General features: G+C 69.5%; 102 protein-coding genes and 1 pseudogene (2 of these 103 only partly in view). 67 read left to right on the top strand and 36 right to left on the bottom strand.

Annotation, left to right across the window (positions count from 1 at the left end):
* From NGK70_RS25610 to NGK70_RS25580, 7 genes are all read left to right on the top strand, one after another.
* Positions 1-559, top strand: the 3' portion of a protein-coding gene (locus NGK70_RS25610; protein ID WP_251971249.1) for a TRAP transporter substrate-binding protein. The gene continues 428 nt to the left of window position 1, outside the view; the window shows 559 of its 987 coding nt (coding positions 429-987); the start codon falls outside the window, past its left edge; it ends in the stop codon at positions 557-559.
* 113 nt (positions 560-672) lie between these two features.
* Positions 673-1,197, top strand: coding sequence for a TRAP transporter small permease (locus NGK70_RS25605; protein ID WP_251971248.1), 525 nt, complete (start codon positions 673-675; stop codon positions 1,195-1,197).
* Positions 1,198-1,221: 24 nt separating this feature from the next.
* Entirely contained in the window at positions 1,222-2,481 is a 1,260-nt protein-coding gene (locus NGK70_RS25600; protein WP_251971247.1) for a TRAP transporter large permease, read from the top strand.
* 22 nt (positions 2,482-2,503) lie between these two features.
* Positions 2,504-3,415 (top strand): sugar phosphate isomerase/epimerase family protein, encoded by a 912-nt coding sequence (locus NGK70_RS25595; RefSeq protein ID WP_251971246.1) that lies wholly within the window; start codon positions 2,504-2,506, stop codon positions 3,413-3,415.
* The gene (locus NGK70_RS25590) at positions 3,412-4,269 is read left to right on the top strand and encodes a transketolase (protein WP_251971245.1); all 858 of its coding nucleotides are present in this window, start codon (positions 3,412-3,414) and stop codon (positions 4,267-4,269) included. Before NGK70_RS25595 ends, NGK70_RS25590 begins: the two co-directional genes overlap by 4 nt.
* Positions 4,266-5,270 (top strand): transketolase family protein, encoded by a 1,005-nt coding sequence (locus NGK70_RS25585; protein ID WP_251971244.1) that lies wholly within the window; start codon positions 4,266-4,268, stop codon positions 5,268-5,270. The genes NGK70_RS25590 and NGK70_RS25585 overlap by 4 nt, the downstream gene beginning before the upstream one ends.
* A 58-nt stretch (positions 5,271-5,328) precedes the next feature.
* A complete protein-coding gene (locus NGK70_RS25580; RefSeq protein ID WP_251971243.1) occupies positions 5,329-6,090 on the top strand; it encodes an alanyl-tRNA editing protein in 762 nt (253 codons plus the stop codon).
* Positions 6,091-6,149: 59 nt separating this feature from the next.
* Here the strand turns inward: NGK70_RS25580 and NGK70_RS25575 are convergent, their stop codons facing one another.
* On the bottom strand, positions 6,150-6,734 hold the full coding sequence (locus tag NGK70_RS25575; RefSeq protein WP_251971242.1) for a GFA family protein: 585 nt from the start codon (positions 6,732-6,734) through the stop codon (positions 6,150-6,152).
* 280 nt (positions 6,735-7,014) lie between these two features.
* Here NGK70_RS25575 and NGK70_RS25570 point away from each other — a divergent pair, with 280 nt between their 5' ends.
* Positions 7,015-7,716, top strand: coding sequence for a fumarylacetoacetate hydrolase family protein (locus NGK70_RS25570; protein WP_251971241.1), 702 nt, complete (start codon positions 7,015-7,017; stop codon positions 7,714-7,716).
* Positions 7,717-7,785: 69 nt separating this feature from the next.
* Here NGK70_RS25570 and NGK70_RS25565 read toward each other — a convergent pair whose 3' ends face one another.
* From NGK70_RS25565 to NGK70_RS25540, 6 genes are all read right to left on the bottom strand, one after another.
* Positions 7,786-8,004 carry an HP1242/YdcH family protein gene (locus tag NGK70_RS25565; protein ID WP_251971240.1) on the bottom strand — a complete coding sequence of 73 codons (219 nt, stop codon included), beginning with the start codon at positions 8,002-8,004 and terminating at the stop codon, positions 7,786-7,788.
* 127 nt (positions 8,005-8,131) lie between these two features.
* A complete protein-coding gene (locus tag NGK70_RS25560; RefSeq protein WP_251971239.1) occupies positions 8,132-8,614 on the bottom strand; it encodes an acyl-CoA thioesterase in 483 nt (160 codons plus the stop codon).
* Positions 8,615-8,620: 6 nt separating this feature from the next.
* Complete coding sequence (locus NGK70_RS25555) at positions 8,621-9,160, bottom strand: GNAT family N-acetyltransferase (protein WP_251971238.1); 540 nt, start codon at positions 9,158-9,160, stop codon at positions 8,621-8,623.
* A 536-nt stretch (positions 9,161-9,696) separates the two neighbouring features.
* Complete coding sequence (locus NGK70_RS25550; protein WP_310742610.1) at positions 9,697-11,115, bottom strand: L-serine ammonia-lyase; 1,419 nt, start codon at positions 11,113-11,115, stop codon at positions 9,697-9,699.
* A gap of 35 nt (positions 11,116-11,150) precedes the next feature.
* On the bottom strand, positions 11,151-12,368 hold the full coding sequence (locus NGK70_RS25545; RefSeq protein ID WP_251973901.1) for a M20 aminoacylase family protein: 1,218 nt from the start codon (positions 12,366-12,368) through the stop codon (positions 11,151-11,153).
* Between the two features lie 59 nt (positions 12,369-12,427).
* Positions 12,428-13,489 carry a tripartite tricarboxylate transporter substrate binding protein gene (locus NGK70_RS25540; protein ID WP_251971237.1) on the bottom strand — a complete coding sequence of 354 codons (1,062 nt, stop codon included), beginning with the start codon at positions 13,487-13,489 and terminating at the stop codon, positions 12,428-12,430.
* Between the two features lie 155 nt (positions 13,490-13,644).
* Here NGK70_RS25540 and NGK70_RS25535 point away from each other — a divergent pair, with 155 nt between their 5' ends.
* From NGK70_RS25535 to NGK70_RS25515, 5 genes and pseudogenes are all read left to right on the top strand, one after another.
* The gene (locus tag NGK70_RS25535) at positions 13,645-14,538 is read left to right on the top strand and encodes a LysR family transcriptional regulator (protein WP_251971236.1); all 894 of its coding nucleotides are present in this window, start codon (positions 13,645-13,647) and stop codon (positions 14,536-14,538) included.
* 52 nt (positions 14,539-14,590) lie between these two features.
* Positions 14,591-15,235 (top strand): LysE family translocator, encoded by a 645-nt coding sequence (locus NGK70_RS25530; RefSeq protein WP_251971235.1) that lies wholly within the window; start codon positions 14,591-14,593, stop codon positions 15,233-15,235.
* A gap of 158 nt (positions 15,236-15,393) precedes the next feature.
* Positions 15,394-16,161: a helix-turn-helix domain-containing protein gene (locus tag NGK70_RS25525; protein ID WP_251971234.1), complete on the top strand. Its 768-nt coding sequence runs from the start codon at positions 15,394-15,396 to the stop codon at positions 16,159-16,161.
* Complete coding sequence (locus tag NGK70_RS25520) at positions 16,158-17,768, top strand: wax ester/triacylglycerol synthase family O-acyltransferase (protein WP_251971233.1); 1,611 nt, start codon at positions 16,158-16,160, stop codon at positions 17,766-17,768. Before NGK70_RS25525 ends, NGK70_RS25520 begins: the two co-directional genes overlap by 4 nt.
* 14 nt (positions 17,769-17,782) lie before the next feature.
* Positions 17,783-19,036, top strand: a pseudogene (locus NGK70_RS25515) (wax ester/triacylglycerol synthase domain-containing protein); the annotation flags it as partial.
* A 181-nt stretch (positions 19,037-19,217) separates the two neighbouring features.
* On the opposite strand, the gene NGK70_RS26550 reads toward NGK70_RS25515, so the two are convergent.
* From NGK70_RS26550 to NGK70_RS25500, 4 genes are all read right to left on the bottom strand, one after another.
* Positions 19,218-20,030, bottom strand: a complete 813-nt coding sequence (locus NGK70_RS26550; RefSeq protein ID WP_310742564.1) for a lipase family alpha/beta hydrolase — start codon at positions 20,028-20,030, stop codon at positions 19,218-19,220.
* Between the two features lie 36 nt (positions 20,031-20,066).
* Positions 20,067-21,236 carry an alpha/beta hydrolase gene (locus tag NGK70_RS25510; RefSeq protein ID WP_251971231.1) on the bottom strand — a complete coding sequence of 390 codons (1,170 nt, stop codon included), beginning with the start codon at positions 21,234-21,236 and terminating at the stop codon, positions 20,067-20,069.
* 30 nt (positions 21,237-21,266) lie between these two features.
* The gene (locus tag NGK70_RS25505; protein WP_251971230.1) at positions 21,267-22,112 is read right to left on the bottom strand and encodes a thioesterase family protein; all 846 of its coding nucleotides are present in this window, start codon (positions 22,110-22,112) and stop codon (positions 21,267-21,269) included.
* Positions 22,113-22,224: 112 nt separating this feature from the next.
* On the bottom strand, positions 22,225-22,665 hold the full coding sequence (locus tag NGK70_RS25500) for an SRPBCC domain-containing protein (RefSeq protein ID WP_251971229.1): 441 nt from the start codon (positions 22,663-22,665) through the stop codon (positions 22,225-22,227).
* Between the two features lie 145 nt (positions 22,666-22,810).
* Between NGK70_RS25500 and NGK70_RS25495 the strand changes: the two genes are divergently transcribed.
* Positions 22,811-24,004: a DNA alkylation repair protein gene (locus NGK70_RS25495; protein WP_251971228.1), complete on the top strand. Its 1,194-nt coding sequence runs from the start codon at positions 22,811-22,813 to the stop codon at positions 24,002-24,004.
* On the opposite strand, the gene NGK70_RS25490 is transcribed toward NGK70_RS25495, so the two are convergent.
* Positions 23,988-24,509 (bottom strand): DUF4347 domain-containing protein, encoded by a 522-nt coding sequence (locus tag NGK70_RS25490; protein WP_251971227.1) that lies wholly within the window; start codon positions 24,507-24,509, stop codon positions 23,988-23,990. The two genes, NGK70_RS25495 and NGK70_RS25490, sit on opposite strands and share 17 nt — an antisense overlap.
* A 249-nt stretch (positions 24,510-24,758) precedes the next feature.
* Entirely contained in the window at positions 24,759-26,159 is a 1,401-nt protein-coding gene (locus NGK70_RS25485) for a calcium-binding protein (RefSeq protein WP_251971226.1), read from the bottom strand.
* Positions 26,160-26,623: 464 nt separating this feature from the next.
* On the opposite strand from NGK70_RS25485, the gene NGK70_RS25480 reads away from it, so the two are divergent.
* From NGK70_RS25480 to NGK70_RS25455, 6 genes are all read left to right on the top strand, one after another.
* Positions 26,624-27,373, top strand: a complete 750-nt coding sequence (locus tag NGK70_RS25480) for an MBL fold metallo-hydrolase (protein ID WP_251971225.1) — start codon at positions 26,624-26,626, stop codon at positions 27,371-27,373.
* A gap of 141 nt (positions 27,374-27,514) precedes the next feature.
* Positions 27,515-27,808, top strand: coding sequence for a type II toxin-antitoxin system Phd/YefM family antitoxin (locus NGK70_RS25475; protein WP_251971224.1), 294 nt, complete (start codon positions 27,515-27,517; stop codon positions 27,806-27,808).
* Positions 27,805-28,263 (top strand): PIN domain-containing protein, encoded by a 459-nt coding sequence (locus tag NGK70_RS25470; protein ID WP_251971223.1) that lies wholly within the window; start codon positions 27,805-27,807, stop codon positions 28,261-28,263. The genes NGK70_RS25475 and NGK70_RS25470 overlap by 4 nt, the downstream gene beginning before the upstream one ends.
* 174 nt (positions 28,264-28,437) lie before the next feature.
* Positions 28,438-29,562, top strand: coding sequence for a P-loop ATPase, Sll1717 family (locus NGK70_RS25465; protein ID WP_251971222.1), 1,125 nt, complete (start codon positions 28,438-28,440; stop codon positions 29,560-29,562).
* A 12-nt stretch (positions 29,563-29,574) separates the two neighbouring features.
* Entirely contained in the window at positions 29,575-30,648 is a 1,074-nt protein-coding gene (locus tag NGK70_RS25460) for an IS630 family transposase (RefSeq protein ID WP_251971221.1), read from the top strand.
* A 70-nt stretch (positions 30,649-30,718) separates the two neighbouring features.
* The gene (locus NGK70_RS25455; RefSeq protein ID WP_251971220.1) at positions 30,719-31,690 is read left to right on the top strand and encodes a hypothetical protein; all 972 of its coding nucleotides are present in this window, start codon (positions 30,719-30,721) and stop codon (positions 31,688-31,690) included.
* A gap of 34 nt (positions 31,691-31,724) precedes the next feature.
* Here the strand turns inward: NGK70_RS25455 and NGK70_RS25450 are convergent, their stop codons facing one another.
* Positions 31,725-32,687: a sugar-binding transcriptional regulator gene (locus NGK70_RS25450; RefSeq protein ID WP_251973900.1), complete on the bottom strand. Its 963-nt coding sequence runs from the start codon at positions 32,685-32,687 to the stop codon at positions 31,725-31,727.
* Between the two features lie 143 nt (positions 32,688-32,830).
* Positions 32,831-33,286 (bottom strand): RpiB/LacA/LacB family sugar-phosphate isomerase, encoded by a 456-nt coding sequence (locus tag NGK70_RS25445; protein ID WP_251971219.1) that lies wholly within the window; start codon positions 33,284-33,286, stop codon positions 32,831-32,833.
* A 331-nt stretch (positions 33,287-33,617) separates the two neighbouring features.
* On the opposite strand from NGK70_RS25445, the gene dhaL reads away from it, so the two are divergent.
* The 17 genes from dhaL to NGK70_RS25360 all read left to right on the top strand — a co-directional run bounded on the left by dhaL (position 33,618) and on the right by NGK70_RS25360 (position 55,064).
* Entirely contained in the window at positions 33,618-35,408 is a 1,791-nt protein-coding gene (gene dhaL, locus NGK70_RS25440) for a dihydroxyacetone kinase subunit DhaL (RefSeq protein WP_428985556.1), read from the top strand.
* Positions 35,409-35,463: 55 nt separating this feature from the next.
* A complete protein-coding gene (locus NGK70_RS25435; RefSeq protein WP_251971218.1) occupies positions 35,464-36,156 on the top strand; it encodes an HAD family hydrolase in 693 nt (230 codons plus the stop codon).
* Between the two features lie 340 nt (positions 36,157-36,496).
* Positions 36,497-37,462 (top strand): sugar-binding transcriptional regulator, encoded by a 966-nt coding sequence (locus NGK70_RS25430; RefSeq protein ID WP_251971217.1) that lies wholly within the window; start codon positions 36,497-36,499, stop codon positions 37,460-37,462.
* Positions 37,463-37,502: 40 nt separating this feature from the next.
* Entirely contained in the window at positions 37,503-38,942 is a 1,440-nt protein-coding gene (locus NGK70_RS25425) for an extracellular solute-binding protein (RefSeq protein WP_251971216.1), read from the top strand.
* A 160-nt stretch (positions 38,943-39,102) separates the two neighbouring features.
* Positions 39,103-40,029: a carbohydrate ABC transporter permease gene (locus NGK70_RS25420; protein WP_251971215.1), complete on the top strand. Its 927-nt coding sequence runs from the start codon at positions 39,103-39,105 to the stop codon at positions 40,027-40,029.
* A gap of 19 nt (positions 40,030-40,048) precedes the next feature.
* Positions 40,049-40,903, top strand: coding sequence for a carbohydrate ABC transporter permease (locus NGK70_RS25415; RefSeq protein WP_251971214.1), 855 nt, complete (start codon positions 40,049-40,051; stop codon positions 40,901-40,903).
* A gap of 15 nt (positions 40,904-40,918) precedes the next feature.
* The gene (locus tag NGK70_RS25410; protein ID WP_251971213.1) at positions 40,919-42,046 is read left to right on the top strand and encodes an ABC transporter ATP-binding protein; all 1,128 of its coding nucleotides are present in this window, start codon (positions 40,919-40,921) and stop codon (positions 42,044-42,046) included.
* Between the two features lie 61 nt (positions 42,047-42,107).
* Complete coding sequence (locus NGK70_RS25405) at positions 42,108-43,259, top strand: ABC transporter ATP-binding protein (protein WP_251971212.1); 1,152 nt, start codon at positions 42,108-42,110, stop codon at positions 43,257-43,259.
* A 12-nt stretch (positions 43,260-43,271) separates the two neighbouring features.
* The gene (locus NGK70_RS25400; RefSeq protein WP_251971211.1) at positions 43,272-44,891 is read left to right on the top strand and encodes an FGGY-family carbohydrate kinase; all 1,620 of its coding nucleotides are present in this window, start codon (positions 43,272-43,274) and stop codon (positions 44,889-44,891) included.
* Entirely contained in the window at positions 44,888-45,970 is a 1,083-nt protein-coding gene (locus NGK70_RS25395; protein WP_251971210.1) for a 2-hydroxyacid dehydrogenase, read from the top strand. The genes NGK70_RS25400 and NGK70_RS25395 overlap by 4 nt, the downstream gene beginning before the upstream one ends.
* A gap of 7 nt (positions 45,971-45,977) precedes the next feature.
* Positions 45,978-47,729, top strand: a complete 1,752-nt coding sequence (locus NGK70_RS25390) for a glycerol-3-phosphate dehydrogenase/oxidase (protein ID WP_251971209.1) — start codon at positions 45,978-45,980, stop codon at positions 47,727-47,729.
* Positions 47,726-48,433 (top strand): class II aldolase/adducin family protein, encoded by a 708-nt coding sequence (locus NGK70_RS25385; RefSeq protein WP_251971208.1) that lies wholly within the window; start codon positions 47,726-47,728, stop codon positions 48,431-48,433. The genes NGK70_RS25390 and NGK70_RS25385 overlap by 4 nt, the downstream gene beginning before the upstream one ends.
* The gene (locus tag NGK70_RS25380; protein ID WP_251971207.1) at positions 48,430-49,779 is read left to right on the top strand and encodes an FGGY-family carbohydrate kinase; all 1,350 of its coding nucleotides are present in this window, start codon (positions 48,430-48,432) and stop codon (positions 49,777-49,779) included. The genes NGK70_RS25385 and NGK70_RS25380 overlap by 4 nt, the downstream gene beginning before the upstream one ends.
* On the top strand, positions 49,776-50,675 hold the full coding sequence (locus NGK70_RS25375; protein ID WP_251971206.1) for a TIGR01459 family HAD-type hydrolase: 900 nt from the start codon (positions 49,776-49,778) through the stop codon (positions 50,673-50,675). Before NGK70_RS25380 ends, NGK70_RS25375 begins: the two co-directional genes overlap by 4 nt.
* 41 nt (positions 50,676-50,716) lie before the next feature.
* Positions 50,717-51,778, top strand: coding sequence for a class II aldolase/adducin family protein (locus NGK70_RS25370; protein WP_251971205.1), 1,062 nt, complete (start codon positions 50,717-50,719; stop codon positions 51,776-51,778).
* 195 nt (positions 51,779-51,973) lie between these two features.
* The gene (locus NGK70_RS25365) at positions 51,974-53,914 is read left to right on the top strand and encodes a methyl-accepting chemotaxis protein (protein ID WP_251971204.1); all 1,941 of its coding nucleotides are present in this window, start codon (positions 51,974-51,976) and stop codon (positions 53,912-53,914) included.
* A 175-nt stretch (positions 53,915-54,089) separates the two neighbouring features.
* Positions 54,090-55,064, top strand: a complete 975-nt coding sequence (locus tag NGK70_RS25360; RefSeq protein WP_251971203.1) for a sodium:calcium antiporter — start codon at positions 54,090-54,092, stop codon at positions 55,062-55,064.
* A gap of 15 nt (positions 55,065-55,079) precedes the next feature.
* On the opposite strand, the gene NGK70_RS25355 is transcribed toward NGK70_RS25360, so the two are convergent.
* From NGK70_RS25355 to gshA, 5 genes are all read right to left on the bottom strand, one after another.
* Positions 55,080-56,348, bottom strand: coding sequence for a putative Na+/H+ antiporter (locus tag NGK70_RS25355; protein ID WP_251971202.1), 1,269 nt, complete (start codon positions 56,346-56,348; stop codon positions 55,080-55,082).
* Between the two features lie 39 nt (positions 56,349-56,387).
* Entirely contained in the window at positions 56,388-57,800 is a 1,413-nt protein-coding gene (locus tag NGK70_RS25350) for a glycosyltransferase (protein ID WP_251971201.1), read from the bottom strand.
* A gap of 375 nt (positions 57,801-58,175) precedes the next feature.
* Positions 58,176-58,679, bottom strand: a complete 504-nt coding sequence (locus tag NGK70_RS25345; RefSeq protein WP_251971200.1) for a MarR family winged helix-turn-helix transcriptional regulator — start codon at positions 58,677-58,679, stop codon at positions 58,176-58,178.
* Positions 58,680-58,700: 21 nt separating this feature from the next.
* Positions 58,701-60,185, bottom strand: a complete 1,485-nt coding sequence (locus tag NGK70_RS25340) for a chloride channel protein (RefSeq protein ID WP_251971199.1) — start codon at positions 60,183-60,185, stop codon at positions 58,701-58,703.
* A 12-nt stretch (positions 60,186-60,197) separates the two neighbouring features.
* Positions 60,198-61,733, bottom strand: coding sequence for a glutamate--cysteine ligase (gshA, locus tag NGK70_RS25335; RefSeq protein ID WP_251971198.1), 1,536 nt, complete (start codon positions 61,731-61,733; stop codon positions 60,198-60,200).
* Between the two features lie 212 nt (positions 61,734-61,945).
* Here gshA and NGK70_RS25330 point away from each other — a divergent pair, with 212 nt between their 5' ends.
* Positions 61,946-62,791: an enoyl-CoA hydratase-related protein gene (locus NGK70_RS25330; protein WP_251971197.1), complete on the top strand. Its 846-nt coding sequence runs from the start codon at positions 61,946-61,948 to the stop codon at positions 62,789-62,791.
* Between the two features lie 112 nt (positions 62,792-62,903).
* A complete protein-coding gene (locus NGK70_RS25325) occupies positions 62,904-65,756 on the top strand; it encodes a valine--tRNA ligase (protein WP_251971196.1) in 2,853 nt (950 codons plus the stop codon).
* 45 nt (positions 65,757-65,801) lie between these two features.
* On the opposite strand, the gene NGK70_RS25320 is transcribed toward NGK70_RS25325, so the two are convergent.
* The 8 genes from NGK70_RS25320 to NGK70_RS25285 form a co-directional block, all read right to left on the bottom strand.
* Positions 65,802-66,251 (bottom strand): type IV pilin protein, encoded by a 450-nt coding sequence (locus NGK70_RS25320; protein WP_251971195.1) that lies wholly within the window; start codon positions 66,249-66,251, stop codon positions 65,802-65,804.
* Positions 66,248-66,715: a hypothetical protein gene (locus NGK70_RS25315; RefSeq protein WP_251971194.1), complete on the bottom strand. Its 468-nt coding sequence runs from the start codon at positions 66,713-66,715 to the stop codon at positions 66,248-66,250. Before NGK70_RS25315 ends, NGK70_RS25320 begins: the two co-directional genes overlap by 4 nt.
* Positions 66,716-66,850: 135 nt before the next feature.
* The gene (locus NGK70_RS25310) at positions 66,851-68,077 is read right to left on the bottom strand and encodes an IS110 family RNA-guided transposase (RefSeq protein WP_251969229.1); all 1,227 of its coding nucleotides are present in this window, start codon (positions 68,075-68,077) and stop codon (positions 66,851-66,853) included.
* 268 nt (positions 68,078-68,345) lie between these two features.
* Positions 68,346-70,838, bottom strand: coding sequence for a pilus assembly protein (locus NGK70_RS25305; protein ID WP_251971193.1), 2,493 nt, complete (start codon positions 70,836-70,838; stop codon positions 68,346-68,348).
* A gap of 20 nt (positions 70,839-70,858) precedes the next feature.
* A complete protein-coding gene (locus NGK70_RS25300; RefSeq protein ID WP_251971192.1) occupies positions 70,859-71,413 on the bottom strand; it encodes a pilus assembly PilX family protein in 555 nt (184 codons plus the stop codon).
* Between the two features lie 46 nt (positions 71,414-71,459).
* A complete protein-coding gene (locus NGK70_RS25295; RefSeq protein WP_251971191.1) occupies positions 71,460-72,413 on the bottom strand; it encodes a PilW family protein in 954 nt (317 codons plus the stop codon).
* Positions 72,400-72,975, bottom strand: coding sequence for a type IV pilus modification protein PilV (pilV, locus tag NGK70_RS25290; protein ID WP_256490724.1), 576 nt, complete (start codon positions 72,973-72,975; stop codon positions 72,400-72,402). The genes NGK70_RS25295 and pilV overlap by 14 nt, the downstream gene beginning before the upstream one ends.
* A gap of 3 nt (positions 72,976-72,978) precedes the next feature.
* Positions 72,979-73,530, bottom strand: a complete 552-nt coding sequence (locus NGK70_RS25285) for a GspH/FimT family pseudopilin (protein ID WP_251971189.1) — start codon at positions 73,528-73,530, stop codon at positions 72,979-72,981.
* A gap of 640 nt (positions 73,531-74,170) precedes the next feature.
* Between NGK70_RS25285 and NGK70_RS25280 the strand changes: the two genes are divergently transcribed.
* On the top strand, positions 74,171-75,073 hold the full coding sequence (locus NGK70_RS25280; RefSeq protein ID WP_251971188.1) for a hypothetical protein: 903 nt from the start codon (positions 74,171-74,173) through the stop codon (positions 75,071-75,073).
* 7 nt (positions 75,074-75,080) lie between these two features.
* Here the strand turns inward: NGK70_RS25280 and NGK70_RS25275 are convergent, their stop codons facing one another.
* The 4 genes from NGK70_RS25275 to NGK70_RS25260 all read right to left on the bottom strand — a co-directional run bounded on the left by NGK70_RS25275 (position 75,081) and on the right by NGK70_RS25260 (position 81,120).
* The gene (locus NGK70_RS25275) at positions 75,081-76,415 is read right to left on the bottom strand and encodes a TolC family protein (RefSeq protein WP_251971187.1); all 1,335 of its coding nucleotides are present in this window, start codon (positions 76,413-76,415) and stop codon (positions 75,081-75,083) included.
* Positions 76,412-78,589 (bottom strand): peptidase domain-containing ABC transporter, encoded by a 2,178-nt coding sequence (locus NGK70_RS25270; RefSeq protein ID WP_251971186.1) that lies wholly within the window; start codon positions 78,587-78,589, stop codon positions 76,412-76,414. Before NGK70_RS25270 ends, NGK70_RS25275 begins: the two co-directional genes overlap by 4 nt.
* Before the next feature lie 6 nt (positions 78,590-78,595).
* On the bottom strand, positions 78,596-79,867 hold the full coding sequence (locus NGK70_RS25265; protein ID WP_251971185.1) for an HlyD family secretion protein: 1,272 nt from the start codon (positions 79,865-79,867) through the stop codon (positions 78,596-78,598).
* Positions 79,868-80,019: 152 nt separating this feature from the next.
* Positions 80,020-81,120 (bottom strand): NAD(P)-dependent oxidoreductase, encoded by a 1,101-nt coding sequence (locus NGK70_RS25260; protein ID WP_251971184.1) that lies wholly within the window; start codon positions 81,118-81,120, stop codon positions 80,020-80,022.
* 159 nt (positions 81,121-81,279) lie between these two features.
* Between NGK70_RS25260 and galU the strand changes: the two genes are divergently transcribed.
* From galU to NGK70_RS25245, 3 genes are all read left to right on the top strand, one after another.
* Complete coding sequence (galU, locus tag NGK70_RS25255) at positions 81,280-82,155, top strand: UTP--glucose-1-phosphate uridylyltransferase GalU (RefSeq protein ID WP_251973898.1); 876 nt, start codon at positions 81,280-81,282, stop codon at positions 82,153-82,155.
* A gap of 103 nt (positions 82,156-82,258) precedes the next feature.
* Positions 82,259-83,149, top strand: coding sequence for a GNAT family N-acetyltransferase (locus tag NGK70_RS25250; protein WP_251971183.1), 891 nt, complete (start codon positions 82,259-82,261; stop codon positions 83,147-83,149).
* 104 nt (positions 83,150-83,253) lie between these two features.
* The gene (locus NGK70_RS25245) at positions 83,254-85,503 is read left to right on the top strand and encodes a PhoX family protein (RefSeq protein ID WP_251971182.1); all 2,250 of its coding nucleotides are present in this window, start codon (positions 83,254-83,256) and stop codon (positions 85,501-85,503) included.
* A gap of 60 nt (positions 85,504-85,563) precedes the next feature.
* On the opposite strand, the gene NGK70_RS25240 is transcribed toward NGK70_RS25245, so the two are convergent.
* The 3 genes from NGK70_RS25240 to NGK70_RS25230 all read right to left on the bottom strand — a co-directional run bounded on the left by NGK70_RS25240 (position 85,564) and on the right by NGK70_RS25230 (position 89,636).
* Complete coding sequence (locus tag NGK70_RS25240) at positions 85,564-85,794, bottom strand: sulfurtransferase TusA family protein (protein ID WP_251971181.1); 231 nt, start codon at positions 85,792-85,794, stop codon at positions 85,564-85,566.
* A gap of 51 nt (positions 85,795-85,845) precedes the next feature.
* Entirely contained in the window at positions 85,846-87,948 is a 2,103-nt protein-coding gene (ppk1, locus tag NGK70_RS25235; protein ID WP_251971180.1) for a polyphosphate kinase 1, read from the bottom strand.
* 104 nt (positions 87,949-88,052) lie between these two features.
* Positions 88,053-89,636 (bottom strand): Ppx/GppA phosphatase family protein, encoded by a 1,584-nt coding sequence (locus NGK70_RS25230; RefSeq protein ID WP_251971179.1) that lies wholly within the window; start codon positions 89,634-89,636, stop codon positions 88,053-88,055.
* A gap of 109 nt (positions 89,637-89,745) precedes the next feature.
* Between NGK70_RS25230 and NGK70_RS25225 the strand changes: the two genes are divergently transcribed.
* The 13 genes from NGK70_RS25225 (at position 89,746) to rpoH (ending at position 103,326) form a co-directional block, all read left to right on the top strand.
* Positions 89,746-90,636 (top strand): dienelactone hydrolase family protein, encoded by an 891-nt coding sequence (locus NGK70_RS25225; RefSeq protein WP_251971178.1) that lies wholly within the window; start codon positions 89,746-89,748, stop codon positions 90,634-90,636.
* 3 nt (positions 90,637-90,639) lie between these two features.
* Positions 90,640-91,422 (top strand): ZIP family metal transporter, encoded by a 783-nt coding sequence (locus tag NGK70_RS25220; protein ID WP_251971177.1) that lies wholly within the window; start codon positions 90,640-90,642, stop codon positions 91,420-91,422.
* A 66-nt stretch (positions 91,423-91,488) separates the two neighbouring features.
* Positions 91,489-92,544: a YVTN family beta-propeller repeat protein gene (locus NGK70_RS25215; RefSeq protein ID WP_251971176.1), complete on the top strand. Its 1,056-nt coding sequence runs from the start codon at positions 91,489-91,491 to the stop codon at positions 92,542-92,544.
* 129 nt (positions 92,545-92,673) lie between these two features.
* Positions 92,674-93,438 carry a polysaccharide deacetylase family protein gene (locus NGK70_RS25210; protein ID WP_251973897.1) on the top strand — a complete coding sequence of 255 codons (765 nt, stop codon included), beginning with the start codon at positions 92,674-92,676 and terminating at the stop codon, positions 93,436-93,438.
* Positions 93,439-93,557: 119 nt separating this feature from the next.
* A complete protein-coding gene (locus tag NGK70_RS25205; protein ID WP_251971175.1) occupies positions 93,558-94,538 on the top strand; it encodes a sterol desaturase family protein in 981 nt (326 codons plus the stop codon).
* 27 nt (positions 94,539-94,565) lie between these two features.
* Positions 94,566-95,444 carry an EI24 domain-containing protein gene (locus NGK70_RS25200; RefSeq protein WP_251971174.1) on the top strand — a complete coding sequence of 293 codons (879 nt, stop codon included), beginning with the start codon at positions 94,566-94,568 and terminating at the stop codon, positions 95,442-95,444.
* Between the two features lie 80 nt (positions 95,445-95,524).
* Complete coding sequence (locus NGK70_RS25195) at positions 95,525-96,334, top strand: competence/damage-inducible protein A (protein WP_251971173.1); 810 nt, start codon at positions 95,525-95,527, stop codon at positions 96,332-96,334.
* A gap of 199 nt (positions 96,335-96,533) precedes the next feature.
* Positions 96,534-97,949 (top strand): type I glutamate--ammonia ligase, encoded by a 1,416-nt coding sequence (gene glnA, locus NGK70_RS25190; protein WP_251971172.1) that lies wholly within the window; start codon positions 96,534-96,536, stop codon positions 97,947-97,949.
* 151 nt (positions 97,950-98,100) lie between these two features.
* Entirely contained in the window at positions 98,101-98,613 is a 513-nt protein-coding gene (locus NGK70_RS25185; protein ID WP_251971171.1) for a hypothetical protein, read from the top strand.
* A 71-nt stretch (positions 98,614-98,684) separates the two neighbouring features.
* Positions 98,685-99,713, top strand: coding sequence for a nitrogen regulation protein NR(II) (glnL, locus tag NGK70_RS25180; RefSeq protein WP_251973896.1), 1,029 nt, complete (start codon positions 98,685-98,687; stop codon positions 99,711-99,713).
* A 59-nt stretch (positions 99,714-99,772) separates the two neighbouring features.
* Positions 99,773-101,293: a nitrogen regulation protein NR(I) gene (gene ntrC / locus NGK70_RS25175; protein ID WP_251971170.1), complete on the top strand. Its 1,521-nt coding sequence runs from the start codon at positions 99,773-99,775 to the stop codon at positions 101,291-101,293.
* Between the two features lie 195 nt (positions 101,294-101,488).
* Entirely contained in the window at positions 101,489-102,259 is a 771-nt protein-coding gene (locus NGK70_RS25170; RefSeq protein WP_251971169.1) for a Crp/Fnr family transcriptional regulator, read from the top strand.
* A 134-nt stretch (positions 102,260-102,393) separates the two neighbouring features.
* A complete protein-coding gene (gene rpoH / locus NGK70_RS25165; protein WP_251971168.1) occupies positions 102,394-103,326 on the top strand; it encodes an RNA polymerase sigma factor RpoH in 933 nt (310 codons plus the stop codon).
* A gap of 75 nt (positions 103,327-103,401) precedes the next feature.
* Here the strand turns inward: rpoH and NGK70_RS25160 are convergent, their stop codons facing one another.
* Positions 103,402-104,871: an aminotransferase-like domain-containing protein gene (locus NGK70_RS25160; RefSeq protein WP_251971167.1), complete on the bottom strand. Its 1,470-nt coding sequence runs from the start codon at positions 104,869-104,871 to the stop codon at positions 103,402-103,404.
* Positions 104,872-105,015: 144 nt separating this feature from the next.
* On the opposite strand from NGK70_RS25160, the gene NGK70_RS25155 reads away from it, so the two are divergent.
* From NGK70_RS25155 to atpA, 11 genes are all read left to right on the top strand, one after another.
* A complete protein-coding gene (locus NGK70_RS25155; protein ID WP_251971166.1) occupies positions 105,016-105,936 on the top strand; it encodes a DMT family transporter in 921 nt (306 codons plus the stop codon).
* Between the two features lie 79 nt (positions 105,937-106,015).
* Entirely contained in the window at positions 106,016-107,227 is a 1,212-nt protein-coding gene (locus NGK70_RS25150) for an aminotransferase-like domain-containing protein (RefSeq protein ID WP_251971165.1), read from the top strand.
* The gene (locus NGK70_RS25145) at positions 107,224-108,087 is read left to right on the top strand and encodes a PhzF family phenazine biosynthesis protein (protein ID WP_251971164.1); all 864 of its coding nucleotides are present in this window, start codon (positions 107,224-107,226) and stop codon (positions 108,085-108,087) included. The genes NGK70_RS25150 and NGK70_RS25145 overlap by 4 nt, the downstream gene beginning before the upstream one ends.
* 148 nt (positions 108,088-108,235) lie before the next feature.
* Positions 108,236-108,769 (top strand): GNAT family N-acetyltransferase, encoded by a 534-nt coding sequence (locus NGK70_RS25140; RefSeq protein ID WP_251971163.1) that lies wholly within the window; start codon positions 108,236-108,238, stop codon positions 108,767-108,769.
* Between the two features lie 83 nt (positions 108,770-108,852).
* Complete coding sequence (locus tag NGK70_RS25135; protein ID WP_251971162.1) at positions 108,853-109,755, top strand: SMP-30/gluconolactonase/LRE family protein; 903 nt, start codon at positions 108,853-108,855, stop codon at positions 109,753-109,755.
* 211 nt (positions 109,756-109,966) lie between these two features.
* Positions 109,967-110,422, top strand: a complete 456-nt coding sequence (locus NGK70_RS25130) for an ATP synthase subunit I (RefSeq protein WP_251971161.1) — start codon at positions 109,967-109,969, stop codon at positions 110,420-110,422.
* A 17-nt stretch (positions 110,423-110,439) separates the two neighbouring features.
* A complete protein-coding gene (atpB, locus tag NGK70_RS25125) occupies positions 110,440-111,315 on the top strand; it encodes a F0F1 ATP synthase subunit A (RefSeq protein WP_251971160.1) in 876 nt (291 codons plus the stop codon).
* Positions 111,316-111,425: 110 nt separating this feature from the next.
* The gene (atpE, locus tag NGK70_RS25120; RefSeq protein WP_251971159.1) at positions 111,426-111,692 is read left to right on the top strand and encodes a F0F1 ATP synthase subunit C; all 267 of its coding nucleotides are present in this window, start codon (positions 111,426-111,428) and stop codon (positions 111,690-111,692) included.
* A gap of 79 nt (positions 111,693-111,771) precedes the next feature.
* Entirely contained in the window at positions 111,772-112,242 is a 471-nt protein-coding gene (locus NGK70_RS25115; RefSeq protein WP_251971158.1) for a F0F1 ATP synthase subunit B, read from the top strand.
* 2 nt (positions 112,243-112,244) lie between these two features.
* Positions 112,245-112,778 (top strand): F0F1 ATP synthase subunit delta, encoded by a 534-nt coding sequence (locus NGK70_RS25110; protein WP_251971157.1) that lies wholly within the window; start codon positions 112,245-112,247, stop codon positions 112,776-112,778.
* An 85-nt stretch (positions 112,779-112,863) separates the two neighbouring features.
* A protein-coding gene (atpA, locus tag NGK70_RS25105; protein WP_251971156.1) for a F0F1 ATP synthase subunit alpha crosses the window boundary here: on the top strand, positions 112,864-113,567 show its 5' portion. 835 nt of this gene lie beyond the right edge of the window; 704 of the gene's 1,539 nt are visible here — the first part of the coding sequence; its start codon is at positions 112,864-112,866; its stop codon lies beyond the right edge, outside the window.

Here is a 113,567-nt window from a genome sequence, read left to right as displayed (position 1 = left end):
CTACTGGGACAACGGCGTGCGCCACATGTCCAACAGCAAGAAGCCCATCCTGAAGCCCGAGGACATGAAGGGCATGAAGATGCGCACCCCGCCCGATGCGGTGACGGTGGACATCATGAAGAGCCTGGGCGCCGAGGCGCAGCAGATCAAGTTTGCCGAGCTCTACGTGGCGCTGCAGCAGGGCGTGGTCGACGGGCAGGAGAACCCGCTGATGAACATCCACGCCAGCAAGCTCTACGAAGTCAACAAGTTCATCTCGCTGACCGGCCACAAGTACGAGATGACGCCCTTCCTGATGAGCAAGCGCAGCTGGGACAAGCTCTCTGCGGCCGACCACAAGGTGCTGCAGGACGCCGCCGCCGAGGCCACCGCGCTGCAGCGCAAGCTGTCGCAGGAGGCCGACGAGAAGCTGGTGGCCGACCTCAAGGCCAAGGGCGTGCGCGTGGACGTGGCTGACAAGGCGGCGTTCGAGAAGGCCACGTCCTCGGTGGACGACAAGTGGATGGCCAGCCCGATCGGCGAGTACGTCAAGAAGGTGATCGCCGCCCGCGCGAAGTGACGTTGACTGCGCAGCTGGCTTGCGCCAGCTCTGCGTCAGAGACCACGGTCTGACCGACCCTCGGCGCCGGGCACCTGCCCGGCGTCATTCCAAGTGTCCCCTGGAGCCCGGCGATGAAAGCCCTCGAACGCGGCATCGTGCTGACCTGCCAGGTGGTGATGTGGATCACCACCGCGGTCATTTTCCTCATCCTCAGCGCCAACACCATCCTGCGCTACAGCACTGGCGCCAGCCTGCAGTGGGGCGCCGAGCTGCCCGAGCTGCTCTTCCCCTGGCTCGTGATGGCCGGCGTGGTGCTGGGAGCGGCGCATGGCTCGCACATCGCCACCACCTTCCTGCGCGACGCGCTGCCCGCCCGTGCCAAGCGCTGGCTCGCGGTGGGGGTCTGGCTGGCCGTGGCCGGCCTGTACCTGACGCTGGCGAAGGCCACCTGGGCGATGCTGGACATCGTGGCCGACGAGAAGAGCCCCATCCTGGGCGTGCCCGGCTCGGCCACCTACGGCTGCGTGATGGTGGGCATGGTGATGCTGGCGCTGCTGGCCCTGGCCTCGGCCTGGGAGTCCTTCCGCGGCCACGGCGAGCTGCCGCTGCAGGCGGCCGACCTCGACAAGCCGGCGCACGACGTGCTGGTCGCCTGATGGCCTGAACCGAGGAAACACCCCATGACCGCCCTGATCCTCCTCGTCTTTGGTGTGGCCGCCGTGGCCGCCATGCCGATCGCCCACGCCCTGCTGGCTGCCGCCATGGCCGCGGCAGCCACCTCCGACCGCGTGCCGCTGGACCTGCTGGTGCAGCAGATGGTTGCGCAGGTGCAGAGTTTCCCGCTCATCGCGATCCCCTTCTTCATGCTCACCGGCACGCTCATGATGGGCGGCAAGCTGGGTGAGTCGCTGATCGGCGTGCTCTCCACGCTGATCGGCCGCTTCCACGGCGGCCCCGGCCAGGTGGGTGTGCTGTCGTCCACCATCTTCGGCGGCGTCTCCGGCTCCGCGGTGGCCGATGCCTCGGCGATCGGCTCGCTGCTGATCCCCTGGCAGAAGCGCCTGGGCTACCCGCCGGCCTTCTCGGCGGCCACGCTGGCCGCGGCCGCGACGATCGACATCCTGATCCCGCCGTCGATCCCGATGATCCTGTTCGCGTTGAGCTCCAACACCTCGGTGGCGGCGCTGTTCGTGGCCGGCATCCTGCCGGGCCTGCTGATGTGCGGCGGCTTCATGGCCGCCTGCTGGTGGGTGGGCAAACGGCGCAACCTGCCGCGTGAGCTGAGCCCCATCCACTGGCCGGCCTTCCGCAGGCAGCTGGCCTATGCCTCGCCGGCGCTGCTGCTGCCGGTGCTGATCATCGTCTTCCTGCGCTTCGGCATTGCCACGCCGACCGAGGTGGCGGTGCTGTCCACGCTGTTCGCCGGGCTGGTGTCGGCGGTGGTCTACCGCGACCTGGGTCTCAAGCGGCTGCACCATGCCGTTGTCGAGGCGGGCCTGGCCACCGGGGTGGTGCTGCTGGTGATCATGGCCTCGGCCGCGATCGGCTGGCTGCTGACCTTCGACCGCATGCCCGACGGCGTGGTCGGCTGGGCCCAGGCGAACCTGAACAGCGGCTGGAGCGTGATCCTGCTGATGAACCTGCTGATGCTGGTCTGCGGCATGTTCATCGACCTGCCCGCCGCCGTGCTGCTGCTCACCCCCGTGTTCGTGCCGCTGGCCAACGCCATCGGCATGGACCTGGTGCAGCTCGGGATCATGATGACCGTGAACCTGGCGATCGGCCTGTACACGCCGCCGGTGGGCACCACGCTGTTCATCACCAGCGCGGTGGCCAAGGTCAAGGTGGGCGAGACGGTCAAGGAGCTCGGCCCCTTCTACTTCGTCGCCTTCCTGGTGCTGGCCCTGGTGTCCTACGTGCCCGCGGCCATCTTCAAGTAACTCCCCCTTCCGCCTCACTGCCATGACCACTCCCCACATCCCGCCGCGTATTCCACCGACGGCGGGCGGGCAGCGCATCGTCTCGATTTCGGGTGCACCCTATGACGGCCATCCGGCGCCGCACATGCTGGAAAGCCTGGCGTCGATCGGCGCCACGCACGTGGAGCCGGCCTACATCGTCGGCTACACCGAGCCCTTCGACGAGTCCGCCTTCACCGAGGCCCGAGCCGTCGAATACGCCCGCGCTCTGGCCGACGCCGGCATCGGCTGCCACGCGATGTCCTCGCACATCGACCTGGGCCGCCCGGACGCGCTGGAGGTCTTTCAGGGCCGCATGCGCTTTGCCGCGCGCATCGGCGCCAAGGTGATCAACACCAACGCCGCTGCGCGGGTCAACGAAGTGCGCTTCTTCCAGCACATCGAGCCGCTGGCCAAGCTGGCTGAAGAGCTGGACCTGGTGATCGGCCTGGAGAACCCCGGCGACGGCAGCGACAACCTGCTCAACGTCGCCGCTGACGGCCCCGCGCTGTTGGCGCGCATCGGCCACGAGCGCGTGGGCCTGAACTACGACGCCGGCAACACCATCTCCCACCGCCCCGGCGTGCCCACCGCGGCGGACGCGCTGGCCGCGATGGCGCTGTGCCTGCACACCCACATCAAGGACGTGCGGCGTACGCCCGAGGGCTACTTCTTCACCGCGCTGGGCGAGGGCGAGATCGGCTGTGCCGAGATCCTGCACGGGCTGAGGACCTCTCCCAGCTCTGCGGCGGTGTCGCTGTCCATCGAGATCCCGATGCGCCTGCACCGCGGCGCCAACGCCCAACCCAGCCGCGCGGCCTTCCGCGTGCCGCTGGCGGACATCGAGGCGCGGCTGAAGGCGGCGCTGGGCTTCGTGCATCACCATCTCAACCTTCAACAGGAATCCGTCGCATGAGTGACGATCGACTTCATCGGCTGGCCGGCGCCGCCTGGCGCATCCGCCGCTTCGCCCTGCGCATGGGCGAGGTCCAGGGCCAGGGCTACATCGGCCAGGCGCTGGGCTGGGCCGATGTGCTGGCGGTGGCCTACCGCGATGCGATGAACCTGCGCCCGGCCGAGCCGCAGTGGGAGGGGCGCGACCGCTTCCTGCTCTCGCACGGCCACTACGCCATCGCCCACTACGCCGCGCTGATCGAGGCCGGCGTGATCCCCGAGGACGAACTGGAGAGCTACGGCAGCGATGACAGCCGCCTGCCCATGTCCGGCATGGCCACCTACACGCCCGGCATGGAGATCTCCGGTGGCTCGCTCGGCCAGGGGCTGGCGATCGGCGTGGGCATGGCGCTGGGTCTGAAGCACAAGCGCAACCCGGCGCTCGTCTACAACTCCATGTCCGACGGCGAGTTGGATGAAGGTTCGACCTGGGAGGCCGCGATGGGGGCGGCCCACCACCGGCTGGACAACCTGATCTGCCTGGTGGACATCAACAACCAGCAGGCCGACGGGCCCTCGTCGAAGGTGCTGGGCTTCGAGCCCCTGGCCGACAAGTGGGCTGCCTTCGGCTGGTTCGTGCAGCGCGTGGACGGCAATCACCTGCCGGCCGTGCTGGCCGCCTTCGATGCTGCGCGCGCCTGCTCCGAGGCCAAGCCCCGCGTGATCCTGTTCGACACCCTGATGGGCAAGGGCGTGCCCTTCCTGGAGGTGCGCGAGAAGAACCACTTCATCCGCGTCGACCCGCCCGAGTGGCAGCAGGCCCTGGCCGTGCTCGATGCCGCCCGCCCGAACCGTCCCGAGGAGGCCCGCGCATGAACGCCGTGACCGACAAGAAGCCGAAGCTCACCACCTCGGCCATGATCGCCTCGATCGCCTCCGAGGGGCAGCGCACCCAGGCCGCGCCGTTCGGCAAGGCCCTGGTGGAGCTGGCCGCGAACCGCCCGGAGATCGTCGGCCTGACCGCGGATCTCGCCAAGTACACCGACCTGCACCTGTTCGCCCAGGCCTATCCGGAGCGCTTCCACCAGATGGGCATGGCCGAGCAGCTGCTGATGGCAGCGGCCGGCGGCATGGCCAAGGAGGGGCTGACGCCCTTTGCCACCACCTACGCGGTGTTCGGCACCCGGCGCGCCTACGACTTCATCCACCAGGTGATCGCGGAAGAGAACCTGAACGTCAAGATCTGCTGCGCGCTGCCCGGGCTGACCACCGGCTACGGCCCGAGCCACCAGGCCACCGACGACCTGGCGATGATGCGCGCCGTGCCCGGCCTGACCATCGTGGACCCCTGCGATGCGCTGGACACGGCTCAGGCGGTGCCGCAGATCGCCGCCCACCCCGGCCCCGTCTACCTGCGTCTGCTGCGCGGCAACGTGCCGCTGGTGCTCGACGAGTATGACTACCGCTTCGAACTCGGCCGTGCCAAGTTGCTGCGCGACGGCCGCGAGGTGCTGATCGTCTCTTCCGGCATCCTGACGATGCGCGCGCTGGAAGTGGCGCAGGACCTGGCGAAGGACGGCATCGGCGTGGCGGTGCTGCACTGCCCGACCATCAAGCCGCTGGACGAAGCGGCGATCGTCGCGGCCTGCCGCCAATCCGGCCGGCTGGTGGTGGTGGCCGAGAACCACTCCGTGGTCGGCGGCCTGGGCGAGGCGGTGGCGGCCGTGCTGCTGCGCCACCGCGTGCACCCGGCGGGCTTCGAACTGGCTGGGCTGCCGGACGCCTTCCTCGACGCCGGCGCGCTGCCCACGCTGCACGACCGCTACGGTATCAGCCGCGAGGTGCTGGGCCAGCGCATCAGGGGCTGGCTGGGCTGAGCAGCAGGAGGTGGGGCGGTGCTGCACGAAAGCCGCACGAGAGCCGCACAATGGCCGCATGACCTGCACGCCACCTCCCGACCCCGCTATCACCCCCACCGCTGAGCTGTTCCGCGACGATGCCAGCCTGACCGAGTGCCCCGCGACTGTGCTCTGCGTGAGCGAGCGCGGCGTGGTGCTCGACCGCACGGTGTTCTACCCCCAGGGGGGCGGCCAGGCCGGCGATGCGGGCGAGTTGGTCCGTGCCGATGGCCTGTGCCTGGTCATCGCCGACACCCGCAAGGGCCGGCCGCCCGAGGATGCACCCGGTACCGTGCTGCATCTGCCAGCCGATCCGGCTGCCGCGTCCGCGTTGCGCCCGGGGGATGCCGTCACCGCGCGCATCGATGGCACGCGCCGCCGCGCCCACATGCGCTTCCACACGGCGACCCACCTGCTGTGCGCGCTGGTACCGCACCCGGTGGACGGCTGCTCCATCACGGCGGGCTACGCGCGGCTGGACTTCCACACCAACGAGCCGCTGGACAAGGCCGCCCTCACCGAGGGGCTGGCCCGCCTCGTCGCTGAGTCCCGTCCGGTGACGACCCGCTGGATCGACGATGCACAGCTCGACGCCAATCCCCAGCTGGTGCGCAGCATGAGCGTGCAGCCGCCGCGTGGGAGCGGTCGGGTGCGGCTGGTGGAGATCGAGGGGGTGGACCTGCAGCCCTGCGGGGGGACCCACGTGGCCAACTCGGCCGACGTCGGCGCCGTGGTGGTGACCAAGATCGAGAAGAAGAGCGCGATGACGCGCCGCGTCGTCCTCGGCTTTGCGGACTGACCGGCCCACGCACGGCGCGCGGGTCACCCGATCCGCCCGACTCAGCCGAGGTTCCTGACCTACCCGTCGGTTTCGCCACGGCCGGCGCGCCTTGCCGCCTGCCAGGCCTCGATGCGCGGCAGCAGCATCTGGCGCCGCGCCAGGCTGGCTGCGGGCCAGTGCGCCTCGCGTTCGTAGTACTCCGGCACCGCCGGCACGCCGGGCGGCAGCAGCACCCAGGGCTGCTTGGTCGCGGTGAAGATGTGGATGTCCGGCGGCAGCCGATCGGGCTCGTCCAGCGTGCCCACTCGCACGAAGCTCACCAGCGGCCCGGCCCCTGCGTAGTGGCTCCAAACGGCCACGTGGCAGGTCGGGCAGCGGGCGATCTGTTGCCCCAGGCCGCTTGCGGACGGCGTGTCCACCAGCGCCGGCGCCTGTGCCAGCGACGTCACCCGGTCGGACTCGATCATGGCATTCAGTGCGAACGCAGCACCGCTCTCGCGCTGACACCAGCGACAGTGGCAGCAGTGCACGAACAGCGGCGGCGTCTGCAGGCGGTAGCGCACAAGGTGGCAGTCGCAGCCCCCCTCCAGCGGAAACAGCGGGGGTGCTGCGGTGACTTGGTGGGCTGGGTTGACTGGATGGACTGGGGCGGTGTGGACCATGCGGGGTTCCCGGAGAGGAGGGGATTCGGCCATGGTCGCGTTGGCAGCCTACGGCGGTGAAACGGGTTTACCCGATGTCGATGGCTGATGTCCTGTGCGCAGCTGCCCGTGAACAGCGCGACGGCGCGAGCGCTTCTATGATGCGCTGGAGCGGCTGTACCGCTGAAACGCCAGCGAGACCGCCTTGCCCAGGGTTAATTCCCTGCGATCTCAGGCCTCGTGCTCCCTCCCGCGGCCCTTTGCATTCCTGGCTCTTATCTCTGATCCGATCGGATTTCGCATGACCGCCTACCTCTGGAACCCGCCCGCCGTCCAGTCGCTGCCCGTGCGTGGCAAGACCGAGCGCCTGCCCATCAACCGCATCTTCTGCGTCGGCCGCAACTACGCCGCCCATGCCATCGAGATGGGCCGTCCGGTGGACAAGGCCACCGAGCGCGCCTTCTACTTCACCAAGTCGCCGTCGGCGCTGGTGGACAGCGGCGCCACGGTGCCGTACCCGCCCGAGACGAAGAACTACCACTACGAGATGGAATTGGTGCTGGTGATCGGCAAGGCAGGTTTCCGCATCCCGGCGGCCGATGCCCATGAGCACATCTACGGCTACGCCACCGGCCTGGACATGACCCGCCGAGACCTGCAGCTGGTCGCGCGCGACAAGGGCCGCCCCTGGGACACCGCCAAGGACATCGAGCAGGGCGCCCTCTGCTCCGAGGTCGTGCCGATGCCCGGCGTGGTGCTGGAGCGCGGCGAGATCGCGCTGGAGGTCAATGGCCAGACCAGGCAGAAGTCCGACCTGGACAAGCTGTTGTGGAACATCCGCGAGATCATCGAGGACCTGTCGCTGTACTACCACTTGCAGCCTGGCGACATCATCTACACCGGCACGCCCGAGGGCGTCGGCGCGGTGGTCCCTGGCGACGTGATCACCGGCCACGTCGAGGGCGTGGGCGAGATCAGCCTGACCATCGGCCCGGCCGAGTAAGCGCCGCGCGCCAAAGCAAAGGCCCCGGCACCTTCGCGGTCCGGGGCCTTGGTTCGATCGGCCGCAGCGTCAGGCCGCGCTGGCCTTGCGCAGGATCGTGTAGAGCTGGTCCTTGAGGTGCAGCTTTTCCTTCTTCAGGGTTTCGATCTCTTCGTGCGTGCCGTGCACGACGTGCGATTCCATGTTCTTGATCTGCTGGTCCAGTTCGTTGTGTTTGTCGAACAGGTGCAGGAAGTGGTGGTCGCTGGTCTTGAGCTGGGTGATCAGTTCGCGGAACTCGGGGAACATCAGGGGACTCCTCTTGGTGTGCAAAGGTGATGGGTCGAGCGGATGGAGACACTCTAATGCAAGCGCGGGGCTCCGATCGCGCGTGGCCCCGAGGCGGTGCAGCCTTCTGAACCGGACCTGCCCCAGGTCAAGTTACAGCGGCTGGCGCAGGCAGTCCGACCGGCGTCGGTCGATCGGCTGAAGCGATGTAGGCCGCGACGAACTCCGCCGGCATGCGCCGCGCCCGGCCGCTGGCCAGCTCGATGCACACCAGCTCCCAGCGCCCACGCAGCACGGTGGCGCCGTCACGGTGGCGGATGAGCTGGAAGCGCCGCTCCATCTTCACCTTGCCGTCGCCCGGGAACAGCCAGGTGCCCAGTGTCAGCGCGTCGCCCACCTGCGTGGGCAGCAGGTAGTCGTACTCGCCGCGGTGGATCGCCATCGCGCGGTCCAGCCGCCGGTAGTCAGCCAGGCCCAGCCCCAGCGCTTCGGAATGCGCCCAGGCCGTTGCCTCGCACCACTGGAGGTAGACGGCGTTGTTGGTGTGGTTCAGCCCGTCGATGTCGCCCGGCTGCGGCGCCACGGGGCGGGTGAATGGGTTCGGATGGTCCCAGTCCATGGCGGTGTTCATGCCATCTCAGCCGTCCACCGGTTCGGCTGGCGTGGGCAGCTGCTTCTGCCAGAAACCCAGGTCCAGCCAGCGGCCGAACTTGAAGCCCACCTGCGGCAGCGTGCCCGTGTGCACGAAGCCCAGCTTCTCATGCAACGCGATGCTGCCTCGGTTGGCCATGTCGATGCCGCCCACGAGCACGTGCAGGCCGCGCTCCTCGGCCAGGCGCAGCAGCTCGCGCAGCAGCGTCTCGCCCAGGCCGCGTCCACGCTGGTCGGCGCGCACGTAGATCGAGTGCTCGGCGGTGTACTTGAACGCCGGAAAGGCGCGGAAAGGCCCCCAGCTGGCAAAGCCCAGCAACTGCCCGTCGGCGGCGAAGGCGCCCACCACCGGATGGTTGCCCGTGTGCTTGGCGTCGAACCAGGCCTGCATCGTCTGCATCGTGCGCGGCCGGTACTCGTACAGCGCAGTGCTGTTCTGGATCGCGTCGTTGAAGATGTCGAGGATCGCGGCGGCGTGCGCGTCGAAGTGGCAGGGGCCCAGGGTGACGGAGCGGTCGGAGGTCATTGGCGGCGACTCGGGCAGGGAACGCAGATCCGGCCAGCTTACACGCCGGCGCGGTAGCGCACGCTCAGCTCACCCCTGTCCACGCTGGAGGTGTCGCCCGATCAGCGCACGGTCTGCAGCTCCCTGGGCCCCGTCGTCACGGTCACACCAGACCGGCTGCATTGACCTTCGCCAGCACCACGGTTGTTGATCACCACCTGCGCGGGTTGAGCACCCCCGGCCGGCCGTGAAGGCCTGGATGCGGCTGGGCACAGGCAGTTCGTCGGCCACGGCCCGGGACTCGGCTCCGTGCCCCCTGGCGGTAGGGCAACCCGCTGCGCGATGGCGAAGTCGAAGTGCTCGCGCCGTCGGAGCTGGGCTTGGACCGCATGGCGCGGCAGGACCCGGTGATGATCCCCTCCGGCCAGCCCATGGAACTGCTGGTGTGGTTCCCGCCCGGCGACACCGGCGATGACACCGCCCCCTGCCATCGGGTCCAGCACCAGGCCAGGGGGCTTGATGTCGCACTTCACCGTGCAGGCCGGAACGACACGACCTCAGCACTCGACGATGTTGACAGCCAGGCCGCCGCGGGCGGTCTCCTTGTACTTGCTCATCATGTCGGCGCCGGTCTGGCGCATCGTGCGGATGACCTGGTCGAGGCTGACGTGGTGCGTGCCGTCGCCGTGCAGCGCCATGCGCGCGGCGCTGATGGCCTGCACCGAGGCCACCGCGTTGCGTTCGATGCAGGGGATCTGCACCAGCCCGCCCACCGGGTCGCAGGTCAGGCCCAGGTGGTGCTCCATGCCGATTTCGGCGGCGTTCTCGACCTGCGCTGGCGTGCCGCCCAGCACCGCGCACAGGCCGGCCGCCGCCATCGAGCAGGCCACGCCGACCTCGCCCTGGCAGCCCACCTCCGCACCGCTGATGCTGGCGTTCTCCTTGTAGAGCAGGCCGATCGCCGCGGCGGTGAGCAGGAAGTCGATCACCCTGGCCTCGTCGGCACCGGGCACGAAGCGCACGTAGTAGTGCAGCACGGCGGGCACGATGCCGGCGGCGCCGTTGGTCGGCGCGGTGACCACCCGCCCGCCCGCGGCGTTCTCCTCGTTCACCGCCAGCGCGAAGAGGTGCACCCAGTCCAGCGCCTGCAGCGGGTCGGTGGGGCTGGCGCCCGAGGCGGCGGCCGTGGTCGCTGCGCTCAGGCTGCGATGCAGCGCGTGGGCGCGCCGGCGCACCCGCAGGCCACCGGGCAGGTGGCCGACGCTGCGGCAGCCCTGCGCCACGCAGTCCTGCATCACCCGCCAGATGCGCAGCAGGCCGGCGTCGATCTCGGCGTCGCTGCGCCCCTGGCGCTCGTTGCGGCGCATCAGCTCGGCGATCGAGCAGTCCAGCCGCCGCGTCAGCGTCAGCAGCTCGGCGGCGCTGTGGAAGGGGTGCGGCAGCGGGGGGGTGGCCAACGGCGCCGCAGCGGCGTCGGCCCCGCCCGCTCCCCCGGCGTCCGGGACCACGAAGCCGCCGCCCACCGAGTAGTACTGCCGCTGGCTCAGCAGCGAGCCATCGGCGGCCAGCGCAGTGAAGCGCATGCCGTTGGCGTGCTGCGGCAGGCTCTGGCGGCGGTGGAAGACCAGGTCGCTGCGCTCGTCGAAGGCCACCGCATGCACGCTCCCGTCCCCGGGCGACAGCGGCAGCTGGCCGCTGCGGCGGATGCCGTCGAGCAGCGCCGGCACGGCGTCCACATCCACCGTCTCGGGGTCGTGGCCGGCCAGGCCCAGCAGCAGCGCCTTGTCGCTGCCGTGGCCCTTGCCGGTGGCGCCGAGCGAGCCGAAGAGCTCGCAGCGCAGCCTGGCGGTCTGCGCCAGCTGGCCGTCGCGGGCCAGGGCCTCGACGAAGCGGCGGGCGGCCCGCATCGGCCCGACGGTGTGCGAACTGCTCGGGCCGATACCAATCTTGAACAGGTCGAATACCGAGATCGACACCGCCATCGCCATCGCCATCGTGTCGCTCCTTCAGCCTACGCCGGAGCCGCCAGGTACCGCTCCACCAGCCGCACCCAGAACGCCGCGCCGACGGCGACATTGTCGTCGTGGAAGTCGTAGCCCGGGTGGTGGACCATGCAGGCCCCCGGCGGCGGTGCGGTGGAGCCGTCGCCCTCGGGCGCGCGCTCGCCCTGCTCACCGTTCCCGATCAGCACATAGCTGCCCGGCACACGCTCGAGCAGGAAGGCAAAGTCCTCGCTGCCCGTCAGTGCCGGCCCCTGCTGCGTGACCTGCCCGGGGCCGAGCAGCTCCAGCGCCACCTGGCGGGCCAGCTCGGTTTCCGCCGGGGTGTTGACCAGGACGCTGTAGCCGGGCTTCCAGTCGATCTCCGCGCGCACGCCGAAGCTCTCGGCCTGCGCGGCCACCAGCGCGCGGATGCGCCGCTGCAGCAGCTCGCGCACGCCGCGGTCGAGCGAGCGCACGCTGAGTTCCAGCGTCGCCTCGGCCGGGATGACGTTGTTGGCCCGCCCGGCGTGCAGTGCGCCGACGGTGACCACCGCCGTCTGCTGCGGGTCGACGTTGCGCGACACCACCGTTTGCAGCGCCATCACGAGGCTGGCTGCGGCCACCACCGGGTCGGCGGCGAGGTGCGGCATGGCGCCGTGGCCGCCCACACCGCGCAACGTGATCGTCGCGGAGTCGGACGAGGCCATGGCCGCTCCCTCGCGCAGCACCAGCCGGCCCTGCGGGAGGCCGGGCATGTTGTGCATCGCGAAGACCGCGTCGCAGGGAAAGCGCTCGAACAGCCCGTCGGCCAGCATGCGCTGCGCGCCGCTGCCCCCGGGCACGCCGCCCAGCTCCTCGGCCGGCTGGAAGATCAGGTGCAGCGTGCCGTCGAAGGCGCCCTCGCGCGCCAGCCGCTCGGCCGCGGCCAGCAGCATCGCGGTGTGGCCGTCGTGCCCGCAGGCGTGCATGCGCCCGGCGTGGCGGCTGCGCCAGGGACGGCCCTCGGCGTCGGTCTCCTGGATCGGCAGCGCGTCCATGTCCGCCCTCAGGCCGAGCGAACGGCTTCCGGCGCCGCGGTGCAGCGTGCCGACCACGCCGGTGCCGCCGACCTCGCGGGCCACGGCGTAGCCCCAGCTTTCGAGCCGCTCGGCCACGATCTCGGCGGTGCGCAGCTCGGCAAAGCCCAGCTCGGGGTGGCGGTGCAGGTCGCGGCGCAGCTCGATGAAGGGCGCCGCCGACGCGCGCATCGCCGCCAGCAGCCCGGCCGCTTCGATCGGCGCGTTCACGGTCGCACTCACTTCGGCACTCACTGCGCTTCCAGCTTGATCGACTTGGCGATGGCACGGAAGCGTGCCGTCTGCGCCTCGTACTCCTTCTGCGCCTCGGCCGGGCTCATCATCGCGGGGATCATCCCGCCCAGGCCCTCGAGCTGCTTGCGCACCTGCTCGTCGCCCATCGCCGTGGCCAGCGCCTTGTTCAGCGCCTGCACCACCGGCTCGGGCGTGTCTTTGCGCACGAAGTAGCCGGTCCAGGCGTTATAGGCGAAGTCCTTGGCCTTCACCAGCTGGCTGTCGTTGATGCTGCGCCAGGCCTTGAGCATCGGCACCTCCACCTTGCCGGCCGGTGCCAGCGTGGCGAGGATCTTCAGCCGCCCCTGCTCGACCAGCGCCACGTCCTTGGCGCCCACGACGATGAAGCTCACGTCCACCTGCCCGCCGGCCAGGTCGGTGGACAGCGGCGCCATGCCCTTGTAGGGCACGTGCGTCATCGGCGCGCCGGCCAGATGGGCGAAGTGTTCGCCCAGCACGTGGTAGAACGAGCCGACGCCCACGCTGCCGTAGGTCAGCGGCCGGCCCTCGCCGGCGGCCTTCTTGGCCAGCGCGGCCAGCTCGTCGATGTTGTTGGCCGGCAGGTCCTTGCGCGCCAGCACCGCCATCGGGAAGGCGCCGATGATCTGCACCATCCGGAAGTCCTCGGACTTGTACTTCACCGCCTGCAGCGCCAGCGGCGCCAGGATGGTCTCGTTGGGCGATCCCTGGTAGATCATGTGCCCGTCGGCCGGGGTGGACAGCACCTTCTGCGCGCCCAGTGCGCCGCTGACGCCGCCCAGGTTCTCGATGATCACCATCTGCCCCAGCGCCTTGGCCAGGGGCTTCTCGACGGTGCGGGCGATCGCGTCGGACAGGCCGCCGGCGGGGTAGGGCACCATCAGGTTCACCTGCCGATTCGGGAAGGACTGCGCCGCGACCGGCGCGGCCGCGGCCAGCAGGGACCCACCCAGCAGCGCCGCAGCACACAGGCCGAGCAGCGGCCGGCGGGCCAACGAGGAAGGAGCGTGGGAGGGGATGGGGCGACGGGGGGTGTGCATGCCGGTGTCTCCTGAGCCCGTCCCGCGGGCCGCGTGGTGTGGGGAATCGAGGCCCCATCGTAGGCAGCGTGACAGGTGTAGTCCAATGCATTTATTCTTGGAAAACGATTCCCCGGAATCATCGTTTTCCACCCACGCTTTGATCGAGGGGCCCGATGACCCTGGTCCAGCTCCGCCACCTCGTCTCGCTGGCGCAGACCGGCTCCTTCAGCCGCTCGGCCGAGGCGCTGCACCTCACCCAGCCGGCGCTGAGCCGCAGCATCCGCTCGCTGGAGGACGAGCTGGGCCAGCCGCTATTCGATCGCATCGGCTGGCGCAGCGAGCCCACGCCCTTCGGCCGCGAGGTGCTGGCGCGCGCCCGGCGCCTGATCACCGAGGCCGAGGACCTGCAGGAAACCGCCGAGCGCCTGCAGGCCGGCCAGGCCGGCCGCCTGCGCGTGGGCCTGGGCTCCGGGCCGGGCGCCATCCTCACCGTGCCGATCCTGCGCCACATGGCCACCCACCACCCGGCCGCGCAGGTCGAGTTCGCCCGCGGCCACACCGCCCTGCTCGAACAGGCGCTGCGCGAGCGCCGGCTCGATGCGCTGGTCGTCGACGCCCGTTCCGTACCGCCCTCGGCCGACCTGCAGGTGGAGCCGTTGGCCGAGCTGCGCGGCGCCTTCCTCTGCCGCGCCGGCCACCCGCTGCTGGAGGACTCGGCTCCCCAGGCCCCGCTCACCTTCGAAACGCTGCGCCGCTACCCGCTGGCCTCCACCCCGCTGAGCGACGAGATCGGCCGCCTGCTGCTGGAACGCTACGGCCCCCAGGCCCACCTGGACGACTGCATCACCCTGCGCTGCGAGGACATCGCCACCCTGGTGCAGGTGGTGGCCAGCAGCGACGCCATCCTGCTCGCGGTGCGCGCCGCGGCGCCCGACCTGGTGGAGCTGCCGCTCACCCCGCCGCTGGACGCCGCCGCCCGCTTCGGCCTGGTGACGCTGGTGGGCCGCTCCGAGCCGCCGCTGCTGGGCGTGGTGCGGGGGTTGATCGGGGCGTTGCTGCGCGACTGACCGGCCCGCCGCCGCAAGAATGGCCACGCCGGCCCTCCCTATCATCGCCCCCATGCTCACCCTCGACCAGGCCCTCGGCTTCCTGCTGGCCGCCCTGCTGATCACTGCGACCCCCGGCCCGGACAACCTGATGGTGCTCGGCATGGGCATGTCCCGCGGGCGGCGCCAGGGCATCGCCTTCGGGCTGGGCTGCGCCATTGGCTGCCTGAGCCACACGCTGCTGGCGGTGGTGGGTGTGAGCGCGCTGGTGGCGGCCTCGCCCACCGCCTTCACCCTGCTGAAGTGGGCTGGCGGCGGCTACCTGATCTGGCTGGGCGCACAGGCGCTGCGCCATGCCGGGGGCGCGCAGGGCGCCGGTATGGGATCGGCCGCCGCCCGGGCGGCGGTGGTGCAGCCGCTGCGCACGCTCTTCGCCAAGGGGCTGTTCGCCAACGCGATCAACCCCAAGGTGGTGCTGTTCTTCCTGTCCTTCCTGCCGCAGTTCGTGGAGCCGGCGCGTGGCGCGGTCGGGCTGCAGCTCGGCGCGCTGGGCATGATCTTCACGCTGCAGGCTGCGCTGCTGTTCGGCGCACTCGGCTGGTTCGCCGGCTCGGTGGGCGCCTGGCTGAACCGCCGGCCCCGTGCCGGGCTCTGGCTGGACCGGGCGGCGGGCACCGTCTTCATCGGGCTGGGGCTGCGGATGGTGACGGCGCGGTGATTGGCCCGCTCTGGACTTGATCCCCCTCAAGCCCGACGCGCGGCCCGACACCCGGGCGACACCCCGGGCCGCCCTGCGCAGATCAGAATTTCCAACGGGGCAAGCCGCGCTGGCGCAGGTGTGCTGATGGCTGGGCGCGGCGCCCCGAGGAGACGTGCATGCCCACAAGGAAGAGAGCCCCCGCGGCGACGCCCGCAGACGCCGTGGCCGATGGCGACGGTCCGCTGCTGTCCCTGGCCAAGCAGGTGCGCGGCTGGGCGGACGTGGTGCTCGGCCTGGCCGGTACCGCCACCGATCTGGGCCTGAGCCTGGCGCAGTCGGCCGTGAAGGACCCCGGCAAGAAAGCCGCGGTGGCCGAGGCCGGGCGGCTGATCCGCCAGTGGCGCGTGGCCGCCGGGATGACGCTCGACGAGGTGAGCGAAGCGGTCGGCCTGGGGGACAGCGCCTTGATGTCGCAGGCCGAGGGGGGCGTGGTGGCGCTGCCCTTCGACGTGGTGCTGCGCCTGGCCGGGGTGCTGGGCCGGCACGACCCGATCCCGGTGCTGATGGGGCTGACGCGGCAGTACTCGCCAGAGCTGTGGGCTTCGCTGGAGTCGCTGGGCATCGGCCGGCTGGCGGTGCAGGGCGCGCGTGAGCGGGAGCTGGCCAACATCTACCGCCGCAGCGATGCGGCCAGGGCGCTGGACGATGCCCGCTTCGCGGTGCTGCTGGCCTTCACGCAGCAGGCCTTCGACAGTGCGCTGGCGCTGACGGCGCCGGTGGAGGCGGCTCCTGCATCTACAGACCCGTCGCCGCCCAGGCCACCCGACAGGCCTGCAGCGAAGGCGGCGGCCAAGCGGGCTGCCAAGGCGCCGCGGGCCCCGGCCTCCACCACCTCACCGGCGAGCGCCCCCGCTGCCACCCGTCGCCGGAGCTCACGCGCATGAAAAGCCTGAGCGGACTGGATGGTGCCTTCCTGCACCTGGAGACGCCGGCGACGCCGATGCACGTCGCCTCGCTGCATTGCTTCGATGTGCCGCCGGGCTACCGCAAGCACTTCGCCAACGAGATCCGCCGGCAGCTGCAGCGCCGGCTGCACCTGGCGCCGGTGCTGCTGCGCAAGCTCGCGCCGATGCCGCTGCAGTTCGCCAACCCGGTGTGGGTGGAGGAGCCGGCGCCGGACCTGGACTGGCACGTCACCGAGCTGCGCCTGCCCGAGCCCGGCACGCGGGCTCAGCTGGAGGACTGCGCCGGGGCGCTGCACTCGCAGCTGCTCGACCGCAGCCGCCCCCTCTGGCAGATCACGGTGATCGACGGGCTGGCGTCCGGGCAGAAGGCCTACTACGTCAAGATCCACCACGCGCTGCTGGACGGCCAGGCCGGCGTGATGCTGGCGAAGGTGCTCTTCGACCTGGCGCCGCAGCCGGCCGTGGCAGCGCGCAAGGCCAAAGCCGCGTCGGCGGCGGCTCCGGAGGCGGGTGGCGCTGCCGAAACCGCCGAGTCTGCCGAATCGCCCGGCATGCTCGCGCTGGCCGCAGCGGCGCTGCGGCACGACGCGGCGCAGTACGTCAAGCTGGTGCGCCACCTGCCGGAGGTGGTGACGACGCTGGCCGGGCTGCTCGGCGTGGGCCGGGGCGACAAGCCGGCTGCGGCGGCGGCGCCGGCGGGCAAGGGCCGGCTCGGGCAGAACTTCGCCTTCGGCCCCAAGACGCCGCTGAACGTACCGATCACCGGCGAGCGCGGCTTTGCCGGGGTGACGCTGCCGCTGGAGCTGCTGCAGCAGCTGGCGGCGCAGCACGAGGCCAAGCTCAACGACATCGTGCTGGCGCTGTGCAGCGGGGCGCTGCGGCGCTACCTCGACCGCCACGGTGGCATCCCGCGCAAGCCGCTGATCGCGACGATGCCGATCTCGCTGCGCAGCGCCGGCAACACCGAATTCACGACCCAGGCCACCCTCAGCCTGGTGAACCTGCACACCCACCTGGCCGACCCGGTGCGGCGCCTGCGCGCGATCCGCGATGCGGCCGGGGCGGTGAAGGCGCTGGCGCGCACCGCCAGGAGCGTGATCCCGACCGACTTTCCCTCCATCGGCACGCCCTGGCTGCTGCAGGGCCTGGCGGCGCTGTACGGCAAGAGCCGGCTGGCCGGCGCGATCCCGCCGATCGCCAACGTGGTCATCTCCAACGTGCCCGGCCCGTCGATGCCGCTGTACGCCGCCGGTGCGCGCATGACGGACTACTGGCCGCTGTCGATCACCGAGCACGGCGTGGGGCTGAACATCACGGTGATGAGCTACGCCGGCACGATGGGCTTCGGCTTCACCACCGCCTGCTGCGCGGTGCCGGATGCGCGTGAGCTGTCCGCCGCGCTGCTGGAGGCGCTCGACGAGCTGGTGACCCCGCCGGTGAAGCCGCCGCGTCGCCCCCCCGCCCGGAAGGCGGCGGCGCAGGAGGTGCCGGCGAAAACGGCCGCAAAGACGGCCGCCAAGACGGCGGCCAAGACGGCCGCCAAGAAGGTGGCCAGGAAAGTCGCCAGCCAGCCCGCCCAACCCTGACCGGAGCCGAACCCATGCGCCAGCTGAGCCGACACGACGCGAGCTTCCTGTACGCCGACACGGTGCACGCCAACGCCAACGTCACCTTCGTGCAGATCTATGACCCCAGCACGGCACCGGGCGGGGCGGTGCGCTTCAAGAGCATCCTGGCGCACATCCAGGGGCGGCTGCACCAGTCCCCGATCTTTCGTAGCAAGCTGCTGCGCGTGCCCTTCGAGCTGGACGAGCCCTACTGGGTGGAGGACGAGTACTTCGACCTGGAGTACCACGTGCGCCACATCGCCCTGCCCAAGCCGGGCGACTGGCGCCAGTTCTGCATCCAGGCCTCGCGCATCCACGCCCGCGCGCTGGACCTGAACCGCCCGCTCTGGGAGATCTACGTGATCGAGGGGCTGGACAGCATCACCGACCTGCCGCCGGGCAGCTTCGCGCTGCTGACCAAGATCCACCATGCGGCGATCGACGTGGAGAGCCGCAACGAGTTCATCGAGCTGCTGCACGACCGCAGTCCGCGCCCGCCGAAGGCGCAGCCGCCGCAGCCCTGGTTCCCGGAATCGGCGCCGGGGCCGCTGGCGCTGCTGTCGCGCGCGGCGCTGCACCGGGCGTTCTCGCCGCTGAAGTGGATGGAGCCGCTCACGCGCACGCTGCCCAAGGCGCTGACCTTTGCCCGTGACGTGCTGCACCCCGAGCATCACCTCTCGGCCACGCGCTTCCACGCGGTGGTCTCGCCGCACCGGGTGTTCGACACCCGGCGCTTCCTGGTGGCGGAGTTCGAGGCCATCCGCGCCCTGGTGCCGGGCGCGACGGTCGATGACGCGGTGCTGGCGGTCTGCGCCGGCGGCCTGCGCAGCTACCTGGCGCGCCAGGCCGAGCTGCCCGAGGCGGACCTGACCGCCCAGGTGCCGGAGCAGGCGCCTGGCGCCACGCAGGGCACCCGCCACATCCAGCTCGGCACCTCGATCGCGGACCCGGTGCAGCGACTGGCCTGGATCCATGCGCAGACGGCCGCGCCGGCCCCCACGGCGGGAACGGCGGCGGCGCGCAACCTGGCGCCGCCCTGCTGCACCGTCACCGCGGTGAGCAGCCCGGACGGGCCGGTGTACCTGCACGGGGCGCACATGACCTACTTCTCGGCCATCCTGCCCATCAGCGACGGCATGGGGCTGGTGTTCGCGGTGAGCCGCTACGACGAGCGCATCGTCATCTCGCCCACCTCCTGCCGCGAGCTGGTGCCCGACCCGGAGGTCTTCACCCAGGGCGTGCGCGACTGCTTCCAGGACCTGCTCGCCTTGGCGCGCCACGACCCGTCGCTGGCGGCCAGTGCCGGCGCGGCGGCGGCAGCAGCAGCGCCGCCCAAGCCCAAGCCCAAGCCCAAGCCCACTCCCGCAAGGACATCGCGCAGCCGGCCCGCGGCGCCGCCGGCCGCGCCCACCGGCGCCCAGAAGACGGTCAGATCGGCAGGCGCTCGTGCGTCAGCAGCCGGTACGCCTGCCCCATCAGCCCGGCAGGCTCGAAGCGCTGCCAAGCCCCCTGCGGCTGCGCCAGACGGTCGGCGACGATCCACAGCACCATCGGATTGAAGCCCAGCCCGATGTGGCTGCCCGGCACGCGGATGTTCTCGTGCCGGGCGGGGTCACCTTCGACGGTGGCCTCCTGCGGCGGCACCACGCCGTCGCTCAGCGAGTAGAGGCAGGACAGCGGCATCGGCAGCGCCATGCGCTCGCGCAGCTTCTTGGCACGCGGCTGCATGGTGTGCGCGGCCGGCCCCAGCGGGTGGGCGATCAGCCGGTACATCGCCTTCACGAAGGGCGGCGAGGCGCTGCCCTCCGGGTCCACCGTGATCGGGCTGCCCAGCGTGATCACGCTGCGCACGCACTCGGGCACCTGGTGCGCGCCGTAGAAGGCGAACACCCCGCCGAGGCTCCAGCCTACCAGGCTGACGGGCCGCCCACTGCGGTGGTGCATGAAGCGGATCTTCTGCTCCAGCGCGTTGGCGTGCCGGGCGTGGAAGCCGACGTTGCGCCCCAGGCCCCAGGTCTCGACCTCGTAGCCGCGGTTCTTCAGGAAGACCTCCAGCCCGATCAGCGTCGCCTCGCTGCCCATGAAGCCGGGCAGCAGCAGCACCGGGTGGCCGTCGCCGCGCGGGGCGGTGGCCAGGAAGGGCAGGGCCCAGGGCAGGGACGCCATCTCCAGCAGCGCACGCCACTCCAGCGCGGAGTGCAGGAGGCTGGGCCGGCCGGTGTGGGGATGTCGTGTGGCCATGGCGACGATCTTAGGTCCCGGCCCGCCCGCGCCGGGTCACGCGGGTGACGCGGGTGACGCGGGTGACGCCGCCGCCCGGTCGGGCGCCCGGGGCAACCCGGAGGGCGGGGCCACCTCGGCGAGGAACCGGCCGATCTGCGCCAGCGCCTCCTCGGCCTCGGGCAGCTCCGGGTTGAAGATGGGCCAGGCGTGCACCGGGTGCCGCCAGGTCTGCAGCCGCACCGGCGAGCCGGCGGCGCGGGCCCGGTGGGCATAGCGGCGGGCATCGTCGAGCAGCATCTCCGCCTCGCTGGCCTGCAGCAGCAGGGGCGGCAGGCCGTGGAGGCTGCCGCGCAGGGGCGAGATCAGCGTGTCGCGCGGGTCGATGCGCGTCTGCAGCCAGGTCATGGCCTGCAGCAGCCAGCCCGGCAGCCGCACCAGCTGGCCGAGCATCGGGCCCAGCATCACGTCGCTGTGGCGGTTGCGGCGCAGGCTCGGGCTGGCCAGGCAGCTGTCGGTCAATGGGGAGATCGCCACCGCCGCATCCGGCTGGCGCAGGCCCGCGTCGCGCAGCCAGGCGAGCAGGGACAGCGTCAGGTTGCCGCCGGCCGACTCGCCAGCGACGACGACGGTGCTGGCGGGCGAGCGATCTGCCACCCCGCCCGGGCCGTGCTCCAGCATCCAGCGGTAGGCCTGCCGGCAGTCCTCGATGCCGGCGCGGCGAGGGTGCTCGGGCATCAGCCGGTAGTCGATGGCCAGCACGGCGCCGCCGGTCAGCGCGGAGAACCGGCTGGTCAGCGTGCGGTGGCTGCGCGGGCTGCCGATGATGAAGCCGCCGCCGTGGAGGTAGAGCGTGCGCCGCGAGCCGTCCGCGCCCGGTGCCAGCACCCACTCGGCCGGCACGCCGGCGCAGTCGACGGGGGTGAAGGTGGCGTCGAGCACGCGGTCCGCAAAGGCGCCGTCGATGTGCCGGCGCAGCGCGGCGATGCGCTGGCGGCCGGTGCTGCCGCGCAGCGCCTGGCCCAGCGTCGCCAGGGAGGCTTCCACCGCCCGCAGCTGGGCGCTGGGCTCGGGGCCGGTGGAAAAGCGCTCGATGAAAGGGGCGCTGACGGTGCCTTCGAGCGGCCCGTCGAAGGCCGACAGATCCTCGGGACGCAAACGCCAGGCCGCCAAGCCCACCAGCAGCCCGGCACCAAGCAGGACGCACCACCAGATCTCGACCGCCATGCCAGCCCTTCCTCCTGCCCGGTGCCCGGTTCAGCGCGAGCGCACCGCCAGGCTCTGCGTGGCCCGCCCGACCAGCCCCTGCTCGTCGTAGAGCGCCGACTCGGCCAGGCCCGTGCCGGCCGGGCCGAGGCAGGTGCGGGCCTCCAGGCAGATCCACTCGCCCACCGGGCGGCGCAGGAAGTTGATCGTCAGGTCGGCATTGACGAAGCTCCAGCGGCGGAAGTCCAGCACGCCGCTGATGCCGTTGCCCGAGTCGGCCGCCACCGCCACGCGCTGGTAGGGGCTGGGCGCCTCGTCGGCCACCAGCGGGTGGCTCATGCGGAACCACACCGCGCAGGGGCCGTGCCAGAACTCGCCCGCGGCCGAGCGCGTCTCGACCAGGTTGGCGTAGCCGATGTGGTCGTGGCCGAAGGGGAAGCGTGCCGGCCCGCTCTCGTCCGGTGAGCGCGGCGCGGCGGGCAACGGGTGGCCGGCCAGCGAGGCGGGCAGTTCCAGCGCCGGTTCCGCCTCGCGCTGGGCCAGCGCGGTGAAGCGGCCCACTTCCTTGCCGTGCGCCATCAGGTGGGCGGAGAAGTGCCCGGCGTTGCGGCCCACGTAGTCGGTCATCACCTCGACGATCAGGTCGCCGATCGGCACCGGCCGCAGGATGTTGGCCGTCAGCCGCGCCAGGTGCGTCAGGCCATGCTCGCGCGCCACCGCCTCCACCGCGCGGCAGACCAGCGCCACTGGCGGGCCGGCGTGCTGGTGGCCCATGTCCCAGGGGCCGCGGGTCAGCTCGCTGGCTCGCCAGACGTGGGTGTCGATCCTCGTGTAGGCCGCAGTCGGCAGGGGCGGCAGGGCGGGATCGGAGGGCGCGACGTTGGTGTCGTTGGGCATGGTGGTGCAGGAGGGCAAGGGCGGGAAGCGATCGGCGGGGCCCTGCCAGCTTAGGCGCAACCTCCGGTGCCGATTCGACACCTGGGTGACACCCGGGCGGGCCTGCCGGTGCTCAGGCCGGCGCGACCGGGGACAGTGCGCGGGTCAGGCGATCCAGGTTCTGCTCGTTGGCCGGCTCCACGATGTGCCGCACCGCCTGGGCCACCTGCGCGTCGTCGAAGACCTGGGTCCAGTCGAGCCGGCTGCCTCCGTCCACCGCCGCCTCCAGCCGCACCGTCAGCGTGAACAGCGGCGCGTTGACGTGGCGGATGACGATCCGCTCGCCGGGTTCGAGCACCTCGAACCGGCTCTGGTTGGGGTAGTGGCTGCCGTCCGGCCCGTGCATCTCGAACAGCCAGCGCCCACCGGGCTGGAACTCGAAGACCTCGAAGGTGTTGGTGAACCCGTCCGGCCCCCACCAGGTGGCCAGGACCTCGGGCGCCGCGAAGGCCGCGTAGACCGCCCCGGGCGGGTAGGGCAGGGTGCGGGTGGTGTGGAAGGTACACGGGTCCATGGGGCTTCCTCGAAGGCGTGGGTGGCCTCATCTTGCACCCGGACGGGCACCCTGCGGGCCACTCGGGAACGGGCGGTGCCCGCGACACAATGGGCCGCAGGATCGACGCCACTCGTCGCCCACCCATCCTCCGCCTGCCCCCGCCATGGAACCCTTCAAGAACTTCCTCAACGTCGGCGTGGCCGCGAACATCGGCAGCCAGCTGCAGCGGGTCGACCCGGGTTTCGACCGCCGCCGCTTCGAGGCGCTGGCCACCGCCGGCCTGGACGCGCTGGAGCTCAAGGCCCGCGCGATGCAGATGGCCGATGCGCTCGAAGCCACCCTGCCCGCCGCGTTCGGTGAGGCCTGCGACCAGCTCGAAGCGGCTCTGGCACCGCCCTGGGCGGACGACCGGCTGGGCAGCGAGGTCAGCGCACCGCTCGGGCGCGACGGGCTGGAAGGCTGGGCGCTGTGGCCGGTGGGTGAGTTCGTCGCGCGCCGCGGCAGCGCGAACCTGGAGCTGGACGTGGACCGCGCCCTGCAGGCCCTGCACGCGATCACGCAGCGCTTCAGCGCCGAGTTCGCCATCCGCCCGCTCATCGTCGCCGCGCCGCAGCGGGTCTTCGAGACCCTGCAGCGCTGGACGGCCGACCCCAGCGCGCATGTGCGCCGCCTCGTCAGCGAGGGCAGCCGCCCGCGCCTGCCCTGGGGCCTGCGGCTGCGTGCGCTGGTGGACGACCCCTCGCCCACGCTGGCGCTGCTGCGCGCGCTGCAGGACGACCCCAGCGAGTACGTGCGCCGCAGCGTGGCCAACCACCTCAACGACATCGCCAAGGACCACCCCGATCTCGTCGTTGCCTGGGTCGGCGAGCACCTGCCCGACGCCCCGCCCGCCCGGCGCGCGCTGCTGCGCCACGCCAGCCGCACGCTGATCAAGGCCGGCCATGCGCCGATGCTGGCGGCCTGGGGCGAGGACCGCGCGCTGCAGGGCCGGGTGGTGTTCCAGGTGGCACCGACCCACCTGAGCCTGGGCGAATCGCTCGCGCTGCAGGTGCAACTCAGCAGCACCGGGGCGCAGCCCCAGCGGCTGGTGATCGACTACGCAGTCCACCACCTCGGCGCGGACGGCGGCCTGCGCCCGAAGGTCTTCAAGGGCTGGACGCTCGACCTGGCGCCGGGCGAGCCGCGCACGCTCCGCAAGGCCCACCCGCTGCGCCCGGTCACCATCCGGCGCTACCGCAGCGGCCGGCACGAGGTCGACCTGCGCATCAACGGGCAGATCGTCGCCCGGGCGGTGTTCGATCTGCAGGTGCCGGCCCCGGCGCCCGCGGCCGACCCGGCGCTCAGGCCGGCGCGCTGAGCGCCCTGCGGGCCGCGTGCAGCAGGCCGCCATAGGCCTCCAGCACCATCGAGCGGGCGCTGCTGGCGCCGCGCTGCACGTCCAGCTCCCAGCTGCCGCCCCAGCGTGCGGCGCCGATCGGCCCGCTGGCGGCGCGCACGGGAACCTGGCTGAGTTCGAAGAGCGAATCGACGAAGTCGTGCCCGCTGACCCCGGCGGCCACGCGGCAGCCGTAGAGGAACAGCGCGCCGCCCGGCTCGATCGCCTGGCCGATGGCCCGCCAGTGGCCGGCTTCCTCCTGCAGGTCATGGCGGTCGATGCCACGCCCCGCCACCTGCAGCCAGCCCGGGTCACCGTGCGACAGCAGGTCGACCGCCGCCACCGGGCCCTCGGCGGCCAGCACGCCCGCCATCTGCTCGGCCACCGGCCGGTCCGGGTCGAGGACATGCACCTCGCAGCCGTCACGGTCGACCAGGTCGGCCAGCTCCGCCACGTCCGAGTCCACAAAGGCCATGCGCTTGCTCATGCGGGTGCTCCTCCAGGTGTTCTTGCCGCCACGACCACCGGGCCAGCCCTGGCCCGTGCGGTCAAGCCCCAGTCTCGGACCGACGGCAGAACGACTTGTAAGCCATTGTTTCGCCCGGAGGCTGACGCAGAGCTGATACCTGCCCCGGTTTCAGTCGGCGAGATCACCCCTGCAGCGGGCGCAGCCCCCGGGGCGGCGTGCACACTTTTTCACGTTCCTGTCGGCAAGCTTGTGGGCCCGTCCCGGGCTTCAGAGTTGCACCAGGAAGTCCGCGCTGGTCAACGCGGGGATGCCGGCCACCTTGGCGAAGGCGGTTGATGCCGCGCCGCCGAACCCGTCGGCGTCGTAGTAGAGCGTGCCGGTGCTGGTGTTGTAGTAGATGCCGGCACCCTGGCTGGCGGCGGTGCTGCCGGTCAGGCCGGCACCGCTGAAGAACTGCGTTGCCGACAGGGTGGTGGTGGCGCCCAGGCTGCCGAAGACGCCCCGGTAGAGCGCCAGCTTGTCCCCGGCGGCGAAGTCCGCGACGGTGTCGACGTTGCTGGCGGCGTTGAGCGTGGAATCGAAGACGAATTGGTCGACCCCGGTTCCGCCGTAGAGGGTGTCGTTGCCGGTGCTGCCGATCATCGTGTCCATGCCGGAGCCGCCGGACAGCACGTTGGCGACCGAATTGCCGTAGACCAGGTTGTTCAGCGAATTGCCGGTGCCATTGACGGCACCGGTGTTCAGCCACAGGTTTTCCAGCGTGCTGCCGAGCGTGTAGCTGACACTGCTGATGACGAAGTCAGTTCCCTGCCCAGCAGATTCCACGATCACGTCCGTGGCGGAGTCGACGTAGTAGAGGTCATTGCCGAGGCCGCCGATCAGCGTGTCCGATCCCACGCTGCCGTCCAGTGTGTCGTTGCCTGTCAGGCCGTACAGCGTGTTGTTGCTTCCGTTGCCTGTCAGCCGGTTGTTCAGCTCGTTGCCGGTGCCATTCAATGCGCCAGCCATCTGGAACAGGTTTTCGACGTTGGCTGACAGGGTGTAGCTGGTCAGCGCGGTGAAGACGCGGTCGGTGCCCTCGCCGGCGTTCTCGACCACCTGATCGGTGGTGGCATCGACGAAGTAGTTGTCGTTGCCCAGGCCACCGTACAGCGAGTCGGCTCCCGTTCCCCCATCGAGGGTGTCGTCTCCGGCTTGGCCGTACAGGGTGTCCGAACCGGCCAGCCCGTAGAACAGGTTGTTGGCGTCATTGCCATAGAGCAGATTGCCCAGGCTGTTGCCTGTTCCGGTCGTCGCAGAGCCTTGCAGCCACAGGTGCTCGACGTTGGCACTCAAGGTATGGTTCACCGTGCTGATGACCCAGTCATTTCCCTGGCCCGCATACTCGACCACCACGTCGGCGGCGTTGTCCACGTAGATGACGTCGTTCCCCGCGCCGCCGTAGATCGTGTCGGCACCCAGTCCGGCGTTGATGGTGTCGTTGCCGGCCTGGCCGTAGATGACATCGGCGGCCGTGGTCCCGGTGAGGCCTTCACTGGCTGCCGTGCCGATGATCGTGGCCATCGGGCTGACCAGGGTTGCCGGTGCCGCCGCCGTGCCTGCGGCCGGGGCGGCAGAGTCGGATACCGACAGGATCTCGGTACTCAGCCAAGGGGTTCGCTTGCTCATGTTCGTGCTCCACTGGAAGGTTTCACAGGCATCCGTCCCGCCCGGGTCGCTTCGTCTCCATCGCGGATACGGACCGATAGCGGAAGGCGCACGTCGCCTCCTGGGGCACGTTCTGGTTCTGTTTCCTCCCGCCAGCCCGCAGTGTTGAGGCGCTGCCTCGGGCGATGTGTAAACGGATGTGGCCGGGTGCGCGGCTGCGAATCGCCGGGGGCCTCTGTCTCATCGGGCGAGAAAGGGGGCGAGCGCTTTGCACGGGTGTGGGCAAGATTTCACATTTTTTCACTTTGAGGGGGCGATGTCGCGGCGTGGCTTGGCGTGGTGCGGCAAGGCCGGTCCCGCTGCGCTGCGGTCTGGTGGGCGGCGGCCGTGGGCGCGCCTGCCCGTCCTGTCGTGTGGCCAACGGGCTGGCTGACAGAATCAACCTCAACCGCCCGTCCCATTCCGGGCGGCGAGGAGGCCCTGCGATGATCTTTCGGCAACTGTTCGAACCCCTGTCCAGCACCTACACCTACCTGATCGGCTGCCCCGCCACCGGGCAGGCGCTGCTGATCGACCCGGTGGTCAACAGCATCGACCGCGACCTGGCGGTCCTCCACGAGCTCGGCCTGAGGCTGGTGCTGACCCTGGACACTCACATCCACGCCGACCACATCACCGGCGCACTCCACCTGCGCGAGCGCAGCGGCTGCCGCATCGGCACCCCGGCGATGGACCGCCTGCCCTGTGCCGACCTGGCGGTGGAGGAGGGTGTGCCGATCACCCTGGGCAGCCTGACGCTGCAGGCCCTGCACACCCCCGGCCACACCGACGGCCACCACGCCTACCTGCTCGGCGAGCGGCTGTTCACCGGCGACGCGCTGCTCATCGAAGGCTGCGGGCGCACCGACTTCCAGAACGGCAGCGCCGCCGACCTGTACCGCAGCGTCACCGGCAAGCTGTTCGCCCTGCCCGACGAGCAGCTGGTCTACCCCGGCCACGACTACCAGGGCCGCCGCGTCTCCTCCATCGGCCAGGAAAAGGCCCGCAACCCCCGGCTCGGTGCGGGCCGCAGCCAGGCCGAGTTCGAGCAGATCATGGCCGGCCTGAACCTGCCCTACCCCAAGTTCATCGACCACGCCGTCCCCGGCAACCGCCAATGCGGCGTCTGCCCCACCGACCTGCCCGAGCAGCTGCAGGCGTACTGCGGGCGGATGACGGAGAGCGTGCAGGGCTGAGGCTGGACAGCCGGCCGTCCCTGCGGACGGATGGCTGCCTGCCGAAGCGTCCGAGCTCTGCGAGGGCGTGGGATCGGCTGCAATTTGTGTACACAACTGCCAGAATGAGGCCTCCGGGCGCTTGTGCCCTGAAGGACGCCCATGAAGCTCCCCACCACCGAAGCCACCAGTGTCGGCATCCGTGAATTCCGGGCCGCGATCGCAGAGTACATCGATGCCGACCGGCCCATCACCGTGACCCGCCACGGCCAGACCGTGGGCCTGTTCGTGCCGCTGCGCCGGCCCAGCGCCGAAGACATCCAGCGCATGACGACAGCTGCCGCCGACTTTCGCAAGGCCGTGCCCCTGAGCGACGACGAGGTCGAGCAGATGGTGGCGGACTTCGACGCACTGCGGCGCGGCCAACCGCTGCCCCAGCGCAGCACCGACAAGTGACTGCGCCGCGCGCGATCGTCCTGGACGCGAACATCCTGATTCGCTACGTCCTGGGCGCCAAGGTGCCCGCCTTGCTGGCCGCCCATGCCGCGACGATCGATTTCCTGGCGCCAGACACCGCGTTCGCGGAGGCCCGCAAGCACCTGCCTGCGATCCTGCGCGCGCGTGGGGAGGAGGACGCTGGGAGCGCCAAGGGGCTGGCGGCGCTGGACGCGCTGAAGGATGTCGTCACGGTGGTGCCGCCGAGCAGCTACGCGCCTTTTCGCAAGGCAGCACTGGCGCGCATCGGCTCCCGTGACCCCCGGGACTGGCCCATCATGGCCTGCGCCCTGCTGCTGGACTGCCCGGTCTGGACCGAGGATCACGACTTCTTCGGCACCGGCGTCGCCACCTGGACCACCGTGCTGGTCGAGCTCTATTTCACCGAGCCCGAGCAGGGAGAGGCGGAGCACTGACCTGCGGGTTGGCGGTCCAACCTGCCCAAAAAGCCGCAGGCGGTGGAGGGAGAGTGTGCAGGCGGGAAGGACCACATTGCGGCAATGTCTTGCGTTAGAGTATCCGCTTGCTCGGTAGGGAATGGGGGGGAGTCCCCTTCCACCGTACTATTTGGTGTGTTACAGGGGAGTCTGATGAAACAACTTCGTGCCAGTCTCTTGGGAGAGCAAACAGCAGAGAATGATCTATCGCTCTTGCTGAGTAACTTCATAGAGACGCCTGAATATCGCTCCATCATCGAGAGCAAAGACAGCACGGTGGTCGTGGGGCGCCGGGGTACAGGCAAGAGCGCAATGTTTGCCAAGCTTGCTGACCTTTGGAAAACCGAAAAGGCCACGCACGTCATCCAGATTGCACCAGAGGACTTCCAAACCATAACCTTTCGCTCATCATTCAATGGGTTTGGTGAAAAGTACTCTCTCATTCGCTCTGCCTCCAAGATTTATTGGCGATATGGCCTTCTCATGGAGATGCTGTCGAATCTAGGCAAGAATTACAAGGTCAGAGAAAAAATTTCTCAGCACCCTGTCGCAGCGAATCATATTAAAGTCTGGCAAGCAACGAATCGAGACATTCTCAGTAAGGTTGCCGCAGCAGTTATGCCAATCATCAAAGCGGAGGCTAATATGGAAACCTCCATCGGCGCTTTGCACCAAAAACTGGAGCTAACGGAACTGGAGCACGCCTTCACCTCGTTGCTGACCCAATCAGGTATTCGATTCTTCATTCTCATCGATAGATTGGATGAGGGCTACGAGAATGATGAAGGTGGCGCGGCCATTATTTCTGGTGCTATAGCAGTCAGCGCCGAGTTCAATAAGAAGTATTCTCCGGTTCGAGTTGTCATCTTCCAAAGGGACAATATGATTCGGGCTGTTCAGAAGCATGATCCGGACTACACACGGAACATTGAAGGAGAAGTGCTCACCATTCACTGGGACACCCATCAGTTACAGAACTTGGTGGCCAAGCGTTTGAACGTTGCCTTCAATTTCAAGTTGGAAAACACCCAGAAGATTTGGGATCGGTCGACAGCCAATGAAAGCCCAAACCGTGAACTGCAAGGTATCGATGGCTTCAAGAAGTGCCTTCAATTCACGCTCTACCGTCCTCGCGACTTACTCTCATTGCTCAATCAAGCATTCTTCAATGCCGGCAGAGAGGGTAGAAATGTCATCGTACTTGGGGATATCGAAAAGACAGCCAAGACCATTTCAAACAACAGGCTTATTAACCTGGCAATTAAATACAAATGTTAGTATAATGTTTGCATGAATAAGCCTACTGACGCCCGTTCACTTTCAGAAGAATCCCTGGAGTTGTTGCGCCGGCAGGCGCACCGGCTGCGTCAGGACGGGCGGGCATGGTCCGAGATTGCTCAGATCGTTGGAGTCCACCAAAGCACGCTCATGAGTTGGGCACGGCGTTTCAATGTGGGCGGTGAAAAGGCGCCAACGAATGTGAGTTCGGCGCGGCGCGGGCGCCGTGTGGGTGAAAAGCGCACGATCAGCCTGCTCGATGAGATGGCCCTGCGCGATCAGATCGTCGGGGGCAATCCAGATCAGATGTCGTTGCCGTTCGCGTTGTGGACGCGCAAGGCGGTGCAGGAGGCCATCAAGCTCAAGTTGGGCATCGACATGCCCATTCGCACCGTGGGCGAGTATCTGCGGCGTTGGGGTTTCACGCCTCAGAGGCCCGCCAAACGGGCCGTCGAGCAGCGCAGCGAGCTGGTGCAGCAATGGATGCAGGTGGACTACCCCGCGCTGGTGCGTCGGGCCAAGGCTGAAGCAGGCGAGATCTACTGGGGCGATGAGACGGCCATCCGCCAGGACACCGCCTGGGTGCGCGGCTACGCCCCGGCCGGGCAGACCCCGGTGCTGCGGCATGCCGCGCGCTGGACCAGCATCACCATGATCTCGGCGCTGACCAACCAGGGACTGCTGAAGTTCGCCTTCCACGACGGCGCGATCAACCAGGATCGATTCATCGAGTTCCTCGCTGCGCTCGTGGCCGACAGTGCCGGCAAGAAGGTCTTCCTGATCGTGGACAACCTTCGGGTTCACCGGGCCAAGGCCGTCACGCAATGGCTCGAAGGCAAGGATAGGCAAATCGAGGTTCATTACTTGCCGCCGTACTCGCCCGAAGCCAATCCCGACGAGATCCTCAACCGCGACTTGAAGACCGAGTTGCGCATGCGCCCGGCGGCCAAGGACTCCGATGAACTCAAACGTATCGCTGAGGAATTCATGAAGACACTCGCTGAACTACCCGGAAAGATCAAACGCTACTTCAGGAGCAAGACGGTTTCATATGCGAGCGTCGCCATGAACTGGTCTTATATTTAATTGCCGGGTTAATAATGACTTAAAGAAGGAATACGTTTCCATCATCCCGTCATTGCCAAGCGCTGTCTCGATGTTCGAGCATGGCAGTCCAGAAATGACCTTTGTGGAGGCTACCGCGCGTGTGGACGAACTCGCCCGAGCACTGCGGTCGACAAATGCTGGAAGAGCTGCTGAGCTCGACTATGCCTTGCTGAGGTCGGATGGGGTGCTGCGTAGTCTCTATAGCGTGGGCTTCCTGGGAACCCATGACGCGAACTCCAACACTTTCACATTTTGCCACGATGGGCGGCAACCAGACCGAGAATTTGTCAATGACGACCGAATCCTTATTCATCCCTGCTACTGGATTGCTTTGAATCTGTCGCGTGATGCGCTGCTACCGGAAGAGTCGGAGCAAATCAACGACGAATACGAAATCAAAGTAACCTCGGCGTCACCCCAGATACGTGCGCAGCGGATTGGCTCTCTCATTGCCCAACTAGGAAGCATCGACGAAGGCGTCGCACATGCAGACGATTTCGAAGAATGGTGCCTTTTGGCCGTCCAGACTGTCTTCGCTGGGCACCTGTCAAATGTCTCTCGCAAGGCCAACGGCCAAGCGGTCCAGCGCAGGGACATTGTGGGCACAAACTTGGCAAACACAACCGCGTGGAGACGTATCGAAACCGACTACCATGTGCGCCAAGTTGTTTTTGACGCAAAAAACTACCAAGGTGTTGGTCGTGATGAGTATCGTCAGATGTCAACTTACCTCAATGGACCCTACGGCAGGCTTGGTTTCCTGATTACGCGGGATGAGGAAGAAAATCTTCGTGCTGGACCGGAACTTGATTGGGTTCGCGAAATCAAGACGCAGGAGAATAAGCTCATCATTCGCTTGTCATACAAGTTCTTCCATCGATTGCTCGGAAAGTTGCGCAATCCCGAAAAGCATGATGTTGGCGACCACGCTCTGAGTGGTGTGCTCGACTCCTACGAGCGTATGTACCTCAGCCAGCAAAGCACAATGGCTCCCAAGCGTAAGCGCTCAAAGCGAGACTAGTAGCCACTCCTACCAGGGCCTCACCTCGGGCCACTTACCCCACCTTCCCCCCACCCATCGCCTCATCCAGATTCAACACCGCCATCGCATTGCTGGCCGTGGTGGCCAGGGTGTCGATGGTGCCGGTGCGCAGGGCGCCGAGGATGGCGGTGACCTTGCTTGCTTCGGCGGCGATGGCGATCACGTTGGGGATGCGGGCCAGGTCGTTGGCGTTCAGGCCGACCACGCGGCCCTGGATGGGCGTCATGGCCGGGCGGCCGTGGATGTCGATGAAGTCGTAGCCCATCATGTCGCCCACCGTGCCCTGGCGCTTGGCCTCGGTGATTTCCTGGGCGCTGAACCAGCCCATGCGGACCATGTTGCTGTCTTCGCTCATGTCGCCGATGCCCACCAGCGCCACGTCGGCGCGGCGGGCCTTGTCCAGCGTCTGGCGCACGGTGTCGTTGTCCAGCAGGGCCTGGCGCAGGGCAGGATCACCCACCAGCGCGGGGGCGTAGAGCGTTTCGCTCTCGCCGCCGAAGCGCGCGGCCAGGCGGCGGCAGATGTGGTCGGGGTTCATGGTCTCGCCGCCGCGGTAGCTGCCGCCGATGGCGCAGACGAAGGTGGCGTGGCGCCGGGTGGCGCTCATCGCGTGCTCGCTGACGGCGCTGACGTTGCGGCCCATGCCGACCGCGACGATGGCGCCGTCGCTGAGGTTGCGGTCCAGCCAGGTGGCGACCAGGCCGGCGAGGATGGCGCGCTGCTTCTCCGCATCGGCGTGGTCCACCGACAGCAGCGCGCGGGTGATGCCGAAGCGCCGCACCAGCTCGCGTTCCAGGTCCACCGTCAGCGTGGGGTGGTGCTGGACGCGGATCTCGACGATGCCCAGCTCCTGCGCGCGCTTGAGCATGCGCCCGACGGTGGCGCGGCTGATGCCGAAGCGCTGCGAGAGCTCGTCCTGCGTCTGCCCGTCCACGTAGTAGAGCGTGGCCAGGCGGGTGAGCTCTTCCAGCGGCATCGGGGACGAAGGCGAGGAGGCCGACGCCGCAGCGGCGGAGGAGCGGGGGCGGGCGGCACTGGGATTCATGGGGTCCGATTGTCGCGGACGCCCCGTGCGCAGGGTCTGCATCGCCTGTCCCGCCCGGCCGGGCCGCACCGCGCTCAGCGCGCCGCCGCGATCAGGCGCTTCTCGTGCGCGGCCAGGGCTTCCAGCTTGGGCAGCGAGCGCGGCTCGAAGGCGCTGGCGAGGAAGCTCTGGACGATCGACTTGGCCAGCTCGATGCCGACCACGCGCGCGCCGATGGTGATGATCTGCGCGTCGTTGCTCTTGCTGGCGCGCTCGGCGGAGTAGGTGTCGTGCGCCTGCGCGGCGCGGATGCCGGGCACCTTGTTGGCGGAGATCGCCATGCCGATGCCGGTGCCGCAGAAGAGCAGGCCGCGCTCGGCCTCGCCGCGGGCCACGCCCTCGGCCAGCGCCACGCCGACGTCGGGGTAGAGCACCGGCGAGCCGTCGTGGGTGCCGAAGTCCACCAGCTCGTGGCCCTGCTGGGCCAGCAGGGCCTTGATGGCTTCCTTCATCTCGTAGGCGGCTTCGTCGCAGCCAAGGGCGATTTTCATGGCGGGTCTCCGGGTCGCTCGACCTGAGCGAATGTGCAATGGATGAGCGAATTAGCGCATATGCATTGATCCAATGTCAACCTGATGCGCATTTGCTCGTCTGATTGACCGGGGCTTGCGGCCCCGGGATATTGCGGTAGCGGCCCTCCTGGCGGTGGATGCGCACTCTTCAGTGCGGGAGAGGGGGCTGGTGGGTCGAATCCCCGATGGATCCAAGGTTCCGACATTGCGCATTCGCTCACCATGCAATACAGTCGCTCATCCACTGAACCGATGCGCGCCGCTGATCGAGCGCGCCGTTCCCATCCGTTGCGCCCGCAGGAGACACTTCATGTCCATGAACCGCGTCATCAACAACCCCGACCTGGTGGTCGAGGACATGCTCACCGGCTGGCTGATGGCCCACGCCGACACCGTGGTCGCCCGCGAGGACAACCCGCGCGTGGTGCAGCGGGTGCAGGCCCCCGAGCGCGGCAAGGTGGGCATCGTCACCGGCGGCGGCTCCGGGCACGAGCCGGCCTTCCTGGGCTACGTGGGCGACGGCCTGTGCGACGCGGTGGCGGTGGGCGAGATCTTTTCGTCGCCGACCGCCAAGAGCTTTCTGGACGCGATGCGCAGCGCCGACGGCGGCGCGGGCGTGGCCTGCCTGTACGGCAACTACGCCGGCGACAACATGAACGTGAAGATGGCCATGCAGATGGCCGCGCGCGAAGGCATCGTGGTCCGTACCGTGGTGGCCAACGACGACGTGCCCTCCGCACCAAAGGGCGATGAGGCCAAGCGCCGCGGCGTGGCCGGCGAGATCCTGATGTGGAAGGTCGGCGGCGCCAAGGCCGCGATGGGCGGCACGCTCGACGAGGTGATCGCGGTGGCGCAGAAGGCCATCGCCAGCACCCGCTCGATCGGCGTGGGCCTGTCGGCCTGCGTGATCCCGGCGGTGGGCCACGCGAACTTCAGCATCGAGCACGGCACGATGGAGGTCGGCATCGGCCACCACGGCGAGCCGGGCATCGACGTGCGCAAGACGGTCAGCGCCGCCGAAATGGCCGAGATGATGCTGAACGTGGTGCTGCCGGACCTGCCCTTCGTGGGCGGCGATCGGGTGGCGGTGCTGATCTCCGGCCTGGGCGCCACGCCGGTGATGGAGCAGTACATCCTCTACGGCGAGGTGGCCAAGCGCCTGCAGGCGCAGGGCATGACGGTGGCGGTGAACTTCGTCGGCAACCTCTTCACCTCGCTGGAGATGATGGGCGTGACGCTGACGCTGATGAAGCTGGACGACGAGCTGGAGGCCTGCCTGAAGGCGCCGGCGCGCTCGGTCGGTCTCACGGTGGCGGGCGACCTGGGCGTCGGCCGCGCCTACAGCGGCGTGGCGGCGGGCCAGGCGGCTGCTTCATCGGCGCCCGTGGCCGGGAAGGCTGCGACCGCCGCGGCGGCGCCGCGCGGCGTGCAGGGCCCGGCCGTGGCGCTGGCCGGCAGCGGCGCACTGGTGCGCGACCTGATCGCCACCATCGTCGAGCACCGCCAGTTCCTGTCCGACATCGACGGCCTGATCGGCGACGGTGACCACGGCATCAACATGGCCAAGGGCTTCACCGGCTGCGGCACGCGGCTGGACGCGCTGGGCGCCGAGCGCGCCGCGCAGCTGCCCGCCGCGCTGGAGCAGCTCAGCCAGGCGCTGATGGACGACATCGGCGGCTCGATGGGCCCGCTGTACGGCAACTTCTTCCTCGGCTTCGTCAACACGCTGGAGCCCCATCTGTCTACGAGTGGGCAGCTGGACGCCGCGCTCTTCGCCGACGCGCTGGCCGCCGCGGTGGCCAACGTGCAGGCGATGGGCAACGCCCAGGTGGGCGACAAGACGCTGATCGACACCCTGGTGCCGGCGCGTGATGCCTTCCGTGCCGCGGTGGCGGGCGGCGCCGGCTTTGCCGACGCGCTGCAGGCCATGAGCGATGCGGCCGAGCGCGGCAAGGACAGCACGAAGGACCTGCAGGCCCGCATCGGCCGCTCGGCCCGGCTGGGGCCGCGCTCGATCGGCGTGCTCGACGCCGGCGCCACTTCCTGCTGGCTGATCCTGCGCACGATGGCGCAGTCGCTGCAGCGCCAGCTGGCCGGCTGAGGGGCGACTCTCCGGCCCCTGATCTCCGACCCACCGAATCCACCGAAAGGCCCCGATGTCCCTCATCCAAGCCGTCGTCTTCGACATGGACGGCATCCTGATCGACTCCGAAGTGCTCTGGCGCCAGGTGCGCGAGGAGTTCGCCGCCGACAACGGCATGGTCTGGAACGCCCTGGACCAGGAGTCCACCATGGGCTGCAACACCCGCATGTGGAGCCGCATCATGGTCGAGCGCCTGCAGCTGCAGGAGCGCCTGGGCATGGACGACGCCGCGATCGCCAAGGAGATCAAGGCGCGCCTGCTGGCCAAGTACGAGGCCCACCTGCCCGAGCGCGAGGGCGCCGTGGCCTCGGTGCTGCGCGTGGCGCAGAAGTACAAGGTCGCGCTGGCCTCGGGCTCGCCCAACGAGCTGGCCACCCACGTGATGAAGGTGACCGGACTGGACCAGGTCTTCCTGGCCACGATGTACGGCGACGACGTGACGCACGGCAAGCCGGCGCCGGACATCTACCTGGAGGTGCTGAAGAAGATCGGCGTGGCGCCCGAGCAGGCGGTGGGCATCGAGGACTCCGGCAACGGCATCCGCTCGCTGCGCGCAGCGCGGATGGGCATCGTCGCCGCGCCGGGGCCGGAGTTCCCGCTCAGCGAGGAGGTGCTGGCGCTGGCGGATGTGCGCATCGAGCACATGGCCGAGGTGAATCCCGAGCTGATCGAGCAGGCCGCCGCCCAGCGCCGCCTGCGCGGCTGAATGACTGAGCCGCTGATCAACCGCTGAGCGGCTGCCTGGCCTGCTGAGCGACCGCTGTGCGGCCGTCGAGGCCGGCGCTGGCCGGCGTTCCGGCCCGAATCACCGCCTTTTTCTCCGCCGCGCGCCATGTCCTTGGCGTGCGGCTTCGTCACGGCCGTACCAGGGTCAAGCAAGCACGTACAGGCCCGCCCAGGGTCTTCCCGGGGGACTGCTGAACAAGGCCACCCGACCTAGGGAAAGTCCGGTGCCGATGCGCGTTGACCGGGGGGAAACGGCTGTCCTACGATGAACAAACGTACACGACACGTTCATTTGTTCAATGCGACCGCCGACCTCTCCCATGGAATCCGAACAGAGCCTGTCCATCCGCGCCGCCTGGCTGGCCTACGTGGGCGGCTGCACGCAGGAGCAGATCGCCGAGCGGCTGGGCATCTCGCGCATCAAGGCGCAGCGGCTGATCGCTGCGGCCACGCAGAACGGGCTGGTGAAGTTCTTCGTCGAGGGTGTGCCGGCCGAGTGCATGGCGCTGGAAGACGGCCTGATGAAGGCCTTCGGGCTGAAGCGCTGCGTGGTGGTGCCCACCGTGGACCCGGACGAGGGGCTGGATGACAGTGCTGGCGAGATCCCCGCGCTGGCGGTGGCGGCGGCGCGCTGGCTGCACCGGGCGCTGGAGTCCGGCGAGATCCGGCACATCGGCATCGGCCACGGCCGCACGCTGGCGGCGATGGTGGAGCGCCTGCCGGCCTGCAAGCGCCCGGACCTGCACTTCATCTCGCTGCTCGGCAGCCTGACGCGGCGCTCGTCGGCCAACCCCTTCGACGTGATCGCCCGGCTGGCCGAGCGCACCGGCGGCGAGTGCTACTTCCTGCCGGTGCCCTTCATCGCCGACAGCCGCGCCGATGCGGAGGTGCTGCGCGCCCAGCGCGGCGTGCAGCTCGTGCTGGCGATGGTGCGCGAGTGCCAGCTCTGCGTGGTGGGCATCGGCGACCTGGGTGCCAACACGCACCTGGTGCGCAGCCAGTCGGTGACGCCACAGGAGTGGCAGGCGCTGGTGGATGGCGGGGCGGTGGGCGAGATCGCCGGCAGCTTCGTCAATGCCCAGGGGCAGCTGGTGCCCTGCGAGATGAACGAGCGCGCGCTGGGCGTGTCGCTCGACGACCTGCGAGGCCGCGAGGTGCTGGCCGTCGCAGGCGGCAAGTACAAGGCCGACGCCATCAGTGCGGTGCTGCGCACCGGCGTGGTGACGGCCTTGATCGTGGACGAGGCCACCGCTCAGACGGTGCTGGCATCCACCCACGCAGGCTGAACCAAGCGGCCGCGTTTTTTCCCAACCGAGGAGACATCTGATGTCCGATACCCTGAAGGCCCTCGCCCGGGCTTGCCATGAGAACCGGCTCGGCCGCCGCGACTTCCTGACCCGCGCCAGCGCGATGGGCTTCTCCGCCTCGGCGGCGGGCCTGGCGCTGAACGCCGTGTCCACCGAGGCGCTCGCCGCCGGCGGCGTGGACTTCCAGAAGCACAAGGGCAAGACGATCAAGCTGCTGCTGAACAAGCACCCCTACGTCGACGCGATGTTGAAGAACATCGAGAACTTCAAGGCGCTGACCGGCCTGAACATCACCTACGACATCTTTCCGGAGGACGTGTACTTCGACAAGGTGACCGCCGCGCTGGCCAGCAAGTCGAGCCAGTACGACGCCTTCATGACCGGCGCCTACCAGACCTGGAAATACGGCCCGGCGCGCCAGATCGTCGACCTGAACACCTTCCTGAAGGACCCGAAGCTGACGTCCGACACCTACAAGTGGGACGACATCTACGAAGGCCTGCGCGAGTCCACCGCCTGGGACGGCAAGGCCGGCTCCAAGCTAGGCGGGCCGGGCAGCAAGCAGTGGGCGCTGCCCTGGGGCTTCGAGCTGAACTCGCTGACCTACAACAGGAAGGCGCTGGACGGCATGGGCATGAAGGTGCCTACCAGCCTGCCCGACCTGATCGACAAGGCCAAGGCCATCAGCAAGGCCGGCAAGATGTACGGTGTGGGCGTGCGCGGCAGCCGCTCCTGGGCCACCATCCACGCGGGCTTTCTCTCGGGCTACACCAACTTCGGCGGCCGTGACTTCGAGAACGTCGGCGGCAAGCTCAAGCCGGTGATGAACTCGGCGGCCAGCAAGAGCTTCCACACGATGTGGGTGGACATGCTCAAGAGCGCCGGCCCGAAGAACTGGACCAACTACACCTGGTACGAGGTCGGCAACGACCTGGGCGCAGGCGCCTCGGCGATGATCTACGACGCCGACATCCTGGGCTACTTCATGAACGGTGGCAGCAACAAGGAGGCCGGCAACCTGGCCTTCGCCGGCTTCACGCCCAACCCGCAGGCCAAGAACCCGACGCCCAACGTCTGGATCTGGTCGCTGGCGATGAGCGAGTTCTCCAAGCAGAAGGAGGCCGCCTGGTTCTTCATGCAGTGGGCCACGCACACCGACAACACCACCTTCGGCGCCACCAAGGGCGACCTGGTCAACCCGATCCGCAAGTCGGTCTGGGCCAACCCGGAGTTCCAGCAGCGCCTGGAGAAGAGCTACCCGGGCTACCTGAAGCAGTACCAGGACTCGATCGCCAACTCCAAGATCTACTTCACGCCGCAGCAGCTCTTCCCGGAGTTCACCACCGAGTGGGCGGCGATGCTGCAGCAGATGTACGGCGGCCAGATCTCGGTGGACGAGGGCCTGGACAAGCTGGCCCAGACGCTGACGAAGAAGCTCAAGGACGTCGGTCTGGCCTGACCGACCCCACGGCGGTGGCGGCCTTGCACGCTGCTGCCGCTCACCCCGGTCACCGCACACCGCATCCCCGGCGGCCTGCGGTGCCGGCGGCGGCTGGACCGGGCGCCCCTGCTGCGCCGATCCGGCCCCCTGACCTCCACCCCGCCCTGGGGAACCCGCCATGTCCTCCCTGACGATGTCTTCTCCCGGCAAGCCCGTGCGCAAGCTGCGCATGCAGCGCCTGCTGCCCTACCTGCTGAGCCTGCCCGCGCTGCTGGTGTGCATCGGCATCCTGGTGCCCTTCTTCACCGCGGTGGGCTACTCGTTCCAGCGCTACAACCTGTCGTTCCCGGACGCGCGCGGCTACGTCTGGTTCGACAACTACATCGCCCTGTTCACCGACGAGGCCTTCTGGAACACGGTGCGGGTGTCGCTCACCTACACGGTCGCCACCGTGGGCGTGCAGCTGCTGCTCGGCCTGGGCATCGCCCTGCTGCTGCAGAAGCGCAATGCGGTCAATAACGCGATGAGCGTGCTGCTGATCCTGCCGCTGATGGTGGCCCCCGCGATCGCCAGCCTGATGTGGAAGCTGATGACCAACCCCGGCTTCGGCGTGCTGAACTGGCTGCTGCGGCAGGTGGGCATCGACGACTTCGGCTGGTCCTCGCGGCCCGAATCCGCCATGTTCACCGTGGTGCTGGTGGACACCTGGGTCTACACGCCCTTCATCACCGTGCTGCTGCTGGCCGGCCTGCGCGCGCTGCCGCGCCAGCCCTTCGAGGCCGCGGAGCTCGACGGCGTGCCGGGCAGCTTCGTCTTCTTCCGTATCACGCTGCCGATGTTGCTGCCCTACATCCTGACGGCCGGCATGTTCCGCATGCTCGACTCGATCCAGCAGTTCGACATCATCTACTCGATGACGCAGGGTGGCCCGGGCGACTCGCTCACCGTCTTCCAGGTGCAGGCCTACCTCGAAGCGTTCAGCTTCTCCAACATCGGCAAGTCCGCCGCCCTGGTGCTGGTGCTCTGGGCCATCACCTACGCGCTGTCGACGCTGTTCATCAAGCACTGGCTCAAGCTGCGCCAACGCGCCCGTGGCCAGGCCTGACGCCCCGGAGAGACCCCACATGACCTCTGCAACCTTCTGGCGCGGCCTGCGCATCCTGGCGCGGGTGGCCGTCGGCCTGTTCTTCCTGTTCCCCTTCGTCTGGGTGCTCCTGATGAGCTTCATGACGAACCAGGACATCCTGCGCGCCACGCCCAGCCTGGCCTTCGACCCCACGCTGGACAACTACAGCTCGCTGATCCGCGGCGAGCTGAAGACCGACGTGGGCACGCTCACCAGCGACTACATCCGCAACCTCGGCAACAGCCTGCTGCTGTCGAGCGCGTCGGTGATCCTGTCGCTGATCCTGGGCGTGCCGGCGGCCTACGCCTTTGCCCGCTTCAAGTTCCGCCTGGGCGAGGACATCGCCTTCACGCTGCTGAGCTTCCGCTTCGCGCCGCCCATCCTGGTGCTGCTGCCGCTGCAGCTGTACTTCCAGGAGATCGGCCTGTACGACACCTACGTCGGCCTGATCTGGGTCTACCAGCTCATCACGCTGCCGCTGATCCTCTGGATCGTGCGCGGCTACTTCGAGGACATCAGCCCCGACATCGAGCACGCCTACCGCCTGGACGGCCACAGCTGGATGAAGAGCTTCTTCAAGATCGCCATCCCGCTGGCCCGCCCGGGCATCGCGGCGGCCGGGCTGCTGAGCTTCATCTTCGCGTGGAACAACTTCGTCTTCGCGCTGATCCTGGGCAGCTCCAGCGTGCAGCCGGTGACCGTGGGCGCGATGGCCTTCATCACCGCCAGCGGCATCCAGTACGGCCAGATCGCCGCGGCGCTGATGCTCAGCGTGATCCCCACCGCCACCATCGCGATGTTCGCGCAGCGCTACCTCGTCGAAGGCCTGAGCCTCGGCGCGGTGAAAGGCTGACCGGGCACATCGACCATGGAAACCGATCCCAACCCCATGTCCTACCTGAAGATCTCCGGCCTGACCAAGGCCTTCGGCAAGAAGCGCGTGCTCGACGGCCTGGACCTCGAGGTGCGCCAGGGCGAATGCCTGGTGGTGTTCGGCGGCTCCGGCAGCGGCAAGACCACGCTGCTGCGGCAGATCGCCGGCGTGATGGAGCCCGACGCCGGCAGCATCCACATCGGCGGCGAGGACGTCGGCGAGGTGGGCCCGGAGTCCCGCGGCGTCGCGATGGCCTTCCAGAACTTCGCGCTCTACCCGCACCTCACGGCCTTCGAGAACATCGCCAGCCCGCTGCGGGCGCGCAGGATGGCCGAGGCCGAGGTGGCGGCGCGGGTGCTGGAAGTGGCCCGGCTGCTGAAGATCGACCACGTGCTCACGCACCTGCCCAAGCAGCTGTCCAACGGCCAGAAGCAGCGCACCTCGCTGGGCCGCAGCCTGGTGCACCGCCCGCCGGTGCTGCTGCTGGACGACCCGCTGCGCAACGTGGACGCCAAGATCCGCTTCGAGATGCGGCTGGAGTTCCCGAAGCTGTTCAAGGCCTTCGGCTCCACGGTGCTCTACGTGACGCAGGACTACCGCGAGGCGCTGGCGCTCGGCGACCGCATCGGCGTGCTGGTGGACGGCAGGTTCCAGCAGATCGACTCGCCGCACGGCATCTACCGCAACCCGCGCACCCGCGAGGTGGCGCGCCTGTTCGGCGACCCGCCGATCAACCTCTTCGAGGTCACCCCGCGGGTCGATGGCGACGCGCTGGCGGTGGATATCGGCGGCCTGCCGGTGCGCCTGGACGACCTGCGCCCGCAAGCCCGGCCCGAGCTGATCGGCCGCGCCTGCGTGCTGGGCGTGCGCCCCGAGGACGTGGTCTTCAGCACCCAGGAGCAGCCCGGCGCGCTGCCGGTGGCGCTGGAGGCGGTGATGCCCATCAACGTGCGCACCGTCACCCTGCTCAAGGCGGGCCAGGGCGCGGCGGGGGCCGAGATCCTCTCCAGCCGGCCGGAAGACCCGGCGCTGGCCGGCCGCCGCGAGCGCCTGCCCGGCTGGGCCACGCTGGTGCCGGGCCGCGCGATGTTCTTCGACCGCGCCACCGGCGCCCGGCTGTGAGCCCACCGGGCCCCGGCTTCCCCGAATCCTGAGCCTCTGACAATCTGACAAGGAGCCCGCGATGGCGGCACTCACCCTCGACAAGGTCAGCAAGATCTACCGCGAGAAAGGCAAGGCGGACAACCGCGCCGTCAAGGCGGTGGACATGGCCGTCCACGACGGCGAGATCATCTCGCTGCTGGGCAGCTCCGGCTGCGGCAAGACCAGCACGCTGCGCATGGTGGCCGGCTTCGAGTCGGTCAGCGAAGGCCAGGTCCGCATCGGCGAGCGGGTCATCAACGACCTCAAGCCGGCCGAGCGCAACGTGGCGATGGCCTTCGAAGGCTATGCGCTGTATCCGCCGCTGACGGTGGCCAACAACATCGCCTTCAGCCTGCTGCGCAGCAAGATGCCGCGCCCGGAGGTGCGCAAGCGCGTGCAGCACATCGCCGAGCTGCTGGAGATCACCGACATCCTGGAGGCCTACCCGCCCACGCTGTCGGGCGGCCAGCAGCAGCGCGTGAGCCTGGCGCGCGCGCTGGTGCGCCCGGCCGACCTCTGGCTGCTCGACGAGCCGATGAGCCAGCTCGAACCGCAGCTGCGTGCGGTGCTGCGCGGGCGCATCAAGGAGTACCTGATCGAGCACCGCATGACCTCGGTGTTCGTCACCCACGACCAGACCGAGGCGGTGGCGCTGTCCGACCGCATCGCGGTGATGAGCAACGGCGTGCTGCAGCAGTTCGCCTCGCCGGAGGATCTGAAGGAGCGCCCGGCCAACCTCTTCGTCGCCGGCTTCATCGGCGAGCCGGCGATGAACCTGCTGCCCGCCCGGCTGGCGCTGCAGGACGGCCGGCTGGACGCGCTGGTGCACGCCCAGGGCGATGCCGGCATCGCGCTGCGGGTGAGCTTCGGCGCGCTCGACCGCGTCGTCAATGCCGCCGCGCTGCACGACGGCCAGAAGGTGCACCTGGGCGTGCGCCCGCACAAGGTCAGCCTGGGCCGCACCGCCGACTGCGCCAACCCGGTGCAGGGCACGCTGGCCTTCAACCAATGGCAGGGCGACCAGAGCCACGTCGGCATCGACCTGGGCGGCCACACCCTGCTGGTGGTCACCGACGGCGCGGTGGACCTGGCCGACGGCAGTGGCGTCGGCCTGTGCCTGCCCACCGAGGCGCTGCACCTGTTCGACAGCGACAGCGAGAAGGCGCTGGTACACGGGGCGGACCTCCGCTGAGGCGCTGAGCACATGGCTTCGCAAGACATCCTCATCGGCATCGACGCGGGCACCTCCGTCATCAAGGCGGTGGCCTTCGACCTCGACGGCCGCCAGCTCGCGGTGGCCAGCACGCCGAACACGGTGCGGCTGGGTGCCGATGGCGCGGCCGAGCAGGACCTGGCCGGCACCTGGGCGGACACCGCCGCCACGCTGCGCGCCCTGGGCGAGCAGCTGCCGGGGCTGGCCGAGCGCACCGCGGCGATCGCCGCCACCGCGCAGGGCGACGGCACCTGGCTGATCGACGCCGCGGGCGAGCCGGTCGGCCCGGCGATGCTCTGGCTGGACGGCCGCAGCGCCCCGCAGGTGCGTGCGCTGCGCGCCAGCCCGGCCGCGGCGCCGCTGGCCGAGCGCAGCGGCACCGCGCTGAACCCCTCGATGCAGAGCAGCCACCTGCTCTGGCTGCGCGAGCGCCAGCCCGAGCGCCTCGCCCGCGCCGCCACCGCGCTGCACTGCAAGGACTGGCTCTACTTCCGCTTCACCGGCGAGCGCGCCACCAGCCCCTGCGAGGGCGTCTTCACCTTCGGCGCCTGGCGCAGCCGCGCCTACGACGACGAGACGCTGGCCCTGCTCGGCCTGGCCGACCTGAAGCGGCTGCTGCCGCCGATCGTCGACGGCACGCGCCACCACGCCCCGCTGACCCCCCAGGCCGCGGCCGACTGCGGCCTGCGCGCGGGCACGCCCGTGGTGCTGCCGATCATGGACGTGCCGGCCACCGTGCTGGGCGGCGGCGGCGTGGCCTTCGACCGCGAGGGCCGCCTGCGCCGCGTCGGCTGCTCCATCCTGGGCAGCACCGGCATGCACGGCTGGGTCAGCGACCGGCCCGAGGACATCCGCCCCAGCGCCGAGGCCGGCTACACCATGCTGATGCCGCTGCCCGGTGCGCAGGCGCGGCTGATGTCGCACATGGCCGCGACGCTGAACATCGACTGGCTGCTGGCCCTGCTGACCGACGCCCTGCGCCTGGCCGGCGCCGCGCCGCCCGCCAAGGGCGAGCTGCTGCAGCGCCTGAACGCGATGGTGCTGGAGGCCGCCCCGGCGCAGGCCGTCTTCCACCCCTACATCGCCGACAACGGCGAGCGCGGCCCCTTCGTCGATGGCGATGCGCGCGCCCAGCTCACGGGCTTCAACACCACCCTCGGCCTGGCCGGCACCGCCCGCGCCGTCTTCGAGGGCATCTGCCTGGCCGCGCGGGACTGCTACAGCGCGCTGGGCCCGCTGCCCGAGGAGATCCGCCTGTCCGGCGGCGCGGCGCGCAGCCCGGCGCTGCGCCAGCTGCTGGCCAGCGTCACCGGCCGGCCGGTGCGCGTCTCGCACCGTGAGGAGTGCGGTGCCGCCGGTGCGGCGATCTGCGCCGCCGTGGGCATCGGTCTGCTGCCGGACGTGGCCGCCGCGCTGCCCGGCTGGGTGGACGCCCAGCTCGGCGAGGAGCTGACCCCCCCCGACGCGCAGCACAGTGCGCTCTACGACGACCTCTTCCCCGTCTACCAGGACCTGGCCGCGCGCGGCCGGCCGGCCTGGCAGCGGCTGGCTGGCCTGCGCGCCGCGCACCGCCCGACTTCACCAAACACCGCTCAGGACTCCCGCGCATGACTTCCCCCTCGTCCCCCCGCACCGCCCCCGTCAAGGTGGCCGTGATCGGCGACCGCTTCATGAAGGCCCACTTCTTCGTCGATGCGCTGAAGGCCGCGCTGCCCGACACCGCGCTGGACCTGCGCACGCTGGAGCTGGACTGGCCGGACGTGCCGATGGCGCACGGCTATTCAGCCGAGGCGGCCAACCCCGACCTGAAGGGCCTGAAGGAGTACCTGGGCGACCCGGCCGAGATGGCCGCCTTCATCGGTGATGCCGAGGTGCTGATCGACCACCTCGCGCCGGTCACCACCGGCATGCTGGCGCGCTGCCCGGCGCTGAGGTTCATCGCCGTCTCGCGCGGCGGGCCGGTGAACATCGACATGGCGGCGGCGCGCGCGCGCGGCGTCAAGGTGGTCAACGCGCCGGGGCGCAACGCCAGCGCGGTGGCTGAGTTCACCATCGGCATGATCCTCGCGCAGACCCGCCTGCTCACCGCCGGGCACGCTTCGCTCAGCCAGGGCCAGTGGCGCGGCGAGCTCTACCGCGCCGACCTCACCGGCGAGGAGCTGTGCAACCAGACCGTCGGCCTGATCGGCTACGGCCACATCGGCACGAAGGTCACCATGCTGCTGCGGCCCTTCGGCTGCCGCATCCTGGTCAACGACCCCTATGTGGCGCTGGACGACACGGACCGCGCCGCGGGCGTCGAGCAGGTGGACTTCGACACCCTGCTGGCCCAGAGCGACGTGGTCTCGCTGCACGCCCGGGTGACGCCCGAGACCACCGGCTTCATGAACGCCAGCGCCTTCGCGAAGATGAAGCGCGGCGCCTACTTCATCAACACCGCCCGCGGCCCGATGGTGGACTACGCGGCGCTGTACACCGCACTGACGTCGGGCCACCTGCGCGGTGCCGGGCTGGAGACCTTCGGCGTCGAGCCCTGCGACCCCACCGACCCGCTGCTGCGCCTGCCCAACGTGTCGCTCACGCCGCACATCGCCGGCGCCTCGCTGCAGACCGTCAAGCGCGCCGCGCAGATGGTGGCCGAGGAGCTGCGCCGCCACCTGGCCGGCGAGCCCGCGCTCAACCCCAGTTGACGCGGCCGTGACCACGAACCCACCCAGCCTGCCCATCGAGCGCCCCATGGACCGCAGCTGCCTCAACCCCGCCCAGCGCGCACGCGACCTTGCCGCTGCACAGGCTTCCACCGCCGACCTGCTGGTGATCGGCGCGGGCGTCACCGGCGCGGGCGCCGCGCTGGACGCCGCCAGCCGCGGCCTGTCGGTGGTGCTGGTGGAGGCCGGCGACCTGGCCATCGGCACCTCCTCGCGCTCGGGCAAGACCTTCCACGGCGGGCTGCGCTACCTGGAGCAGCTCAACTTCAAGCTGGTCGCCCACGCCATCGCCGAGCGCGACCTGATGCTCAAGACGGTCTGCCCGCACATGGCCTGGCCGGAGGCCTTCGTCTTCCCGCTCACCAGCCGCTGGCAGCGCCCCTACGTGGGCGCGGGCATCACGCTCTACGACCTCTTCGGCCTGCCCGGCGGCGCGGTGCCGCTGCAGAAGCACTTCAGCCGCGCCGGGCTGAAGGCGCACATCCCGTCGATCGACGACGCGGTCGCGGTGGGCGGCATCCGCTACTACGACGCACTGATGGACGACGCCCGCCACACCCTGGCGGTGGTGCGCACGGCGGCCCGCCTGGGCACCAAGGTGATCAGCGGCGCGCCGGTGGTGGACTTTGTCAAGGACGCCCCGGGCACGGATGGCGGCACGGCGGGCGCTGCGGTGAGTGGCGTGGTCATTCAGGACCGCGACACCGGCCAACGCCACACGCTGCGCGCCCGCGCAGTGATCAACGCCGGCGGCATCTGGGCCGATGAGCTGCAGCAGCTGGCCGGCGCCAACACCTTCCGCGTCCAGCCGGCCAAGGGCGTGCACCTGCTGCTGCCGGCCGAGGCGATCCAGTCCGACTCCGGCATCCTGGCGCGCGCCACCGACTCGGTGATCATCGCCCGGCGCTGGTACGGCTACTGGCTGGTGGGCACCACCGACACGCCCTGGGACCAGGCCAAGGGCCGCCCGGTGCCCGAGCGCGCCGACATCGACTACCTGCTGGACAACCTCAATCGCTACCTGTCTCGCAAGGTGCGGCCCGACCAGGTGCTGGGCGCCTTCGCCGGGCTGCGGCCGTTGCTGAAACCGGTGGAAGGCGTGGACACCACCTCGGCGCTGTCGCGCGACCACGCGGTGCTGCCCGGCCCGAAGGGGCTGACCACCATCGTCGGCGGCAAGTACACCACCTACCGCCGTATGGCCGAGGACGCGGTGAACGCCGCGATCGCGCCGCTGGGCATCACCACGCCCAGCCGCACCGCGACGCTGCCGCTGGTCGGCGCCGAGCGCTGGGCGCAGACGAAGGGCCGGGATAACGAGATCGCGCTGCGCCACCGGCTCAGCGCCGAAACGGTCAAGTGGCTGCTGGTGCGCCACGGCGACCGCATCGACGAGGTGCTGGCGCTGGCCGAGGGCGACGCCTCGCTGGCCAAACCCATCGACGGTGCGCCGCGCTACCTCAAGGCCGAACTGCTCCACGCGGTGCGCGCCGAGGGCGCCCGCTCGCTGGCCGACGTGATGGTGCGGCGCACCCACCTGTCGATCGAGCTGCCCGACGGCGGCCTGGCGCTGGCCCCGCAGGTGGCCGCCCTGATCGCGCCGGAGCTCGGCTGGGACGACGCCCGCTGCGCCAACGAGCTGCGCGCCTACCGTGAACTGATTGCCGCCGAACGCGCGGCGCTGGACGCCGCCTGCGGGCGCACGCCCAACGCAGGTACCCAGGCAGGAACCCCGACATGAACCGAGAACACTTGGAAGCCGAACTGCGCGCCGCGCTGGTCGAGCACGGGCTGAAGTTCGCGCCCAGCGGGCTGTCGCAGGGCACCTCCGGCAACCTCAGCGTGCGCTGGCACGACGGTGAGGCCGAGGGCATGCTGATCACCCCCAGCGGCGTGGACTACACCCGCCTGCGCCCGCAGGACCTGTGCTTCCTGCGGCTGGATGACGCCAGCGGCACGCAGTGGCGCGGGCCGCTCAAGCCCTCCTCGGAGTGGCGCTTCCACCGCGACATCTACTGCGCCCGGCCGGACGTGGGCGCGGTGCTGCATGCCCACCCGACGCACGCCACCGCGCTGGCGGTGCAGCGCCGGCCGATGCCCGCCTTCCACTACATGGTGGCGGTGGCCGGCGGGCGCGACATCCGCTGCGCGCCCTATGCCACCTACGGCACCGAGGAGCTCTCGCGTAACGCGCTGGAGGCCCTGGCCGGTCGGCGCGCCTGCCTGCTGGCCAACCACGGGATGATCACCGTGGCCGCCGACCTGAGCGCCGCCTTCGCGCTGGGCGTGGAGGTGGAGGAACTGGCCCGGCAGTACCTGCTGGCGCTGGCCACCGGCACCCCGGTGGTGCTGCCCGACGACGAGATGGACCGCGTGCTGGAGGCCTTCAAGAGCTACGGCGCGAATGCCCAGAAGAAAGCGGCGGCGGACGGAGGAGCGGATTGAGCGATCCCGCCCGCGACCTTGCCCGCGATCTGTTCCTCGGCATCGACCTCGGCACCTCCGGCGTGCGGGCGGTGGCGCTGGACGCGGCCGGCGGCCTGATCGCCCAGGCCCGCGCGCCGCTGCCCGAGCCGCTGCGTGAGCCGCAGCCCGACGGCGAGCGCCGCCACCAGGACCCGGCGCTGTGGTGGCAAGCGGTGCAGACGGTGCTGGACGAGCTGCTGACCCGGCTGGATCGCGCCGCCGTGCGCGCGCTGGCGGTGGACGGCACCTCCGGCACGCTGCTGCTGACCGACGCCGCCGGCCGGCCGCTCGCCCCCGCGTCGATGTACAACGACCGCGCGCCCGCCGCCTGGGTGGCCCGCGTGGCCGAGCTGGCGCCGGCCGACAGCGCCGCGCACGGCAGCAGCTCGCCGGCCGCCCGCCTGCTGGAGGCCCTCAGCACCCACCCGCAGGCCGCGCACGCGCTGCACCAGGCCGACTGGATCGCCGCGCAGTTCAGCGGCCGCCTCGGCCTGAGCGACGACAACAACGCGCTCAAGCTCGGCTGGGAGCCGCGCGAGCGCGTCTGGCCGCAGTGGCTGACGCAGGCCAGCGTGCCGAACGGGTTGCTCCCACGGGTGCTGGCGCCCGGCGAGGCGATCGGCCCCGTCACGCCCGCGATCGCCGAGCGCTTCGGCCTGCCCGAAGCCTGCCTGGTCGTGGCCGGCAGCACCGACGGCGTGGCCGCCTTCCTCGCCACCGGTGCGGACCAGGTGGGCGACGCGGTCACCTCGCTGGGCAGCACGCTGGTGGTCAAGCTGCTGGCCGACCGGCCGGTGAGCGCGCCGGAGTTCGGCCTCTACAGCCACCGGCTGGGCACGGGCGGGGGCGTGCGCTGGCTGGTGGGCGGGGCGTCCAACAGCGGCGGCGCCGCGCTGCTGCAGCACTTCAGCGCCGAACGCATGGCCGAGCTGACGCCCGCGCTTCGGCCCGACGCGCCGACCGGGCTGAACTACTACCCACTGCCCGCCCCGGGCGAGCGCTTCCCGATCAACGACCCGGCGCTGCCGCCGCGGGTGACGCCCCGGCCGACGGACGACGCGCGCTTCTTCCAGGGCCTGCTGGAGGGCGTGGCGGGCGTGGAGCAGCTGGCCTACCAGCGCATGGCCGCGCTGGGTGCGCCGGCGCCGCGGCGCGTCTTCACAGTCGGCGGCGGGGCGCGCAACGCGGCCTGGACGCGCTTGCGCGCCCAGGCGCTGGGCGTGCCGATGGCTGAACCAGCCCAGGAAGAAGCCGCCTGCGGCAGCGCCCGGCTGGCACGCCAGGGCTGGACCGCCGCACAAGCGAATCGACAGGAGTGCGGATGACCCGCTGGATACAGGGCCTCGCAGAGATTGCCGCCGGCAACGAGGGCTACGACGGTTTCGTGATCGACCAATTCGGCGTGCTGCACGACGGCACGACCGCCTACCCCGGCGCGGCCGATGCGCTGGCCGAGCTGCGCGCGCGCGGCCGGCGGGTGATCGTGCTGAGCAACTCCGGCAAGCGCGCCGCGCCCAACGGCAAGCGGCTGGCGCGCTTCGGTGTCACGCCGCAGCACTACGACGCGCTGATCACCTCCGGCGAGCTGACGCACCAGATGCTGCGCCAGCGCGACCGCGCGCCCTTCGACCGGCTCGGCCAGCGCGTGCTGCTGGGCCACCCGGAGGACGACGCGCCGCTGATCGAGGGACTGGGCCTGCAGCCGGTGGAGGACGCCGCCGAGGCCGACTTCGTGCTGCTGGCCAGCCTGCCGGAGGACCGCAGCGCCGAGGCCCTGCTGACCCGGCTGGCCGCGGCCACTGCGCGCCGCCTGCCGCTGCTCTGCGCCAACCCGGACCTGCACCGGCTGACGCCACGCGGCGTCGAGCCCTCCACCGGCTGGCTGGCCGAGCGCCACGCCGCGGCCGGCGCCGAGGTGGTCTGGCTGGGCAAGCCGCACGCGCTGATCTACACCGTCTGCCGCGAGGCGCTGGGCCGCTGGGGCTCGCGGCACTTCCTGGCCATTGGCGACTCGCTGGCGCACGACATCGCCGGGGGCCTGGGCGCGGGCTACGACACCTGCTTCATCGGTGCAGGCCTGCACGGGCGGGACTTCGATGCCTGCCGCAGCCCGGCCGAGCGCGACGCGCTGCTCGCTCGCCTGGTCACCGAAGCGGGCGCCAAGGCCGCCTCCGTGCCGCCCACGCCGCAATGGGCCATGCCCACGCTGCGCTGGGTCTGACTCCCTTGCTTCACCTTCTTCCTCCTTCACACCGATCCCGCATGAATGCCGACACCGCCGCTGGTCCCACCCTCCAGGCCCTGGCCGAGGCCTCCGCCCGCCTGGGCGCCGACCCGCTGCTGATCCAGGCCGCGGGCGGCAACACCTCGGTGAAGGTGGACGACACGCTCTGGGTCAAGGCCTCGGGCCTGTGGCTGCGCGATGCGCTGCAGCGCCCGCTGTTAGCGCCGGTGGGGCTCTCCCAGGTGCGCCAGCGCGTGGCCGCCGGCGAGGCCGACCCGGTGGGCCCCACGCTGCGCACGGACCTGGCCCCGCCGGGCCTGCGCCCCTCGATCGAAACCACGCTGCACGCGCTGATGCCCCACCCGGTGGTGCTGCACGTGCACGCGGTGGACGCCATCGCCTGGGCCGTGCTGCCCGACGCGGCCGACGCCCTGCGCGCCCCGCTGGCGGCCTTCCGCTGGGCCTGGGTGGACTACGTGCGCCCGGGCCTGCCGCTGACCCGCGCGGTGGCTGCGCTGACCGCCGAGCGCGAGGTGGACGTGCTGATGCTGGCCAACCACGGCCTGGTGGTGGGCGGCGCCACCGTGGCCGAGGCCGAGGCTCGCCTAGCCGCCGTCGGCTCCGCTTTGCGCCGGCCACAGCGCCGCGCCCCGGCGCCCGACCTGGCGGGCCTGCAGGCGGTCGCCACCGCAGCGGGCGGCTGGCGCCTGCCCGCCGAGGCCCGCTGCCATGCGGTGGCCACCGATGCGCTCAACCTGCGCCGTGCCGCGGCGGGGGTGCTCTACCCGGACCATGTGGTCTTCCTGGGCGATCAGCTCTGCAGGGCGCCAGAGCACGTGGCCAGCGACGAGGCCCTGCTTCTGGCCTTCCTCGCCACGCTGCCGCCAGGCGCCGACCGCCCGCCCTGCGTGGCCGTGCCGGGCCGCGGCCTGCTGGTGCGCGACGACTTGGGCGAAGCCGCCGAGGCGCTGCTGGCCTGCTGGGCCGACGTGCTGCAGCGGCTGCCTGCGCTGCCCGAGCCTGTCAGCCTGCCCCCCGAGGAGGCCCGCGCGCTGACGGACTGGGAGGCGGAGAAGTTCCGCCAGCAGCAGCGGCGCTGAGGTCAGGGGCAGGAGGCGGCACCGTCGCTTGCGGTGAGCACCTGATCTGGGCGGGTGGTTGGCCGTATTTCTGGTCTTGCTCAGTTCGGCGCGCGGTTGATCATCGCTGTACCCATCTGAGGACGCTTGAGTCCGGGGGGTCAGGGATTGGCGTGCGGCCCGCCGTGCGCATCAACGACACGGTGAGCAATGAACATGTCAACGATGACCATCGGCCAGCGCTTCGTGATGCTGGTCCTTTTGTGCGGCCTTGCCATCGGGGTGCCTGCGGCGATGCAGACCCTGACGGCGTGGGGTGAACTGCGCTCCGTGCAGCGAGAGGCCGAGGGCCTGGCGCCCACCCGTTCGCTGCTGGAGGTGGTGCGGCTGGCTCAGCAGCATCGCGGGCTGACTTCGGCATGGTTGTCCGGTGACGAGTCACAGGCGGGCGTTCGCAGCGCCAAGGCGGCGGAGGTGGAGCGGGCGATGGCTGCGTTTGAAGCCCAGTTGCAGTCCGCGGGGGCTGGCGGGACAGCCGTCGGCAAGGATTGGCAACAGGCGGCGACTGCTTTCCGCAGCTTGGTGAAGGAGGTGCAGGCCAGGCAGGTCGATGCACCCACCGCCACGCGCAAGCACACCGCAGCCATCACCGCCATGCTGGACACGCTCGACGAGGTGTTGGGACATTGGGGCCTGATCCTGGATGACGATCCGGCCGGCTACTACACCGTGGCGGGCGCCCTGCAGGAAACGCCACGGATGATCGAGGTTCTCGGCCAGATGCGCGCCCGGGGCGCCGGCCTGCTGGCAGTCGGCGGCGTTCCCGCGCCGATCGAGAAGGCGCGTTTCGAGGCGCTGAGCAGTGGCCTGACGTTGCAGTTCCAGCGCGTCAGCAGCCAGCTGAACCGGTCGGTCGAGAGCCACCAGGGCGAAAGGCAGGCGCTGTCGGCGGCCGTGACCAAGCTCGATGAGCTGGGACGCGAGGGGATCGCCTATGGCCGTCGCCATGTGCTGGAGCCGCAGACGCTGTCACTGGCATCGGCCACCTGGTTCAGCGAGATCACCCGCACCATCGAAGGCATGTATGCCGAGCAGGCTCGGTTGATCGCCACCTTGCAGGCCGACCTGGCCGAGCGTGAGGTGGGCAAGCGCAACAGCCTGCTCCTGATGTTTGGCCTGATCGTTCTGCTGTTCGGTTCAGCGATTGGCGTGGCCGTCGGCACGGGTCGCTGGATCCATCGGCAGCTGGGTGCCGAACCCGCCGAGCTTCGAGAGGCCGCCTCGCATGTGGCGGCTGGCGATCTCGCAGTGGCGCTGCACCTGCGCCCGGGTGATGAGCACAGCGTGATGGCCACGATGGCGCGCATGCAGGCGGCGCTGTCCGACGTGGTGGGCGCGGTGCGCGACAACGCCAGCCAGGTGGCCACCGCCAGCGCCCAGATCGCGCTGGGCAACCAGGACCTGGCCGGGCGCACCGAGTCCCAGGCCAGTGGGCTGCAGGAAACGACGGCGTCGATGGAGCAGTTGCGCAGCACCATCGGCCACAGCGCCGACAGTGCCCGCCAGGCCAGCGCGCTGGCCCAGTCCGCCAGCGAGGTGGCGAGCCGCGGCGGCTCGTCGGTGGCCGCACTGGCGAGCACCATGCAGGAGATCCAGACCAGCTCGCGGCGCATTGCCGAGATCATCGCCACCATCGACGGCATCGCCTTCCAGACCAACATCCTCGCGTTGAACGCGGCGGTGGAAGCGGCCCGGGCGGGCGAGCAGGGCCGCGGCTTTGCGGTGGTGGCTGGCGAGGTGCGTGCGCTGGCGCAGCGTTCCTCCTCGGCGGCGCGCGAGATCCGCACGCTCATCAGCGCCAGCGTCGAGAGTGTGGAGCAGGGCAGCCGAGAGGGGGCCGATGCCGCGGCCACGATGCAGCAGGTGGTCGAGTCGATCCAGCGGGTGTCCGCCCTCATCAGTGAGGTCAGCGATGCCGCCAACGCGCAGGCCCAGGGCGTGTCCCAGGTCGGCGATGCGATTGCGCACGTCGACGAGTCCACCCAGCAGAACGCGGCGCTGGTCGAGGAGAGCGCGGCTGCGGCGGAGAGCCTGCGTCGTCAGGCCGAGGAGCTTCAGCGCTCGGTGTCCGCGTTCCGCACCGCGCGCGCAGTCTGATCTGCCCGCTCGGACCACTCAGCCGGTTACCTGGCCTGCCTGCCGCGAGGAACGGCTGCGGGCTCGGCAGGCGACCGACAGCCCGCCGACCCCTATCATCCTGGCATGGATCGCGCGTTGGTCGGAAGTGGTCATGTTGCCAGCTGAGGCCCTGCTGCAGATCTGGCTGGAGTTCGTGGTCTGCCTCGTGGTGATTGCGTTGGCCGGCCTTCGGTTGAGTCGGTACGGTGAGCGCATTGCTGCGTTGACCGGGCTGTCTCGCAGCTGGGTGGGCCTGGTGCTGGTGGCCACGGTGACGTCCTTGCCGGAAATGGTCACCGGCCTGAGCGCCGTGGTGCTGGCCGGAGCGCCGGACATCGCCGTGGGGGACGCGCTGGGCAGCTGCGTCTTCAACCTGGCGATCCTGGCCGTGGCGGACGTGCTGCATCGCCGCGGACCGCTCTACGCGCAGGCATCGTCTTCGCACATGCTCGCGGCCGGTCTGGGTGTGGGTTTGTGCGCTGCCGTCGCGCTCGCCCTGATGTTGTCTCGCGAAGGGACCGTGCCGGCCATCGGCCACATCAGCCTGGCCAGCGTCGTCCTGCTGGTCCTGTATGCCGGTTCAATGCGGCTGCTCTTCGATGCCGAGCAGCGCAACGGGGCCAGTGGCGTCACGCCCGCCCCCGGGACGATGACGCTCAAGCAGGCGCTGATGGGCTACAGCATGGCTTCAGCGGTCATCGTCGCGATGGGCATCTGGCTGCCGCACCTGGGGGTACAGATCGCTCGGGCGATGGGCTGGTCGTCGTCGTTCGTCGGCACGCTCTTCGTGGCAATGGCCACATCGCTGCCGGAGTTGGCGACCACCTGGGGCGCCATCCGTATCGGCGCGGTGGATCTGGCATTCGGCAACTTGCTGGGCAGCAACCTGTTCGATGTGCTGATCCTCGTGTTGGACGATGTCGCCCATACGTCCGGTCCGATCTGGTCGGCCGTGGCACCGGTGCACGCGGTGTCCGCTGTGATGGCCGCACTGATGAGCGCGGCGGTGATCGTGGCGCTGGCCTGCCGTCCTGCGCGGCGGGTATGGCGTTTGGCCAGTTGGGTGAGCATCGTGCTGCTGGCCTTGTATCTGCTCAATGCGGTCGTGCAGTACGTGCACGGACATTGAGGTGGCGGACAGTGGTCACAGCAGCTGGAATGCCAGAACGGCCACCACGGTGGGCGGCAGGGCGGCGACCAGCAAGCCGAGCGGGTGAATGGCGCCGTCCTCGAACTTCGAACGCAGGATGGCCACGCCTGCTGGGTTGGGGGCATTGGCGATCACCGTCAGGCCTCCGCCGGTGACTGCGCCGGCCACCAGGGCCACCTTGAACTCCTCGCTCAGGCCAGGCACCAGTGAGCCCAGGTAGGTCAGCGCCGCGTTGTCGGTGATGGCCGTCAGCGCCGTGGCGCCGAAGTAGACAGTGGTCGCGTCCATGCCCATCAACAGCGGTTGCAGCCACCACTGCTGCTGGCCACCCAGGACCACCAGCCCGGCCAGGAAGAAGGCCACCAGCAACGCTTCGCGCAGGATCAGCCGGTCCTGATGGCGCTCGTACGCCGTGGCAAAGCCCAGGAAGAACAGGAACAGTCCCATGAACACGGCGGGATGATGGGCGAACACCACCACGCCGAGCAGGAACAGCAGGTGCACCGCGATGACGCTGGCGGGTACGCGCGCCGGGGCGGCATCAACCGTGCTGCGCTGTCCCATGTGGTCCAGCTCCCGACGGAACAGCAGCATCGCGCAGCCCGCATTCACCGCCACCGCCAGCGCCGCCTTCCATCCGAAATGGCTGATCATGTAGACGATGTCCCAACCCCAGACACCCGCCACCATCAGCACCGGCGGCGCGGCAAAGGGGGTGAGCGTGCCGCCGATCGAGATGTTGACGAAAAGCACGCCCAGCGTGCTGTACTTCAGCCGGGTCGATATCGGCCGTGAGAACAACGTCTCGCGCAGCATCAGCGCGGCCAGCGTCATGGCGGCGGGCTCGGTGATGAACGAACCCAGCAGCGGCACCAGCGCCAGCACGAGGAAGTACATCGCCATGCCCTGCGGCAGCGGGGTGAAGCGCGCCGCCAGCCGCACGAGCGATCCGGCGAATTGAAGAACGGCGCGGGTGCCGGCGATCACCATGATGGCGAAGACGAACATCGGCTCGGTGAAGTTGCGTGATTCGAGGTAGCCGGTGGCGTCCTGCTTTCCAGCGAGCGCGAACATCGACAGCATCAGCACCATCGCCCAGAAGCCAAACACCACCTCTACCTCGCCCAGCAGGTGCCAGAGGCCAGCGTGGCGAGGCTGGGAGTGGGCCAGGCGCTCGAAGAACTTGGTGGCGAAGGTGTGGGCGACGGCCAGCGCGAAAAGCGTGGCGCCGATCATCTGGACGGTGGTCGGGGAGGGGGGCATGGGTCAGAGGCGGGCTTGGAGGCGCAGGGTCCCCGGACGTCAAGATGGCAGGGCCGGCACAGGTGCCAGTGGCGCCCGTGGCGCAGGGACCAGCGCCAGCAGCTCGGCAAATGACGAGACGATGGTCACACCTGGCACCTGGCTGAGTATTGGTGAACGTGGCGCCATGGCGAGCGGCCTGTCAGCTGCGGTGAGCATGCCCAGATCATTCAAGTTGTCGCCGATCGCCCAGCATTCAGTCACGGCAGGGGGCTGTGTATCGGCGCGGAAGCGGCGCAGGACATGGCTCTTGCAGACGCTGATCTGTGCGCCTGCGGCATCCAGGAAGGCCGGGTTCAGGCGCAGTACCCCGGTACAGACATCGTTGTCGAACTGCAGCAGGTGGGCCAGGGCAAAGTCGGCGAACACGCGGCGCCGGATGATGTCCGCGGCCACGAACCAGCTGTCAGACACCACCCCCACCATGAAGCCGGCCCGGCGCATGCGGTTGATGAACTCGATGGCATCCGGGCGCAACTCGGTTTGGCGCGCCACCCTCTCGAACTCTTCTCGGTGCACGAAGCGAAACAGCTCCGCAATGCGTTGGCTGCGCGTGGCTGCATCGTCGTTGGGGTGGTCCAGCAACGGCTGCAGGCGCGCTTCGCGGCCGGTGGACAGCGCGAGGTCGACCACGAAGCGACTGGTCGTGAGCGTGCCATCCATGTCGAGCAGCAACAGGCGCTGGCGCCCACGACGGCGGGAAAGCACCAGCTCGATGCTCGCCGCCGCCTGGCGTTGCATTTCGTTCATCGCCACGACCTGCTCGACATGCAGGCGCCCGGTCTGGCGGGCGTGGGCGTAGATGACGCGGGAGACCTCGTTGGCCATCATGGTGAGGTCGTGCAGGGGCTGGCTGTCGTTCTCGAGGGAACCGATATCGACTTCGGCCAGCCGGGCTCCTGCGCGTGCGGCACCGATGAGCAAGCCGATGTCCACGCCATAGCCGTCCTCGAAGCGCAGCGAGTGCAGCAGGCTGCGGCGCGCGGCGATGATGCCACCCAGTGGCTGGGCGAAATGTGCGACTTCTGGAAAGAAGACCTTCAGCATCGGCTTGGCGGTCAGCTCGGTGACCCGCCCGCCGCTGCGACCGAAGCAGGCCTTCACGAAGTCCGCCTCGCCGCGAAGCAGTGGCCGGCACAGGTCGCTGATCAGGCCCGGGCGCAGGCCGGCCAGGTCGCCGTCCAGGTAGACGATCAACTCCTCGCGTGCCAGCTCAAGCCCGTCGCGCATCGACGGTCCCTTGCCCAGCATGCTGCTCAGGATCACCCGGGCGCCAGCGTCACGTGCGAGTTCCGCCGTCGCGTCGATGGAACTGTCGTCCACCACGATCACTTCGGCCGTCGCCGGGTCCGCCAGCGCATGTCGCACCACGTCGGCGATGCGGCGCGCCTCGTTCAGTGCCGGAATGACCACCGTGGCGCAGGAGGCGAGGGGGAGCCGGGGGACCGCGGCCCGAACCGGGGTGTCACCGTGCCGTCTGGACGTCCAGGGCCAGTGGCCCCATCGGGACCACCAGGACCTGGGGTCGAGGCGGCTGAGCAATCGACTCAGGAAGGCCGGCGTCAAACGGGTCATGGGGGCCTCAAGTGGGAGAAGTGGGTGGCAATTGTATTTGCACAAATGCAATTGTTTACAATGCGCCTGCTGACGCCAGACCCCATCCGGGCGACCAGCTTGTTCAGGGCAATTTGCTCTTTGGGCCTCGCAAGAGGCCTATTTTTTTGTGCGTTTCAAGAGGATCGCTCCATGCCGAGTGAGTCGCTCACGGCCACTCGGCAATGGGCGCCCTCACAAGCCGAGCGGCAAGTTCGCGTCGCGTTCGTTGGTATCGATCAGCGCGATCAGTTCGGCGAGGTCATCCTCAAGGCGAGCCAGCGTGGGCTCGCTCAGGCGCGCGAGCGCCTGTGGCAGGACGCCGCTGAAAGGGCTTGGCGCCATTTGCAGCAAAAGCCGTCCCTCAGGTCTCAGGCTGAGCCGCACGCTGCGGCGATCGGCCTCGGTGCGCTTGACGTCGATCAGGTGGCGCGCAGCAAGGGCACGCACGATGTTGCTGGCCGTGGACTGGTGAATGTCCATGGACCGCGCCAGATCGTTCACCCCAAGCCCTTCCGATGAAGCGATCAGGCTAAGCGCCCACAACTGGGCCCCGCCCAGCCCGGCGCTTTTCTGCACCTGCTGGAAATGGGTCTTCACGGCATTGAACACCAACCTGAACTGGCGCAGCACGCGTCCGGCGGGTTCATCCGCTGCATCGCTGGCATGCAGGGCAGTATTCGGTGGGGAGACGGTCATGGGCATCGGCAGATGTGCCCGTCACGGCGCGGGCTTCGCTGGGGCGGTCCCGCCCCGGACGTCGCGCGATCCCGCGCCAGTCAGGCCAGGAGGCAGGCCCGCGGACAGTTCGAGGTACATCGGTCTTGCCACGAGGCGCGATACGCCGCTGGCCAGCATCGCGCTGGCCATCAGGCTCAGTACCATGGCGTGGCCGGACACCATCTCCATAACAATGATGAACGCGGTGATCGGTCCTTGGGTTGACGCTGCGAGGAAGCCCACCATGCCCAGGGCGATGAGCGGGATCGTCTCGGTGCCGAACACGCCGAAGAGGGCGGCCACGTCATGTCCGATGCCGGCGCCGATCGTGAGCGACGGCGCAAACATGCCGGCGGGAACGCCACTCCAGGCGGACAGCCAGGTTGCGCAGAATTTCAGCAGGGTGAACACGCCGGGCAGTTCGGCGCGGCCTTCCAGCAGGTCGCGTGTGGCCACGTAACCAGCACCAGCGGTGCTACCGCCCGTGGCAATGCCGATCACTGCCACCGCCAAACCACACCCTGCGGCAAACCGGTACGGATAGGTGCGCCGCCAGAGGCTGAAGCGGTCCGGCAATCCCTGCAGGGAGACCACCACGAGTCGTGAAAAAAGTCCTCCCGCAAAACCACTCACCAAGGCCACCAGCAAGCCCGGCACCAGCAGCGACCATGTCAGCTGCTGCACTTTTAGTCTTCCGAAGTAAGTCTCGTTGCCAAACACTGCCACAGCCATCATGCCCGCCAGCACGATGCTCGCGATGACCAGCGAACTGTGCGACATGCTGCGACGCCTGGACAGTTGCTCGAGTGCGAACACCACTCCGCCCAGCGGCGTATTGAACGCCGCCGCAATGCCGGCGGCGGCGCCGGCCACCATGAGGTCGTGGCTGTCGATCCCGCTGTGCGGGGACAGCCAGCGTCGGGCGTGAACCATCACCCCCGCACCCACCTGGACGGTCGGTCCCTCCCGCCCGATGGACAGGCCCGCCAGCATCCCGCCCGCCACGAGGCCGATCTTGTGCATCGACAGCCGAAGGCTGGCCAGACGACGCACACCAGCCTCCGGCAGGTCATCCTCGAGGGCACGGATCACCTGTGGAATGCCTGAACCGGCAGCGCCCGGCACGAAATGGCGCGTCCACCACAGCAGCAGCACCGTCAGAAGCGGGGTCCACGCCAGCGCAACCCAGGGGCCGAGCGGATTGCCGTGGGCCATCTCGGCGAAGGCCCGGGTGGAACCTTCTGCTGCCAGGGTGAAGCCGACCACGATCAGGCCGGTGAGCGCGGCATGGGCCAGCACGACCGATCGATCGGCCCACTGCCGACCGGCGCGCGCTTCGGCGGTCAGGCGTTGCCAGAACTCCGGCTCGACACCACGGACGACGCGCCAGCTGCGGCGTGTCCCCACGCGCAGGCGGCGGTGCAGCGTGCGAGGCCGCGGTCTTTCGGCTGGCGATGTCTCGTCGGCTGAGGTGGGACCTTGCATCGTCCGGTGGTGTCAGGTGTCGGTGGTTCGAGGACGCAGCGTTTCGGGGGCCAGGTAGGCCTGCCGCCAGGCCTCGAAGGGCGGCTTGTCCTCCGCTTCGATGCGGCGCTGCTCGGCCTGCGAGGCGCTTGCCTCGGCCTCGAAAGCCGCCTGCAGCTCGGCAGCCAGGGGCCGGCGCAGCAGCTCGGCGTGGGTGACGGCCGACTGCGACTGCACGAAGGCGGTGTAGCTGCCGCCGAAGTCGCTGCGCATGGCCGCCAGCACCCGTGCCGAAGGGAGCTGCTCGGGGGCATCCAGGCGCTGCAGCGCCTCGCGCAGGGCCTGCGCATGGGCCTCGCCACCGGCAGACGCATCCAGTGCCGCCGCAATGGGGCCGCAGGCCTGCAGGATCTCGCGGGCCCAGTCGACCAGCCGCACGCTCTGGCGGCCGCGCTCCAGGCGCAACGCCGGGTCGCGCCCGCGCGCCGCGCAGAGGTGCTGGTTGCGCGCCAGCCGGGCGATTTCGCCGGGTGTGTCGGGCGGGCTGTCGCTGAGCAGGCAGTGCAGCAGGAAGGTGTCGATCAGCCGCATCGTGGCCGTGGCGATGCCCACCGGCTCGAAGGGGTCCAGGTCCAGGCAGCGCACCTCGACGTACTCGACGCCGCGCTCGCGCAGCGCATGCAGCGGGCGCTCGCCACGGCGGATCACTCGCTTGGGGCGGATCGTGCCGTAGAACTCGTTCTCGATCTGCAGCAGGCTGGTGGCGAGCTGGTTGTAGTCGCCGCCCAGGTTGCGCACGCCCAGGCGCTCGTAGGGCGGGAAGGGCCGGGTCAGCGCGCCTTCGAGCGAGCCGGCGTAGTCCTCCAGGCTGTTGTAGCTCACCGCCAGCGCGGCCTGCGCGTCGCTCTGGTAGCCCAGCCGGCCCATTCGCAGCGAGGTGGCATGCGGCAGGTAGAGCGTGCCGCCGGCCAGCGGCTCCAGCTCGTGGTCGCGCCCCTCGACGAAGCTGGCGCACACCGCCGGCGAGGCACCGAACAGGTAGAGCAGCACGAACGAGTGGCGCCGGAAGTTGCGGATCAGCCCGAAGTAGTCGTCGCTGCCCAGCCCCGGCAGCGACCAGTTGTAGTGGATGCCCGAGATGGTCTGCATGCGCCGGCCATAGCGCTGCCCCAGCCCCATGCGGTAGATGCTCTTGGCGCGCCCGACGTGCGAGGTGCCGTAGCGGCCCAGCGGGATGGTCTCGTCGGTGGGCAGCCGGCAGGGCATGCTGCCCACCCACATGCGCTCGTCGCGGCCCAGGGCGTGGGCGACGAACTGGTGGATCTGCGTCAGCTCGGTCAGGCAGGCCTCGGCGCCGCCGTGCACGCCGGTGATCAGTTCCAGCTGCGATTCGCTGAAGTCGGTGGTGATGCGCGCATGCGTGAGCGCGGAGCCAAGGGCCTGCGGGTGCGGCGTCAGCGCGAGGTGGCCATCGTCGCGCACGCGCAGGCTCTCCTTCTCCACGCCTCGGCGCAGGCCGGCGAGGCGCTCGGGGCCCAGGGCGTGGAGGCGTTCGGTGAGACGGTTCATGGTCGTTGCTTCCTGATCTGCGGACGGAACGCTAACAGGTTCGCACCAACCCGAGGCAGCGCTGTGAAATAGTCGATGGATGGTGCCGGTCCGACGCAAGGCCCGCTGCCCCCCGGTCGGTGTCGCCCGCGGGGCAGCGGCGCGGCCGCGGTGCACCACAGAATGCGCTGCCGGACCCTTCCGGTCCGATGGTGAGAACCCCAGGAGCAGCGATGAGCGACGCAGGCAACGAGGTCTTTTTCCAGGTCGACGAGCGCGCCAACGGCGTGAGCGTGCTGACGCTGTGCCGCCCCGAGCGGCTCAACACGATGGCGCCGGCCTTCTTCCCGGCCCTGCGCGATGCGGTGCAGCGCCTGCAGGCCGAGGGCCGCACCCGTGCGCTGGTGCTCGCCTCCACCGGCAAGCACTTCAGCGCGGGCATGGCGCTGGACGTGTTTGCCAGCGGGCTGTCGCTGACCGATACCTCCGACGCGCGCCGGCGCCTGGCCTTCCAGACCGGCCTGCGCCAGCTGATGGCCTGCTTCGACGTGCTGGAGCAGGCTCACTTTCCGGTCATTGCGGCGATCCAGGGCGGTTGCCTGGGCGGCGCGCTGGACCTGGCCGCCGCCTGCGACCTGCGCGTGTGCAGCGCGGACGCCTTCTTTGCGGTGCAGGAGATCCACATCGGCATGGCCGCCGACCTGGGCGTGCTGCAGCGCCTGCCCAAGATCGTGCCGCCCGGCGTGGCGCGCGAGCTGGCCTTCACCGGCGAGCGCCTGGGCGCCGAGCGCGCGCTGGCGGTGGGCCTGGTCAACGCGGTGCTGCCCGACGCGGCCGCGGCGCTGGAGCGGGCGCTGCAGCTGGCCGGTGCGATCGCCACCAAGTCGCCGGTGGCGATCGCCGGCAGCAAGCTGGCGCTGAACTACGCGGTGGACCACCCGACGATGGATGCGCTGCAGCAGATGACGCTGCTGCAGAGCGCGATCTTCGACATCGGCGAGATGGGCCGGGCCATCGAGGCCTGGCAGCGCAAGGCGCCGGGCGAATTTGCTCCGCTGGCGCCGGTGGCGCCGCTGTAGGCGCTTCGTTCGCGGGCTGGGCTGCGCGGTCCATAAAATCAAGGGTTTCGCTCGTCCCGCCCTGGTCCCTGTGACCGGGGGCCGGATCGCCCTGTGTTTCGAGAGCCCGCCCATGTCCGCCGACGCCCTGTCCAAGTCGTTTGAACCCTCCCCCATCGAAGCCAAGTGGGGCCCGCAGTGGGAGGCCAGCGGCGTTTATGCGCCCACGCTGGACCCGGCTCGGCCGAGCTTCTCGATCCAGCTGCCGCCGCCGAACGTGACTGGCACGCTGCACATGGGCCACGCGTTCAACCAGACCATCATGGACTCGTTGACGCGTTACCACCGCATGCGCGGCTTCAACACCCTGTGGGTGCCGGGCACCGACCACGCCGGCATCGCCACGCAGATCGTGGTGGAGCGCCAGCTGCAGGAAAAGGGCATCAGCCGCCACGACATGGGGCCGACCCCGGCCGAGGCGCGCCGCAACTTCGTCGCCAAGGTCTGGGAGTGGAAGGAGGAGTCGGGCTCCACCATCACCCGCCAGATGCGCCGCATGGGCGACTCGGTGTCGTGGGACCACGAGTACTTCACGATGGACGACAAGCTCAGCAAGGTCGTCACCGAGACCTTCGTGCGCCTGTACGAGGAGGGGCTGATCTACCGCGGCAAGCGGCTGGTGAGCTGGGACCCGATCCTGAAGTCCGCCGTGTCCGACCTGGAGGTCGAGAGCGAGGAGGAGGAGGGCCACCTCTGGCACATCCGCTACCCGATCGAAGGCTCGGATGAATCGCTGGTGGTGGCCACCACCCGGCCTGAAACGATGCTGGGCGATACCGCGGTGATGGTGCACCCGGAAGATGAGCGCTACAGCCACCTGATCGGCCGGCAGGTGCGCCTGCCCATCACCGGGCGCCTGGTGCCGGTGATTGCCGACGCCTACGTCGACAAGGAATTCGGCACCGGCGTGGTGAAGGTCACCCCGGCGCACGACCAGAACGACTACCAGGTGGGCCTGCGCCAGGGCCTGGAGATGATCACCATCTTCACGCTGGATGCGGCGGTGCGCGCCGACCTGGATGACATCCCGCTGGAGCTGCGCGGGCTGGACCGCTTCGTCGCCCGCAAGGCGGTGGTGGCTGACCTGGAGACCGCCGGCCTGCTGGTCGAGGTGAAGAAGCACAAGTTGATGGTGCCGCGCTGCGCCCGCACCGGCCAGGTCATTGAGCCGATGCTGACCGACCAGTGGTTCGTGGCAATGACCAAGGCCAGCCCGTCGACCGGGAAGTCGATCGCCCAGGGCGCGATCGAGGCGGTCGAGTCCGGCGACGTCAAATTCGTCCCCGAGAACTGGGTCAACACCTACAACCAGTGGATGAAGAACATCCAGGACTGGTGCATCAGCCGCCAGCTCTGGTGGGGCCACCAGATCCCGGCCTGGTACGGGGAGAGTGGCGAGCTGTTCGTGGCGAAGTCCGAGGAAGAGGCCCGCGCGAAGGCGACCGCGGCTGGCTACAGCGGCGCGCTGACCCGCGACCCGGACGTGCTCGACACCTGGTACAGCTCCGCGCTGGTGCCCTTCAGCACGCTGGGCTGGCCGGAGAAGACCATCGAGCAGGACCTCTTCCTGCCCAGCTCGGTGCTCGTGACCGGCTACGACATCATCTTCTTCTGGGTCGCCCGGATGATCATGATGACCAAGCACTTCACCGGGCAGGTGCCGTTCAGGCACGTCTACATCCACGGCCTGGTGCTGGACGCGCAGGGCAAGAAGATGAGCAAGTCCGAGGGCAACGTGCTCGACCCGGTGGACCTGATCGACGGCATCGCGCTGCCCGAGCTGCTGGTCAAGCGCACCACCGGCCTGCGCAAGCCCGAGACCGCGCCCAAGGTGCGCAAGGCCACCGAGAAGGAGTTCCCGGAGGGCATCCCGGCCTACGGGGCAGACGCGCTGCGCTTCACCTTCGCGGCCATGGCCACGCTGGGCCGCTCGGTGAACTTCGACAGCAAGCGCTGCGAGGGCTACCGCAACTTCTGCAACAAGCTCTGGAACGCCACCCGCTTCGTGCTGATGAACTGCGAGGGGCAGGACTGTGGGCTGGACGAGCACGGTGCTGTGCAGTGCGACACCGGCAGCTACCTGCGCTTCTCGCAGGCCGACCGCTGGATCACCAGCGAGCTGCAGCGCGTCGAGGCGGCGGTGGCGCAGGGCTTCGCCGAGTACCGGCTGGACAACGTGGCCAACGCGATCTACCAGTTCGTCTGGGACGAGTACTGCGACTGGTACCTGGAGATCGCCAAGGTGCAGATCCAGGTCGGCACGCCCGAACAGCAGCGCGCCACCCGCCGCACGCTGATCCGGGTGCTGGAGACGGTGCAGCGCCTGCTGCACCCGGTGACGCCCTTCATCACCGCCGAGCTCTGGGCCGTGGTGGCGCCGGTGGCGGGCCGCCGGACGGTGGACAACGTGGCGGCTGCCGTCTATCCGGTGGCGCAGCCCGAGCGCATCGACCCGGCGGCGGATGCCTGGATGGCCAAGCTCAAGGAGCTGGTCGGTGCCTGCCGGGCGTTGCGTGGCGAGATGGGCCTGTCACCGGCCGAACGCGTGCCCCTGCTGACGATCGGCGATGCCGGCTTCATCGCCGAAGCGGCGCCGGTGCTGAAGGCGCTGTCCAAGCTCTCCGAGGTGCAGGTGATCGCCGACGAGGCCGCCTTCAGCGAGGCCACGCGCCTGGCGCCGGTGGTGGTGCAGGGCGATGCCCGGCTGGCGCTGAAGGTGGAGATCGATGTCGGCGCCGAGCGCGAGCGCCTGGGCAAGGAGATCACCCGCCTGAGCGGCGAGATCGTCAAGGCCGAGGCCAAGCTGGGCAACGAGAGCTTCGTGGCCCGTGCACCGGCCGCGGTGGTGGCGCAGGAGCGCCAGCGCCTGGCGGACTTCAGTGCGACGCTGGCGAAGCTCCAGGACCAGCTGACGCGCCTGACCTGAACGAGCCTGAACGAGCCTGAACGACGCAGCGTGTCCAGGCCGCGGCTACCACGAGCGCGAACCCCAGGTTCGCGCTCCAGTCGAGTCGATGGTCAAAGTGCCATCACCGTCCTGGGCGGAGCCGACGACGGGCGTGGCGGCGAGTGTGAACGACGCGCCGTCGCCGGTCACGCTCAGTGTGTACCGGCCGTCTCGGGTGAGCCCGCCGGGCACCCCGAGTCCACCTGTGGACGCGCCGGAATAGGCGCCTGTCACGCTCGCGCTGTAGGCGTTCGAGTTCAGGAAGATCTTGTCTTGAGTCGTGGCCAGTTCGATCAAATGGGCCTGTGCGGCTTGGCGGCTGCCGCGGCGAACGTACTCGCGCATGCTGGGCAGCGCGATGGTGATCAGGACGCCGGCCACGACGACGGCAGTCAGCAGTTCGATCAGCGTGAAGCCTCGCGACGTGCGGGCGAACCCGCGGCGGCGCAGCATTTGTCGTGCAAGCGTGGTCATCGGATCAGTTCCTTCCATCCCGTGCGGCCGGTTCGAGCGCGCTGTGCGGCCTGGACGTTGCCCCGCTCGATGGAGCCCCCTTGCGAACGTACCGAGGAGATCAGTTCGTTGGTCGCCTTGTTGCGGACTTCCTGTGTCACGCCTTGACTGTCGAAAATCCGGCTGACCGTCACCTCGACGCCGTTGTAGGTCGTGATCGTGGTTGTGCCGCCGACAATGATGTCGCCGCCCGACCCGTAGTCGCCGGACAGGAACTTGCCCTTCGGGTCCGCCGAGCCTGCGGCCGCTGCCGCTGCGGAACCGCCACCGTCCGGGTCCATCGGCGGCGTCTTGGTCCATCCGGGGTCTCCGGTGCACAGGCCGTTGGGGTGATGCCAGAACGCGGTGTACTGGGCCAGTTGCATCGACTGGGACAGGACGTCCGGCTTGAGCCGGTAGCCCCCCGGGTCGTTGGTGGGAGTCATCGCCGGCTGCACATGGCTGCCCGCGGCGGTGCTCTTGACGATCTGGATCGTTAATGTGGAAGACACCCAAGCGCGGACGTGTGGCTGCCTGACCTGAGGCTGGTCGGGGCCGCAAGGTCAGCAGGCAAGCGAGTCTCAGGTGGCGGTGGGGGTGGCGATGAAGCCGTGCTTGCGCAGCATTTTGAGCCAGCGCGGGGCGTTGCGCTGGACGTTCAGGGCCTCGTAGTCGACCTCCTTGTCTTGGTAGTGGGTGCCGTTGGCCAACATGGCGTAGACGGTACGCAGCATCTTGTGGGCCAGCGCCACGATGGACTTCTTGTGTCCCTTGCGAATGGCCAGCGCGTCGAACTTGGCCTTGAGCGCGCAGCGGGTACGCGCTGCAGCCTGGGCGAACTCGCACAGCAGCCTTCTGACCCAGGCGTTGCCCTTGCGGATGCGCCCGGTCTTGCGCTTGCCCGCGCTCTCGTTGTTGCCCGGGCAGATGCCCACCCAGCTGGCCAGCCGCTCGGCACTGCCGAAGACGTCCATGTCCGCGCCGATCTCCACCAGCAGCATCGCCGCGCCCTGGATGTCGATACCCGGCAAGGTCTGCAGCAGCTTGAGCTGCGGCTGCCAGGCGCGCAGTCCGTCCAGCAGGTATTGGTCCATGCGGGCGATGCGGGTCTCGATGTGCTCGATGTGCTGCATGATCTCCTGGGCCACGAAGCGGTGCGCGGCGCTGAACTGCTCGGTGCTCAGGGCCTCGAACAACTCGTCCCGGCTGGCCCGAAGGCGCCCCTTTTGATCCAGCACCTCGTACATGGCTTGGCCCGCAATGAGCGCCTTGACCATGGCGCGTGCACTGGCACCGTGGATGTCGCTGACCACCACGTTGATGCGCATGCCCGCATCTACCAGCACCTTGTGCAGCCGGTTCTTCTCGGCGCTGCACATGCCCACGAGCTTCTGCCGCTGACGCGCCACCAGACGAAGCTGGCGCAAGTCCACCGGTGGAATGAACGAGGCGCGCAACAGGCCCGCACGCGCCAGCGTGGCCAGCCACTGCGCATCGGCCATGTCGGTCTTGCGCCCGGGCACAGCTTTGACATGGCGCGCGTTGACCACCCACGCGATGATGCCCACCGCCTCCAGCGCCGCAAACGGGCTCTTCCAGTACACCCCCGTGCTCTCCATCACCACCACCTCGGGCCGAATCTCCAGCGACCATTGCGCCAAGGCACGGCGGTCGCGTCTGAAGGCTCCGAAGTCGCGCTTGGTGACCTCCACTCGGCCATCGTCATGCTCGACCACCGCACAGGCGGTGATCTTGGCCTGGTGTACGTCCAGCGCGATCACGCGTTTGTGCATCGGGGTCAGATCCATTGCCGGGCTCCTGCAGCTTGAACAACAATCACAAGCGTGCGGGCCCGCGCAGGTGCCGCCGACCAACGGCCTGCCGGGACAAAGCCTGGCGGCTCTCTTTAATGTGGGCTGTCGGGCGCCCGGGCTCCGCAAGGAACTCAGCAGCGCCCGCAGGCAATCCTGGGTACGAGTGGTCGGCAGCGGGTCAAGTTAGCGATCGCGGTCGAGTGCCATCAAAATATTGACCGACCTCTACCCGCTCAGGCCCGCACACCCTCAGTGTCTTCCATCATCCAGGGTGACCCGCCCGGGCCATGACAGTTAGCGCCCCGTTCATCCAGGGGCCGGGCTGGCTCCCCTGGTTGCCGGTGTTGTCGCGCACGCAGCCGGTCTTGGTCGGGATCAGGCCGGCACGTGTATCGCCGCTGCCTGGAACCCACTCGCGCGCCGTGAAGGCATCGATCGGCAGCTTGAAGACCAGGTTGCCCACGGATGCCCGCGTGAAGGTGAGTGCCGCGCCGCCGGGCGTGGCGGCGATGAAACCCTCGGGCGACAGCGGCAGGTCCCATACACGGTACTCCGCGTTGCCGACCATGAGTCTGGCGGCCGGTGACCAGCGCGTGTTCGCCACCAGGATCTTGAAGGCAGTCGACATGGACGCGATGGCGTTGCCCAGGTTGAAGGCCGACCGGCTGGCATTGAGCAGGTTGACGCCGACGACGTCGTACTTGTCGTCGTATTCGTGAACGTGCGTGTTCGACGCGCAGGTGCCGCGGTACGTCTGGCTCGTGGCCAGCGGATTGCACACGTTGTAGAAGATGTCGAAGTCGAAGTGGCCGCCGTACACGCCGCGCTCGGTCGAACTGGGCGTCGTCACGGTTTGAGTCGACGTCGTCGGGAACGCGACGTTGCTGTTGTGGTTGAAATACGGCACATCGAGGTACCTGTCCAGCTTGATCAGCGCCGGCTGGCTCCATGCGCCAGTACCGAGCAGCCGTCCTGCGGGGGGCACACTCATCGTCACGCCGTTGACGGTGGCACTCACGCGATCGCTGTCGCCCGATGTGCTCACCGTGCCGTCCCCGTTTAGATCGAAGAAGGGCGCGGTGGGCATGGAGCCGGTGAGGGCGTCGACTTGCAGCATCCACGCCGTGGGGGTGTCGGTGCCGTTCGGAATGGTGGTCGTGACGATGAAGCGGCCATTTTCGGTGAAGGTGTCCGTGCCCAGCACGCGTTCGCCGCCGGTGAGCGTCAGGCGCCAGCCTCGCGAGCCATTGGCATAGTCCACCGTGTTGCTGGCGTCGGCGCTGGCCACCCGCACCTGGATCGTGGTGGTTCCGATCGTCTTGCTGGCCGTTGTCAGCGTCGGCCTGGTCGGCGCGGCTGCGGTTGCCAGGGGGCTGTCCCAGATGCCGTAGAGGTATTCGTCTGCGGTGGAGGTCGAATCGCTGATCGACAGCAGCCTGCCGGTCCCGAAGTTGACCATCACACCGCCGCGGGGATGGGCGGAGACGCTCGGGGCGGCGGTGATGGGGCGGGCTACGTCGGCCGGTGGCGTATACAGCGCGACGGCCGCGCTGGGCAACGAGCTGCCGCGCAGGTTGAACTTCCACAGTGTGCCGCGCAGGTCGCCGGCATAGGCCACGTCGACGGTGCCGTTGCCGTCCAGATCGACCGCTGCGACTCCACCCAGGCCGTTGCCGGGCCCTGTGCCCGCGCCGATCTCCGCGATCAGGGTACCGTTGACAGGGTCCACGACGAACAGGGACGAGATGCCCGCCGTGCTGTTGATCCCGTTGGGGACAAGCAATGCGCGGCGTCCGTTGTTGAGCTTGACGAACTGCGGGGCGCCGTACACGTGAGCGAGGTTCTGGAATCCCGTCGTGGCCTCCGTGATCTCCCACTTGGCCATGCCGGTGGCGGCGGCTTCGTCGGCAGGCGAGGGGTTGGAGACGTCCAGCGCGTAGAGCCCTTTGGCGCCGGCCCCCAATGCGCCGACCAGCAACGTGGTCGTCGCACCCGACGCGGGAAGCTGGGCAATGGCCAGAGGGCCGTCGACGTAGTACTTGTAGGCAGCCGCGGGGGTTGCCGCGAGATCCTTCAGCTTCGGAAAGAGCATGGAAGGAACGTAGGCAAACACCTCTGCGCCGGTGGCGGCGTCGAAGGCATGCAGCATGCCGTCGTTGGCGCCGACGTACACGCGCCCAATCGGGTCCCCATCGGCGTTGCGGCCATGTTCGAAGTAATGAGGCCGGCCATGAACGACGGCGCCGATGCGCGACGTGCGCTGTCTGAACAGTCCGCCGGGATTCGCCTCAGTGAGTTCATTGCTGCCGTCGCCGCGCAGGTAGTTCAGGACCTTGGGACCGGTCGTGGCATCGCCGAGTGCGGTCTGTTGGGCGGCACTGATGCCGTCGGTCCAGCGGAACCTGACCCCAGCCCCGGAAGAGACGCAGGTGAAGATCTTGCGGCCGGTGTCCCATGAGGCGAGGGCCAGTTGTCGAGCGCCGCTCCACTTCGATGTGACTGTTCCGGTGGTGGAGACGTCGTAGGACATGAGGTCGCCATCCCAGGTGGCACGCACATGGTCGCCGCGGAAGGCAACGGCTCCACCGCGCGACAGGTCGTACTTGCTGAATTCAAGCGGGGCGACGTGGCCGACGGGCTGCTCATCCAGGGCATCCAGCGCGAAGGAGACCTGAAATACCGCCCAGCCGAGCACGGCCAGGGTGATCGCCCAGGTCTTCCGCGGGTGCCGTCGCCAGCAACTCAGGAACTTCATTACAGAGCCCTCCGCTCGGCTCAGCAGTAAGGAGTCACGTAGGTTGTTTCAATGGTCCGGGATGCGCCGCGGATCGCATTGGAACGTGCAACCACACGGAAAACGTCCACCGACGCGCAACCGCTGCTGCGTCGCTGGCCGATCTGCAGCGATGTCCCGGGGAGCTTGCGATCCTGGGCCATGCGTTCGATCAGGTAGCGTCCGTCACCGCTGGCCAGGGAATTGCCGGAGTTCCAGGACATCGTCTTCGGGTCGAGGCCCAGCTGGCGTAACTGGCCCGTGGGATACATCCCGGGGGATCCGCTGGGGTCGTAGGTGTCGAACCCAGCGCTGTGGGCATTGCCTGGCACGCTGAGCCAATTTTCGGCACTGGCTGCCGCACCTTCGGCCTGGTTGAAGGCCTGTTCAAGGAATTGAAGGTTGCCCGCCAACTGGTACTGGCTGCGAGCCAGGCCGAATGCGCCCAGTGTGGTGATGGCGATGGCCAGCACCACGGCGATCACTACGATCAAGGCCCCGCCCCGCTGGTTGCCTCGTGGGTATGGTTTGCGTCGCTCGCGGGTCGGGCGCGCCATCTCTGCGCACCGTGGTCGATTGGGTGTTGCTGCCGACATCGTCACCTCATGGGTTGCGCAGGCTGATCGTGCTGGTCAGCAGCCGACGACGAAAGTTGTCGGTCGGCGCATAGGTCACGTCCCCGAATGGGTAGGACTGGGCAGCCTCCCCGCTCAGTGTGCCTTCCGGATTCGATGCTCGCAGCAGCAGCCATATCCGGACGGACTTGACGTTCGCCCAGTCGCTGATCTGGTTGGCGTTTCTGTACTGCATGGTTCCATTCGCGGCCACGGCTTCGGCATACTGCAATTGGAAGTGCTCGATGTTGGAGGCAACCAGTTCCGGCTTCATCGTCGGATTCGCGCCCTCGCTCAAGCGCAGGCGGTACAGCGCCGGGATCCGCGGGGACTCCGATGCGCTCGACGTGAACGCGTTCACGAAGTAGACATCGTGGACGATCCGGTGGTCGGCGACCGGTTCGACCAGATCGGCTGGGGCCTCACCGCCGAGAAAGACGTGGCCGGCACCGTAGGCAAGGCGGATGTACGGCGCGTTGGCATCGAAGGTCGTGCTGGCATCCAGGGCGGCGCGCCGGATCACCAGCACGTCACCGCGTGCCCATCGCCGGTCGGCTCGATCGGTCAGGCAGGTACCGGCGAACGGGTTGGTGTCGTTCCATCCGGTCAGGCCGGCTTGCACGGTCGCCGTGGTGCCGGCGCCGCAGCCGAAGTCCTTCGCCGCCGCGGTCGGGTTGACTACGAGATGCTGCGTGTCCCACAGCAGCGGATGCAGGCCGGCGTGGCGCAGTTCGCGCTTGAGGATCTCCAGCGCATGCCGTCCGTTCGTCTGGTACTCCGAGACCTGCATGTTCACGGCGGCGTTCATCGTCGATGCGGCATAACCCTGCAGCACGGCGAGCACGATCACGAGGCCCAGAGCCAGCCCGACCATCAGTTCGATCAGCGAGACGCCGCACTGGGATGGTCTGATGCTCAGGTGCCTGCCTTCAGTTCGATCCATTGCGCAGCACCTTGGTGGCCAAGTGGCTCATCACTTCGGTCGAGTTGTTTGTCGATCCGCTGCTTTGCCCGACTGCATCGGCGTACTGCCGGCGGCCGCGCGGCTCTTCCCAGGCGATGGCGATGCGATAGGTGGTCAACGCGCCAGGGGGCGTTACATCGGTCACGCTGAGCGTCTTGAGCCGGAGCACGGCGCTGGCGCGCTGACTCCATTGGGATAGATCGTAGGCTGCGAGTTCGGTGGCGTTGCATACCCGCGCGCTGCAGTCGATCTGGCTCGCCGGCGCCGAGTTGGTTTCAGCCAATACATACTGGCCTGCCAGGCTGCCGGCCAAGTTGGCTTCCATGCGCTCGCCGAGTTCGGCTGCCAGCGTGACGGCCGTCAGCCTGTATTCGGCGCCCTTCTGCAGCTTCAGCGAAGCGGCCTGGAGGCCGGCGTTGCCCAGCAGCCAAAACGAAATCAGCAACATGCCGATCAACACCTCGAGCAGGGTGCTGCCTCGGCAGTCGGCCGCAACGAACGGACGAGCCGTCGCGCGGTGGTATGGGGACGACCGCGGCATGGGTTACCCCTTGCGGACCGTCACGACACCGGATGCGGCGATCGCGACCCACCAGCGGGCTGCCGATGCAGCAGCCAGAGTGAACGCCGTGTAGTCGGTCGCGGTGAGCGTGCCATCGGCGTTGAACCGAAGTCTGCTTGCCGGGCCCGTGAGCGTCACGTCGGCGCTGAGCGAGGTCTGACGCCGGATCGGGTTCGGGTCGGTACTGCTGCCAACGTCGCAGGCGCCGTCAGCGTCCTTGTCATAACAGATCTGCCACCCGGCGACCCAATCCGAGGCGGTCGTCGCCGACCCGCAGGTGGTCGTCGTTGTCGCACACAGGACGACCGGCGTGTTGCGCTTGATGGCCTCTGCCCGGGCATAGGATAAGTCGCTGGCGAGGTGCTGAACCGTGCTTTCCAGGCGGCGGCTGCGCTGGAAGTCCGCCATGCTGGGCGCTGCCATCGCCGAGATCAGCCCGAGGATCGCCATGACGACCAGCAGCTCGATGAGCGTGAGGCCCCGCGCGGGCGAGCCGGCACGGGGGGGCGGGAGGGCGAGGTGCAAGTGGCGCATGGAATGGTCGATGTGGCTTGAGCCTTATCGACCAGGTCCTGACGCCCTGGACAGGGTCGGGCCGGCCCGACCCTTCCAATCGTGATGTTGTTCGCAACGCCGGGCGGAAAAACAAAGAGCGACGGCCTTGCGGCAGTCGCCCTTTTTTGTTGACGCTTGGCTCGGGTGGGCAGGCCGTGTGGCCGCGCCCACCTGTCGCAAGTCGTTCAACCGCAGCGGCCGGAGCCCTTTCCCGATCCCTTGCGGGAACCCTTCTTGGAACCCTTGTGAGATCCTTTCCGGGATCCCTTGTTCGAGCCTTTACCAGAACCGCTCGAACCGCAGCCACAGCCTGACGACTTGCCGCCACCCGAGACCGCCAACATTTCTTCGAGGGTGAGAACGCGCATTCTGATCTCCTTCAGTTTGTCCCGGCACTTGACGATCTGCACCTGGACGAGCACGGCCGGCAAGAGAGCTGTCCTAGGATCAAGAAACATCTTGATGCAATAAATGTATCATGATGTTTCTGAGGCATGTGCACGTTTTTTCATTGGCGCCCACCGAACCGGGCGTGCTGCCAGAGGTGAGGGATCCGTCGATGACAGGCAAGAACACGAAACACGGGTCGGCTGGCCCGCGACCGCAGGAAGACGGCCCGGTGCTGGAGTCTTGCCTGCTGGGGCCTCGGCAGTTGTCGGACCTGCTGTCGTTCGCCCGGGACCTGGCACCCGACGGTCCGCCTGCGGTGGCACCCGCGCTGCTGGCCGACCGGTGGCGTGCGGCGGCGCGCCTCTACCGTGAACTCGAACGCAGCGAAGCCGGTTGTGCGGACGCTGCCGAGGTGCTGCCGCTGACCGGGCCGCAGCGCCGGCACGTCGATCGGCTGATCGAGGTGCCGGCCGTGCGGCAGACCTTCGACACGGTGCCGGTGTGCTTCGGCTGGCTGCCGTTGGACCGGCTGGTGGTGTCCCAGTATTCGATCACCCGTCCGAACGTCGATCGCATGCTGGCCGGCCTGCCGCGCCGGCCCGGCAAGCTGGCGCTGACGCGCCTGTGCCTGCCGCTCGAACCGCAGCATCCGGACCTGCGGCTGGTGTCGCGCAGCGAGCGCGAATTCGTGTTCGTCTCGCCGTCGCACGACGTGCGGTTCCTCGGTGCGGTGCCCCTGGTGCCCGCTCAGGCCGGCGAGCTGCCGCTGCCCGGGCATGTCGGCGGGTTGATCGGCCTGGGCGTGGGCCACAGCCCCAACCTGCTCAACGTGGTGCGGTTCGGCAAGCGCTTCGTGATCAACAATGGGCACCACCGCGCGTTTGCGCTGCAGGCCCTGGGCGCCACCCATGCGCCGTGCCTGATCCAGGTCTGCGAGAACGGCGAGGAACTGGACGAGGCGGCCTGTTCGGAGATCTGCCGCAATGCGGACCTGTACTTCGAGTCGCCCCGCCCGCCGCTGCTGCGCGACTACCTGCGGCCCGAGCTGACGATCGACCTGCCGGTCAGGCAGCAGTTGCGCGAGCTGGTGATCCGCGTCGAGGTGCAGCGCCGGCTGCTCAACACCTGGTGACCCGCTCCTACGGGGGCGGCAGCGGCAGGCCGCCGAGCGGCCCGAGACGGCCGAGCGCCGCGGCCAGGCGCCACCCGGCCTGGCGAGCACGGGCGCGCACCTCCACCCATTGGTAACGGGCACCGGACAGCTGGGTCTGGGCCGCGAGCACGTCGCGCAACGAGGCAGCGCCGAGGCGATAGCGCTCCACATCTGCCTGCAGGGCCAGCATCGCACTGTCGAGCACCCGCTGGCCTTCGCGTAGCGCGGCGCGCTCGGCCAGCAGGGCCTGGCCGTCCTGCCACACCTGCAGTTCGGTCTGCCGCAGCGCGTCGGCCAGGCGCGCCTGGCCGACGCGGGTTTGGGCGAGTGCGTCGCGCAGGCTGCTGTCGCGTTCGCCGCGGTCCATCAGCGGCAGGGTCCAACGCAGCGCAGCCGTGGCCGTGCCCTGCACCCGGGAGTCCGTCGAGGAGCGTTCCCGCCCGGCTGACGCGTTCATGTCCACCTGGCCCCAGCGTTGCGCCCGCAACGATGTCTCCCGGGCCACCGATTCTTCCAGCCGGGAGCGCGCAGCCAGCACGCGGGGATGCCGCTCGCGGGCTTCGTCGACCAGCGCCGCGAAGTCGATCGGCTGGCGCAGCAAGCCGTCGTCGGTGTCGTCCACCGCCAGCGCGGCGGCCTGAAGGTCGCCGGCGCGCAGGCCCATCGCGAGTGCCAGGGCGCCCCGCGTGGCGCGCAGATCGCCGTGGGCGCGGGTCAGCTCAAAGCGTGCCTGGTGCACGGCCGTCTGTGCGCTGAGCTGTTCGGAAGCGCTGGCCGCGCCGGCACTGCGGCGCGCCTGCGCGGCGGCCAGGCTGTCCTGCGCGGTGCGCAGGTTCTGCACGGCCGCCTCGTACCGGCCTTGCGCGACCTCGGCACCGGCGAAGGACTGGGCCCCCTCCGCCAGCGCCGCCAGGGTGTCGACACGTTGTTCGTCGAGCACCGCCTCCAGAGCGCGACGCGCCTGCCGGACCTGGGCGTCGGCGGCACCGAAGTCGAACAAGGTCCATGACAGCCTGGCCGCCGCGGCCAGGTCACTGCCCTCGTGCCGCACGGCGTCGGCCGAGGTGTCGATGCGCACCGACGGCTGCCGCAGCCCGCGGGCGCGGTCCTCGGCGGCACGAGCCTGTTCGACCAGGCCCTGGCGACGCTGCACGGCGCTGTTCTGGCAGACGATGGCGCGCACCACGCTGCCGATCGAGACCGCCCCTGTGGACGGCGATGGCGTGCCGGCGGCACACATCAGCGGATCGTCTTCGCGGGCGGCGGCGGGGCCGCAGGCCATGAGTGCGGCGATCGTCGCCGAGATGAGCAGGGGTTTCACGGCGGGTCCTTTCCCACGGCCGGCTTGCTGCCGGTGCGCTCGGCGTATTGCCGGGCGGTCTCGTCGCGCACGATGCGGCCGTCCTGGAGCTCGATCACCCGGTCCACCAGCGCCAGCGTCTGTGGCCGGTGGGCGACGATGATGCGGGTCAGGTGCAGCCGGGCGATCGCGCGGCCGACCTCGGCCTCGCGCGTCACGTCGAGCTGGCTGGTGGCCTCGTCCAGGAGCAGCACCCGCGGGCGGCGGTACAGCGCCCGAGCCAGCAGGACGCGCTGCTTCTGCCCGCCCGACAGCGTGGTGCCCATGTCGCCCACCAGGGTCTGGTAGGCCATCGGCAGCTTCATGATGTCGTCGTGGATGGCGGCGATCTTCGCGCAGACTTCGATGAGCGAACGGTCCGGCCGGGCGGAGAAGAAGGCGATGTTGTCGGCGATCGAGCCGGCGAACAGCACATCGTCCTGCAGCACCGTGCCCACCACGCTGCGCCAGGCGTCCAGGCCGAACTGCGGCAGCGGCGTGCCGTCGATGCGGATCTCGCCGCGCTGTGGCGCGTACACGCCCAGCAGGACCTGCACCAGCGTCGTCTTGCCGCAGCCGGACGTGCCGGTCAGCGCCACCGCCTGGCCCGGTGTGATGTCCAGGTCCAGGCCGTCGAGGATCGCGGGGCCACCCTCCGAGTAGCGGAACGACAGGCCGCTCAGCCCGATGCGCGGCGGACGGTGCAGCGGTGTCGGCGCCGGGCCGCCGGCGGATGCTTCGGGCGGCGTGAGCACGATGTCGGCCAGCCGCTGCGCATCAAGGCCGAGCATGCGCAGGTCGAAATAGTGGTTGACCAAGCCAGTGAAGCGGCTGTCGAACTGGCTGCGGTAGGCCAGGAAGGCCAGCAGCATGCCCACGCTCAGTTCGCCGGCGAGCACGGCGTGGGCGCCCAGCCAGACGATCAGCAGCGTGAAGCCGCCCGACAGGGTGCGGCGCACGAGGCGGTAGAAGATGTCCAGGCGCTGGATGCGCAGGCTGGCGTTGACGTCGGCCACCATCAGCGTCTGCCAGGCCGACAGGCGTTCGAACTGGCGCGAGAACAGGCGGATCGTGCGCACGCCGCGGATGGTCTCCAGCAGGTGGCTGGCCTCGTTGGCCGATCGCACCAGCCGCTCGGCGGTGGCGTTCTTCAGGGGCGTGTACCACAGCGAGCGCACCAGCCCGTACAACGTCACCGACAGCAGCGCCACCCCTGCCAGCCGGGGGCTGTAGGCCCACATCAGGCCCAGCGCGAGCAGCACCAGCAGCCCGTCCAGCGCCGCCTCGACGAAGGCACCGGTGAGCACCCGCAGGATGCTGTGGATCGAACCGAAGCGCGACATCACGTCGCCCAGGTGGCGGCGGGCGAAGAAGTCCAGCGGCAGGCGCAGCAGGTGGCCCAGCACGTTGGAGCGCCACTGCACGCTCAGCTGGGTGCTGACGCGCTGCACCATCAGTGCGCGCACGGCGGTCATGAACTGCTCGATCACCAGCAGGAGCAGGAAGCCGATGCCCAGCGTGGCCAGCAGGCCGACATCGCGCGACACGATGACGTGGTCCACCGTCCACTGCATGAACAGCGGGCTGAGCAGGGCCAGCAGCTCCAGCAGCAGCGATACCGCCAGCACCTGCCGCACGGCCCGCCACAGGCCGTGCACGCGGCCGATCAGCGAGCGCAGCGACAGTGGGCGGGCCTGTTCGCGCGGCACGAACGCGCTGTCCGGCCACAGCTCCAGCGCAATGCCGCTGAAGCGGGCCGAGACTTCCTTGCGATCCAGCCAGCGCGTGCCGGTGGCCGGGTCGGCGATCAGGCAGCGTCCCCGCCGGATCTCGGTCAGCACGACGAAGTGCCCGAGGTCCCAGTGCAGGATGCAGGGCAGGCGCAGCTGGGCCAGCTCACGCAGGCCGAGCCGCACGGCGCGCACGCTCAACTGCTCGGCCTGGGCGATGCGCGCCAGGTCGGCCAGCGTCATGCCCTGCGGGACCGTGCCGTGCCGGGCGCGCAGCGTGGCCAGGTCGGTCACCGTGCCGTGGTGGTTCAGCAGCATGGCCAGGCAGGCCAGCCCGCATTCCGATGCCTCGAACTGCAGCACCAGCGGCATGCGCCGGCGCCAGCCGAAATCCAGCTGGCCGAGGACGGGAAGGCGGATCGTCATGGCCGTTCAGATCCTCGCCCGGGCGGCCAGCAGCGGTTCGAGCATCCACTCGTACAGCCGCCGGTTCTCGTGCAGCAGGTCCGCCTCCACCTTCATGCCGACCTGCAGCGGCAGGCGGTGCCCGGTGGTGGTGACCGGCGGCGCGGCCAGCTCCACGGTCACCGCGAAGAGCCGTTCGGCCGCCGCGTCGGGGCGGATGGCCGCGTCGTCGAGTTCGGCCGCCGGCACCGCGGCGCCGGACACTGCCACGACCCGACCCGCCTGCTGGCCGAACTTCTGGTACGGGAAGGCCTCGTGGCGCAGCATCACCGGCATCGACGGCTGGATGAATCCCGCGGCGCGGCCGGGCACGTACAACCGGGCGACCAGCGGCGACGAGGCCGGCATCAGGTGCGCGAGGGTGCGTGCCGGCTCGATGTGCTGGCCGGCTTCTGCCCGCACCAGCGTCACGATGCCGTCGGTGGGGGCCGACACGACGATGCGACGCCTCGCCTCGATCTCGGTGAACTCCTGCCGGGTGAGCAGGATGGCGCGTTCGATCTCACCGCGTTGTCCCGCAAAGCGCGTGGGCAGGTTGTCGGCGTCCAGGCGCGCGGTGTCGAGCTCGCGCTGCAGCGTGAGCGCCTCGCGCCGGATGCCTTCCTCCTGTCCCCGCAGCTGCGCCAGATCGGCCTGCCTGGCCGCCAGTTCGTCGCGGGACACGTAACCCTGGCGGAACAGCGATTCGTAACGCGCCACGGTGTCGGCCGCGGTGGCCACGCGCAGCCGCTGTTGGCGGCCCTGCTGGAGGATGCGGGCGTGCTCGGCACGCAGCGATTCGAGGCGCCGCGCGAGTTGTTCGGCTTCCTTGTGCTGGGTCTGCGTGATGCGTTCGAGGTCGTCCTCCAGCAGCCGCTGGCGCGCCGAGATCTGTGCTGCGATGCCGCGCTGGAAGTCCACCGCGTCGGGCCCCTGGCGGTCGCTGCTCAGCACGAACAGGACCGCGCCGCGCTGCACGGCCTGCCCCTCCCGGACGTTCGTCTCCGCCACCACACCGGCCTGGTTGGCAGCAACGCGGATCAGGCCCTCCTGCGGATAGATCTGGCCTGTCACGGTGGACCGGCGGGTGTAGCTGCCGAATGCCAGCAACGCCACCAGCGCCGCCGCCAGCAGCAGCGACAGCCAGGCCACCCCGGCGGACCACACCGGCGGCATCTGCACCACGCCGCCGAAGACCTGCGGTTGCCGGGCCTTGACGGCTTCGCGGCGAAACAGTGGATCGTTGGGGGGGGCGGGCATGGGGCGAGGTGCGCGACGGAGGCCGTCCGGCAGGAAGGGCGGTGGTCCCACGGGTATCGGCAGGTCGGCCGGGGACTGAACCGCGCATCTGCCTGCGCTCCAGCAGGACCGGGGAGTCCTGTGACAGCGCTGCCGCCAGCGCCTGGCCGACTTCAATGCGACGCTGGCGAAGCTCCAGGACCAGCTGACGCGCCTGGCTTGAGGCTGGCCCGGCCCGCCGAACTGGCGGCGGGCGGTGGCGTCGGCGTCAGCGGCGTGAGCGGTGGGGGCGCGAACGGCGTTTTCACCCCGGGCGCACTCGGCGCGCTGCTGCCCACCGGCGCAGTGCGGCGGCGGGCGCCGGGGCGGGAGGTGGTGGGTGCCGTGCGCAGCACCTCGTCGATCCGGCGCGCCACGCCCCAGGCGCTGCGCACGCGCGCCTCGCGGGTGTAGGAGGCCAGCCGCGGCGTCACCAGCAGGCCACGCACGCCGTGCAGCGGCTGGCCCGGTTCCAACGGGCCGGGGCCCACGTTGTCCAGCCAGGCTGCGGCCATGCGCCCGCTCTGCAGCAGCTCGGCCAGCAGGTCTTCGTCGAACAGCGTCAGCGGCGACACGCTCACCAGCACCTGGCCGCGCTGGCAGTAGGGCAGGGCGCGCTCGCCGAGCAGGCCGCGGTAGCGGCTGTAGTAGTTGAGCTGCACGCAGACCGCGTGCGAGTGCTCGAACAGCTCGCGCAGGCCGACGGGCTGCACGCCCCAGCGGCTCCACTGCGCGTCCGAGGCGTGCAGCGCCGGGTCGTAGCCGATCACCCGCGAGCCCAGCGCCTGCAGCAGCCGGGCGATCTTGCGCGCGGTGCTGTTCATGCCGATCAGGCCGACGGTGCTGGTGCCCAGCTCGCGCCCGGCCACGCGCCCCATCTCCTCCGGGCTGGGGCGCAGCAGCGCGAGCAGGGCGCCGAGCATGAACTCGGCCTCGGCCGGCGCGGCGGCATCGACGCAGCGCACCAGCTCAATGCCGCTGCGCGTGCAGGCCGGCAGGTCGATGTTCTCCGGGCCGCCGACGATGCGGCCGATCGCCCGCAGTCGAGGTGCCAGCGCCAGCATGCGTGTGTCCACGGCGACCTGCGGTGGCAGCATCACGGCACGAGCCTGCGCCCAGGCATCCATGAAGACCTGGCGGTCGTGCATGAGCTTGGGTGCGTAGAACAGTTCGTGGCGGGCGTCCAGCCACTCCAGGACCTCGGCTTCCAGCGGTTCGGCGATGAGGAGGTCCATGGTGGTTGGGGGCGCGCGGTGTGTGCAATAAATGGGGGCGATCGATGGTATCGGTGGCGCCTCCGCGGGCGTCCCCCGCACTCAGGGGCCTGCAGCGAGGGGGTGCATGCCAGAATGACTTCACCAGTGCTCAACGCCATCAAGGGACTCACCGTTCGTATGCAAGTCACCAAGGCCATCTTTCCCGTTGCCGGTCTCGGCACCCGCTTCCTCCCCGCCACCAAGGCGCAGCCCAAGGAGATGCTGCCGGTGGTGGACAAGCCGCTGATCCAGTACGCCGTCGAGGAGGCCTATGCGGCCGGCGTGCGCGAGATGATCTTCGTCACCGGCCGCCACAAGCGCCCGATCGAGGACCACTTCGACATGACCTTCGAGCTGGAGGTCGCGCTCGAGCAGTCCAACAAGCAGGAGCTGCTGGAGGTCGTGCGCAGCGTCAAGCCCAAGGACATGGAGTGCATCTACGTGCGCCAGGCGCAGGCCCTGGGCCTGGGCCACGCCGTGCTCTGCGGCCAGCGCCTGGTGGGCAACGAGCCCTTTGCCGTGTTGCTGGCCGACGACCTGATGATCGGCTCTGATGGTGGTCAGCCCGTGCTGGCGCAGATGACCGAGCAGTTCCAGGAATGGCGCGCCTCGATCCTGGCGGTGCAGGAGGTGCCCGCCGAGCACACCAAGCGCTACGGCATCGTCGCAGGCAACCTGGTCAACGACCGCCTGATGGACGTCACCAAGATCGTCGAGAAGCCCGCGCCCGAGGTGGCTCCCTCGCGCTGGGGCGTGGCCGGGCGCTACATCCTGACGCCGGGCGTGTTCCACGAGATCGCCACCCAGCCGCGCGGCGTTGGCGGTGAGATCCAGCTGACCGATGGCATCGCCGCGCTGCTGCGCCGCGAGAAGGTCTTTGCCTACCGCTACGAGGGCAAGCGCTACGACTGCGGCAGCAAGGAGGGCTTCCTCGAAGCCAACGTCGAGCTGGCGCTCGCGCACGCCGAGCTGGGCCCCGGCTTCCGCGCCTTCCTGAAGAACCTGTCGCTCTGATCCCCCGGAGCCCGGTGGCGGTTGTCGCGCAACCGTCACCCGCCCGACACCGCTGTGTCACCCCCCGCGCGGAGCATGACGCCATCCACCGATGGAGTCACCGATGCGGGATCTGCCCCAACCCACCCTGCCGTTCTCCCTGATCGGCACCCCGTTGCGACGGGCCCGGCTGCGCTCGCCGGCCCTGCTGACGAGGGCCCCGGCGCTGCCGGCGCCGGCCGTGGCCAAAGCGGCCCCGGCTTCGCCCGCGACCGCCGCGTGCGCGCAGCCGCTGCAGGCCGTCTGGGCGCGCAGCGCCGACGAGATCGAGGAGGCCCAGAGGCTGCGCTGGCAGGTCTTCGCCGGCGAGATGGGGGCACGGCTGAACAACCTGCCCGGCACCCCCGCCGGCCTGGATCGTGACCTCTTCGACGCCCACTGCGAGCACCTGCTGGTGCGCGATGCCACCAGCGCCGACAGCGAGGTGATCGGCACCTACCGGGTGATGACGCCGGCAGCCGCTCGGCGCGTCGGCGGCTGGTACAGCGATACCGAGTTCGACCTCACCCGCCTGCGCCACCTGATGCCGCGCATGGCCGAGCTGGGCCGCTCCTGCGTGCACGCCGACCACCGCCAGGGCGGCGTGATCATGACGCTCTGGGGCGCACTCGCCGGGTTCATGGTCCGCAACGGGCTGGACACCATGATCGGCTGCGCCAGCATCAGCATGCGCGACGGGGGCCACGTGGCCGCCAGCGTGTGGGAGCAGGTGCGCCGCACCCACCTCGCCCCGATCGAGCACCAGGTCATGCCGCGCCTGCCGCTGCCGGTCGAGGACCTGGACAGTGGCCTGAGCGTCGAGATCCCGCCGCTCATCAAGGGCTACCTGCGCTGCGGCGCCAAGGTGCTCGGTCCCCCGGCCTGGGATCCCGATTTCAACACCGCCGACCTGCCGATCATGATGCGCCTGCGCGACCTGCCGGCGCGCTACCGGCGGCACTTCCTGGGCGAGTGAGGGCGTGCGCCCGGCGGTTGTCACGGCAATGCCGCCGGCCTGTCACGCCGGATTCATGGTTGCCACGGAGCATCCGGGTCTCTTGTGTCAACGGAGTGCTTCCCATGAACCGCCCGCTCGTTTCCCTGCGCCGTCCCCAATCCGAAGAAGAAGACTCGAACCGCTCTGACAACCCGCACTTCGTCGCCGTCCTGGCGGCCCGGCTGAGCCGGCGTGGCCTGCTCGGCAGCGCGGCAGCAGCGCTGTTCACGGGCCTGTCGCTCTCGGCCTGTGGCAGCGACGACGAGGCCACGACGCCCTCTACGCCTGCCACGCCCACCCCGGACACCGGCAAGCTCAGCAAGTTGAACTTCTCGGCGGTTTCCAAGGGGCTGGCCGACACCGTGGTGGTGCCTGCGGGCTACACGGCCAGCGTGATCTACGCGCTGGGTGATCCGCTCAACAGCGCCACCACGGCGTTCAAGAACGACGGGACCGACGACAGCTTCGAGAACCGCGCGGGCGACCATCACGACGGCATGGAGTGGTTCGGCCTGAACGCGGCCGGCTCCGCCTCGACCACCGCCAACGACCGCGCGGTGCTCGGCATCAACCACGAGGCGACCACCGACGAGAGCCCGACTCGCCTATCGTCCTTCTTCCTGCATGCCAATGGCGGCACGCCCACCCTGCCGCGCCCGGCCTTCGAGGTGGACAAGGAACTGGCGATCCATGGCGTGTCCTTTGTCGAGGTGAAGAAGACCGGCAGCACCTGGGCCTACGTCCAGAACTCCACCTTCAACCGCCGCTTCACCACGCTGACCGACGTCGATCTCACCGGCCCGGCCGCCGGCAACGCGCTGCTGATCACCAGGTACTCGACCGACGGCAGCAAGACCCGCGGCACGCTCAACAACTGCGGCACCGGCAAGACGCCCTGGGGCACCTTCCTGACCGGCGAAGAGAACTGGGCCGGCTACTTCACCCGCCCGACCGGTGACAACGCCGCACGCGGCAACGACAAGAGCGTCACCGCGCTGAACCGCTACGGCCGCACCGAGGGCACGGCCAGCCGCCACGGCTGGGAGTCCGCCGGCAGCGACGACCAGTACGCGCGCTGGATCAACGCCAGGACCGGCACGTCCACCGACGGCAGCGACGACTACCGCAACGAGCTCAACGGCATGGGCTGGATCGTCGAGATGGATGCCTACGCGCCGTCGAGCCGGGCCAAGAAGCGCACCGGGCTGGGCCGCTTCGCCCACGAGAGCGCGGCCTTCTCGCTGCCGGTGGTGGGCCAGGCCCTGGCGGTCTACATGGGAGACGACTCGCGCGGCGAGTACATCTACAAGTTCGTCAGCAACGCCTCCTGGAGTGCCGCCGACGCCGAGCCCGCCGACCGCCTGGCCACCGGCGCCAAGTACCTGGACAGCGGCACGCTGTACGTGGCCAAGTTCAACAGCGACGGTACCGGCACCTGGCTGCCGCTGACGCTGGCGGCAATCCCGTCGAGCTACACCGCCTACAGCTTTGCCGACCAGGGCGACATCTGCATCAATGCCCGCCTGGCTGCCGATGCGGTGGGCGCCACCAGGATGGACCGCCCGGAGTGGTGCGCCACGCACCCGACCACCGGCGAGGTCTACTTCACGCTGACCAACAACAGCAACCGCCGCGCTGCGCCGACCGGCTCGCAGTACGCGCCGGACAGCGCCAACCCGCGCGCCTACACCGACGTCAAGAACGCCGGCACCACCCAGTCGGGCAACGTCAACGGCCACATCGTGCGCATCAAGGACGGCGCCGGCAATGCCGCGGCGACCACCTTCACCTGGGACGTGTACCTTTTCGGCGCCGAGGCCGGTGCGTCCAGCCAGTGGGTCAACCTCTCGGGCCTGACCAGCGACAACGACTTTTCCAGCCCCGACGGCCTGGTGTTCAGCAAGAGCACCGGCCTCTGCTGGTTCCAGACTGATGACGGGGCGTACACCGACGTCACCAACTGCATGATGCTGGCCGGCATTCCTGGCCAGGTGGGGGACGGCGCCAGGAAGACGTTGGCCTACAGCGCGACGTTGAGCGTGGACACCTACGTCGGCGCAGCGCCGACCGAGGACACCCTGAAGCGCTTCCTGGTAGGCCCGGTGGGCTGCGAGATCACCGGCCTGGTGGAGTCGCCCGATGGCAAGTCGATGTTCATCAACATCCAGCACCCGGGTGAAACCACCGCGATGACGGCCGTGGCGGCCGGCGATCCGAATGCCGCCAGCTACACCAGCCAGTGGCCGGCCAACGCGGGCTACGGCGCCGGCAAGCGGCCGCGTTCGGCGACCATCGTCATCACCAAGAACGACGGCGGCCGCATCGGCACCTGATCACACCAGATCGATCGGGGAGGGGCGTGCGCCGCTGCGCCGGCGACTGGGCCCAGGGGCTCAGCGTCGGCGCAGCAGGTGCACGAACTCGTTGCCGGGCAGCGTCTGCTGCTCGACCAGCTCGTTGCCGGTCTGCTTGGCGAAGGCCTGGAAGTCGCGCAGCGAGCCCGGGTCGGTGGAGAGCACCTTCAGCAGGTCACCGCTGGCCAGTTCGGACAGCGCCTTCTTGGCCTTGAGGATCGGCAGCGGGCAGTTCAATCCGCGGGTGTCGATTTCCTTGGTCGCGTCCATCGCAGCTCCTGTGTGGGTGGCGGCCATTCTAGGAGGGCGCCTGCGACCGCTTCAGAATCGGCGCATCAGCGCGCCCTGGGCGCTCAGGCCCGTCTCGGCCACCCGCTCGTAGCTGCCGTCGCTGCGCAGCGACCAGGCATCCACCTCGTCGCGCAGGTAGGGCACCAGGCACTCGTCGATCACGCGCTGGCGCAGCGCGGCGTCGCGCAGCGGCCAGGCGATCTCGATGCGGCGCAGCATGTTGCGGCTCATCCAGTCGGCGCTGCTCAGGTAGAGCGCCTCCTGGCTGTCGCCCTCGCCCCAGCGGAAGTAGATCACCCGGGTGTGTTCGAGGAAGCGGCCCACCACCGAGCGCACGCGGATCCGGTCGGTCGCGCCCGGTACGCCCGGCGTCAGCATGCAGGCCCCGCGCACGATCAGGTCGATGCGGGCACCGGCCTGGCCGGCGGCCACGAGGGCGGCGATCAGCACCGGGTCGGTCAGGGCGTTGAACTTGGCGACGATGCGTGCCGGCCGGCCGGCGCGGGCGGCGTCGGCGACCCGATCGATCAGTTCCACCCACTGCGCCTGCAGGTTGGAGGGCGCCACCAGCAGGCGGCGCGGCCGTGCCAGCGGGTTCAGGCTCGCCAGGTGCTGGAAGATGGCATCGGCGTCGGCCGTCAGTTCCGGGTCGGCGCTGAGGTAGCCCACGTCGGTGTACAGCCGCGAGGTCTTCGGGTTGTAGTTGCCGGTGGAGAGGTGGGCGTAGCGCACCAGCCGGCGGCCTTCCTTGCGGGTGACCAGCAGCAGCTTGGCGTGCGTCTTCAGCCCGACGATGCCGTACACCACCTGCACGCCCACGGCCTCCAGCCGCTCGGCCCAGTTGATGTTGGCCTCCTCGTCGAAGCGCGCCTTCAGCTCGACCACCACCAGCACTTCCTTGCCGCGCCGGGCCGCTTCGAGCAGCAGGTCCATCAGCACCGACTCGCTGCCGGTGCGGTAGATGGTCTGCTTGATGGCGAGCACGTTCGGGTCCTCGACCGCCTCGCGCAGGAACTGCACCACGGTGTCGAACGATTCGAAGGGGTGGTGCAGCAGGATGTCGCGCTCGGCGATGCAGTCCATCACCTTGCGCCCGCGTGGCAGGCGGCCCTGCGGCCAGGCCGGCTCGTGCGGGGCGAAGCGCAGCGCCGGCGCATGGGCGTGGTCGATCAGCGTGTTCAGCCGCACCAGGTTGACCGGGCCGTTGACGCGGTAGAGCGCCGCCTCGGGCAGGCCGAACTGCGAGCGCAGGAAGTCCGACAGTACCGGCGGGCAGCTGGCCACCACCTCCAGGCGCACCGCCTGGCCGAAGTGGCGCGTGCTCAGTTCGCTGCGCAGCGCCTGGCGCAGGTTGGTGACGTCGTCTTCGTCGACGTCCATGTCCGAGTCGCGCGTGACGCGGAACTGCGAGAAGGCCTCGACCACGCGGCCCGGGAAGAGCTCCTCCAGGTGCGCGCGGATCACGCTGGTCAGCAGCACGAAGGCCTGCTGGCCCGGCGCCAGCCGGTCGGGCAGGCGGATCACGCGGGGCAGCACGCGCGGCACCTTGACGATGGCGATCGAGTTTTCGCGCCCGAAGGCGTCCGCGCCGCTGAGCTGCACGATGAAGTTCAGCGACTTGTTGGCCACCTGCGGGAACGGATGCGCCGGGTCCAGCCCGATGGGCACCAGCAGCGGCTGCACCTCGCGGTGGAAGAACTGCGCCACCCAGCGGCGCTGCTCGGCATCGCGGTCGGCGTGGTTGAGGATGACGATGCCGCGTTGGGCGAGTGCGGGCATCACCTCGTGGTTGAAGACGGCGTAGTGCTCGTCGACCAGCGCATGGGCCTCGGTGGCAATGTCGGCCACGTCGCCCGCGGTGGTGCCGCTGCCCGGCTGGCGGGCGGCCTCCAGCGTGTCGGCGAAGCGCACCTCGAAGAACTCGTCCATGTTGGACGAGACGATGCACAGGTAGCGCAGCCGCTCCAGCAGCGGCACGTCGGCGCGGCGCGCCTGGGCCAGCACGCGGCGGTTGAAGGCGAGGGTGGAGCGCTCCCGGCTCAGCAGCGGGACAGGGGGCGCGCGGTCGGCAGCTGGCGTGGCCGCCTCTGCGGCACCCGCCTCAAAGGTGTGGACGGCAAACTCTTCGATCATCCGATCGATGTTATGACCGGCCTGTGACGTTGCCGTGACAGCCTGGCCGCGGCTGTGACACGCCGCACGGCCATCTTTGCGAGCACTTCAGCCTTTGACCGCCTTCAGCCTTCGGCGATCTGCAGCTTCAGCGCCGGGTGGCGCGACCAGGCCTTGACCTCCTCGCGCAGCAGGTAGGCCGAGCGCGGGAACTGCGTGGCCCAGCCCTCGGGCGGGATCAGGCGGGCGCCCCGTGCGTCGAGCACCAGCGTCGGCGGCAGCACGCCCAGGCTGCCGCGGGCGTGGCAGAGCAGCACCGCCAGGCGCAGCGCCAGCAGCTGGGCGGCAAAGGCCGGTTCGGCCAGCGCCGCCTCGACCTTGCGCAGCCCGCCGCGCTGACCGAGCACCAGCTCGCCCAGGCGGCGCTGCTGGTTCTGCGAGAAGCCCGCCGCGTCCACGTGGCCGAGCAGGTAGGCGCTGTGGCGGTGGTGGTCGTGGTGCGAGACCATCATGCCCATCTCGTGCAGCGCGCAGGCCCAGCCCAGCTCGCGCTGCGGCTCCAGCGCGGCGCGCGGGGCCAGCCGCTCGTGCAGGGCGCGGGCGACCTGCTGCACGCGGTGGGCCTGCGCCACGTCGACCTGGAAGCGCTGCTGCAGCTCGGCCACCGTGTCATCGCGCAGGTCGTGGTGCTCGGGGGTGCGCTCGGCGGCCAGCCGTTCTTCGAGGTCGAAGATCACGCCCTGGCGCAGTGCGCCGCGCGCGGGCCGCAGGGCCTCGATGCCGAAGTGGGTCGCCAGCGTGTAGAGGATGGCCAGCCCGCCGCCGATCACGGCGCGGCGTTCCGGCTTCAGCCCCGCCAGGTCGAGGCGGTCCTGGCTGCCCGCGCGCAGGCAGGCTTGGATGCACCAGCGCAGGCCGTCCGGAGTGATGGTGCCGTCGCTGACGCCATTGGCCGCCAGCAGCTGCGACACCGCGCCGGCCGTGCCTGAGGAGCCCAGCGCCTCCAGCCAGTGCTGGCGGGCAAAGGGCTCCAGCGCCTCCTCCAGCTCGGCGCCGGCGGCCACCTGGGCGGCCTGGAAGCGCTCGGCGCTGTAGCGCCCGTCCGGAAAGTGCGCCATCGACAGGCTGACGCTGCCGATGCGGAAGGACTCGGCGCGCAGCGCCAGGGGGCCCACGCCGAGGATCATTTCGGTCGAGCGCCCACCGATGTCGATCACCAGTCGCGGCTGGTCGGAGGGCTGCAGCCGCGCCACGCCCTTGTAGATCAGGCGGGCCTCCTCGCGCCCGGAGATCACCTCGATCGGGTGGCCCAGCGCCTCGGCCGCCTGCAGCAGAAAGGCGTTGCGGTTGGTGGCCTCACGCAGCGTCTGCGTGGCCACCGCGCGGAACTGGCTGCCGGGGATGCCGGTGAGCCTTTCGCGAAAGCGCCGCAGGCAGGCGAGGCCGCGCTCGGCGGCCTCGCCACCCAGACGGCCCTGGTCGTCCAGCCCCGCGCCCAGGCGTACCGTGTCCTTGAGGTAGTCGATGCGCCGGTAGCGGCCGCCGCGCAGCTGGCCGATTTCGAGGCGGAAGCTGTTGGAGCCGATGTCGATGGCCGCGCGCACGCCGCGCCAGTTCGCGGCGGTCGGTGGGGCCGCCTCGGCGGCGGGGGGCGCCGCCGCTGGGGTGGAGGCGGCAGCGGAGGTCGCGTTGGCGGTGCGTGAAGGCATGGTGAGCGGCATTGTCCCCGCAGTTCGTGTCGGTTCTCACGCGCGGCCGGGTGGGTGCGCCTTCCTACAATGACCGCTTCTGCAACCCGACCGCCTGCACGTGGTGACCATGGCCGACCTGAACCTGATCCAGCAAGAGATCGACAGCCACACCGCGACCCGGTCGTACAGCCGGCGTGACTTCGTGCGCACCTCGGTGGGCAGCGGCTTTGCCGCGGCGGTGCTGCCGGTGGCCGCGCAGACGCTGGTCAAGACGCCCGCCGATGGCCTGGAGGTTGGCGAGGTGACGATCGACGTGCAGGGCTTCCGGCTGCCCGCCTACCGGGCCGCGCCGGCGGGCCGCACGGGTTTGCCGGTCGTGCTGCTGGTCAGCGAGATCTTCGGGGTGCATGAGTACATCGCCGACGTGGCGCGGCGCTTCGCCCGGCAGGGCTACCTGGCGATCGCGCCGGAGCTGTTCGTGCGCCAGGGTGACCCGAGCGGCTACGGCGAGATCGCCAAGCTGATGGCCGAGGTGGTCTCGAAGGTGCCCGACGCCCAGGTGATGGGCGACCTGGACGCCTGCGTGGCCTGGGCGGGCAACCAGGGCGGCGACACCCGCCGTGTCGGCGTGAGCGGCTTCTGCTGGGGCGGGCGCATCACCTGGCTGTTCGCGGCGCACCATCCGCAGGTGCGGGCCGGCGTGGCTTGGTACGGGCGGCTCGTCGGCCAGGCGTCGGCGCTGACGCCGCGCCACCCGGTGGACCTGGCCGCCGAGCTGAAGGCGCCGGTGCTCGGCCTGTACGGCGAGAAGGACGCCGGCATCCCGCTCGATTCGGTGGAGCGCATGAAGGCCGCGCTGGCCCAGGGCAGTGCGGCGGCAAAGCAGTCGGAGTTCGTGGTCTACCCCGGCGCCGGCCATGCCTTCCATGCCGACTATCGGCCGAGCTACCAGAAGGCGGCGGCCGACGATGGCTGGCAGCGCAGCCTGGCCTGGTTCAAGCGCCACGGCGTCGCCTGACGCATGACGCTGACCTGGATCGTCCTGGCGACGCTGGCCGGTGGGCTGGTGTCGGTGCTGGTCGCTTCGGCCATCGCGGTGCGCCTGCTGGGACGGCTGCTGCCGCACATGGTCAGCCTGTCGGCCGGGGTGCTGCTGGGCACCTCGTTGCTGCACGTGCTGCCGGAGGCCTTCGAGAGCGGGGCGGACAGCCACTCGCTCTTCCTCACCCTTCTGGGCGGGCTGCTGTTCTTCTTCCTGCTGGAGAAGGCCGAGCTGTACCGCCACAACCACCACCACGAGGGCGACCACCCGCACCACGACCACCACCACGGCTTCGACGCCGAGCAGGCCGGGCGCGGCGGCTGGAGCATCCTGGTGGGGGACTCCTTCCACAACTTCTGTGATGGCGTGCTGACCGCCGCGGCCTTCCTGACCGATCCGCAGCTGGGCTGGGTCACCGCGCTGGCAGTGGCAGCCCATGAGATCCCGCAGGAGGTGGGCGACTACATCGTGCTGCTCAACGCCGGCTTCACCCGCCGCAAGGCGCTGTTCTACAACGCACTGTCGGGCCTGGCGGCGGTGGCGGGGGGTGTGCTGGGCTACTTTGCGATCGGGCCGTTCCAGGCCCTGCTGCCCTTCCTGCTGGTGGCTGCCTGCTCCAGCTTCATCTACGTGGCGGTGGCCGACCTGATCCCACAGCTGCAGCGGCGCATGCCGCTGCGCGAGACGGTGTCGCAGCTGCTCTGGCTGGGCGCGGGGCTGGGCTTGATCCTGGTCATCACCTCTGCCAAGCATGCCCACTGACCTGCGGCGGTGGTCGGGGCGGCCCCTACACTGCCCCGACTTTCGAACCGACCCCTGAAATTGCCCATGACTGCTCTCCGCCGCCGCCAAGTTGTCGCCCTCGCAGCGGGCACCTTGACCGCTGCCCTGCTGGCGCCTGGCGCCTTCGGGCAAGCCCCTGCCGCCGCGGCTGCGTCCGCCGCACCGACGACGGGTGGCAAGCCGCCGATCTTCGTGCTGAACTCGCTGGACGCGACCATCAGCGTGATCGACGGCAGCACCCTCACCGAGATCCGCCGCCTGCCCACGGGCAAGGAGCCGCATCACCTCTACCTGTCGCCCGACGAGAAGTCGTTGCTGGTGGCCAACGCGGTGGGCGACACGATCACGCTGGTTGATCCGCGCACCGGGCTGGTGCAGAAGACGCTGGAAAACATCGTCGATCCGTACCAGCTGCGCTTCTCGCCGGACATGAAATGGTTCGTGACGGCGGCCAACCGGCTCAACCACCTCGACATCTACCGCGTCACCCGCCCGGCGGCGGGCGGGTTCGAGCTGGCGCTGGCCAAGCGCGTGCCGGCGGGCAAGACGCCCAGCCACGTGGTGATCGACACCAGGAGCACGGTGGTCTACGCCAGCCTGCAGGACAGCGACCAGATGATCGCCGTCGACCTGGCCACGCAGACGCCGCGCTGGACCATTCCCGTCGGCAAGATGCCGGCGGACGTGTACCTCACCGCGGATGACAAGTACCTGATGACCGGCCTGACCGGCGATTCGGTGGTCGAGGTGTACGACGTCAGCGTCAACCCGCCCAAGCTGTTCAAGCGCATCCCGACGGGGGCCGGCGCACACGCCTTCCGTGCCTGGGGCGACAAGCGCCATGTGCTGGTCAGCAACCGGGTGGCCAACACGATCAACCGGATCGACACGCAGACCATGACGGTGGTGGACACCTATCCCGGCCCCAGCGGCCCGGACGACATGGACCTGACGCCCGATCGCAAGTACATCTACTCGGCCTCGCGCTGGGCCGGCAAGATGAGCGTGATCGACACCGAGACGAAGAAGGTGGTCAAGCAGGTGCCGGTGGGCAAGTCGCCGCATGGGGTCTGGACGTTGGATCACGCGGGACGACTTTGACCCACCCCCGTTGCGGCTGACGCCGCTCCCCCTCAAGGGGGCGCCGCCAGTGGCCCGGCGAAGCCGGATCCACGGCGTCCGCTGGACAAGGATGCTTCACGCGTGAAGTCTGCCGTTCTCTTGGTTGCGATGCTTGCGGTGGTGGGGACTTGCCAGGTCTCGGTCGCGGCTGCACCCTGTGACAAGCCGGTCTACCTGACGTTCGACACGGGCCACATGGGCGTGGCGCCGCTGGTGGCCGAGGTGCTGCAGCGCCAGCAGGTCAAGGTGACCTTCTTCCTCGCCGACGAGAAGACGCTCACCGGTGGCAGCAGCCTGGATGCGCAGTGGGCGCCCTGGTGGAAGGCCCGTGCCGCCGAGGGCCACGTCTTCGGCTCGCACACGCTGGACCACGTCTACTGGCGTGCCGACCGGCCGGGTGGCCGCTTCGAGATGCGCCCCAGCGCCGGCCCCCAGGCGGGCCGTTCGCGCGAGATGGACGGCGCGGCCTACTGTGCCGAGCTGGATCGCAGCGCCCGCCGCTTCACCGAGATGACCGGCCAGCACATGGCGCCACTCTTCCGCGCGCCGGGCGGGCGGACCTCGCCAGCGCTGCTCGCTGCCGCGCAGGCCTGCGGCTGGCAGCACGTGGGCTGGGCCCCGGCCGGGTTCCTGGGCGATGAGCTGCCCAGCGACCGCTACCCGAACGCGCAGTTGCTGCAGCGCGCGCTGCGCGACATCCGCGCCGGTGACATCCTGGTGGCGCACCTGGGCATCTGGTCGCGCCAGGATCCCTGGGCCCCGGCGGTGCTGGAGCCGCTGATCGTCGGGCTGAAGCAGCGCGGCCTGTGTTTTGCGACGCTGGCCGAGCACCCCACCTACCGGGCTGCGGTCCAGAGTGGCAGCAAGCCATGACCGGATTCGACCGAGGTCTGAGCCGCGGCCTGCCCCGCGGTCGGCGCCGCGGCAGCCTGGCGCGTTAGTCTGCTGAACGCGGTCCAGCGCATTGCCCAACGTCTTCTTTCAACGCCTCCATGTCCGTCGAGATCCTGTCCGAGTGGTTCAGCCTGGCCCAGCAGGGGCTGTTCGAGTCCGTCGTCCAGCCGCTGCTGTTCGGGCTGGGCGGTGGATCGCTGCTGGAAGACGGTTATGCCGCCACCGGCTGGCTGCTGGCCGGGCTGCTGCAGATCGCAGTGCTGCTGGGGGTGCTCGGCCCGCTGCAGCGCTGGCGGCCGGTGGAGCGCATCACCGACCGTGCCGCCGTGCGGGTGGACGTGATCTACACCCTGCTGCACCGGCTGGGGGTGATCCGCGTGGCGCTGTTCTTCGGGGTCGAGCCGCTGTGGAATGAGCTGTGGGGCTGGCTGGCGGTGCAGGGCGTCAGCGGCATCCAGCTCGATGCGCTGGTGGGGCCCTGGTGGCCGGGCGTGACCGACACCGCGCTGGCCGGCTTCCTGGTCTACCTGGTCGCGCTGGACTTCGCCGATTACTGGATCCACCGCGCCCAGCACCGGTTCGACTGGTGGTGGGCCCTGCACGCGCTGCACCACAGCCAGCGCCAGATGACGATGTGGACCGACAGCCGCAACCACCTGCTTGACCTGCTGATCGTCGATGCGCTGCTGGTGCAGCTCGGCCACGCCATCGGCATGGCGCCGGGGCAGTTCGTCGCGGTGGTGGCCTGTACGCAACTGGTCGAGAGCCTGTCGCACGCCAACCTGCGGCTGCCGTTCGGCCGCCTGGGTGAGCGGCTGCTGGTCGGGCCGGCCTTCCACCGCCTCCACCATGCGATCGGCCTGGGGCACGAATCGGCCGGGCAGGGCACGCTGGGCGGGCACAACTTCGGCATCCTGCTGCCCTGGTGGGACCAGCTCTTCGGCAGCGCGAGCTTCGTTCGCGATCCGGGGCCTACGGGTATCCGCGACCAGCTGCCGGAGAACGGGGGGCGCGACTATGGCCAGGGGTTCTGGGCGCAGCAGCGCCTGGGCCTGCTGCGGCTGATCGGCCGCGCCTGATCCCTGCGGCCGGGCTATGCTGCGCGGATGTTGAGCAAAGTCCTGGATGCCTTCTGGCGTGCCGCTGCGTACTGTTTCCATCCGCGGGTGATCCTGCTGTCGCTGCTGCCGGTGGCGGTGGCTGGAGCGGCGGGTTTCGCGCTGGCCTGGTTCTACTGGGAGCCGGCGGTGGAGGCGGTGCGGCTCGGCCTGGAGCGGCTGCCGCTGCTGGCGCCGGTCATGCAGTGGCTCAATGAAATGACCAACGGCGTGTTCCGCTCGGTGGTCGGGCCGCTGGTGGTGGTCGCCCTGGCGGTGCCGGTGGTGCTGATCGCCGCCATGCTGCTGGTGTCGGCCTTCATGGGCACGGCGCTGGTGAGCCTGGTGGCCAAGCGCCGCTTCCCGACGCTGGAGCGCCGCTACGGCGGCTCCTGGTGGCGCGGCGCGGTCGGCATGACCGGCGCCACCGGGATCGCGGTGCTGGCGCTGGTCGTGTCGCTGCCGTTCTGGCTCATCCCGCCGCTGGCGCTGCTGCTGCCGCCGCTGATCTGGGGCTGGCTGAGCTACCGCGTGATGAGCTACGACGCCCTGGCCGAGCACGCCAGCGCCGACGAGCGCCACGAGATCATGCGCCAGCAGCGCACGCCGCTGTTCGTGATGGGGCTGGTCACCGGCTACCTGGGCGCGGCGCCCTCGCTGGTCTGGGCCACCGGCGCGATGGCGCTGCCGATGATGCCGCTGCTGCTGCCCCTGTTCGTCTGGCTCTACACGCTGGTGTTCGCCTTCGCGGCGCTGTGGTTCACCCACTACGCGCTGGCCGCCCTTGATGAGCTGCGCCGGGCCCGTCTGGGCGAGCTGCTGCCATCGGCCAGCCCGGCCGATGGGGCCATCCGGCCCTCGGCCGGCAGCGCATCGGCGGCGCCCTGAGTAGCGGCACCCGAGCGCGCCCTGCACCCGCCCGCTGCCACCCGCCATCCTGCCCCTGCGCACCTGAGCAACCTCTGCACATGAACTTCGGCCTCATCATCATCGGCGACGAGATCCTTTCAGGCAAACGGCAGGACAAGCACCTCGCCAAGGTCATCGAGCTGCTCGGCGCGCGCGGCCTTTCGCTGGCCTGGGCGCAGTACCTGGGCGATGAGCCGGTGCGCATCACCGCGGCACTGCGCACGGCCTTCGCCAGCGGCGACGTGGTGTTCTCCTGCGGCGGCATCGGCGCCACACCGGACGACCACACCCGCCAGTGTGCCGCTGCCGCGCTGGACCGGCCGCTGGCGCTGCACCCGCAGGCGCGCGAGCTCATCATGGCGCGGGTGCGCAAGCTGGCCGTCGAGCAGGGCTGGACGGCCGACCCGGACCACCCCGACACGATCCACCGGCTCAACATGGGCGTGTTCCCCGAGGGGGCGACGATCATCTCCAACCCCTACAACCAGATCCCGGGCTTCTCGGTGGGCGAGGTGCACTTCGTGCCGGGCTTCCCGGTCATGGCGCACCCGATGATCGAGGCGCTGCTGGACGGCCGCTACGCCCACCTGCACGGTGGTGGGGCGCAGCAGGAGCGCTCGGTGATCGTCTACGGCGCCATGGAGGCCAGCCTGACGCCGCTGATGATCGACGTCGAGGCGCGCTTTCCCGGCATCAAGGTGTTCAGCCTGCCCAGCGTCGACCACCCGGAGCACGGCCGTCACATCGAGCTGGGCGTCAAAGGCCGGGGCGAGACACTGCTCTCGGCCTATGCAGCCCTCCTGGCCGGGTTGCGCAGCCGAGGCGTTCCCTTGGGCCCTGAAATGGTGCGAGGCACCGGCGATCAATAGCGCCAATGTGGTGCATTCATAGATCCAATTTGGTGCATGGCTCGTTTGGGCGCTTTCCTCAGAGGTATTGACGGTCGCGCCCCACCAGGCAGTGGCGGGCACGCTTTCTGCTAAATTGCCGGTCGGCCCAGCGCCGGTCCTGCCGGCAAGCAAAACGCCAATTCTTCAACCGAATTCCCACTCTCGTTAGGAGCCTCTGATGGCCAAGACCGTCGCCGACGTGATGACGATGGTGAAGGAAAACGAAGTCAAGTTCATCGACTTCCGTTTCACCGACACCCGCGGCAAGGAGCAACACGTCTCCGTGCCGATTTCCCACTTCGATGAAGACAAGTTCTCGTCGGGCCACGCCTTCGACGGCTCCTCCATCGCCGGCTGGAAGGGGATTGAAGCCTCCGACATGCTGCTGATGCCGGATCCGAACACGGCCAACATCGATCCGTTCTTCGAAGAGCCGACGCTGATCCTGACCTGCGACGTGATCGACCCCGCCGACGGCAAGGCCTATGAGCGCGACCCGCGCTCGCTGGCCAAGCGCGCCGAGGCCTACATGCGTTCGACCGGCCTGGGCGACACCGCCTTCTTCGGCCCGGAACCCGAATTCTTCGTGTTCGACAGCGTGCGCTGGAGCGCCGACATGTCCGGCTGCTTCGTCTCGGTCGAGTCCGAGGAAGCCGCCTGGAACACCGGCAAGGACTACGAGCACGGCAACAAGGGCTTCCGCCCGACCGTCAAGGGCGGCTACTTCCCCGTGCCCCCGGTCGACAGCGGCCAGGACATGCGCTCGGAGATGTGCCTGATCCTGGAAAGCCTGGGCATCCCGGTCGAAGTGCACCACCATGAAGTGGCGAACGCCGGCCAGATGGAAATCGGCACCCGCTTCAGCACGCTGATCGAGCGCGCCGACTGGGTCCAGCTGCAGAAGTACGTCATCCACAACGTGGCGGGCGCCTACGGCAAGACGGCCACCTTCATGCCCAAGCCCATCGTCGGCGACAACGGCAGCGGCATGCACGTGCACCAGTCGGTCTGGAAGGACGGCAAGAACCTGTTCGCAGGGGACGGCTACGCCGGCCTGAGCGACTTCGCGCTGTACTACATCGGCGGCATCATCAAGCACGCCCGTGCGCTGAACGCGATCACCAACCCCGGCACCAACAGCTACAAGCGCCTGGTCCCGGGCTACGAAGCCCCGGTGAAGCTGGCCTACTCGGCCAAGAACCGCTCGGCCTCGATCCGCATTCCGTACGTCGCGAACCCGAAGGGCCGTCGCGTGGAAGCCCGCTTCCCGGATCCCCTGATGAACCCGTACCTGGGTTTCGCCGCGCTGCTGATGGCCGGCCTGGACGGCGTCGAGAACAAGATCCACCCGGGCGAAGCCGCCACGAAGGATCTGTACCACCTGCCGCCGGAAGAAGACGCGCTGATCCCGACCGTGTGCTCGAGCCTGGAACAGGCCCTCGAGAACCTGGACAAGGACCGCGGCTTCCTGACCAAGGGCGGCGTGTTCACCGATGCCTACATCGACGCCTACATCGACCTGAAGATGCAGGAAGTCCAGCGCATGCGCATGACGACCCACCCGATCGAGTTCGACATGTACTACGCACTGTGAGGTGTGCCGGTGGCGGGCCTGGGCCTGCCACCCTCGCACCATCCAGAAAAAAGGACGGCCTGCGGGCCGTCTTTTGCATGGTGCCGGGCCGCTTGCCAGGCTTGGCGGTCCGGCTTGTCTACCGTTCGGGGCCTTTGCGCGATACTGGTTCATGCTCATTCGAAATGCGACGCCGCTGCTGGCGGGCCTGATGTTGCTGTCTGCTGCGGGGCAGGCGGTGGCCCAGGGCCGCGAGGTCTACCGCTGCCCCGGCAACCTCTACACCGACCAGATCAGTCCCAAGGAGGCCATGGAGCGTGGCTGCAAGACCCTCTCCGGCGCGCCGGTGACGGTGGTGCAGTCGCCACCGCGGCGTGCGCCGACGGCTGCCGGTGGCGTGGCATCGGCAGCGCCCGGGCGGCCCGAGAACCGCATCGATCCGGCCGAGCAGCGCGCCCGCGACAGCGACGCGCGCCGCATCCTGGAAGCCGAGCTGCGCAAAGAAGAAGAGCGCCTGGCGCAGCTGCACAAGGACCTCGTCCAGGGCGAGGCGGAGCGCCGGGGCGACGAGCGCAACTTCGCGCGCTACCAGGAGCGTGTGGCCGAGCTCAAGGCCGCCGTGGCGCGCAAGGAGGCCGATGTGGCGGCGATCCGGCGCGAGCTGGCCAAGCTGCCTGCCCCATGAGCGGCTTGCGGCCGGCCAGTGCGGGTCGTGGCGAGAGCGGGCGCTACGAGGCCTTCGATCACCTGGCGACGATGGTGGCCGTGCTGCGTGCCGCGGATGGCTGCTGCCTGTTCGTGAATGCCGCCTTCGAGGCGGCGCTGGGCCTGCCCCGCCGCGCCCTGCTGCGGCGCGGCCGGCTGTTCGACTGGTTCGTCGATGCCTCCGCGCTGGTGACCAACTACCAGGCCGTGGTGGCCAACCAGTACAGCACCGTGCGGCTGGAGGCCCTGCTGCGCCGGCCCACCGCGCCACATGCCGAGCCGCTGCCGGTGCACGTCATCGTCACGCAGGTCGACCACGGCGAGACCATCCTGCTGGAGCTGGTCGAGATCGAGCAGCAGGCCCGCCAGGACCGCGAGACCCGCACGCTCGACCAGGTGCGTGTGACCAAGGAGCTGATCCGCAACCTGGCGCACGAGATCAAGAACCCGCTGGGGGGCATCCGCGGCGCGGCCCAGCTGCTGGAAATGGACTTGGCCGACGCCACGCTCACCGAGTACACGCAGGTCATCATCCACGAGGCGGATCGCCTGCAGGCACTGGTGGACCGGCTGCTGGCGCCGCACCGGCGCCCGCACATGGTGGCCGACGTCAACATCCACGAGGTGCTGGAGCGGGTGCGCTCGCTGGTGCTGGCCGAGTTCTCCAGGGGCCTGACGATCGTGCGCGACTACGACGCCTCGTTGCCCGAGTTCCGTGGCGACCGTGAGCAGCTCATCCAGGCGGTGCTCAACATCACCCACAACGCGGCGCTGGCGCTGGCCGAGCGGCGCCAGGCAGGCGATGCGCGCATCGTGCTGCGCACCCGGGCGGCACGGCAGGTCACCATCGGCCGGCAGCGCTACCGGCTGGCACTGGAATTGCATATCGAGGACAACGGACCCGGCGTGCCGCCCGAGATCCGTGATCGCATCTTCTTCCCCCTGGTGTCCGGGCGGGAGGGGGGCTCGGGCCTTGGGCTGACGCTGGCGCAGGACTTCATCCAGCAGCATCAGGGCCTGATCGAGTGCGAGAGCGAACCCGGGCGCACGCTGTTCAAGATACAGATCCCGCTGCCGTAGCCGAGCTGCTCCAGGCCTGGCGCCGTGCAGCGATCCCTTCTGCACACCACGGGCGAAGCATGAAACCCATCTGGGTCGTCGACGACGACCAATCCATCCGATTCGTGCTCGAAAAGGCGCTTGGCCGCGAAGGCCTGCCGGTGCGCAGCTTCACCAACCCGCGTGACGTGCTGGCGGCGCTCGACGATGACGTGCCGCAGGTGCTGGTGAGCGACATCCGCATGCCGGGGGGCTCCGGCATCGACCTGCTGAGCAAGGTCAAGGAGCGTCACCCAGGATTGCCGGTCATCATCATGACCGCCTACTCTGACCTCGACAGCGCCGTGTCGGCCTTCCAGGGCGGTGCCTTCGAGTACCTGCCCAAGCCCTTCGACCTGCCCAAGGCGGTGGAGTTGATCCGCCGCGCGGTCGAGGAGAGCCTGCGAGAGGAGAGCGTGGACGAGCAGGCCACCGAGGTGCCGGAGATGCTGGGCCAGGCGCCGGCCATGCAGGACGTGTTCCGTGCCATCGGCCGGCTCAGCCAGAGCAACGTCACGGTGCTGATCACCGGCGAGTCCGGCTCCGGCAAGGAGCTGGTGGCGCGTGCGCTGCACCGCCACAGCCCGCGCGGCGACCTGGGCAACAAGGGGCCCTTCGTCGCCATCAACACCGCGGCGATCCCGAAGGACCTGCTGGAGAGCGAACTGTTCGGCCACGAGCGCGGCGCCTTCACCGGCGCGCAGGCCACGCGGCGCGGGCGCTTCGAGCAGGCCGAGGGCGGCACGCTCTTCCTCGACGAGATTGGCGACATGCCCTTCGACCTGCAGACGCGCCTGCTGCGCGTGCTCAGCGACGGGCAGTTCTATCGCGTGGGCGGCCACCAGCCGCTGAAGGCCAACGTGCGCGTGATCGCCGCGACGCACCAGAACCTGGAGGATCGGGTGCGCGACGGGGTGTTCCGCGAGGACCTCTTCCACCGCCTGAACGTGATCCGCCTGCGCCTGCCGCCGCTGCGCGAGCGGCGCGAGGACATCCCGGGACTGGCGCGCCACTTCCTGCAGCGCAGCGCCAAGGAGCTGGGCGGCGAGCCCAAGCGCATCTCCGAGGCCGCCCTGCAGCAGATCGTGCAGTTCGACTTCCCCGGCAACGTGCGCCAGCTGGAGAACCTCTGCCACTGGCTGACGGTGATGGCGCCAGCCCAGGTGATCGACCGCAAGGACCTGCCGCCGGACGTCCTGGGCTCCGGCACGCCCCTGCCCCCACCGGCCGCGGCGCCCGGGGTGCCTGCACCTGCCGCACCGGCCGGGGGTGTTGTCGACGGCCGTGTCCATGCCAATGCCAATGGCCATGCGGATGCCGCGCCCGCAGACCTGCAGGCCCTGGCTGGCGGCACCTGGCTGCCGGACCTGGAGCGTGAGGCGCGCAGCCTGCTGGAGCAGAACCAGCCGGATGTGTGGGAGCACCTGACGCGCCAGTTCGAGGCCCGGCTGATCCTCACGGCGCTGGCGCTCACCAAGGGCCGTCGCATCGAGGCAGCCCACAAGCTGGGCATCGGCCGCAACACCATCACGCGCAAGATCCAGGAACTCGGGCTGGATTGAGCGCCAGGGCGATGGAGGCCGGGGTATGTCTGGGCCCCGGTGTGAGTTGGCGCAGATCCTGCGTGCAACAGCGCCCATCGGCGGGGCGAGCCTTGACATGCCTCAACCGTCGGGCCGGCGACTTGGGAGACAGTGCAGCAGCACTTTTGCTGACCTGCCCTACTTTCCTGCGCTGCCGTGGAGACCTTGGATGTCATGGCTGCAGGCACCGCTTCCCGTGCCTGCACACCGCCCCGCCCGCGCCGTCGTCTGGCGGCGGCACCGCCATCCCCTGCCGATCCGGCGCCGTGGCAGCAGGTGCTGGGCGGGCCTGCGCTGAGCGCCTCCGAGTTCTCCCTGCTGGTGCGGCTGGCCGAACGGCACAGCATCGCTGCTGGCGACGCTGTGCTCGACTGCCATGTGCCGGCACGCTCGCTGGTGCTGCTGATGTCGGGCGACGTGGTGCTGGGCTCGCGCGCGGCCGATGGCGGCCTGCGCACCGAGCGCAGCGTCACCGGGCCGGCCTGGCTGGACGTGACCGCTGCCTGGCTGGACCAGCCCTACGCGATGGAGGCCCAGGCCCTGTCCGACGTGGTGATTGCCGAGCTGCCGATGGAGCGGCTGCGACCCCACCTCGCCACCCACCCCGCGCTGGCGCTGCGCCTGTGTGCCAACCTGGCCCAGCGGGTGCATGAACTGACCATCGCCTCGCGCAACCTGCTGCACAACGACGCGCCGGCCCGCTTCGCCCAGTGGCTGCTGCAGCGCTGCCCGGTGACCAGCGGATCGCACGACCTGCGCCTGCAGGAGCGCAAACGCGACATCGCGCAGCAGCTGGCGATGACGCCGGAGACGCTGTCGCGGCTGATGCGCAGCTTCGAATCGCGCGGTGTGATCGACGTGCAGGGCTACCGGCTGCACATCCATGACGTGCAGGCGCTGCGGCGCCTGGTCGGGCTGGATGGATTGGACGCCGCCGCGGCCTGAGCTGGGCGGGCGAGGCCCGTGCCGGTGAAATTCACGGTGTGCGGGCCAGGCCTTGGGGCGCCAGGGGTGCACGTTTAGCACTCATTGGTGTCGAGTGCTAAACTGAGCGGAACCAAAGGAGATCCACGTTGTCTATGGACATCATGAATCTGTCGCGTTCCACCGCTGTTGCCATCCGTGACCCCTGGGCCCTGGTGCCCTCGCTGGGGAATCTTGATGCCTACATCGCCTCGGTCAACCGCATCCCGCTGTTGACGGCCGAGGAGGAGGGCAAGCTGGCCCGCCGCCTGCGCGAGCATCAGGACGTCGAAGCCGCCGGTCGGCTGGTGCTCTCGCACCTGCGTCTGGTCGTGTCGGTCGCGCGCCAGTACCTGGGCTACGGCCTGCCGCAGGGCGACCTGATCCAGGAAGGCAACGTCGGCCTGATGAAGGCCGTCAAGCGCTTCGACCCGGAGCAGGGCGTGCGTCTGGTCAGCTATGCGCTGCACTGGATCAAGGCCGAGATCCACGAGTACATCCTGAAGAACTGGCGCATGGTCAAGGTGGCCACCACCAAGGCCCAGCGCAAGCTGTTCTTCAACCTGCGCTCGATGAAGCGCCAGCTCAAGGGCGAGGCGGCTGACGCTGACACCCACCGCACCAGCCTGACCGAGGCCGAGATCGACACCGTCGCGCGTGAGCTGAACGTCAAGCGCGAAGAGGTCATCGAGATGGAAGCCCGCTTCGCTGGTTGCGACGTGGCCCTTGAACCCGGTTCCGACGAGGATGACGAGTCCTTCGCGCCGATCGCCTACCTGGCCGACGACCGCCAGGAGCCGACCCGCGCGCTCGAAGCCCGCGCCCGCGACGAACTGGCCGGCCCGGGGCTGCTGCGTGCGCTGGACGTGCTGGATGCGCGCAGCCGCCGGATCGTCGAGGAGCGCTGGCTGAAGGTGAACGACGACGGCTCCGGTGGCATGACGCTGCACGAGCTGGCGGCCGAGTACGGCGTCAGTGCCGAGCGCATCCGCCAGATCGAGGTCGCGGCGATGAAGAAGATGAAGAAGGCGCTGGTCGAGACGGCCTGATTCGCTTCAGGCGCCCGCTCCCACCTCGAAAACGCCGGCTCCGTGCCGGCGTTGCCGTTTCTCGGGCAGGCGGGTTCAGCGCTGCAGCGCGATCCTGGCCGCTTCGAAGGCGCGCCAGAAGCGCGGATCCTGCGAGGTGGCGAAGTTGATGCGCATGAAGGGGCTGGGCCGCCGCACGGCCAGGAAGAGCGAGCCCGGTGCCAGCAGCCAGCCCTCATCGAGCAGCAGTTCGGCCAGGCGGTCGGTGTCCAGCCCGGTGTCGATCCAGCCAAACAGCCCCCGCGGGGGCGTCACCGGCCGGCAGCCGGCCTGCTCGGCCAGGCGCATCGTGCCGCTGCGGGCGGTGTCGAGCCGATCCTGCACGCGCTCGGCGTGGCGGCGCAGCAGGCCCTGCTCCAGGCACCAGGCCACCGCCTGCTCGGTCAGCGCCGGGGTGGTCAGGCTGCTGATCATCTTGGTGTCGATCAGCCGGTCCACCCAGGCCTCGGGTGCGGCCAGGTAGCCCACGCGCCAGTTGGGTGCCAGGATCTTCGAGAAGCCGCTGACGTAGATCGTGCGGCGCAGACCGTCGAGCGCAGCCAGCCGTGGGGCGTGGTTGGGGGCGAACCAGGCGTAGGTGTCGTCCTCGACGATGGCGAAGTCGTGCGCCTCGGCCAGCCGCAGCACCTGGTGGGCGGCCGCCAGCGGCAGGCTGCAGCCGGTCGGGTTGTGCAGCACCGACACCGTCACGTAGAGCTTGGGGCGGTGCAGCGCGGCGAGCTGCGCCATCGCGGCCAGGTCCGGGCCGAGCGGCCCGCGCGGCACCGGCAACAGCCGCATGCCCAGCGCGCTGAGCCGGGCAAACTCCACCGCCCAGCCCGGCTCATCGATCAGCACCGCATCGCCCGGCTGCAGCCAGGCGCGGGCGATGATGTCCAGCGCGTGGGTGGCGCCCGTGGTCGTGACGATCTGCCGCGGCGCGGCGTCGATGCCGAGGTCGGCCAGGCGCTGCGAGAGCTGCTGGCGCAGGTCGGGGTCGCCCGCCGGCTCGCCGTAGCGCAGGCCGACGTCGGCCTGGCTGCAGGCCCGGCGCAGGGCACGCTGCAGCAGCGTGGCATCCAGCCAGTCCGGCGGCAGCAGGCCGCTGCCGGGCCCGGGGCGATCGCTGGCGGTGGCGAACATGCCGCGGATCAGCGCGGTGGCGTCCACGGGCGGGCTGCGCTGGGCCAGCGCCCGCGGGGCCGAGCCCTCCTCGGTGCGGCGTGGCGCGCGCACGAAGAAGCCGCGCTGGCTGCGCGCCTCCACCAGGCCGCGCGCCTGCAACTGGTCGTAGGCGGCCACCACGGTGCTGGGGCTGACGCCGTGCTGGCGCGCGCACTCCCGCACCGACGGCAGGCGGCTGCCCGGAGCGGCCAGGCCCTGCTGGATGCGCAGGGCGTAGCGCTCGGCCAGCTGGTTCGATCGCCCGGCGCCAGCGCCGACGCGCAGCCGGCTGCCCTGTGGCAGTCCGGGGTCGTTGAACGGCGTGGCCAGCGGATCGAGGAAGGGGTCGGCAGGCGTGTTCATGGGCACTGTGACGATGAATCTCTCCATACAGTGGCCCGATGTATCTCGTCATCTGTGCTGCAACTGTATGGTTATGAGAGTCTAGACTGCCCACATGATGTCGCTGGCTTTTTTCTCCACGGGTCTGCGCGGAGCGTGCTGTTGATGGGCCACGCTGCGGATCGCCGCGCGCGGCAGGGGCTCTGGCTCGGCGTGGCCGGGGTGCTGATGTTCGCGCTGACGCTGCCGCTGACCCGCCTGGCAGGCGGCACCGTCGAGGCACCGCAGCTGCCGCCGGCCTGGGTGGCGCTGGCGCGCGCCGCCGTGGCGGGGCTGCTGTCGCTGGGCTACCTCGTGGCGGTGCGGGCGCCCTGGCCGCAGCGGCGGCAATGGCCCCTGCTCGCGATTGGCGGGGCCGGCGTGGTGTTCGGCTTTCCGGTCTGCCTGGGCTGGGCGGTGCGCGAGGTCGAGGCGGTGCATGCCGCGGTCATCACCGGGCTGCTGCCGCTGTCCACCGCGGTGGTCGGTGCGCTCTGGCTGCGCCAGCGGCCCTCGGCCGGCTTCTGGGCCTGTGCGGGCCTGGGCTGTGCGCTGGTGCTGGGCTTTGCCGCGCTGCAGGGCGGCGGACGCCTGTCGGCGGGGGATGGCTGGCTGCTGCTGGCGGTGCTGAGCGCGTCCACCGGCTACGTGGCCGGCGCCCGGCTGGCGGCCCAGGGCATGCCGCCCGAGCAGGTGATCTGCTGGATGCTGCTCCTGTGCCTGCCGATCAACCTGCCGGCTGCGCTGGCCGGCCTGCACATCCACGCCGATCAGCTGGCGCAGGCGCGGCCGGCGGCCTGGGCCGCCTTCGCCTACCTGGCGCTGGTCTCGATGTGGCTGGGCTTCTTTGCCTGGTACCGTGGGCTGGCCTGGGGCGGCGCCCTGCGCGTCAGCCAGGTGCAGTTGATCCAGCCCTTCGTGTCCATGCTGGCCGCGGTGCCGCTGCTCGGCGAGACCCTGGAGCCGGTCACGCTGGCCTTCGTTGCCGCGGTGATCGCCACGGTGCTGCTGGGCCGACGTATGGCAGTGGGCGTACCGCAGCGCTGAGCGGCCTGCCGGCCGCTGGTCCTTCTCGCCGTTCCTGTCCCTGATCTTCCCCATTCCTGTTCGATACCGGAGGCATCCAATGACCCTCTCTCCCTGGCGGCCCGCGCGGCGGGCCGAGCGCATGAACCCCTCGGTGATCCGCGAGATCCTCAAGGTCACCGAGCGGCCGGGCATCCTGTCGATGGCGGGTGGCCTGCCGTCGCCGCTGAGCTTCCCGGTCGAGGCGATGCGCGAGGCCAGCGAGCGCGTGCTGCGCGACCACCCTCAGGCAGCCCTGCAATACGCCGCGAGCGAGGGCTACGCACCGCTGCGCGAGTGGGTGGCCGAGCACCTGCGCGGCCAGGGCATCGAGGCTGGGCCGGACCAGGTGCTGATCACCACCGGCTCGCAGCAGGGGCTGGACCTGATCGCCAAGGTGCTGGTCGATGCCGGTGTGCCGGTGGCGGTGGAGACGCCCACCTACCTGGGCGCGCTGCAGGCCTTCAGCCCCTGTGAGCCGGCCTTTGTCAGCGTGGCCGGGGACGCCGACGGGCCGCGCGCCGAGGCGCTGGAGGCGCTGCGCCACGACGCGCCGGGCTGCCGCTTCTTCTATGTGCTGCCCAATTTCCAGAACCCGACCGGGCGGATGATCTCCGAGGCGCGCCGTGCCGCCCTCGTCGCGGCCGCCCAGCGCGCCGGTGTGCCGCTGGTCGAGGACAATCCCTATGGCGACCTCTGGTACGACGCGCCGCCGCCCGCCTCGCTGACCTCGCGCTGGCCCGAGGGCAGCCTCTACCTCGGCTCCTTCTCCAAGGTGCTGGCGCCCGGGCTGCGCCTGGGCTACCTGGTGGCACCGCGGGCGCTCTACCCCAAGCTGCTGCAGGCCAAGCAGGCGGCCGACCTGCATACCAGCGGCTTCAACCAGCGCCTGGTGGCCGAGGTGCTGCGCGACGGCTTCCTCGACCGCCACACGCCGACCATCCGCGCGCGTTACCGCCTGCAGCGCGATGCGATGCAAGCCGCGCTGCAGCGCAGCCTGCCGCCGGGCAGCGAATGGGATGAGCCGCGGGGCGGCATGTTCTTCTGGGTGCGCCTGCCCGAGGGCTGTGACGCCGCCGAGCTGCTCGACACCGCGGTGACCCAGGGCATCGCCTACGTGCCGGGGGCGGCCTTCTACGCCCACGCGCCGGACCGGCGCACGCTGCGCCTGTCCTTCGTGACGCTGAGCGCGCAGGAGATCGACGACGGCGTCGCGGTGCTGGGCCGGGTGGCGCGTGAGCACCTGGATCAACTCGGGGAGCCGACGCCATGACCCCTCCTTGCAACACAGGGCGGGAGCGCCGCTTCGCCCAGGTCGATGTCTTCACCGCGCAGGCGCTGGGCGGCAACCCGCTGGCGGTGGTGGTGGACGCCGAAGGGCTCGACGACGCGACGATGGTCGCCTTCGCGCGCTGGACGCAGCTGTCGGAGACCACCTTCCTGCTGCCACCCACCGACCCGGCGGCGGACTACCGCGTGCGCATCTTCACGCCGGGCGGCGAACTGCCCTTTGCCGGTCACCCGACGCTGGGCAGCTGCCGGGTCTGGCTCGACCACGGCGGGCAGCCGCGCCGGGCCGACGAGGTGGTGCAGCAGTGTGGCGTCGGGCTGGTGCGGCTGCGGCGCGAAGCCGATTCGGGCCGGCTGGCCTTCCAGGCGCCAGCACTGCGCCGCCGTGACGTGGACGCCGGCCTGCTGGCCGCGGTGCGCGCGGCGCTGGGCCTGGCGGCTGACGAGGTGCTGGCCGCGCAGTGGCTGGACAACGGGCCGGACTGGCTGACGCTGCGCCTGCCCAGCGCCGATCGCGTGCTGGCGGTGCAGCCGGATCAGGCGGCGCTGAAGTCGCTCGCCAAGGTCGGGCTGGTGGGGGCCTATCCAGCGGGTGGTGAGGTCGATGTCGAGTTGCGTGCCTTTGCTGCGCCGCTGGGCGTGGCGGAAGACCCCGTCACCGGCAGCCTGAATGCCAGCGTGGCGCAGTGGCTGATGGCCGAGGGGGTGTTGCCCGAGCGCTACGTGGCCAGCCAGGGCCGGGCGCTCGGGCGCGCCGGGCGGATCTACCTGCAGCGCGATGACGAGGGGCTTTGGGTCGGTGGCGACGTCGCAGCCTGCATCGCCGGAACCGTGCGGCTCTGAATCCGGCAGGCCGCCGCGCGCGGTGACGCGTGGTTGCACCGGGTCCGGCCGGACGCGTTAGAGTGCGGCGTCGCTGCCGCCACATCCGTCCCGCCGATGATCCGACTGCCGCTTCGTTCTTGTGCCTTGGTTCTGTTTGCTTGCCGCCATGTCGCCTGATGCCCGACGACCCCTCGGCGACGGGGTGCAACTGATCGTGCCGGCCACGGCGCACGAGTTGGCGCAGTGCCGTGAGATCTTCCGCGACTACGCCGCGAGCCTGCAGGTCGACCTGTGCTTCCAGGGCTTCGAGGCCGAGCTGGCCAACCTCCCGGGCGACTATGCCGCCGAAGCCGGTGGGCGCGTCTACCTGGCGCTGGTCGATGGCGACGTGGCCGGCTGTGGCGCCGTGAGGCGGATCACCGACGTGGACCACGTCAATGCCTGCGAGATGAAGCGCCTGTTCGTGCGCAACGCGTATCGGCGCTATGGACTGGGGCGCACGCTGGCGGTGGCGCTGATCGACGCGGCACGGGAGATCGGCTATTCCAACCTCCTGCTCGACACGCTCGACGACATGGAGGCGGCGCGCGAGCTCTACGCCCGCCTGGGCTTCGTCGAGGTGCCGCCGTACTACTTCAATCCGATCCCGGGAGCGCACTACCTCTGCGTCAACCTCGACGGCAGCGGCTCGCGGTACTGAACGGCCTCTGGGTACTGGGTTACAGGCGGGTACGTCGCTAGCATCGCTGCGTTGCACCTTGCCGCGCTGTGCGCCTGCCTGCCATGTCTGATGCCGTCCCGATCCGTGCCGTGAGCGAGCCATGCCTGCTGGGGGAGTCGCCGATGTGGCATCCCGGCGAGAATGTGTTGTATTGGTGCGACATTCCGGGCTGCGCCCTGCACCGGCTGGATCCCCGCAGCGGTGCCTCCCGCCGCTGGGATCTGCCCTGCGAGGCATCCAGCTGCGCGCCGATGCTCGACGGCGGGCTGCTGCTGGCGATGCGCGACGGGCTGTGGCGCTTCGACCCGCAGCGTGGCCAACGAAGCCGGCTCGCAGGCGAGCCCTACGACCCCGCCAAGGAGCGCTTCAACGATGGCAAGTGCGATCCCCAGGGGCGTTACTGGGTCGGCACGATCTACGAGCCGCGTGACCCCCCCCTGGCTGCGCTGTACTGCTGGGATGGCCGGGAACTGAAGCAGCGCGCCGACGGCATCACCGTGTCCAACGGACTGGCCTGGAGTCCTGATGGCGGCACGATGTATTGGGCCGACACCAAGTCGCACACCATCTGGGCCTTCGATTTCGATGGCAGCGATGGCTCGCTGTCGCGCCGCAGGGTGCTGCGCGAATTCCCACGGCGCGATCCGGCTCAACCGCTGGCCGCCTACGGAGGGCGGCCCGACGGTGCGGCGGTTGACGCCCAGGGCTGCTACTGGGTGGCGATGTACGAGGGGCAGCGGCTGTTGCGCCTGTCGCCGCAGGGTGAGTTGCTGGCGGCGGTCGAGCTGCCCGTGCGCTGTCCCACCATGCCCTGCTTCGGTGGCCCTGACCTGCGCACGCTGTATGTCACCACTGCGCGCGAGGGTCGGTCAGCCGAAGAATTGGCCGCCCAGCCGCTGGCGGGCGCCGTGCTGTCCATGCCTGTCGAGGTTCCGGGCCTGCCTGCCAGTTACCTGCGACCCTGAATGCGGGCATCGCTTTCTTGGTGTCCGGGGCACGCTGCCTGTCGCGCCGATAGGACGAACGAAGCGCCTACCAAAGGTCTTCGGGGTGCGCAAGGCTTCACAAGCTATGCGGGTTCCCACGTATAATCTCTAGGTTTTGCCGAAACCTAACCCGACGTCCGCAGCAGTGCACGAACCCGCTCCGAAGCAATCTGCCCAGGGTGCGTGGCGTGTGTGGGATGACGATGAAGATGAGCGCTCGGCGGCAAAGTTCAAGAGCTTGAGTCGAGAAGAGGCTCAGGCACTGCGTGAACGTGAGCCGTCGATTTCGCCCTGGCGTGTCGTTGTCGTGCAGGCGTTGGTGGGGGTGATGCTGGCTGTGCTGGCCTGGTGGCTGGCGGGTCGGGTGGTGGCGCTGTCGGCCCTTTACGGGTCGTTTTGCGTGGTGCTGCCGGGTGCCTTGATGGCGCGCGGGCTCACCAGCCAGTTTTCCCGGTTGAACGCCGGTGTCGCCGCTGTCAGCTTCATGATGTGGGAGTTTGGCAAGATCGGTGTCTCGGTGTTCCTGCTGGTGCTGGCGCCGAAGATCGTGCACGGTGTGAATTGGCTGGCCCTGCTGTTGGCCCTGATCGTGTGCATCAAGATTTACTGGGTCGCGCTCCTGTGGCGCGGGTCGAAGAAGCGTTGATCAAGAACTGAACCAAGATGGCAGCCGAAGCACACGCCGCAGCAGCACACGGTCCGACGGCCGGTGAATACATCGTTCACCACCTGACCCACCTGCGCAACAAGGAACTGCACGGACCCTTCGACCTCACGGTCGTGAGCTGGGATTCGATGATTTTCGCGATCCTCCTGGGCGTGGTGGGTTGCTTCCTGTTCTGGCGTGCGGCCCGCTCGGCGACGTCCGGTGTCCCGGGGCGCTTCCAGGCGGCCGTCGAGATCCTGGTCGAGATGGTCGAAAACGAGGCCAAGGGCATCATCCACAACGCCCAGAGCCGCAAGCTGGTGGCTCCCCTGGCCCTGACCGTGTTCGTCTGGATCTTCCTGATGAACGCCATGGATCTGTTGCCAGTGGACCTGCTGCCCTTCCTGTGGGAAAAGATCTACGGTGCGGCCGGTGGTGATCCGCATCACGCCTATCTTCGCGTGGTGCCGACTGCCGACCTGTCCGTCACGATGGGCCTGTCGCTGTCCGTGCTGATCATCTGCCTGATCTACAACGTCAAGATCAAGGGACTGGGTGGCTGGGTGCACGAGTTGTTCGCTGCGCCGTTCGGCGATCACTGGGCGCTGTACCCCTTCAACTTCCTGATGCAGGTCATCGAGTTCGTGGCCAAGACCGTGTCGCATGGCATGCGGTTGTTCGGCAACATGTATGCCGGTGAACTGATCTTCCTGCTGATTGCCTTGATGGGTGGCGCCTTCTCCCTCTCGGCTACTGGCATCGGTCTCGCGATTGGTCACATCATCGCGGGTTCGGCCTGGGCGATCTTCCACATCCTGATCATCACCCTGCAGGCCTTCGTGTTCATGATGCTCACGCTCGTGTACATCGGTCAGGCGCACGACGCCCACTGACCAAGCGGACCTGAGGTGGCCGGATTGATCTGGCCTCCCTGTTTCGTTCCACCCGCTGACGCGGGAATCCTCAACCCTGTCTCTTCACTTCGCTTTCTCTAGGAGTCAACATGGAAGTCATCAGCTTTGTCGCTCTCGCCGCTGGCCTGATCATCGGTCTGGGTGCCGTCGGCGCCTGCGTCGGCATCGGCATCATGGGCAGCAAGTATCTCGAGTCCGCTGCTCGCCAACCCGAGCTGATGGGCGAGCTGCAGACCAAGATGTTCCTGCTGGCTGGTCTGATCGACGCCGCTTTCATTATCGGTACCGGTATCGCCCTGTGGTTCGCGACCGCCAACCCGTTCCTGGGTCAGCTCGCCGCCATCGCTGCGAAGTAATCGGGTGAGGTCCTCCGCGCCGGCCGGGCTTTCTACGGGCCCGGCGGGTCGTTTTCCTCATCAACACCGAGGCTGACAAGTGAGCATCACCGGTACCCTCATCGTCCAGATGATCGTGTTCCTGATCCTGGTCTGGTTCACGATGAAATTTGTCTGGCCCCCGATCACGGCTGCGCTCGATGAGCGTGCCCGCAAGATCGCCGACGGCCTGGCCGCCGCCGACAAGGCCAAGACCGAGCTGGCCAGCGCCAACAAGCGCATCGAGGTCGAGCTGTCCCAGGCCCGCGCCGAGACGACCCAGCGCATCGCCGACGCCGACAAGCGCGCCCAGGCGATCGTTGAAGAAGCCAAGAAGCGCGCCGAGGAAGAAGGCGTCAAGATCGTCGCCGCTGCGAAGGCCGATGCCGCGCAGCAGTCCGTGCAAGCACGCGAAGCCCTGCGCGAGCAGGTGGCAGCGCTGGCCGTCCGGGGCGCCGAACAGATCCTGCAGCGCGAAGTCAATGCGGCCGCGCACGCCGATCTGCTGAATCGCCTGAAGACGGAGCTCTGATCATGGCCGAGCTCGCAACCATTGCGCGGCCCTACGCCGAGGCTCTGTACCAGGTCGCCCAGAAGGCCGACGTGGCCTCCTGGGGTCGGCAGATCCAGGCCCTGGCTGAAGTCGCTTCCAACGCCGACCTGCGCCAGTTCGCCGACAGCCCCAAGATTTCGGCGACCCAGGTTTACGACGTCATCGCTTCTGCGGTGAAGATGCCTCTCGATGCCGGCGTGCAGAACTTCCTGCGCACCGTGATCGAGAACGGGCGTCTGGCGGCCCTGCCTGCGGTTGCCGAGCAGTTCCAGGCCCTGGCCAATGCGGCCAGTGGTGTGTCCGACGCGACCATCTACAGCGCCTTCGCGATCGAGCCGACCCAGTTGGCCGACGTGGTGGTCAGCCTGGAGCGCCGTTTCGGCCGCAAGCTGACGGCGCAGGTCGTGCTGGAGCCTGAACTCATTGGCGGCATCCGGGTGGTCGTCGGCGACGAGGTGCTCGATACCTCCGTGCGCGCCCGCCTGGAGCGCATGAAGGTCGCGTTGAGCGCCTGATACGTCCGGACCCACCGAAGCACCGAATCATCCCCGCGTCATGTGCCGGCCCGACCAGGCGGCTTGACCAGACTGGGAGCAAGCTATGCAACTGAATCCCGCAGAAATTTCCGAACTGATCAAGAGCCGCATCGAGGGCCTTGGCGCATCGACGGACATCCGCAACCAGGGCACCGTCGTGTCCGTGACCGACGGCATCGTGCGCGTCCACGGCATCTCCGACGTGATGCAGGGCGAAATGCTGGAATTCCCCGGCAACACCTTCGGCCTGGCCCTGAACCTCGAGCGCGACTCCGTCGGCGCCGTGATCCTGGGCGAGTACGAGCACATCTCGGAAGGCGACACCGTCAAGTGCACGGGCCGCATTCTGGAAGTGCCCGTCGGTCCCGAGTTGATCGGCCGCGTGGTGAACTCGCTGGGTCAGCCGATCGACGGCAAGGGCCCGATCAACGCCAAGATGACGGACGTGATCGAGAAGGTCGCCCCGGGCGTGATCGCGCGTCAGTCGGTGGACCAGCCGGTCCAGACCGGCCTGAAGTGCATCGACTCCATGGTGCCCGTCGGCCGTGGCCAGCGCGAGCTGATCATCGGTGACCGCCAGACTGGTAAGACGGCTGTTGCCATCGACGCCATCATCAACCAGAAGGGTCAGAACATGACCTGCGTCTACGTTGCGATCGGCCAGAAGGCTTCGTCGATCAAGAACGTGGTGCGCGCGCTGGAACAGCACGGTGCGATGGAGTACACCATCGTCGTCGCCGCGTCGGCCTCCGAGTCGGCCGCGATGCA

The organism is Sphaerotilus microaerophilus, from assembly GCF_023734135.1.
GTDB lineage: Bacteria > Pseudomonadota > Gammaproteobacteria > Burkholderiales > Burkholderiaceae_C > Sphaerotilus > Sphaerotilus microaerophilus.
This window is presented reverse-complemented; position numbering and strand designations above follow the sequence as displayed.

What these genes read in the sequence shown, in the direction of transcription:
- NGK70_RS25185 (WP_251971171.1), top strand. Translation starts at nt 98,101, where the DNA reads ATGCTCATTCGAAATGCGACGCCGCTGCTGGCGGGCCTGATGTTGCTG.
- NGK70_RS25215 (WP_251971176.1), top strand. Translation starts at nt 91,489, where the DNA reads ATGACTGCTCTCCGCCGCCGCCAAGTTGTCGCCCTCGCAGCGGGCACC.
- NGK70_RS25145 (WP_251971164.1), top strand. Translation starts at nt 107,224, where the DNA reads ATGACCCCTCCTTGCAACACAGGGCGGGAGCGCCGCTTCGCCCAGGTC.
- NGK70_RS25155 (WP_251971166.1), top strand. Translation starts at nt 105,016, where the DNA reads ATGGGCCACGCTGCGGATCGCCGCGCGCGGCAGGGGCTCTGGCTCGGC.
- NGK70_RS25585 (WP_251971244.1), top strand. Translation starts at nt 4,266, where the DNA reads ATGAACGCCGTGACCGACAAGAAGCCGAAGCTCACCACCTCGGCCATG.
- NGK70_RS25465 (WP_251971222.1), top strand. Translation starts at nt 28,438, where the DNA reads ATGAAACAACTTCGTGCCAGTCTCTTGGGAGAGCAAACAGCAGAGAAT.
- NGK70_RS25150 (WP_251971165.1), top strand. Translation starts at nt 106,016, where the DNA reads ATGACCCTCTCTCCCTGGCGGCCCGCGCGGCGGGCCGAGCGCATGAAC.
- NGK70_RS25485 (WP_251971226.1), bottom strand. Translation starts at nt 26,159, where the DNA reads ATGAGCAAGCGAACCCCTTGGCTGAGTACCGAGATCCTGTCGGTATCC.
- NGK70_RS25375 (WP_251971206.1), top strand. Translation starts at nt 49,776, where the DNA reads ATGACCCGCTGGATACAGGGCCTCGCAGAGATTGCCGCCGGCAACGAG.
- NGK70_RS25270 (WP_251971186.1), bottom strand. Translation starts at nt 78,589, where the DNA reads ATGACGATCCGCCTTCCCGTCCTCGGCCAGCTGGATTTCGGCTGGCGC.
- NGK70_RS25505 (WP_251971230.1), bottom strand. Translation starts at nt 22,112, where the DNA reads ATGCCCAACGACACCAACGTCGCGCCCTCCGATCCCGCCCTGCCGCCC.
- rpoH (WP_251971168.1), top strand. Translation starts at nt 102,394, where the DNA reads ATGGACATCATGAATCTGTCGCGTTCCACCGCTGTTGCCATCCGTGAC.
- NGK70_RS25590 (WP_251971245.1), top strand. Translation starts at nt 3,412, where the DNA reads ATGAGTGACGATCGACTTCATCGGCTGGCCGGCGCCGCCTGGCGCATC.
- NGK70_RS25305 (WP_251971193.1), bottom strand. Translation starts at nt 70,838, where the DNA reads ATGAAGTTCCTGAGTTGCTGGCGACGGCACCCGCGGAAGACCTGGGCG.
- NGK70_RS25605 (WP_251971248.1), top strand. Translation starts at nt 673, where the DNA reads ATGAAAGCCCTCGAACGCGGCATCGTGCTGACCTGCCAGGTGGTGATG.
- NGK70_RS25405 (WP_251971212.1), top strand. Translation starts at nt 42,108, where the DNA reads ATGGCGGCACTCACCCTCGACAAGGTCAGCAAGATCTACCGCGAGAAA.
- NGK70_RS25455 (WP_251971220.1), top strand. Translation starts at nt 30,719, where the DNA reads ATGTTCGAGCATGGCAGTCCAGAAATGACCTTTGTGGAGGCTACCGCG.
- NGK70_RS25495 (WP_251971228.1), top strand. Translation starts at nt 22,811, where the DNA reads ATGGAACCCTTCAAGAACTTCCTCAACGTCGGCGTGGCCGCGAACATC.
- ppk1 (WP_251971180.1), bottom strand. Translation starts at nt 87,948, where the DNA reads ATGATCGAAGAGTTTGCCGTCCACACCTTTGAGGCGGGTGCCGCAGAG.
- NGK70_RS25325 (WP_251971196.1), top strand. Translation starts at nt 62,904, where the DNA reads ATGTCCGCCGACGCCCTGTCCAAGTCGTTTGAACCCTCCCCCATCGAA.
- NGK70_RS25330 (WP_251971197.1), top strand. Translation starts at nt 61,946, where the DNA reads ATGAGCGACGCAGGCAACGAGGTCTTTTTCCAGGTCGACGAGCGCGCC.
- glnL (WP_251973896.1), top strand. Translation starts at nt 98,685, where the DNA reads ATGGTGGCCGTGCTGCGTGCCGCGGATGGCTGCTGCCTGTTCGTGAAT.
- NGK70_RS25490 (WP_251971227.1), bottom strand. Translation starts at nt 24,509, where the DNA reads ATGAGCAAGCGCATGGCCTTTGTGGACTCGGACGTGGCGGAGCTGGCC.
- NGK70_RS25160 (WP_251971167.1), bottom strand. Translation starts at nt 104,871, where the DNA reads ATGAACACGCCTGCCGACCCCTTCCTCGATCCGCTGGCCACGCCGTTC.
- NGK70_RS25300 (WP_251971192.1), bottom strand. Translation starts at nt 71,413, where the DNA reads ATGGCGCGCCCGACCCGCGAGCGACGCAAACCATACCCACGAGGCAAC.
- NGK70_RS25210 (WP_251973897.1), top strand. Translation starts at nt 92,674, where the DNA reads ATGCTTGCGGTGGTGGGGACTTGCCAGGTCTCGGTCGCGGCTGCACCC.
- NGK70_RS25600 (WP_251971247.1), top strand. Translation starts at nt 1,222, where the DNA reads ATGACCGCCCTGATCCTCCTCGTCTTTGGTGTGGCCGCCGTGGCCGCC.
- NGK70_RS25355 (WP_251971202.1), bottom strand. Translation starts at nt 56,348, where the DNA reads ATGCCCCCCTCCCCGACCACCGTCCAGATGATCGGCGCCACGCTTTTC.
- NGK70_RS25535 (WP_251971236.1), top strand. Translation starts at nt 13,645, where the DNA reads ATGACCCTGGTCCAGCTCCGCCACCTCGTCTCGCTGGCGCAGACCGGC.
- NGK70_RS25580 (WP_251971243.1), top strand. Translation starts at nt 5,329, where the DNA reads ATGACCTGCACGCCACCTCCCGACCCCGCTATCACCCCCACCGCTGAG.
- NGK70_RS25510 (WP_251971231.1), bottom strand. Translation starts at nt 21,236, where the DNA reads ATGGCGGTCGAGATCTGGTGGTGCGTCCTGCTTGGTGCCGGGCTGCTG.
- NGK70_RS25520 (WP_251971233.1), top strand. Translation starts at nt 16,158, where the DNA reads ATGAAAAGCCTGAGCGGACTGGATGGTGCCTTCCTGCACCTGGAGACG.
- NGK70_RS25540 (WP_251971237.1), bottom strand. Translation starts at nt 13,489, where the DNA reads ATGCACACCCCCCGTCGCCCCATCCCCTCCCACGCTCCTTCCTCGTTG.
- NGK70_RS25205 (WP_251971175.1), top strand. Translation starts at nt 93,558, where the DNA reads ATGTCCGTCGAGATCCTGTCCGAGTGGTTCAGCCTGGCCCAGCAGGGG.
- NGK70_RS25110 (WP_251971157.1), top strand. Translation starts at nt 112,245, where the DNA reads ATGGCCGAGCTCGCAACCATTGCGCGGCCCTACGCCGAGGCTCTGTAC.
- NGK70_RS25480 (WP_251971225.1), top strand. Translation starts at nt 26,624, where the DNA reads ATGATCTTTCGGCAACTGTTCGAACCCCTGTCCAGCACCTACACCTAC.
- atpB (WP_251971160.1), top strand. Translation starts at nt 110,440, where the DNA reads ATGGCAGCCGAAGCACACGCCGCAGCAGCACACGGTCCGACGGCCGGT.
- NGK70_RS25560 (WP_251971239.1), bottom strand. Translation starts at nt 8,614, where the DNA reads ATGAACACCGCCATGGACTGGGACCATCCGAACCCATTCACCCGCCCC.
- NGK70_RS25230 (WP_251971179.1), bottom strand. Translation starts at nt 89,636, where the DNA reads ATGCCTTCACGCACCGCCAACGCGACCTCCGCTGCCGCCTCCACCCCA.
- NGK70_RS25340 (WP_251971199.1), bottom strand. Translation starts at nt 60,185, where the DNA reads ATGCAAGGTCCCACCTCAGCCGACGAGACATCGCCAGCCGAAAGACCG.
- NGK70_RS25555 (WP_251971238.1), bottom strand. Translation starts at nt 9,160, where the DNA reads ATGACCTCCGACCGCTCCGTCACCCTGGGCCCCTGCCACTTCGACGCG.
- NGK70_RS25245 (WP_251971182.1), top strand. Translation starts at nt 83,254, where the DNA reads ATGAACCGCCCGCTCGTTTCCCTGCGCCGTCCCCAATCCGAAGAAGAA.
- pilV (WP_256490724.1), bottom strand. Translation starts at nt 72,975, where the DNA reads ATGCCGCGGTCGTCCCCATACCACCGCGCGACGGCTCGTCCGTTCGTT.
- NGK70_RS25395 (WP_251971210.1), top strand. Translation starts at nt 44,888, where the DNA reads ATGACTTCCCCCTCGTCCCCCCGCACCGCCCCCGTCAAGGTGGCCGTG.
- NGK70_RS25530 (WP_251971235.1), top strand. Translation starts at nt 14,591, where the DNA reads ATGCTCACCCTCGACCAGGCCCTCGGCTTCCTGCTGGCCGCCCTGCTG.
- NGK70_RS25365 (WP_251971204.1), top strand. Translation starts at nt 51,974, where the DNA reads ATGTCAACGATGACCATCGGCCAGCGCTTCGTGATGCTGGTCCTTTTG.
- NGK70_RS25345 (WP_251971200.1), bottom strand. Translation starts at nt 58,679, where the DNA reads ATGACCGTCTCCCCACCGAATACTGCCCTGCATGCCAGCGATGCAGCG.
- NGK70_RS25460 (WP_251971221.1), top strand. Translation starts at nt 29,575, where the DNA reads ATGAATAAGCCTACTGACGCCCGTTCACTTTCAGAAGAATCCCTGGAG.
- NGK70_RS25195 (WP_251971173.1), top strand. Translation starts at nt 95,525, where the DNA reads ATGAACTTCGGCCTCATCATCATCGGCGACGAGATCCTTTCAGGCAAA.
- NGK70_RS25240 (WP_251971181.1), bottom strand. Translation starts at nt 85,794, where the DNA reads ATGGACGCGACCAAGGAAATCGACACCCGCGGATTGAACTGCCCGCTG.
- NGK70_RS25545 (WP_251973901.1), bottom strand. Translation starts at nt 12,368, where the DNA reads ATGCGCGCGTCGGCGGCGCCCTTCATCGAGCTGCGCCGCGACCTGCAC.
- NGK70_RS25565 (WP_251971240.1), bottom strand. Translation starts at nt 8,004, where the DNA reads ATGTTCCCCGAGTTCCGCGAACTGATCACCCAGCTCAAGACCAGCGAC.
- NGK70_RS25595 (WP_251971246.1), top strand. Translation starts at nt 2,504, where the DNA reads ATGACCACTCCCCACATCCCGCCGCGTATTCCACCGACGGCGGGCGGG.
- NGK70_RS25260 (WP_251971184.1), bottom strand. Translation starts at nt 81,120, where the DNA reads ATGGACCTCCTCATCGCCGAACCGCTGGAAGCCGAGGTCCTGGAGTGG.
- NGK70_RS25310 (WP_251969229.1), bottom strand. Translation starts at nt 68,077, where the DNA reads ATGGATCTGACCCCGATGCACAAACGCGTGATCGCGCTGGACGTACAC.
- NGK70_RS25400 (WP_251971211.1), top strand. Translation starts at nt 43,272, where the DNA reads ATGGCTTCGCAAGACATCCTCATCGGCATCGACGCGGGCACCTCCGTC.
- gshA (WP_251971198.1), bottom strand. Translation starts at nt 61,733, where the DNA reads ATGAACCGTCTCACCGAACGCCTCCACGCCCTGGGCCCCGAGCGCCTC.
- NGK70_RS25295 (WP_251971191.1), bottom strand. Translation starts at nt 72,413, where the DNA reads ATGGATCGAACTGAAGGCAGGCACCTGAGCATCAGACCATCCCAGTGC.
- galU (WP_251973898.1), top strand. Translation starts at nt 81,280, where the DNA reads ATGCAAGTCACCAAGGCCATCTTTCCCGTTGCCGGTCTCGGCACCCGC.
- NGK70_RS26550 (WP_310742564.1), bottom strand. Translation starts at nt 20,030, where the DNA reads ATGGCCACACGACATCCCCACACCGGCCGGCCCAGCCTCCTGCACTCC.
- NGK70_RS25315 (WP_251971194.1), bottom strand. Translation starts at nt 66,715, where the DNA reads ATGACTCCCACCAACGACCCGGGGGGCTACCGGCTCAAGCCGGACGTC.
- NGK70_RS25220 (WP_251971177.1), top strand. Translation starts at nt 90,640, where the DNA reads ATGACGCTGACCTGGATCGTCCTGGCGACGCTGGCCGGTGGGCTGGTG.
- atpE (WP_251971159.1), top strand. Translation starts at nt 111,426, where the DNA reads ATGGAAGTCATCAGCTTTGTCGCTCTCGCCGCTGGCCTGATCATCGGT.
- NGK70_RS25420 (WP_251971215.1), top strand. Translation starts at nt 39,103, where the DNA reads ATGTCCTCCCTGACGATGTCTTCTCCCGGCAAGCCCGTGCGCAAGCTG.
- NGK70_RS25430 (WP_251971217.1), top strand. Translation starts at nt 36,497, where the DNA reads ATGGAATCCGAACAGAGCCTGTCCATCCGCGCCGCCTGGCTGGCCTAC.
- NGK70_RS25225 (WP_251971178.1), top strand. Translation starts at nt 89,746, where the DNA reads ATGGCCGACCTGAACCTGATCCAGCAAGAGATCGACAGCCACACCGCG.
- NGK70_RS25285 (WP_251971189.1), bottom strand. Translation starts at nt 73,530, where the DNA reads ATGCGCCACTTGCACCTCGCCCTCCCGCCCCCCCGTGCCGGCTCGCCC.
- NGK70_RS25200 (WP_251971174.1), top strand. Translation starts at nt 94,566, where the DNA reads ATGTTGAGCAAAGTCCTGGATGCCTTCTGGCGTGCCGCTGCGTACTGT.
- NGK70_RS25570 (WP_251971241.1), top strand. Translation starts at nt 7,015, where the DNA reads ATGACCGCCTACCTCTGGAACCCGCCCGCCGTCCAGTCGCTGCCCGTG.
- NGK70_RS25575 (WP_251971242.1), bottom strand. Translation starts at nt 6,734, where the DNA reads ATGGTCCACACCGCCCCAGTCCATCCAGTCAACCCAGCCCACCAAGTC.
- NGK70_RS25445 (WP_251971219.1), bottom strand. Translation starts at nt 33,286, where the DNA reads ATGAAAATCGCCCTTGGCTGCGACGAAGCCGCCTACGAGATGAAGGAA.
- NGK70_RS25385 (WP_251971208.1), top strand. Translation starts at nt 47,726, where the DNA reads ATGAACCGAGAACACTTGGAAGCCGAACTGCGCGCCGCGCTGGTCGAG.
- NGK70_RS25140 (WP_251971163.1), top strand. Translation starts at nt 108,236, where the DNA reads ATGTCGCCTGATGCCCGACGACCCCTCGGCGACGGGGTGCAACTGATC.
- NGK70_RS25370 (WP_251971205.1), top strand. Translation starts at nt 50,717, where the DNA reads ATGAATGCCGACACCGCCGCTGGTCCCACCCTCCAGGCCCTGGCCGAG.
- NGK70_RS25320 (WP_251971195.1), bottom strand. Translation starts at nt 66,251, where the DNA reads ATGACCACGCTTGCACGACAAATGCTGCGCCGCCGCGGGTTCGCCCGC.
- NGK70_RS25135 (WP_251971162.1), top strand. Translation starts at nt 108,853, where the DNA reads ATGTCTGATGCCGTCCCGATCCGTGCCGTGAGCGAGCCATGCCTGCTG.
- NGK70_RS25265 (WP_251971185.1), bottom strand. Translation starts at nt 79,867, where the DNA reads ATGCCCGCCCCCCCCAACGATCCACTGTTTCGCCGCGAAGCCGTCAAG.
- NGK70_RS25475 (WP_251971224.1), top strand. Translation starts at nt 27,515, where the DNA reads ATGAAGCTCCCCACCACCGAAGCCACCAGTGTCGGCATCCGTGAATTC.
- NGK70_RS25410 (WP_251971213.1), top strand. Translation starts at nt 40,919, where the DNA reads ATGGAAACCGATCCCAACCCCATGTCCTACCTGAAGATCTCCGGCCTG.
- NGK70_RS25435 (WP_251971218.1), top strand. Translation starts at nt 35,464, where the DNA reads ATGTCCCTCATCCAAGCCGTCGTCTTCGACATGGACGGCATCCTGATC.
- glnA (WP_251971172.1), top strand. Translation starts at nt 96,534, where the DNA reads ATGGCCAAGACCGTCGCCGACGTGATGACGATGGTGAAGGAAAACGAA.
- NGK70_RS25500 (WP_251971229.1), bottom strand. Translation starts at nt 22,665, where the DNA reads ATGGACCCGTGTACCTTCCACACCACCCGCACCCTGCCCTACCCGCCC.
- NGK70_RS25415 (WP_251971214.1), top strand. Translation starts at nt 40,049, where the DNA reads ATGACCTCTGCAACCTTCTGGCGCGGCCTGCGCATCCTGGCGCGGGTG.
- NGK70_RS25525 (WP_251971234.1), top strand. Translation starts at nt 15,394, where the DNA reads ATGCCCACAAGGAAGAGAGCCCCCGCGGCGACGCCCGCAGACGCCGTG.
- NGK70_RS25170 (WP_251971169.1), top strand. Translation starts at nt 101,489, where the DNA reads ATGGCTGCAGGCACCGCTTCCCGTGCCTGCACACCGCCCCGCCCGCGC.
- NGK70_RS25250 (WP_251971183.1), top strand. Translation starts at nt 82,259, where the DNA reads ATGCGGGATCTGCCCCAACCCACCCTGCCGTTCTCCCTGATCGGCACC.
- dhaL (WP_428985556.1), top strand. Translation starts at nt 33,618, where the DNA reads ATGTCCATGAACCGCGTCATCAACAACCCCGACCTGGTGGTCGAGGAC.
- ntrC (WP_251971170.1), top strand. Translation starts at nt 99,773, where the DNA reads ATGAAACCCATCTGGGTCGTCGACGACGACCAATCCATCCGATTCGTG.
- NGK70_RS25450 (WP_251973900.1), bottom strand. Translation starts at nt 32,687, where the DNA reads ATGCCGCTGGAAGAGCTCACCCGCCTGGCCACGCTCTACTACGTGGAC.
- NGK70_RS25425 (WP_251971216.1), top strand. Translation starts at nt 37,503, where the DNA reads ATGTCCGATACCCTGAAGGCCCTCGCCCGGGCTTGCCATGAGAACCGG.